106 protein-coding genes, 2 tRNA genes and 1 pseudogene (2 of these 109 running past the window's edge) are annotated in these 115,343 nt (G+C 64.2%); 67 read left to right on the top strand and 42 right to left on the bottom strand.

Going from position 1 to position 115,343, the window contains the following annotated elements; translation table 11 throughout:
* From BLT92_RS12620 to BLT92_RS12670, 11 genes are all read left to right on the top strand, one after another.
* Positions 1–496 carry the 3' portion of an ABC transporter permease gene (locus tag BLT92_RS12620; protein ID WP_092106044.1) on the top strand. 578 nt of this gene lie to the left of the window's left edge, so 496 of the gene's 1,074 nt are visible here — the last part of the coding sequence; its start codon lies beyond the left edge, outside the window; the stop codon is at positions 494–496.
* Complete coding sequence (locus tag BLT92_RS12625) at positions 493–1,467, top strand: ABC transporter permease (protein WP_231938807.1); 975 nt, start codon at positions 493–495, stop codon at positions 1,465–1,467. The genes BLT92_RS12620 and BLT92_RS12625 overlap by 4 nt, the downstream gene beginning before the upstream one ends.
* Entirely contained in the window at positions 1,467–3,122 is a 1,656-nt protein-coding gene (locus BLT92_RS12630) for an ATP-binding cassette domain-containing protein (protein ID WP_092106046.1), read from the top strand. The genes BLT92_RS12625 and BLT92_RS12630 overlap by 1 nt, the downstream gene beginning before the upstream one ends.
* Positions 3,115–4,341: a S66 peptidase family protein gene (locus BLT92_RS12635; RefSeq protein ID WP_092106048.1), complete on the top strand. Its 1,227-nt coding sequence runs from the start codon at positions 3,115–3,117 to the stop codon at positions 4,339–4,341. Before BLT92_RS12630 ends, BLT92_RS12635 begins: the two co-directional genes overlap by 8 nt.
* Before the next feature lie 79 nt (positions 4,342–4,420).
* The gene (locus BLT92_RS12640) at positions 4,421–5,263 is read left to right on the top strand and encodes a serine hydrolase (RefSeq protein WP_092109274.1); all 843 of its coding nucleotides are present in this window, start codon (positions 4,421–4,423) and stop codon (positions 5,261–5,263) included.
* Between the two features lie 70 nt (positions 5,264–5,333).
* Positions 5,334–5,648 carry a DUF3870 domain-containing protein gene (locus tag BLT92_RS12645; protein ID WP_092106050.1) on the top strand — a complete coding sequence of 105 codons (315 nt, stop codon included), beginning with the start codon at positions 5,334–5,336 and terminating at the stop codon, positions 5,646–5,648.
* A 153-nt stretch (positions 5,649–5,801) separates the two neighbouring features.
* Entirely contained in the window at positions 5,802–6,953 is a 1,152-nt protein-coding gene (locus BLT92_RS12650; RefSeq protein ID WP_092106052.1) for a DUF819 family protein, read from the top strand.
* Positions 6,954–7,030: 77 nt separating this feature from the next.
* Positions 7,031–8,119, top strand: coding sequence for a dipeptidase (locus BLT92_RS12655; protein ID WP_092106054.1), 1,089 nt, complete (start codon positions 7,031–7,033; stop codon positions 8,117–8,119).
* Entirely contained in the window at positions 8,116–8,826 is a 711-nt protein-coding gene (locus BLT92_RS12660; RefSeq protein WP_092106056.1) for a type 1 glutamine amidotransferase, read from the top strand. Before BLT92_RS12655 ends, BLT92_RS12660 begins: the two co-directional genes overlap by 4 nt.
* Before the next feature lie 39 nt (positions 8,827–8,865).
* Positions 8,866–10,296 (top strand): APC family permease, encoded by a 1,431-nt coding sequence (locus tag BLT92_RS12665; RefSeq protein WP_092106058.1) that lies wholly within the window; start codon positions 8,866–8,868, stop codon positions 10,294–10,296.
* Positions 10,297–10,345: 49 nt separating this feature from the next.
* Positions 10,346–10,741: a universal stress protein gene (locus BLT92_RS12670; RefSeq protein ID WP_092106060.1), complete on the top strand. Its 396-nt coding sequence runs from the start codon at positions 10,346–10,348 to the stop codon at positions 10,739–10,741.
* 61 nt (positions 10,742–10,802) lie between these two features.
* Here BLT92_RS12670 and BLT92_RS12675 read toward each other — a convergent pair whose 3' ends face one another.
* Positions 10,803–11,843 (bottom strand): NAD(P)/FAD-dependent oxidoreductase, encoded by a 1,041-nt coding sequence (locus BLT92_RS12675; protein ID WP_092106062.1) that lies wholly within the window; start codon positions 11,841–11,843, stop codon positions 10,803–10,805.
* A 429-nt stretch (positions 11,844–12,272) separates the two neighbouring features.
* On the opposite strand from BLT92_RS12675, the gene BLT92_RS12680 reads away from it, so the two are divergent.
* The 3 genes from BLT92_RS12680 (at position 12,273) to BLT92_RS12690 (ending at position 17,188) form a co-directional block, all read left to right on the top strand.
* Complete coding sequence (locus tag BLT92_RS12680) at positions 12,273–14,561, top strand: HNH endonuclease signature motif containing protein (RefSeq protein ID WP_092106063.1); 2,289 nt, start codon at positions 12,273–12,275, stop codon at positions 14,559–14,561.
* An 88-nt stretch (positions 14,562–14,649) separates the two neighbouring features.
* Positions 14,650–15,723 (top strand): LLM class flavin-dependent oxidoreductase, encoded by a 1,074-nt coding sequence (locus BLT92_RS12685; protein WP_269457395.1) that lies wholly within the window; start codon positions 14,650–14,652, stop codon positions 15,721–15,723.
* Positions 15,724–16,096: 373 nt separating this feature from the next.
* Positions 16,097–17,188, top strand: coding sequence for a C40 family peptidase (locus BLT92_RS12690; protein WP_231938809.1), 1,092 nt, complete (start codon positions 16,097–16,099; stop codon positions 17,186–17,188).
* A gap of 253 nt (positions 17,189–17,441) precedes the next feature.
* On the opposite strand, the gene pepN is transcribed toward BLT92_RS12690, so the two are convergent.
* On the bottom strand, positions 17,442–20,219 hold the full coding sequence (pepN, locus tag BLT92_RS12695) for an aminopeptidase N (RefSeq protein WP_092106067.1): 2,778 nt from the start codon (positions 20,217–20,219) through the stop codon (positions 17,442–17,444).
* 83 nt (positions 20,220–20,302) lie between these two features.
* Here pepN and BLT92_RS12700 point away from each other — a divergent pair, with 83 nt between their 5' ends.
* Complete coding sequence (locus BLT92_RS12700; protein ID WP_092106069.1) at positions 20,303–21,451, top strand: FUSC family protein; 1,149 nt, start codon at positions 20,303–20,305, stop codon at positions 21,449–21,451.
* A 52-nt stretch (positions 21,452–21,503) separates the two neighbouring features.
* On the opposite strand, the gene BLT92_RS12705 is transcribed toward BLT92_RS12700, so the two are convergent.
* Positions 21,504–22,181, bottom strand: a complete 678-nt coding sequence (locus BLT92_RS12705) for a helix-turn-helix domain-containing protein (protein ID WP_231938811.1) — start codon at positions 22,179–22,181, stop codon at positions 21,504–21,506.
* A 65-nt stretch (positions 22,182–22,246) separates the two neighbouring features.
* Between BLT92_RS12705 and BLT92_RS12710 the strand changes: the two genes are divergently transcribed.
* From BLT92_RS12710 to BLT92_RS12740, 7 genes are all read left to right on the top strand, one after another.
* Positions 22,247–22,996, top strand: coding sequence for an AzlC family ABC transporter permease (locus BLT92_RS12710; protein ID WP_092106071.1), 750 nt, complete (start codon positions 22,247–22,249; stop codon positions 22,994–22,996).
* Positions 22,993–23,430: an AzlD domain-containing protein gene (locus BLT92_RS12715; protein ID WP_092106073.1), complete on the top strand. Its 438-nt coding sequence runs from the start codon at positions 22,993–22,995 to the stop codon at positions 23,428–23,430. The genes BLT92_RS12710 and BLT92_RS12715 overlap by 4 nt, the downstream gene beginning before the upstream one ends.
* Positions 23,431–23,558: 128 nt before the next feature.
* Positions 23,559–23,888, top strand: a complete 330-nt coding sequence (locus tag BLT92_RS12720) for a DUF2516 family protein (RefSeq protein WP_092106075.1) — start codon at positions 23,559–23,561, stop codon at positions 23,886–23,888.
* Positions 23,889–23,907: 19 nt separating this feature from the next.
* Positions 23,908–24,723 carry an alpha/beta fold hydrolase gene (locus BLT92_RS12725; protein WP_092106077.1) on the top strand — a complete coding sequence of 272 codons (816 nt, stop codon included), beginning with the start codon at positions 23,908–23,910 and terminating at the stop codon, positions 24,721–24,723.
* A 9-nt stretch (positions 24,724–24,732) separates the two neighbouring features.
* Complete coding sequence (locus BLT92_RS12730) at positions 24,733–26,217, top strand: glycosyltransferase (RefSeq protein WP_092106079.1); 1,485 nt, start codon at positions 24,733–24,735, stop codon at positions 26,215–26,217.
* Between the two features lie 34 nt (positions 26,218–26,251).
* The gene (locus tag BLT92_RS12735; protein WP_092109283.1) at positions 26,252–26,791 is read left to right on the top strand and encodes a YbjN domain-containing protein; all 540 of its coding nucleotides are present in this window, start codon (positions 26,252–26,254) and stop codon (positions 26,789–26,791) included.
* A complete protein-coding gene (locus BLT92_RS12740) occupies positions 26,784–27,158 on the top strand; it encodes an iron chaperone (protein ID WP_092106081.1) in 375 nt (124 codons plus the stop codon). The genes BLT92_RS12735 and BLT92_RS12740 overlap by 8 nt, the downstream gene beginning before the upstream one ends.
* A gap of 68 nt (positions 27,159–27,226) precedes the next feature.
* Here the strand turns inward: BLT92_RS12740 and BLT92_RS12745 are convergent, their stop codons facing one another.
* Both BLT92_RS12745 and BLT92_RS12750 read right to left on the bottom strand, forming a co-directional pair.
* Positions 27,227–27,844, bottom strand: a complete 618-nt coding sequence (locus BLT92_RS12745; protein WP_197679613.1) for a GNAT family N-acetyltransferase — start codon at positions 27,842–27,844, stop codon at positions 27,227–27,229.
* Positions 27,841–28,845, bottom strand: a complete 1,005-nt coding sequence (locus BLT92_RS12750; protein WP_092106083.1) for a bile acid:sodium symporter family protein — start codon at positions 28,843–28,845, stop codon at positions 27,841–27,843. Before BLT92_RS12750 ends, BLT92_RS12745 begins: the two co-directional genes overlap by 4 nt.
* Positions 28,846–28,967: 122 nt before the next feature.
* Between BLT92_RS12750 and BLT92_RS12755 the strand changes: the two genes are divergently transcribed.
* On the top strand, positions 28,968–29,711 hold the full coding sequence (locus BLT92_RS12755) for a phosphoglyceromutase (RefSeq protein WP_092106085.1): 744 nt from the start codon (positions 28,968–28,970) through the stop codon (positions 29,709–29,711).
* Between the two features lie 11 nt (positions 29,712–29,722).
* Here BLT92_RS12755 and BLT92_RS12760 read toward each other — a convergent pair whose 3' ends face one another.
* Positions 29,723–30,658, bottom strand: coding sequence for a LysR family transcriptional regulator (locus BLT92_RS12760; protein ID WP_092106087.1), 936 nt, complete (start codon positions 30,656–30,658; stop codon positions 29,723–29,725).
* A gap of 71 nt (positions 30,659–30,729) precedes the next feature.
* On the opposite strand from BLT92_RS12760, the gene BLT92_RS12765 reads away from it, so the two are divergent.
* The gene (locus BLT92_RS12765) at positions 30,730–31,680 is read left to right on the top strand and encodes an EamA family transporter (protein ID WP_092106089.1); all 951 of its coding nucleotides are present in this window, start codon (positions 30,730–30,732) and stop codon (positions 31,678–31,680) included.
* Positions 31,681–31,769: 89 nt separating this feature from the next.
* Here the strand turns inward: BLT92_RS12765 and phoU are convergent, their stop codons facing one another.
* A complete protein-coding gene (gene phoU, locus BLT92_RS12770; RefSeq protein WP_092106092.1) occupies positions 31,770–32,432 on the bottom strand; it encodes a phosphate signaling complex protein PhoU in 663 nt (220 codons plus the stop codon).
* Positions 32,433–32,685: 253 nt separating this feature from the next.
* On the opposite strand from phoU, the gene BLT92_RS12775 reads away from it, so the two are divergent.
* Both BLT92_RS12775 and BLT92_RS12780 read left to right on the top strand, forming a co-directional pair.
* Positions 32,686–34,074 (top strand): sensor histidine kinase, encoded by a 1,389-nt coding sequence (locus BLT92_RS12775; protein WP_231938812.1) that lies wholly within the window; start codon positions 32,686–32,688, stop codon positions 34,072–34,074.
* Positions 34,071–34,754, top strand: a complete 684-nt coding sequence (locus BLT92_RS12780) for a response regulator transcription factor (protein ID WP_092106094.1) — start codon at positions 34,071–34,073, stop codon at positions 34,752–34,754. Before BLT92_RS12775 ends, BLT92_RS12780 begins: the two co-directional genes overlap by 4 nt.
* A gap of 86 nt (positions 34,755–34,840) precedes the next feature.
* Here BLT92_RS12780 and BLT92_RS12785 read toward each other — a convergent pair whose 3' ends face one another.
* On the bottom strand, positions 34,841–35,482 hold the full coding sequence (locus BLT92_RS12785) for a BTB/POZ domain-containing protein (protein ID WP_231938813.1): 642 nt from the start codon (positions 35,480–35,482) through the stop codon (positions 34,841–34,843).
* 306 nt (positions 35,483–35,788) lie between these two features.
* On the opposite strand from BLT92_RS12785, the gene BLT92_RS12790 reads away from it, so the two are divergent.
* From BLT92_RS12790 to BLT92_RS12805, 4 genes are read left to right on the top strand one after another with little or no spacing between them, the layout of a single operon-like run.
* Positions 35,789–36,271 carry a CarD family transcriptional regulator gene (locus BLT92_RS12790; RefSeq protein WP_092106096.1) on the top strand — a complete coding sequence of 161 codons (483 nt, stop codon included), beginning with the start codon at positions 35,789–35,791 and terminating at the stop codon, positions 36,269–36,271.
* Positions 36,272–36,282: 11 nt separating this feature from the next.
* A complete protein-coding gene (locus tag BLT92_RS12795) occupies positions 36,283–37,281 on the top strand; it encodes an IspD/TarI family cytidylyltransferase (protein WP_092106098.1) in 999 nt (332 codons plus the stop codon).
* A complete protein-coding gene (ispF, locus tag BLT92_RS12800) occupies positions 37,278–37,802 on the top strand; it encodes a 2-C-methyl-D-erythritol 2,4-cyclodiphosphate synthase (protein ID WP_092106100.1) in 525 nt (174 codons plus the stop codon). Before BLT92_RS12795 ends, ispF begins: the two co-directional genes overlap by 4 nt.
* A 7-nt stretch (positions 37,803–37,809) precedes the next feature.
* Positions 37,810–38,733, top strand: a complete 924-nt coding sequence (locus BLT92_RS12805; protein WP_092106102.1) for a hypothetical protein — start codon at positions 37,810–37,812, stop codon at positions 38,731–38,733.
* On the opposite strand, the gene BLT92_RS12810 is transcribed toward BLT92_RS12805, so the two are convergent.
* From BLT92_RS12810 to BLT92_RS12830, 5 genes are all read right to left on the bottom strand, one after another.
* Positions 38,703–40,085 carry an amino acid permease gene (locus BLT92_RS12810; protein ID WP_092106104.1) on the bottom strand — a complete coding sequence of 461 codons (1,383 nt, stop codon included), beginning with the start codon at positions 40,083–40,085 and terminating at the stop codon, positions 38,703–38,705. The two genes, BLT92_RS12805 and BLT92_RS12810, sit on opposite strands and share 31 nt — an antisense overlap.
* A gap of 136 nt (positions 40,086–40,221) precedes the next feature.
* Positions 40,222–40,893, bottom strand: a complete 672-nt coding sequence (locus tag BLT92_RS12815; protein ID WP_092106106.1) for an MBL fold metallo-hydrolase — start codon at positions 40,891–40,893, stop codon at positions 40,222–40,224.
* Complete coding sequence (locus BLT92_RS12820) at positions 40,893–41,984, bottom strand: S-(hydroxymethyl)mycothiol dehydrogenase (protein ID WP_092106108.1); 1,092 nt, start codon at positions 41,982–41,984, stop codon at positions 40,893–40,895. Before BLT92_RS12820 ends, BLT92_RS12815 begins: the two co-directional genes overlap by 1 nt.
* 201 nt (positions 41,985–42,185) lie before the next feature.
* Positions 42,186–42,290: a methionine/alanine import family NSS transporter small subunit gene (locus BLT92_RS12825; RefSeq protein WP_092106110.1), complete on the bottom strand. Its 105-nt coding sequence runs from the start codon at positions 42,288–42,290 to the stop codon at positions 42,186–42,188.
* 2 nt (positions 42,291–42,292) lie between these two features.
* Positions 42,293–43,897 carry a sodium-dependent transporter gene (locus BLT92_RS12830; protein ID WP_092106112.1) on the bottom strand — a complete coding sequence of 535 codons (1,605 nt, stop codon included), beginning with the start codon at positions 43,895–43,897 and terminating at the stop codon, positions 42,293–42,295.
* Between the two features lie 296 nt (positions 43,898–44,193).
* Here BLT92_RS12830 and cysS point away from each other — a divergent pair, with 296 nt between their 5' ends.
* Positions 44,194–45,645 (top strand): cysteine--tRNA ligase, encoded by a 1,452-nt coding sequence (gene cysS / locus BLT92_RS12835; protein WP_092109292.1) that lies wholly within the window; start codon positions 44,194–44,196, stop codon positions 45,643–45,645.
* Between the two features lie 109 nt (positions 45,646–45,754).
* Positions 45,755–46,693, top strand: coding sequence for a 23S rRNA (guanosine(2251)-2'-O)-methyltransferase RlmB (gene rlmB, locus BLT92_RS12840; protein WP_092106113.1), 939 nt, complete (start codon positions 45,755–45,757; stop codon positions 46,691–46,693).
* Between the two features lie 113 nt (positions 46,694–46,806).
* Here rlmB and BLT92_RS12845 read toward each other — a convergent pair whose 3' ends face one another.
* The 4 genes from BLT92_RS12845 to BLT92_RS12860 form a co-directional block, all read right to left on the bottom strand.
* On the bottom strand, positions 46,807–48,300 hold the full coding sequence (locus BLT92_RS12845; RefSeq protein WP_092106115.1) for an amino acid permease: 1,494 nt from the start codon (positions 48,298–48,300) through the stop codon (positions 46,807–46,809).
* Between the two features lie 127 nt (positions 48,301–48,427).
* A complete protein-coding gene (locus BLT92_RS12850; RefSeq protein ID WP_092109294.1) occupies positions 48,428–49,336 on the bottom strand; it encodes an SDR family NAD(P)-dependent oxidoreductase in 909 nt (302 codons plus the stop codon).
* A gap of 232 nt (positions 49,337–49,568) precedes the next feature.
* Positions 49,569–50,837, bottom strand: coding sequence for a DUF4032 domain-containing protein (locus tag BLT92_RS12855; protein WP_092106116.1), 1,269 nt, complete (start codon positions 50,835–50,837; stop codon positions 49,569–49,571).
* 3 nt (positions 50,838–50,840) lie between these two features.
* Positions 50,841–51,548 carry an ABC transporter ATP-binding protein gene (locus tag BLT92_RS12860; RefSeq protein WP_231938815.1) on the bottom strand — a complete coding sequence of 236 codons (708 nt, stop codon included), beginning with the start codon at positions 51,546–51,548 and terminating at the stop codon, positions 50,841–50,843.
* A 209-nt stretch (positions 51,549–51,757) separates the two neighbouring features.
* Here BLT92_RS12860 and BLT92_RS12865 point away from each other — a divergent pair, with 209 nt between their 5' ends.
* Entirely contained in the window at positions 51,758–52,738 is a 981-nt protein-coding gene (locus BLT92_RS12865; protein WP_092106118.1) for a LacI family DNA-binding transcriptional regulator, read from the top strand.
* Entirely contained in the window at positions 52,735–53,805 is a 1,071-nt protein-coding gene (locus BLT92_RS12870) for a substrate-binding domain-containing protein (protein WP_092106120.1), read from the top strand. Before BLT92_RS12865 ends, BLT92_RS12870 begins: the two co-directional genes overlap by 4 nt.
* A 68-nt stretch (positions 53,806–53,873) precedes the next feature.
* On the opposite strand, the gene BLT92_RS12875 is transcribed toward BLT92_RS12870, so the two are convergent.
* Positions 53,874–54,869, bottom strand: coding sequence for a trehalose-phosphatase (locus BLT92_RS12875; RefSeq protein WP_092106124.1), 996 nt, complete (start codon positions 54,867–54,869; stop codon positions 53,874–53,876).
* Positions 54,866–56,476, bottom strand: coding sequence for an alpha,alpha-trehalose-phosphate synthase (UDP-forming) (locus tag BLT92_RS12880; protein ID WP_092106126.1), 1,611 nt, complete (start codon positions 56,474–56,476; stop codon positions 54,866–54,868). Before BLT92_RS12880 ends, BLT92_RS12875 begins: the two co-directional genes overlap by 4 nt.
* A 65-nt stretch (positions 56,477–56,541) precedes the next feature.
* On the opposite strand from BLT92_RS12880, the gene BLT92_RS12885 reads away from it, so the two are divergent.
* The 4 genes from BLT92_RS12885 to BLT92_RS12900 all read left to right on the top strand — a co-directional run bounded on the left by BLT92_RS12885 (position 56,542) and on the right by BLT92_RS12900 (position 60,784).
* Entirely contained in the window at positions 56,542–58,611 is a 2,070-nt protein-coding gene (locus BLT92_RS12885; protein WP_092106128.1) for a serine/threonine protein kinase, read from the top strand.
* A gap of 134 nt (positions 58,612–58,745) precedes the next feature.
* Positions 58,746–59,606 (top strand): DsbA family protein, encoded by an 861-nt coding sequence (locus BLT92_RS12890; RefSeq protein WP_092106130.1) that lies wholly within the window; start codon positions 58,746–58,748, stop codon positions 59,604–59,606.
* 170 nt (positions 59,607–59,776) lie between these two features.
* Positions 59,777–59,852 (top strand) — tRNA-Thr (locus BLT92_RS12895).
* A gap of 305 nt (positions 59,853–60,157) precedes the next feature.
* The gene (locus BLT92_RS12900; protein WP_231938816.1) at positions 60,158–60,784 is read left to right on the top strand and encodes a hypothetical protein; all 627 of its coding nucleotides are present in this window, start codon (positions 60,158–60,160) and stop codon (positions 60,782–60,784) included.
* 50 nt (positions 60,785–60,834) lie between these two features.
* Here the strand turns inward: BLT92_RS12900 and BLT92_RS12905 are convergent, their stop codons facing one another.
* Complete coding sequence (locus BLT92_RS12905; protein WP_231938817.1) at positions 60,835–62,850, bottom strand: ABC1 kinase family protein; 2,016 nt, start codon at positions 62,848–62,850, stop codon at positions 60,835–60,837.
* Positions 62,851–62,978: 128 nt separating this feature from the next.
* Positions 62,979–64,301, bottom strand: a complete 1,323-nt coding sequence (locus BLT92_RS12910; RefSeq protein WP_092106134.1) for an MFS transporter — start codon at positions 64,299–64,301, stop codon at positions 62,979–62,981.
* A gap of 131 nt (positions 64,302–64,432) precedes the next feature.
* On the opposite strand from BLT92_RS12910, the gene BLT92_RS12915 reads away from it, so the two are divergent.
* Positions 64,433–65,623, top strand: a complete 1,191-nt coding sequence (locus BLT92_RS12915; protein ID WP_231938819.1) for a low temperature requirement protein A — start codon at positions 64,433–64,435, stop codon at positions 65,621–65,623.
* Here BLT92_RS12915 and BLT92_RS12920 read toward each other — a convergent pair.
* Positions 65,604–65,960 carry a hypothetical protein gene (locus BLT92_RS12920; protein WP_092106136.1) on the bottom strand — a complete coding sequence of 119 codons (357 nt, stop codon included), beginning with the start codon at positions 65,958–65,960 and terminating at the stop codon, positions 65,604–65,606. The genes BLT92_RS12915 and BLT92_RS12920 overlap by 20 nt on opposite strands.
* Positions 65,957–66,586, bottom strand: coding sequence for an ArsR/SmtB family transcription factor (locus tag BLT92_RS12925; protein WP_092106138.1), 630 nt, complete (start codon positions 66,584–66,586; stop codon positions 65,957–65,959). Before BLT92_RS12925 ends, BLT92_RS12920 begins: the two co-directional genes overlap by 4 nt.
* Positions 66,587–66,700: 114 nt before the next feature.
* On the opposite strand from BLT92_RS12925, the gene BLT92_RS12930 reads away from it, so the two are divergent.
* The 5 genes and pseudogenes from BLT92_RS12930 (at position 66,701) to BLT92_RS12945 (ending at position 70,125) form a co-directional block, all read left to right on the top strand.
* Positions 66,701–67,837 (top strand): M4 family metallopeptidase, encoded by a 1,137-nt coding sequence (locus BLT92_RS12930; RefSeq protein WP_092106140.1) that lies wholly within the window; start codon positions 66,701–66,703, stop codon positions 67,835–67,837.
* The gene (locus BLT92_RS12935) at positions 67,834–68,193 is read left to right on the top strand and encodes a hypothetical protein (protein ID WP_092106142.1); all 360 of its coding nucleotides are present in this window, start codon (positions 67,834–67,836) and stop codon (positions 68,191–68,193) included. The genes BLT92_RS12930 and BLT92_RS12935 overlap by 4 nt, the downstream gene beginning before the upstream one ends.
* A 115-nt stretch (positions 68,194–68,308) precedes the next feature.
* A complete protein-coding gene (locus tag BLT92_RS12940; protein ID WP_092106144.1) occupies positions 68,309–69,265 on the top strand; it encodes a tryptophan 2,3-dioxygenase in 957 nt (318 codons plus the stop codon).
* A gap of 47 nt (positions 69,266–69,312) precedes the next feature.
* Positions 69,313–69,480: pseudogene (locus BLT92_RS21050) on the top strand (regulator); the annotation flags it as partial.
* Between the two features lie 27 nt (positions 69,481–69,507).
* Positions 69,508–70,125 (top strand): PaaX family transcriptional regulator, encoded by a 618-nt coding sequence (locus BLT92_RS12945; protein WP_231938820.1) that lies wholly within the window; start codon positions 69,508–69,510, stop codon positions 70,123–70,125.
* Positions 70,126–70,193: 68 nt separating this feature from the next.
* Here the strand turns inward: BLT92_RS12945 and BLT92_RS12950 are convergent, their stop codons facing one another.
* Together BLT92_RS12950 and BLT92_RS12955 are read right to left on the bottom strand one after the other, a co-directional pair.
* Positions 70,194–70,964: an alpha/beta hydrolase gene (locus BLT92_RS12950; protein ID WP_092106148.1), complete on the bottom strand. Its 771-nt coding sequence runs from the start codon at positions 70,962–70,964 to the stop codon at positions 70,194–70,196.
* A 32-nt stretch (positions 70,965–70,996) separates the two neighbouring features.
* On the bottom strand, positions 70,997–71,791 hold the full coding sequence (locus BLT92_RS12955) for an SGNH/GDSL hydrolase family protein (protein WP_092106150.1): 795 nt from the start codon (positions 71,789–71,791) through the stop codon (positions 70,997–70,999).
* 178 nt (positions 71,792–71,969) lie between these two features.
* On the opposite strand from BLT92_RS12955, the gene BLT92_RS12960 reads away from it, so the two are divergent.
* Positions 71,970–73,250: an amidohydrolase gene (locus BLT92_RS12960; RefSeq protein ID WP_197679614.1), complete on the top strand. Its 1,281-nt coding sequence runs from the start codon at positions 71,970–71,972 to the stop codon at positions 73,248–73,250.
* On the top strand, positions 73,247–74,989 hold the full coding sequence (locus BLT92_RS12965) for a threonine/serine exporter family protein (RefSeq protein ID WP_092106152.1): 1,743 nt from the start codon (positions 73,247–73,249) through the stop codon (positions 74,987–74,989). The genes BLT92_RS12960 and BLT92_RS12965 overlap by 4 nt, the downstream gene beginning before the upstream one ends.
* A gap of 71 nt (positions 74,990–75,060) precedes the next feature.
* On the opposite strand, the gene BLT92_RS12970 is transcribed toward BLT92_RS12965, so the two are convergent.
* Positions 75,061–75,762, bottom strand: coding sequence for a uracil-DNA glycosylase (locus tag BLT92_RS12970; RefSeq protein WP_092106154.1), 702 nt, complete (start codon positions 75,760–75,762; stop codon positions 75,061–75,063).
* Between the two features lie 213 nt (positions 75,763–75,975).
* On the opposite strand from BLT92_RS12970, the gene BLT92_RS12975 reads away from it, so the two are divergent.
* The 6 genes from BLT92_RS12975 to BLT92_RS13000 all read left to right on the top strand — a co-directional run bounded on the left by BLT92_RS12975 (position 75,976) and on the right by BLT92_RS13000 (position 82,005).
* Positions 75,976–77,442: an aldehyde dehydrogenase family protein gene (locus BLT92_RS12975; protein ID WP_092106156.1), complete on the top strand. Its 1,467-nt coding sequence runs from the start codon at positions 75,976–75,978 to the stop codon at positions 77,440–77,442.
* Positions 77,443–77,719: 277 nt separating this feature from the next.
* On the top strand, positions 77,720–77,986 hold the full coding sequence (locus BLT92_RS12980; protein WP_092106158.1) for a DUF3263 domain-containing protein: 267 nt from the start codon (positions 77,720–77,722) through the stop codon (positions 77,984–77,986).
* A 2-nt stretch (positions 77,987–77,988) separates the two neighbouring features.
* Complete coding sequence (locus BLT92_RS12985; RefSeq protein WP_092106160.1) at positions 77,989–78,573, top strand: LytR C-terminal domain-containing protein; 585 nt, start codon at positions 77,989–77,991, stop codon at positions 78,571–78,573.
* A gap of 341 nt (positions 78,574–78,914) precedes the next feature.
* Positions 78,915–79,118 (top strand): cold-shock protein, encoded by a 204-nt coding sequence (locus tag BLT92_RS12990; RefSeq protein ID WP_009881874.1) that lies wholly within the window; start codon positions 78,915–78,917, stop codon positions 79,116–79,118.
* Between the two features lie 772 nt (positions 79,119–79,890).
* Complete coding sequence (groL, locus tag BLT92_RS12995) at positions 79,891–81,528, top strand: chaperonin GroEL (protein ID WP_092106162.1); 1,638 nt, start codon at positions 79,891–79,893, stop codon at positions 81,526–81,528.
* Between the two features lie 93 nt (positions 81,529–81,621).
* Positions 81,622–82,005 (top strand): nuclear transport factor 2-like protein, encoded by a 384-nt coding sequence (locus BLT92_RS13000; RefSeq protein WP_092106164.1) that lies wholly within the window; start codon positions 81,622–81,624, stop codon positions 82,003–82,005.
* A 77-nt stretch (positions 82,006–82,082) separates the two neighbouring features.
* Here BLT92_RS13000 and BLT92_RS13005 read toward each other — a convergent pair whose 3' ends face one another.
* Positions 82,083–82,856, bottom strand: coding sequence for a DUF1707 SHOCT-like domain-containing protein (locus BLT92_RS13005; RefSeq protein ID WP_092106166.1), 774 nt, complete (start codon positions 82,854–82,856; stop codon positions 82,083–82,085).
* A gap of 52 nt (positions 82,857–82,908) precedes the next feature.
* On the opposite strand from BLT92_RS13005, the gene BLT92_RS13010 reads away from it, so the two are divergent.
* The 3 genes from BLT92_RS13010 to BLT92_RS13020 all read left to right on the top strand — a co-directional run bounded on the left by BLT92_RS13010 (position 82,909) and on the right by BLT92_RS13020 (position 84,888).
* On the top strand, positions 82,909–83,658 hold the full coding sequence (locus BLT92_RS13010; protein ID WP_092106168.1) for a sulfite exporter TauE/SafE family protein: 750 nt from the start codon (positions 82,909–82,911) through the stop codon (positions 83,656–83,658).
* Positions 83,659–83,839: 181 nt separating this feature from the next.
* The gene (locus BLT92_RS13015) at positions 83,840–84,676 is read left to right on the top strand and encodes a hypothetical protein (RefSeq protein WP_092106170.1); all 837 of its coding nucleotides are present in this window, start codon (positions 83,840–83,842) and stop codon (positions 84,674–84,676) included.
* Positions 84,676–84,888 (top strand): RNA-binding S4 domain-containing protein, encoded by a 213-nt coding sequence (locus BLT92_RS13020; RefSeq protein WP_092106172.1) that lies wholly within the window; start codon positions 84,676–84,678, stop codon positions 84,886–84,888. Before BLT92_RS13015 ends, BLT92_RS13020 begins: the two co-directional genes overlap by 1 nt.
* Positions 84,889–85,118: 230 nt before the next feature.
* Here BLT92_RS13020 and pspAB read toward each other — a convergent pair whose 3' ends face one another.
* From pspAB to BLT92_RS13065, 9 genes are all read right to left on the bottom strand, one after another.
* Positions 85,119–85,718, bottom strand: a complete 600-nt coding sequence (pspAB, locus tag BLT92_RS13025; protein WP_092106174.1) for a PspA-associated protein PspAB — start codon at positions 85,716–85,718, stop codon at positions 85,119–85,121.
* A gap of 84 nt (positions 85,719–85,802) precedes the next feature.
* Entirely contained in the window at positions 85,803–86,711 is a 909-nt protein-coding gene (gene htpX / locus BLT92_RS13030; RefSeq protein WP_092106176.1) for a zinc metalloprotease HtpX, read from the bottom strand.
* 87 nt (positions 86,712–86,798) lie between these two features.
* Positions 86,799–87,083, bottom strand: a complete 285-nt coding sequence (gene pspAA / locus BLT92_RS13035; protein ID WP_092106178.1) for a PspA-associated protein PspAA — start codon at positions 87,081–87,083, stop codon at positions 86,799–86,801.
* Positions 87,080–87,826, bottom strand: coding sequence for a PspA/IM30 family protein (locus BLT92_RS13040; protein ID WP_092106180.1), 747 nt, complete (start codon positions 87,824–87,826; stop codon positions 87,080–87,082). Before BLT92_RS13040 ends, pspAA begins: the two co-directional genes overlap by 4 nt.
* A gap of 237 nt (positions 87,827–88,063) precedes the next feature.
* The gene (locus tag BLT92_RS13045) at positions 88,064–88,351 is read right to left on the bottom strand and encodes a WXG100 family type VII secretion target (protein WP_092106182.1); all 288 of its coding nucleotides are present in this window, start codon (positions 88,349–88,351) and stop codon (positions 88,064–88,066) included.
* Positions 88,352–88,532: 181 nt separating this feature from the next.
* A complete protein-coding gene (locus BLT92_RS13050; RefSeq protein WP_092106184.1) occupies positions 88,533–90,554 on the bottom strand; it encodes a trypsin-like peptidase domain-containing protein in 2,022 nt (673 codons plus the stop codon).
* Complete coding sequence (locus tag BLT92_RS13055; RefSeq protein WP_092106186.1) at positions 90,551–92,401, bottom strand: sensor histidine kinase; 1,851 nt, start codon at positions 92,399–92,401, stop codon at positions 90,551–90,553. Before BLT92_RS13055 ends, BLT92_RS13050 begins: the two co-directional genes overlap by 4 nt.
* 30 nt (positions 92,402–92,431) lie before the next feature.
* Entirely contained in the window at positions 92,432–93,187 is a 756-nt protein-coding gene (locus tag BLT92_RS13060) for a response regulator transcription factor (protein WP_092106188.1), read from the bottom strand.
* A gap of 256 nt (positions 93,188–93,443) precedes the next feature.
* Positions 93,444–94,031 carry a CGNR zinc finger domain-containing protein gene (locus tag BLT92_RS13065; RefSeq protein ID WP_092106190.1) on the bottom strand — a complete coding sequence of 196 codons (588 nt, stop codon included), beginning with the start codon at positions 94,029–94,031 and terminating at the stop codon, positions 93,444–93,446.
* 344 nt (positions 94,032–94,375) lie between these two features.
* On the opposite strand from BLT92_RS13065, the gene BLT92_RS13070 reads away from it, so the two are divergent.
* Positions 94,376–95,335 carry an EamA family transporter gene (locus tag BLT92_RS13070; protein WP_231938821.1) on the top strand — a complete coding sequence of 320 codons (960 nt, stop codon included), beginning with the start codon at positions 94,376–94,378 and terminating at the stop codon, positions 95,333–95,335.
* A 107-nt stretch (positions 95,336–95,442) separates the two neighbouring features.
* Here BLT92_RS13070 and BLT92_RS13075 read toward each other — a convergent pair whose 3' ends face one another.
* Both BLT92_RS13075 and BLT92_RS13080 read right to left on the bottom strand, forming a co-directional pair.
* Positions 95,443–97,077 carry a DNA repair helicase XPB gene (locus tag BLT92_RS13075; RefSeq protein ID WP_092106192.1) on the bottom strand — a complete coding sequence of 545 codons (1,635 nt, stop codon included), beginning with the start codon at positions 97,075–97,077 and terminating at the stop codon, positions 95,443–95,445.
* Positions 97,078–97,135: 58 nt separating this feature from the next.
* Positions 97,136–99,241: a helicase-associated domain-containing protein gene (locus BLT92_RS13080; RefSeq protein ID WP_092106194.1), complete on the bottom strand. Its 2,106-nt coding sequence runs from the start codon at positions 99,239–99,241 to the stop codon at positions 97,136–97,138.
* 78 nt (positions 99,242–99,319) lie between these two features.
* On the opposite strand from BLT92_RS13080, the gene BLT92_RS13085 reads away from it, so the two are divergent.
* The 5 genes from BLT92_RS13085 (at position 99,320) to BLT92_RS13105 (ending at position 103,263) form a co-directional block, all read left to right on the top strand.
* Positions 99,320–99,550, top strand: a complete 231-nt coding sequence (locus tag BLT92_RS13085) for a hypothetical protein (protein WP_092106196.1) — start codon at positions 99,320–99,322, stop codon at positions 99,548–99,550.
* Positions 99,551–100,036: 486 nt separating this feature from the next.
* Positions 100,037–100,417, top strand: coding sequence for a cold-shock protein (locus BLT92_RS13090; protein WP_092106198.1), 381 nt, complete (start codon positions 100,037–100,039; stop codon positions 100,415–100,417).
* On the top strand, positions 100,417–101,283 hold the full coding sequence (locus tag BLT92_RS13095) for a DUF3027 domain-containing protein (protein ID WP_092106200.1): 867 nt from the start codon (positions 100,417–100,419) through the stop codon (positions 101,281–101,283). Before BLT92_RS13090 ends, BLT92_RS13095 begins: the two co-directional genes overlap by 1 nt.
* Before the next feature lie 8 nt (positions 101,284–101,291).
* On the top strand, positions 101,292–102,551 hold the full coding sequence (locus BLT92_RS13100) for an MFS transporter (protein WP_092106202.1): 1,260 nt from the start codon (positions 101,292–101,294) through the stop codon (positions 102,549–102,551).
* A 214-nt stretch (positions 102,552–102,765) separates the two neighbouring features.
* Complete coding sequence (locus BLT92_RS13105; RefSeq protein WP_092106204.1) at positions 102,766–103,263, top strand: DUF456 domain-containing protein; 498 nt, start codon at positions 102,766–102,768, stop codon at positions 103,261–103,263.
* 341 nt (positions 103,264–103,604) lie between these two features.
* On the opposite strand, the gene serC is transcribed toward BLT92_RS13105, so the two are convergent.
* Entirely contained in the window at positions 103,605–104,762 is a 1,158-nt protein-coding gene (gene serC, locus BLT92_RS13110; protein WP_092109312.1) for a phosphoserine transaminase, read from the bottom strand.
* Between the two features lie 185 nt (positions 104,763–104,947).
* Between serC and pdxH the strand changes: the two genes are divergently transcribed.
* From pdxH to BLT92_RS13135, 5 genes are all read left to right on the top strand, one after another.
* Entirely contained in the window at positions 104,948–105,619 is a 672-nt protein-coding gene (pdxH, locus tag BLT92_RS13115) for a pyridoxamine 5'-phosphate oxidase (protein ID WP_092106206.1), read from the top strand.
* 275 nt (positions 105,620–105,894) lie between these two features.
* A complete protein-coding gene (locus BLT92_RS13120; protein ID WP_092106209.1) occupies positions 105,895–106,581 on the top strand; it encodes an iron-dependent transcriptional repressor DtxR in 687 nt (228 codons plus the stop codon).
* A 439-nt stretch (positions 106,582–107,020) separates the two neighbouring features.
* On the top strand, positions 107,021–107,833 hold the full coding sequence (locus BLT92_RS13125; RefSeq protein ID WP_092106211.1) for a C40 family peptidase: 813 nt from the start codon (positions 107,021–107,023) through the stop codon (positions 107,831–107,833).
* A gap of 431 nt (positions 107,834–108,264) precedes the next feature.
* The gene (locus tag BLT92_RS13130; RefSeq protein WP_092106213.1) at positions 108,265–108,765 is read left to right on the top strand and encodes an HNH endonuclease; all 501 of its coding nucleotides are present in this window, start codon (positions 108,265–108,267) and stop codon (positions 108,763–108,765) included.
* A 142-nt stretch (positions 108,766–108,907) separates the two neighbouring features.
* Positions 108,908–109,978, top strand: a complete 1,071-nt coding sequence (locus BLT92_RS13135; RefSeq protein ID WP_092106215.1) for a universal stress protein — start codon at positions 108,908–108,910, stop codon at positions 109,976–109,978.
* A gap of 124 nt (positions 109,979–110,102) precedes the next feature.
* Here the strand turns inward: BLT92_RS13135 and BLT92_RS13140 are convergent, their stop codons facing one another.
* The 3 genes from BLT92_RS13140 to BLT92_RS13150 form a co-directional block, all read right to left on the bottom strand.
* Positions 110,103–110,756 (bottom strand): class F sortase, encoded by a 654-nt coding sequence (locus BLT92_RS13140; protein ID WP_092106216.1) that lies wholly within the window; start codon positions 110,754–110,756, stop codon positions 110,103–110,105.
* Positions 110,757–110,822: 66 nt separating this feature from the next.
* Entirely contained in the window at positions 110,823–112,349 is a 1,527-nt protein-coding gene (locus BLT92_RS13145; protein ID WP_092106218.1) for a hypothetical protein, read from the bottom strand.
* A 265-nt stretch (positions 112,350–112,614) separates the two neighbouring features.
* Positions 112,615–112,690, bottom strand: a tRNA-Arg gene (locus BLT92_RS13150).
* Positions 112,691–112,797: 107 nt separating this feature from the next.
* Between BLT92_RS13150 and BLT92_RS13155 the strand changes: the two genes are divergently transcribed.
* On the top strand, positions 112,798–115,343 hold the 5' portion of the coding sequence (locus BLT92_RS13155) for a DUF4011 domain-containing protein (protein WP_092106220.1). Its footprint extends 2,281 nt past the window's final position; the window shows 2,546 of its 4,827 coding nt (coding positions 1–2,546); its start codon is at positions 112,798–112,800; the stop codon falls past the right edge of the window.

Consider the following 115,343-nt stretch of genomic DNA (forward strand, 5'->3'; position numbering starts at 1 on the left):
GGGCACCCTGCAGTGGCTGCCCACAGGCGGGATGATCACCCCGGGACTCGACCCGTGGTCCTTCGCCGGCATCATCGACGTGATCAAGCACCTCATCCTGCCGGTCATCACGATGGTCGCCGTCGTCTACGCCCAGTACCTGATGGTCATGCGCGCCTCCCTCATCGAAGAGATGAGTGAGGACTATCTGACAACCGCACGTGCCAAGGGCCTGACCGAGGACGAAGTGCGAAAGAAGCACGCGGTGCCCAACGCACTGCTGCCCACGATCACGGTCGTGTTCATGCACATCGGCGGTCTCATCACCGGAGCCGTCACAGTCGAGGCCGTGTTCTCCTGGCCGGGTCTGGGCAAGCTGACATTCGAAGCGATCAGCGGACCGGATCTGCCGCTGCTGCAGGGCACGTTCGTCGTGTTCTCAGCCATCATCATCGTCATGAACCTGGCGGCGGACATCGTCTACCGCTGGCTGGATCCACGAGTCAGGAGGGCATGATGGGCGAGAACGACACCACCGCCGAGGCGAACGCCTCGGAACCGAACCCAGGCACCACCTCGGCGACGCAGCCTCCCGTCATCGATGGCGCGAAGCTCGTCCGCGAACGCCGGCTGAACAATGCCAAGAAGAACTGGTCCCTGTTCCGCTCCGACATCGCAGCGATGGTCGGCGCGATCGTGCTCATATTCTTCGTCCTCATCGCGATCTTCGCTCCGCTGATCGCGCCCGCCTCGATGCTCGATGTGACGGAGCAGCTCGATGTGCCGCGCTACGCCCCGCCGAGCCTCGCCCACCCGCTGGGCACCGATGACCTGGGCCGCGAGCTCTGGATCCGCATCCTCTGGGGAGCACGCGTATCCATCCTCGTCGGCGTCGCCGCCACGGTCATGTCGATGGTCATCGGCACCGTCATGGGATTGGCCGCCGGACACTTCTCCGGATTCTTCGGTGCCGTCGTCATGCGCATCATCGACTTCTTCATCGTCCTGCCCTCCCTGCTGCTGGCGATCGTCCTGTCCTCGGTCCTCGAGCGCGGAGTCTTCACGATCGTCGTCGCCATCGGACTCACCTCGTGGGCCTCGACGGCACGGATCGTGCGGTCCCAGACCTTGAGCGTCGAGTCTCGGCTCTACATCGAAAGGGCGCGCATCCTCGGCGCCGGACATCGGCACATCCTGTTCAGGCACATGCTGCCTGCCGTGATGCCGTTGGTGCTCGCGAACACGACCCTGACCGTCGGCAGCGCGATCATCGCCGAATCCACCTTGTCATTCCTCGGGCTGGGGGACACGAGCAAGGAGTCGTGGGGAACGATCCTCAAGAACTCGATGGACATCTCCGCCGCAACCTCCGGCTACTGGTGGTACGTGCTCACTCCCGGCATCGCGATCGTGCTCGTGGTGCTCGCATTCACGATGGTCGGGCGCGCGCTCGAGGCCATCATCAATCCAGCCCTGAGGAGCCGCTGATGACCGACCTCAGCTTCGACAACGTCTCGATCACCTACCGCTCGAGCTCGAACCGCGGCGACGTCACCGCGGTCAGCGACATCAGCCTGAACCTGCCCACCGGCGCCACATTGGGCATCGCGGGGGAATCGGGGTCCGGCAAATCCACGCTGATCATGTCGGCACTGCGCCTGCTGCCCAAGTCCACGAGAATCGACGGGCAGGTCCGCCTCGGCGGGAAGGACATCAGGGACCTCAGCTTCGGTGAGATCCGGGCGGTGCGGTGGGCGCAGGCCTCGATCGTGTTCCAGGGCGCCCTGCACTCGCTCAACCCCGTCCGCGAGGTGGGCGGGCAGATCATCGAGGCCCTCGAACACCATGCGAAGGGCACGTGGACGACACCGGCCACACGACGGGATCGGATGTTCGCACTCCTCGACGAGGTCGACCTCGATAAGAGCAAGGCCGTGTCGTACCCGCATGAGCTCTCCGGCGGGCAGAAGCAGCGGATCATGATCGCCATGGCCCTGGCCTGCGAGCCCGACATCATCATCGCCGACGAACCGACCACCGCCCTCGACGTCATCGTGCAGAAGCAGATTCTCGTGGGTCTGGCGAAGCTCGTGGCCGAACGCGGAATCTCGCTGCTCATGATCAGCCACGACCTCGCCGTGCTCTCCGCCGTGTGCGAGAACCTGGCGATCATGCGCCACGGCAAGCTCGTCGAATACGGCCCCAGCGACCAGGTCTGCCTGGCGCCCGTCGCGGACTATACGAAGCAGCTCGCGGGTGCGTTCCCGCAGATCGGGGACGCTGAGTCGCGGATGAATCCGCGAACGCTCAAGCCCGCCGAGGTGCGCCGGGCCGAGCCGTACACCAAGACCTCCGAGGTGGTCCTCGAAGCCAGGAACCTCAGTGTCTCCTTCGATACGCGGCAGGGGAGGGAACGGGCCGTCCGCGATGTCGACCTGGCGCTGCACAAAGCGGAGATCCTCGCCGTCGTCGGCCAGTCCGGGTCGGGGAAGACGACACTGGCCAGGTCCCTGCTCGGTCTGCAGCAGGTCGACCCGGGGTCGCAGGTGGAATTCGCGGGCACGGCGCTGCCGAAGAAAGCGAAGGCACTGCGGACCTTCCGTCGACAGGTCCAGATGATCCTGCAGGACCCCTCGGGTTCGCTCAACCCGAAGCGCAGCGTCTACGAAGCAGTGGTCGAAGGCCTGCGGGTGCAGAAGATCACCGACAACGAATACGCCCGAGTCGTCGGGGCGCTCGAAGCCGCCGAGCTGACACCCGCGGCCGACTACCTCGAGTCGATCCCGCAGGAACTCTCGGGCGGACAGCGGCAGAGGGTCGTCATCGCCGGAGCCCTCGCACTCGATCCGCAGGTGCTCATCGCCGACGAACCCGTCGCCTCCCTCGACGCCTCGGTGCGCGGAGAGATCCTGTCCCTGTTCCTCGCGCTGAAGAAGAATCTGGGCATGAGTGCCCTCATCATCACCCACGACCTCGGCTTGGCATGGAACATCGCCGACACCGTGGCCGTAATGAAGACGGGCGAGATCGTCGAGTACGGTGACGTCGACACCGTGCTGGCCAACCCGCAGCACGCATACACGCAGGAACTCCTCGCCGCAGTTCCCCGACTGGGAAGTCAGAGTCTGGTCAACAATGGATAGCCCCACCCCATGCACTTCGGGTGCTGCGAGCGCGTTCGCAGGAGCGAGCCCGTACCTCGAGACCGCGCCGCTGCAGGCCGGTGACACCGTCCGCCTCATCGCGCCTTCGGGGCCCACCGACGAAGAGTCCCTGCAGCGGGCGATCGCGCAGCTCGAGTCCTGGGGACTTCACGTGATGGTCGGCGATCACGTTCGCGCTCGCCACCCGCGGGTGAAATACCTGGCGGGAACCGACGAGCAGCGCCGGGCCGACCTCGTCGACGCCTGGTGCGATCCGGACACCTCGGCGGTCATCGCACTGCGTGGCGGATTCGGGGCGATGCGCCTCCTCGACGGAATCGACTTCGGCCTCATGCGCGATCACGCCCTGCGCCGGGACGGGCGTCCCAAGCTGCTCACCGGCTCCTCGGACATCACGGCGCTGCACCAGGCATGGGACCATCACCTGTCAGTGGCGACGCTGTTCTGCCCGATGGTCGGCAACGACCCGTTCAAGAACTCAACCGTCGTCCCCGCCGAGGTCGCCAGCTGGCTGTTCGAACCCTGGGGCGGCCGCGAACTCGGGTTCCCCGCGGCCGAATCGCAGGCCGGTGCGACCGCGGCACCTCCTGGCGGCGCTGCCACGGCCGAGAATAGGAACTTTTGGTGCGAAAATGCGGCCCCAAATCACACCAAAAGTTCCTCAATGTCGCAGGACGGGAACGCAACTATCGCAGGCACTGGGGTGAGTGTCGGACCTGGGGTCTCAGTGGCGGCAGGCTCGAGGCCCCGACACCCAGTCAGCCGGGCGCGGACGCTGGTGCCGGGAATGGCGAAGGGCCGCCTCGGCGGGGGAAATCTCAGTCTGGTTGCGGCCGGAATGGGAAGTCCGGAGTTAGCCGGGGTGCGGGAGGCCCGCGCGCGATACGGCCCCTCGATCCTCATGCTCGAAGACGTCGACGAGGAGCTCTACCGCCTCGACAACCTGCTCGTGCAGCTGGTCCGCGGCGGTTGGTTCGACTCGGCGGACGCTGTGGTGCTGGGGTCCTGGCAGGACTGCGCCGAGATCGTTGAGGTGGAGGAGCTGTTCATGGACTACCTCGGCGAGGCAGGAATCCCGGTCGTGAGTGAGATGGGCTTCGGCCACGACCCGGATGCGCCGAGCACTCCGCTGGGGGTGGCCGTCACGCTCGAGGCCCCTGCCCAGGGCAGGCCCCGGATGTGGGTGGACGAGACATGAGCGTGTGGATGGAGCGTGAGCGTGCTGTGATGCTTGGACCGGTCGAAGAAGGAGAGGATTTCCTACGATGAATGAGGACATGAACAAGAGCGACGTGTCGAGCACGGGTGACGCCTCGAACACGGGCGAGGTGGACTTCGATCGACTGCCGGGAGTGCGCTTCAGCGCCCTGGCCTACGACATCGACAGCGGCGAACGCGTGTTCGCGCACAACGAGGACGACGAGCTCGACACCGCCAGCATGGGCAAGGTCTTCCTCCTGCATACAGCTCTGCAGATGCACGTTCGCGGCACCCTCAATCTGCAGGAGCGGCTCTCGCGGCGGCCCTCTGAGCGGGTGGATGAATCCGGCATCTGGTACCTCATGGAACAGGATGACTTGAGCATCTACGACGTGGCCGTGCTCGTCGGAGCCTTCAGCGACAACTTCGCGACCAATGTGCTCATCCGCCGCATCGGGCTCGAGAACGTCGCCCGCCAGGTCGAGGATCTGGGGTATCGGAACTCGGGACTGCACGACTTCCTGCGCTGGCCTCGTCCGGCCAAAGCCCCGCGTACTTTGTCCTCAGGCACTGCTTCGGAGATCAGTGACTTCATGGCCCGGCACGCGAAAGACGAATTCTGGGACGAGTCGACGAACGAGATCTTCCGCCGCTGGTTGGGTGCCGGCGCGGACACCTCCATGGTCGCCTCGGCGTTCGATCTCGATCCTCTCGCCCACTACAACTACCAGCGCGACGTGTGGGTCTGGAACAAGACGGGCACGAACGGGACGATCAGGGCCGACGCCGGGATCGCGATGACGCCGACGCGTCGGGTCGCCTACGCCGTGTTCGCGAACTGGGACCCCGGCACAGACCGGGTCGTCGACGTCATGCCCATCATGCGCGAAGCAGGGGAGGTGATCCACCGATTCCTCTGAGTACTCGGACATCGATCGACTCGAGAACGCGCACAGCCACACGCCGATCCTCGAGTATTGTTGATGTCCTATGACTTCCTCGATCTACCTCACCGGTGAAGCGAAGGCGCCATCGAACAACCCGATCATGGCACAGTACGGGCTGTTCTACATCGCCTTCGAGATCGAGGCGGACACACACCGAGTCCTCGATGTCGACTGCTCGGCGACGTTGGCCCTGACAAGGAAGTTCATCAGGGGCCTGTTCATCGACGCAGACATCACGGACACCGGTCGACTCACGGAGTCGATCACAGCCAGATACCACGGGTCCTCCCAGAAGGCGCTCATCGTCGCGGTGAACAACGCGGCGAAGAAGTACCAAGAGCTCCCAACCTCTAGCTGAGTCGACTCCTCGACCACCAAGATTGCCCGGGTCCCCACCGGATCGGATCCAATCGACAACCGCACATGGCTTCACCGCGCACTGCGCCTGCACCTCGAGGAATTGGCCGAGGGCAGCGCGACGCGGTCCAATCCACCTGAAGGAGTGTCGTTTGTGATCACGGACGGTTTTCTATTCATCAGCCTGCTGCTGGCGATATCGGCGGTTCTCGTCGTCGCCGACCGCAGCGGGAAATTCAAAGTATTCAAGTATGTCCCCGGGTTCGTCTTCCTCTACATCGTGGCGGCCCTGCTCAACACCGTCGGCCTGTTTGACCACGACGCCATCGACGGTGTCGGCGACGGGGTGCAGGACGCGCTGCTGCCGGCGATGATCCTGCTTCTGCTGTTCAAATGCGATGTCCGGCAGATCATCCGCCTCGGACCGAAGCTGCTGCTGACCTTCGTGGTGACGGCAGCGAGCATCATGATCGGCTTCATCGTCGCCTACCTGATCGTGCACTCGGCACTGGCCCCCGAATCCTGGAAGGCCCTCGGCGCGCTCAATGCCTCTTGGACCGGCGGCTCGGCGAACATGGTCGCAGTCCAGGACATCCTCGAAGCACCGGAGGACGTCTTCGGCTACGTGCTCATCGTCGACACTGTCCTCTACTCCTTCTGGCTGCTCCTCATCTTCTCTTCGGTCGCCGTCTCCGATAAGTTCAACAGATGGACGAAGGCAGACACCTCGAAGTTCGATTTTGTCGGTCGTGTCACCGACGAGGAAGAGAAGCCGATGACCCTGTCGTCGATCATCGGTCTTCTGGGTTTCGCCCTGCTCGTCTCCGCCTTGGCTGCCAAAGCAGGCGAGATGCTGCCGGAAGTGGGCACGGTGATCAACGCCTCGGCTTGGACGATCCTCATCGTGAGCATCCTCGGTCTGGTCATCGGGTCGACGCGGTGGGGGCGGACCGCAGGCTCCAGCCAGCTCGCGACCATCATGCTCTACCTCATCATCGGCATCATCGCTTCCGGATCCGACTTCACCTCGCTGGCCGAAGCCCCGATCTACCTGGTCGTCGGTGTGATCGTGCTCCTCGTCCACATCGTCATCATGCTCGTCTATGCGAAGCTGACGAAGACCGAACTGTTCAGCATCGCTGTGGCCAGCACCGCGAACATCGGGGGAATCGCCTCGGCGCCGGTGGTCGCGGGTGCCTTCAACCGTCAGCTGGTGCCGGTGGGCGTGCTCTTCGCACTCATCGGAGCCTTCTCCGGCACCTTCCTGGGATTGTTGGGCGCGCAGCTGATGTCGGGGATCGGCTGATGAGCGTGATCCGACACCTGAGACCACAGACTTCCACCCAACTCACCGACGATCATCCGAACTGAAGGAGCACACTCATGACATACGACGTCTTCGACGGACACAACGACCTGGCCTGGTACCTGCGGGAGGAGCGCGACTACAGCGTTGCCGGGCTCAACGACCCCAGCGTCTCACCCTTCACGACGATGGATCAGCTGCGCGAAGGCCACGTTGCCGCGCAGTACTGGTCGGTCTACGTCCACTCCTCGATCACCGGGGCGGAGGCGATCAAGGCCACCTGGGAACAGATCGACGCGGTGCAGCGCGTCGTCACCGCCTACCCCGAGCGGCTCCAGTTCGCCCGCACCGCCGCCGAGGTGGTCGCCGCCCGTGACGCCGGAAAGGTGGCCTCACTGATGGGCGTCGAAGGCGGACAGCAGATCGACGAATCACTGGCCGTGCTCCGCTCCTATGCGCGCGCCGGGTCCCGGTACATGACCCTGACCTGGTCGACGACGCACTCCTGGGCCGACTCGGCCACGGATGAACCGCAGCACGATGGACTCAGTGCCTTCGGCCGCGAGGTCGTGGCGGAGATGAACCGGATCGGCATGATCGTCGATCTCTCACACGTCGCGCCGAGCGTCATGCACCAGTCTCTGGACATCTCCACGCTGCCCGTGATCTTCACCCACTCCTGCGCCTTCGGGCTCAACCCGCATCCGCGCAACATCCCCGACGACGTTCTCGATCGGGTGCCTGGCAATGGGGGAGTGGCGATGATGACCTTCGTGCCCTCCTTCGTCTCGAACGCACGTCGCGAATGGGTCGACGCCGGAGAGAACGGCACCGCCCCCGAGGTGACCGTGGCCGATGTCGCCGACCACTGCGACTACGTCCGCGAGCGGATCGGAATCGACCACATCGGCCTCGGCGGGGACATCTGCGGTGTCGATGAACTGCCGCAGGGGCTCGGCGACGCCGGTCAGTATCCTGCGCTCTTCGAGGAGTTGGCCGGTCGCGGCTGGTCGGACACTGATCTGCGCAAGCTCGGCTTCGACAACGCGATGCGGGTCCTCGAAGCACACGAGGAAGCGTATAGGCAGTTCCTTGGGACGTCGGCGGGGACGGCCACCTCGGCGGGTGTGGGGCAGGCGGACGCCTCGGCGGGGGAGCACGCATGACTCGGCTGCTCGTCATCGTCAACCACATCGAATCCCAGCCGGGAATGCTCACGCAGTGGATGATCAGCGAGAACGTCGAGTTCGACCTGCGCATCGGCGGTGTGTCCCGACTTCCCGAGCCGAGCGCCCTGAATGGCTACGACGGGCTGATCATGCTCGGAGGCGGATACATGCCCGATGAGACCGATCGTGCTCCCTGGCTCGAGGCCGAGGCGCGGCTGTCACGGCAGGCGCTGGAGACGGGCCTGCCGCAGTTCGGCATCTGCCTCGGCGGCCAGCTCATCGCCCATGTCATCGGCGGTGATGTGCGGGCACGCACCGGGGCCCCGGAGAAGGGGTACACCTGGATCGACATGACTGCGGACGCTGCGCTGGACCCGGTGTTCTCCGCCATCGGAACACGCGCGGCCTTCGTCGAGAGTCATGTCGATCGGATCGTCGATCTGCCGCCCGAAGCAACCCTGCTTGCGACCAGCAGTGCCTGCCGATTCCAGGCGTTTCGCATCGGCAATGCCTGGGGGACACAGTTCCATCCCGAGGCTTCGGGGCAGAATATCCGCAACTGGGATGCGAAAAAACTGCAACAATTGGGTTTCGATAAAGATACCCTGTTGGATCAGGCAGAGGAACGCGGCGAGGACAGTCGGCGAGACGCGAAGGCGCTCCTGACGGCTTTCCTCGACGTGGTACGCAACAGACACGAGTGATCGCGGGGATGCGATCGCATAGAGCAATGAGGAGTCATCGTGAGTCAGAGCGGTAACACCACCAAGGATGGTCCGGGGGCAGGGCAGCAGCCGGAGACCCTCAAGCGGGTCATGGGCCCCAAACTTCTGCTCCTCTTCATTGTCGGCGACATCCTGGGCACCGGCGTCTATGCGCTGACGGGCAAGGTCGCCGGACAGGTGGGAGGTGCCGGATGGCTGCCGGTCATCCTCGCCTTCAGCATCGCCGCGATCACGGCGTTCTCCTACATGGAGCTCGTCACCAAGTACCCGCACGCCGCTGGTGCCGCGTTGTACACGCACAAGGCCTTCGGGGTCCACTTCGTCACCTTCCTCGTCGCCTTCGCCGTCCTCAGCTCCGGAATCACCTCGGCATCGACGGCGTCGACGGTGTTCGCGGAGAACATGGCTGCCGGGTTCGGCTGGGACCTCCCTGCCACAGCCACGATGTGGATAGCGGTCGGCTTCCTCGCGCTTGTCGCGGCGATCAACCTCCGCGGTGTGAGTGAGAGCGTGTGGTTCAACGTGGTCCTGACCATGATCGAGCTCACCGGCCTGCTGTTGGTCATCCTCGTCGGGTTCTTCGCCCTCGGTTCGGGCAGCGCCGACTTCTCACGGGTGATGATCTTCGAGACCGCCGACGACAAGAGCATTTTCCTGGCGGTCACCGCGGCTACCTCGCTGGCGTTCTTCTCGATGGTCGGATTCGAGGACTCTGTGAACATGGTCGAGGAGACCAAGGACCCACAGGTCTTCCCGAAGATCATGCTCAGTGGTCTGACGATCACCGGCATCATCTACGTGCTGGTGTCGATCGTGGCCGTCGCCGCCGTACCGATCGGTGTGCTCAAGGAGAGCAAGACGCCGTTGCTCGAAGTCTTCGAAGCCGGTGCTCCGGGCCTGCCGATCGACGAGATCTTCCCGTTCCTGACCATGTTTGCGGTCGCAAACACGGCATTGATCAACATGCTCATGGCCAGTCGCCTGCTGTACGGGATGTCGAAGCAGAACGTGCTGCCGCCGGTGTTCGCCAAGGTTTTCAAGGGGCGCCGTTCGCCCTGGGTGTCGATCGTCTTCACCACCCTCATCGCCTTTGCTCTCATCATCGCCGTCTCCACCTTCCTGCCGGAGAGTGTGATCGCGTCCCTGGGCGGCACCACGTCGTTGCTGCTTCTGGCAGTCTTCGCGGTCGTCAACTGCGCGGTTCTCGTGCTGCGTAAGAAGACAGTCGAGCACAAGCACTTCCGCGCACCCACCTACCTCCCATGGCTGGGCGTCGTCACCTGCCTGTTCCTCGTGGGGCCGTGGGCTCGCCTCGACGACCTCATCCAGTACCAGATCGCAGTGGCGTTGATCGGCATCGGCGTCGTCCTTTGGGCGATCACCTGGTTTTGGAACCGATCGGTCAAGGGCGCAAGCACCAAGTTCCGCAACCCTGAAGAGCTCTCGTGAACGCGGGTCGCACTACGCTTCAATCTGTCTCAACTAGTGAAGGTGAAAAATGACCGTCATCGTCGGTTACGTCAACAATCCAGCAGGTCATGCGGCTCTCGACAGGGGCATCGTCGAGGCGAAGAAGGACGACGTGAACCTCGTCGTCGTCAATGCCTCCCGATCGGCCGATCGCAGCGATGCCTACCGCCTCGGCGAGGGTGAGATCAAGTCGGTCCAGGACTATCTCTCGCGCTCGGGCGTGCAGGGGCAGGTGCTCACGCGCGGTAGTGAGTACGACCCCGCCGAGCAGATCCTCGATGCCGCCGCCGAGGTGGGTGCTCAGCTGATCGTGCTCGGCACCAGGAAGCGGACCCCGGTTGGGAAGTTCCTCCTGGGATCGACGATCCAACGAGTCATCCTCGAAGCCGTCTGCCCCGTCCTCTGCGTGAAAGCCAGCCACTGAGCTGAGGCGGCGGTCGGCGGGCGCCCGCCGAGCCACGGAATTCATCGTCGGTGGGCGCTCGTTACGACACTGCCAGCTGCGACACCGAGCTCATGATGAGTTCGGCGTTGACCTGGGCACCCACCATGACGCCGCTGGCCGCGCTCGCCACCACCATGGCCACGATATCCGTGCTGTTCCCCACCGCCCAGACACCGGGCACGTCGGTTGCCCCATTCGCCTCGGCGGGTATCGACGAACCCAAACCGGTCGGGTGGTCGACGACAACGCCGCCGAGCTGCTCGAAGATTTCGCCGTTCGCGCGGAAATAGGGTCCCACGGCCAGAGCATCAAAGGTCATGTCCGGTCCGTTGATGCGCAGCGTGAGGCTGGTTGCTGTGCCACCTTGTGTGAGGCCGGTTGCGGTCGCGGAGCGTTCTACTGCTTCGACTGTGGCGTCGACGTAGGAAATGCCAAGCGTCTCGAGCATTTTCCCCTGTGCCTCGTCCGGCGCTGGAGCCGTGTGGCGCAGGAAGGTGACGCGGTCGCTGAGCTGGGAAAACATCATCGCCTGGTGGTAGGACATTGCAGTAGTGCCGATGATGCCGATGTTCTGCCCGCGAACCTCGTAGCCGTGGCAGTAGGGGCAATGGAGGACGGTCTCGCCCCACCCGTCTGCCAGTCCCGGGATGTCCGGGAGTACGTCGGTGAGGCCGGTTGCGATGATGATTCGCTTCGCCTCGATGGTGGTTGCCACCGACGTCTCGAGGACGAAGTTCAGCGACTCTGTTGCCTGCGCACTGTTGTGAGCACTGATGACTGAGCCGTCGACGAACTGGACTCCGTACGCTTCGGCTTCCCGACGTCCCTTGGCCACGAGCTCAAGCGGGTTGATGCCCTCATGGCCGAGGACGTTGTGAGCGTGAGCGCTCGGCGCGTTGCGAGGGGAGCCGGCGTCGATGACGATGACGCTGCGCAGTGAGCGGGCCAAGGCGATCGACGCGGCCAGGCCACCGGCGCCTCCACCGATGATTGCCACCTCGGCGACGAGCTTCTGCCGGCTCTGCGGGTTCTGTGGCGTGGGTTGCGGCTGGGTCTGCGGCGTGGAGCATGATTCTGACATTGCGGTCCTTGGCTTGTGGGGTGAGGAAGCGGGCATGTTTACAGTTTCGCCCGACAGCTGTCCGATGTGCAAGCAAGATTGCGTAATGGAAAAATGTTCGGGAAGAGATCCGTGGTCGGGATGCGTGCTTACGACACATTCCGGCATTTGCTCGAGCGTGGGGGAGTCCGCCTCAGGGCACGAGGTCGCCGAGGTTGCGGTTGGGTTGCTCGGTCATTTGAGGAGATGGGTGGCTGGCGTCCTCACCTGGGCTGACTTTGCCCTCACCTGACCTAGCCTAGTTCCAGGGGAGATCAATATAGAATATCGTCGAATAGTCCTACCGAACGATACAGGAAATAGAACAAAACTATGGACTTCTCGCCTATGATGAGAGTAAACTTGGAATCAAGCGGACAACAGAGCAGTTGACGAACGGATTCCGAGACCATGACCCTCACCCCCGACCGCAAGCGCGTCAAGCAGAACAGGCGTAACGAACCTGCCTCTTCCGCTGTCCCTGCAGGTGAGGAAGAGGGCAACGAAGGCGAAGATTCTCCTACCTATCGAGAGCTCCTGCGCGAGGCCGGCTTCGACCTGGATGGTCATCCATTGGCAGATCGCTTCGATGAAGTAGCTTCGCCGCCTCCAGGCGAATTCGAATTCGCCGATGCAGGGCATCCTGCGGAACCTACAGAACATGCCGAACCCACGGAATCTGCAGGCGCCGGTGAACCTACTGAGCTCGATGAACACATTGAGCCGACAAGCCTCGACGAGCCCACAGAATCTGAGCGGAGAGCCCGGTGGGGTGGCCGAAGTCTGTGGGACGCGAGCGTTGACGATCAGGATGCGAAGGCCGAACTCAAGCGTCGTGCCGCAGAGCTGGACGCTGAAAAAGAAGAGTGGATGCGCAGGAAGGTCGAGGAGGCCGAGGCCGAACGTAGCGCCGACCAGGGCACCTCGGATAGCAGCGAAGAAGACTGGGCGGCTTCTCTGGACGCCCAGTCCGCCGCCGAATCGAATGGCGGAGTGCCCTCGTGCCGTCCCGGACGCTCGAGCGAGGTCGGCTCCGCTTCTGTACGGGGTGCCGTCACTGACTCCGACAGTGGCCCCACCTCGGAACATCCTCTTCTTGACGAGCACGCGTGGGCGAATCTTGCGCGCATCGCTCCCGAAGTCGTGAACAGCATCAATGGACTGCGGTCTCTCGCCGACGACTTCCAGGCGCTCAACCGTCCGATGAGTCCCGACGACGCGATAACAGTGGTGGACGGGCTGGAGACGGTCAATCGGTTGGTCGAATCGCTTTCGGTCGTGACGCTTTCCGTCTTCGAACGGGCAGGCACTCCCCGCGACTATGGGGCGAAGTCGACGAAGGCGCTGGTCCAGAATCGGCTCAACCTCTCCGAGCGAGAGGCGTACCGGCGATCCGACATGGCAGAACAACTTGGAGACCAGGTCAATTTCGGCGGGCAGCCGGTGGGCTCCAAATTTCCCGTGGTATCCGAAGCACTGCGCAATGGATCGCTGTCATCGACGCAAGCCAGCACAATCATCGGATGTTTGAAGGGTCTTCCATTACGAGTTGGTCAGGACGAACAGCTCAAAGCGGAACGAATCCTGGTCGAAAAGGCACCGGCGGTGCGTGTGAAGGACATCCAGCAGCTATTCAACGAGATCCTCGGATGGCTTGACCCTGATGGCGAATTCCCGGATGAGGCCACAAAACGTGATGACCTCTCGGTCAGCCTGCGCCAGCGTAAAGATGGCACCTGGGTCCTCAGGGGAATCCTCGATCCCGTGACGGGTGGCATCATGAGCGGGCACCTTACCTCGCGAATCAAGGCCGAGGACAAAGAGACTTCAACTAACGAGAAAGACGGCGAAAAGGTCACAGACACAGCTACAGGCGCAGGCGCGCTGGCCACAGATTCCACCTCAGCAGCCGACCAGGAAGTGGTCGACGTATTTAGACAAGTCCTGCAGGGCGAACGATCAGACGCGGTAGACCCGTCTTTGAACCTTGGCGTCGTTCTTCAGCCCAACGGTGGGTCGGATGATGCGAAGAAGGCGAGTGCCGAAGGTGACCAGGATGTGCCGCCCGGATACGGCGTGAGAGAAGATGGCTCCCTGGTAGCGATGGCAGGTCGCCAGCCGAGCGTGAAGAACAAAATCTACGAACGGTTCGCCACAATGATCGGCCGGATCGAAATGAAGCGAGTGATGGCGGGTTCACCCTTCGCGCTCGTGGTCACGGCAAAGGCTGAAGACCTTGCGGAGGGGGCCGGTCGCGCGGTCACCGACTCCGAGGCGGCGTTTCCGATGCAGACAGCTTCCTACGAAGGACTGAACGGCTCAGTGTTCTTCCACCTCATGGGCGAAAAAACGAAGACCATGGAGCTCGCCACCGAGAGACGATTCGCCACCTCAAAACAATTGGCGATCATTTCCAGCAGAGACCAAGGGTGTACATTCCCCGGTTGTGACACTCCGCCGGGATGGTGCGACGCTCACCATATCGTTCCGTGGGCGAATGAGGGCACGACTGATGTCAATAATCTGACTTTGGCATGCGGGTCTCACCACCACCTGATCGACGATACGGATTGGCACACTGTGATGCTCAAGGACGGCCGCCCCGCATGGGTACCTCCGGTATCGATCGATCCAGCCCGACGCCCGATCCTGCACGCACGATTCATTGCGAAAGAGATTACAGATACGCTTTTCGACTAGTGCCAGGCCAGCACGGCAATGGGGAAGTGTGCCTCAGATCCCGTAGTCGAGGCGGAATGAACCTGGTGGGGTGGCTGTTGCCATGAATATGGAGCTTTCTATTCTTGACCTTGTGCCGGTCCGTGTCGGACAGAGCACCTCAGATACATTCGCCGCTTCCCACGAACTCATCCAGTCCGCGGATAAGCTCGGATACACCCGCTACTGGGTAGCCGAACACCACAACATGCCCTCGATCGCTTCAACGATGCCAGGCGCCGAACTCATGTACCTCGGTCAGGGAACCGAACGTATTCGCCTCGGATCCGGCGGAGTTATGTTGCCCAACCACGCTCCTCTGGCCGTCGCGGAACTCTTCTCCCTCCTCTCGGCGGTCTACGGTGATCGCATTGACCTGGGAATCGGACGGGCGCCCGGGACGGACCCGATCACCTCGGCGGCAATGAGGGGCCACCTCGGCGAAGGGCGCATGGTTGATCGTGAGGGACAGACCGTCGACCCTGTCGAACAGTTCCCGCAGCACGTCATCGATACATTGAGCCTGATGACCCCCGAGGGCCTGCGCATTCCGCTCCACGGAGGACGCGAGCACGTTCTGCACGCGACGCCTGCGGCGGTCCCGGGAATACAGCCGCTGCCATGGCTGCTGGGTTCCTCCGGTTACTCCGCGCGCTTGGCTGCTCAACTCGGCATGCCATATGTCTTCGCCAACCACTTCGCGGCGGGTGCCACGACCGGAATGAAGATCTATCGCGACAACTTCACCCCGGGTGCCTACGGCGACGAACCGCAGACCTTTGTCACGGTCAACGCTGTGGTCTCGCCGACTGAAGAGGAAGCGCAGCTGCGCTCGGAACCGTTCCTGCTGCAGATGTCTCGTATGCGGACCGGTGGGCGGATGGAACCACTGCGCTTGGCCGGCGACGATGTCCGGTCGGTCAGGACCGATCAGGAACGAATGGTCGGCGAAGAGATGTCAGAGAACTGGATCATCGGAGATGCCGCATCGGCAAAGGCGCAGCTCGAAGAACTCGCCAGCCGGTTCGAGGTCGACGAGATCATGATCCAGCCCGTCTCAGGAGCGATGGAGGGGGAGGACTTCCGTCAGGACGCCGCCCGGATCCAGTCCCTCGAGCTGCTGGCAGCCGAGTTCCTCAGCTGACAGCAACGGTCTGGTCTGACAGCAACGGCCTGAGCTGAACAACACCACATATTGCACTGAAGGCGGCGCCCCGAGCTGAGGACGCCGCCTTCAGTGCAAATGCTCGCCCGAAGTCTCATCTCTATATCGATTCGGACAAGTGCACTTCTTTTCATCGCTGCGTCACGATATCCTGCCACAGTGTCGGCATTGCTGACTGCTATGGAGCGGGCAGTAATATTGGCACGGTGCAGCGCTTCGACGCGCATGGGTTCGATCGATGTCGACCACAGAGTTCGATACCGGTCGATGCCATGGACGGCGGAGCATGCACACCGAATGACCTTCGGAGACTTCCCCCACGCGGGAGTGACACCCGCAGACCGAAAGAGAAATGATGCGTACCAAAATTGCTGTTTCGGCGGCACTTGGGCTCGGACTTGTATTCGGCGCAGGAACTCCTGCGCTGTCGAGCAGCCTGACGTCGACCGATGAAGAATCTGCAACCGATTTGGAAGCTGCAGTCGTCCCGGGCCAAGAGCTTGAGCGGATCACTGACGGCAAGCTCGAAAAGGGCGAAACGGCCTACGTCGATGTCACTGTCGCCACCCTGTGGACCGATTCGAAAGCGCCTAGGAAGGTCGACAAGCCTGCCCTCGGCCATCCTGTCGACCTCGACAAATGGAACAAGAACCTGAAGAAGACCGATGTGCGGCGCGGTCTGACCGGCAAGGTCGAGACCCAAGCCGCATACGGCTCTGAGGTCACTGTCCTCAAAACGAAGGGCGACTGGGCCAAGGTTGCAGTCAAGGCTCAGTCGACTTCCAAGAACAAGAAAGGCTACCCCGGCTGGCTGCCGAAGAAGCAGCTTGTTGAGAACGACCGTTTCGGTCAGCTCAAGGATGACCAGCCCCGGGCGGTCGTGACGAAGAAGAAGAGCGAACTCGAGGGCATCGAATTCACGAAGGACACCGGTGCGGATGTCAGCTTCAATGTTGCTCTCCCGCTCATCGCTCAAGACGTCGACGATGTGCGCGTAGCACTCCCCGGCGGCGGCGCAGCGTGGATCGACTTCGACGACGTCGCCGTCTATGAATCCGATGGCAAGCCGGATAAGCCCAGTGGCGCCGACCTCGTCAAGACTGCGAAACAGTTCGACGGGCTGCGCTACCTGTGGGCCGGCGTCTCGTCGTACGGCTTCGACTGCTCGGGATTCACCTACAGCATCTACCGGGCCCACGGCATCGACATTCCCCGCGACTCGGGTGAGCAGGCCACAGCTGGCAAGAAGGTCTCCGAAGGCGATCTCAAGGCTGGCGACCTGCTGTTCTTCTCGACCAGCTCGGGAACCGTCCACCACGTCGGGATGTACGTCGGCGACGGCAAGATGATCCATTCTCCCAACGCGTCCAAAGACGTCTACGTCACCGACTGGAAGTCCTGGGACAAGGGCAATGAGTTCTCCGGCGCCCGCCGAATCATCTGAGCCGGAGATTGAGCGGTCGGTTGGTCTCTGACCGACATTGACGCCGCAGAACAGTGCGAGGGCCGATTCCCGGTTTCACGTGGGAATCGGCCTTCGGATTCAGCCGTGGGATTCGGCCTTCGCGCTTCTCGTCGCTCTCCTGCTCAATTGGTACAGCCTCAACTGGTGTAGCAGAGCCGGAGGAAGCGGTCAGCGGCGTAAACGAAGCAGCCAGCAGAGCCGAAGGAAGCAGCCAGCGGCGTGAGCGAAGCGGTCAGTGGCGTGAGCTCTGGGTCGATTTGAGGTAGATCGCTCGAGCCAGGTCATCGCGTCGCTCGATGAGCAGGCGACGCAATGCCGCAGGGGCGTCGTTGTGTGCAGCCAACCATGCATCGGTCTTCTCGACCACTGCCTCTTCGTCAACGGACCAACGAGGGTAGAGTCCGAGCACCAGGCGCCTGGCGATCTCGATCGAATTGTCGACCCAGAAGCTCGCCAGCCGCGAGAAGTACTCATCGACATAGTTCTCGATGAGCGGCATCGACGTCGGGGCCACGAAACCGGAGATGATGGCTGAGAGCACGTCGTTGCTCAGGGCATCCGCTTCGTTGATGACCTCCCAGGCACGGATCTTCACGATCGGCAGAGGCATAGCCGCACTCGCCGTCTCTGCGTGGAGGCGGCCCGAGGAACTGGGATCAGCCTGGTTCTCGCGAGCGATATCGGTCTGGTCGGCCCAGCCCAAGCACACGAGCGCGGTCAGCGCATTCCACCGCAGAGCATGATCGCTGATCAGCCCCCTGAACGGCAGTGACGCAGCGTGGTCCGGAGCGTCAGCCCCACCGGTGCTCCCACCTGATGGATCGGTTCGCTGCTCAGACGGTGCACTCGGGGTGAGCCGATCGATCTCCTCGCCGACGGGAACAGAGAGGACCTGCGAAGCGAAGCTGCGGCCCATGGTGATCGCGGCAGTTCCCTCGAAGCAGCGTGCGGTGCGAGATGTGAGAGCAAGAACCAGAGTCGCCAGATGCAGTTGAGCATCCGAACCGGACCTGGCCGTCGCCAGCGCGTCGAGGGCGGCACCCAGCAGCCCGGAGATTGCGGTCTCGAAGTTCCTCTGCGAGACCCACTGGTCCAGGCAGGTCAGTGCCGTCTGACTCAGCCCGGCCATGATGCCGGCATGGCTCTCTTTGCCGAGGCTGCGGGCATAGGCTCTCAGATACGCCTGTACGGGAAGCAGGCCATCGCGCACAGCATTGTCCAGGGCCGACCAGACCAGGGCTCGCGAGAGCGGATCGGCGATCCGGGACACCGATCTGATCGCGGCTTCCGTCGATGCCGGATCCAACCGCACGCGTGCATAGTCGTGATCGGAGTAGTTCAGCAGCGTGATGTCGCCGAGGGTGCGCCCGGTGAGCTGCTCCACCTCGGCGGATTCGGTGGAGAACTCGAAGGTCAGGGTATCGAGCGGTACCAGCTTGCGCCCCGACCGTCCCAGGGTCGCGATCTCGAGCGTATGCGGACGCAGCAGCTGCGCACCGCGCGCTGAATCGGACTGAGTGATCCTCGCGCTCGTGATGCTCCCCAGACCAGAGCGCCGTGCCGACGACGTGGCACCGGAATCACCGGTCGTCGTCAGTTCCAGTGACAGTTCGGAGACTCCGGAGGTGCCCAACCATGCACCCGCCCAGGTGGCGATGTCCCGGTCAGGAGCCGCCTCGGCGAGGCATTCGAGGAAGTCCGCGAGCTCGGTATTGCGGTAGTCGAAGCGTTTGAAGTACAGGCGCGAACCGGCGAAGAAGGCCTCCCGGCCGACGAAGGCCACCAGCTGCTTGAGCACGGACGCGCCCTTGGCGTAGGTGATGCCGTCGAAGTTGAGCTTCGCTGCCTCGACGTCCGGGATGTCGGCGACGATCGGGTGCGTGGTCGGATACAGATCCTGCGTATACGCCCATGCCTTGCGGCGCAGCGCGAAGGTCACCCAGCCGTCCGTGAACCGGGTCGCCTCGGCCAGCGCCAACCCGCCCATGTAGTCGGCGAAGGACTCCTTGAGCCACAGGTCATCCCACCACTTCATGGTCACCAGGTCGCCGAACCACATGTGGGCCATTTCGTGGAGGATGACATTGGCCCGCGACTCGTAATTCGCGTCCGTGACCTTGTCCCGGAAGATCAGGCTGTCGGTGAACGTGACGAGCCCGGGATTCTCCATGGCGCCGAGGTTGTACTCCGGAACGAAGATCTGATCGTATTTGCCCCACGGGTACGGGTAGTCGAATTCAGTGCTGAAGAAGTCCAGGCCCGCCTTCGTGATCGAGAAGATATCGGAGGCATCGAGATGATCGACGAGGCTGGCGCGCGTCCAGGCACCCAACGCGACGACTTTGCCCGTCGTGGGGTCCGTCCACTCGTCTCTGGCACCCTCGTAGGGGCCGGCAGTGATGCACGTGATGTAGCTCGACTGCCGCAGCGTCGGAGCGAAATGATGAGTGACGGCGGGGGAGTCCGTGCCCGCAGTCTCCTGGCTGGCTTCCTGGCTCGGTCCCTGACTCGTCTCGTGACGGTTCGACAGGACCTGGAAATGCTCCGGGGCCGTGACGTTGAAGACGAATTCGGCCTTGAGATCCGGCTGATCGAAGTTGGCGAACACGCGGCGGGCATCGGTCGGCTCGTACTGAGTGTAGAGATAGACCTTGCCGTCGGCAGGATCGGTGAAGCGGTGCAGGCCCTCTCCCGAGGTGGAGTAGTAGGCCTGTGCCTCGATCGTCAGGGAGTTCTTTCCCCTGCGGACGGGGAAGCTCACGCGCGTGCCATCGAAATCCTCGGCGGGGTCGAGGATCTCCCCATTGATCTCGGCGAATGAGACCGAGTCCGCGATCAGGTCGATGAATGACCGGCAGTCTGCTCGGGCACTGAACTCGACGGCGGTACGAGACAGATACGTCGGAGCGCCGGTCTCGGCATTGCTGACGTCGATGTCGACGGTATAAGTCGAAACATCGAGAACTTGGGTGCGGCTCTGCGCTTCATCTCTGGTCAGGTTAGTTGTCATTCATAGCCTCCTCGGCGCACAGACTTTAGCATGTCACAATTCCGGTACGCTGGGTACAGCGGAGGCGAGCACTAGGAGGACTGATGGCGAAATCCGAGGTCAGCCAGTTGCCTCAGCGCGCCGTCAACACTGTGGTGCATCGATCTCGGATGGGTATCAAGCGTGTGCAGGCCAACGCCGGGCAGCTGATCCAGATCCCGATCGCGGCGACTGCGGCCTATGCCTTCTGCGTCTACGTGCTGGGTCATCCCTACCCTTTCCTCGCCGCGGTGGCCTCGGCCGTGGGCATCGGCCCGGTCGCGGACCGACGTCTGCGGCGAGCCACGGAGATCGGCTTCGGCGCGACCTTCGGCGTGCTCGTGGGCGAGCTCCTCGTCAACGTCTACGGCACAGGCATCTGGCAACTCACGGTGACCCTTGCCATCGGCCTCTTCATCGGCACGATGCTGAACTCCGGTGGCATCTTCATCACTCAGATCGCCGTCCAATCCGTCTACGTCGTCGTGGTTCCGGCCACAGCCACGACCCTGGCGTTTCCCCGCACCCTCGATGCCCTCACCGGTTCCGTCTGCGCGATCCTCCTCGCGCTCATCCTCCCGCGCGACGCCCGCAAGGTTCCACGAGGTCTGGCTGCGAGCATGCTCGACGAGATCAGCGCAGTCCTCCAGATGATGTCTCGGGCGCTGCGGGATTCCGACGCCGCGCTCGCCCAGCGGGCGCTGACTCGGGCCCGCGAAGCCCAGGACATCATCGATTCCTGGGGTTCCTCGCTCAAGATCTCAAAGGAAGCGGCGAAGATCAATGCCCGAGGCAGGCGTCATGCCGCCGAGGTGACCAGGCTGTCCCGTGCTCACACCCATGCCGATCGCGCCATGCGGACCATGCGAGTCATCGCCCGCAGGGTCGTGGGCATCACCGAGTTCGGCGTGGAGAAGCCGATCATCGCCGGCTACGTCGGTTCACTGTCCGAAGGGTCGAAGAAGCTCGAGGTCGCTCTGCGCCGGGGAACCGATCGGGCCCTGGCAGAAGCGGCCCTGGCCGAGGCTGCCTCCAGTCTGGATCCGCGCGCAGAGGCAAGCTGGGACATCCACGATGAGTCTCTCGTGCTGCTGCTGCGCCCGGTCGCCGTGGACCTCCTCGAAGCCTGCGGACTGACGAACGAGGCTGCCCAGAACCGACTTCCCGCGTTGAGCGAAGACACGCGGGATACGGACGACCCGCCCGCGGAGTGACCCCTGGCATGACCGAGATGAGCGAGCCTCAACTGGCCCCGAGGAGCTCTCCTCAGCGGCTCTCGACGATGAACACCACGGTCGTGTCCGGCTTGAGCGCCGTGAACTTGTGCGGCTGATCGCCGGGGTAGGTGAGGTAGTCGCCGACGTGGAGTTCATAGGAGTCCCCGAGCACCTCGATGCGAGCCGCACCCTGCCCCAGGATCACATGCTCGACGGTGCCGACGGGGTGCGGCTGCGAGTCCCGCGGCTGACCCGGTTCGGCCTGGATGAAGTAGACATCACGCCGGGCATTCGCCGGAGACGCTGAGAGCAGAGTCGCCGCATAGTTCGACGTGTTCGAGGGCAGGCTGGGCAGATCCTTCGTATGCAGGAGTGCGACCTCGTGCTGCGGGGGATCGAGCAGCCTGGCCAACGGAATGTCGAGCGCTGCAGCCAGAGCCCACATCGTCTCGACGCTGGGATTGCCGGTGCCGGCCTCCAAGCCGGACATGGTCGACTTTCCGATCCCTGCCCGACGAGCGACTTCGGAGAGGGAGAGGTTCGCGCGCATCCGTTCCCGCCTGATGGCGGCAGCGATCTGCTCACGCGGCGTTGGGCCAGACGGCGGTTCACCAGGCTCGGTGCTGGCCTCGCCAGGCTCGACGTGAGCTTCACCGGGTTCGACGCGCGCCTCGCCGCTTGTGGCTGCGGCGCTCTCGGGGGCCTCGTTGCGTGTATGAGAACTCATGAGTTCACTATAGCGACTAAGTGTTCTGGTTGACGAACATGATGCCAGTGTGCATTATATAGAACATGAGTTCTGTGTTTCGCACGATTGAGCGGGTCCTTCCGGGCTCGACCTATCGCGACGTCGCCATCGTCACGATCACGATCATCGCGGTCGCGCTGTCCTACGGGGCCATCTCCGCGGTGTCCGGGTTCCCGTGGTGGCAGACGCTGCTGCTGGCGATGTTCGCCCTCGGCGGTGCCGCAGAATTCACCTTCGTCGGCGTGATCGCTGCGGGTGGGGCCCCGATCCTTGCGGTGCTGGCAGGACTGCTGGTCAACTCGCGGAACTTCGCGTTCGGTGTGGCCGTGGGGCCGTTCTTCCCGCAGGATTGGCGGGCCCTCATCGCCGCTCACTGGATCAATGACGAGTCCATCGCCATAGCGCGCACTGTCGGCACCGATCGAGCACGGTGGCACGCATTCCTCCTCATGGGGGCGGCCATTGCGCTGATGTGGCCGAGCGGTGCCATGGTCGGGCAGTGGCTCGGCAATGTCATCGACGCTGACCTCCTCGGCCTCGATGCGGCCTTCCCGATCATCCTCTTCTGCCTCATCCGCGGGGATCTGAAGAACAGGTCCACACTGATGCTCACGGTCGCAGGTGTTCTCGTCTCGGTCCTTCTGACCCCGATCCTGCCGCTGGGCCTCGGTGCTGTGACCTCCCTGTCGGTGTTCGTCTTCGTGGCGGCTGGCTGGTCGATCCGGACAGTCATCAGGAAGCGCCGAGGCGGCACCGCCGCCGACGCCGAGGACAGTCAGGAGGGGAGCCGATGAGCCCGATCAGCTTTCTCATCGCACTCGCCGCGCTGAGCATCGGAACCTATGCGATGCGCTTCGCCGGTGTGAAGCTCGGTGCGGCCATCGCCACCAAGGGCAGACGGCGGCAGCTCACGCCCACCTCGGCGGAGGCAGACGAAGCCACAGGGCCGAGCGGCGCTGCGGTGGAGGCGCCGGACAACCCGGCGGGGGAGCTTGAGGGTGACTCGACGGCGACGGTGACGAAGTGGATGGATCGGGCGACGGTCGTTCTCATCGGTGCGGTGTTCGCGACGACGGCGATCTTCGATGGTCAGGACCTCGCAGATCCGGCGCGTCTCATCGGCGTCGGAGTGGGAGTCCTTGCCTCGATCCTGCGGGTGCCGATGCTCATCTGCGTCCTGGTGGGCATGGGCGTCTGCGCAGGCATCCGGATGACCGGGATCCTGTGAACGCCTGAGTGCCGCGGTGTCCGCGCCTTGGCTCGGTTCATGTGCGGAGGGTGACCCGGCGGTGGGGATTTCCCCAAGATCTGAGCCGACCCCGTGCCCGGGAGAGCTGCGATTGCTAGGCTGAGAGTATGGAATACATTGCTGGCTTTCAGCGCATCGTCTTTCTCGCCCTGTCCGTCGCTGCCTTCGGTCTCCAGCTGTGGGCGTTCATCGACTGCCTGCGCTACAAGGACGAGAACTACCGCGCCGTTGACAAGCAGAGCAAGAAGTTCTGGGTCATCCTCCTCGGCGTCGGTCTCGCACTCGCGCTCATCGCGCTTCCGCCGATGGGCATGCGCATCATCTTCCTCAACCTGATCGCGCTTGTCGCCGGCATCGTCTATCTCACCGATGTCCGCCCGAAGATCAAGGCCATCGATCCGCGCAATCGAAAGCAAAATCGGAACCACTGGCGCTGAGCCGCTGACGCACGCGCAGATGACGAAAGACCGCAACCTCCCGGGCCCCGATTCCGACTTCATCGCCACCTTCGGCACCGGTGAGCCCCACACGCTCTTCGGCCACGGGTTCGCCGGCGCGATCCGCGACACGCGCCCCTTCGGCACAGGCATCACCGGAACCAAGCACTTCCTCCACCTCCCCGGCCACGGCGGCCGCGACTCACCCGGTCCGGGATGGAACTACGGCCAGATCGCCGAGGCGCTGGCGCGGGCCCTGGCGTCCACCTCGGCGACTCGTGCCCTCGGAGTCTCGATGTCCGCAGGCGGGCTCCTCCGACTGCTCAGCACCACTCACCCGGCAGCCCAGACCCTTGAGAAGGTCGCACTCGTGCTTCCAGCCTCATTCACCGGATTCTCCGCCGAGGTTGCCGAAGCCAACCGTGCCCACCTGGAAAAACTGCGTGGTCTGGTCGCCGCCGCAGATGTCGAGTCCATCACCGACCTCATGCTCTCGCGCGAGCCCGCCGAGGTGGCCGAGCTCCTGCCTGCCAGAGCATGGACGAAGACGAAGGCCGAGAACCTCGTCAACACGGACATGTCGGACGGGCTCGGCTTGGCTCTCGAGATCGCCGTCGACGCGAGCGTGAGCGCTGACCCGATGGGTGCCCTGGCTCGGTTCCCAGGTGAGGTGCTCGTGCTCACCCACGAGGATGACCCTGCGCACCCGGTCGAGGTCGCCGAGGCGATTGCGGCCGCGATTCCCGAATCCCGTTTGGAGGTTCTGCCTGCGGGATCGATCCTGTGGCGCGGCCGCCACGAAGTGCGCCGGATCATCGGCGAGTTCTTTGGCTAAACTGTCACAGTGCACATATCCGTTCTCTCCCTCCACACGTCGCCCGCGGCTCAGCCGGGCCAGGGCGATGCCGGTGGCATGAATGTCTACGTCGACCAGTCGGTTCGCGCTCTGGCAGCAGCCGGCCACGTGGTCGACGTCTTCACCGCCGACCCGGGGGGCATCGACGGATTCGGCGCGCGAGTCGGATCGGGCAGCGGCTTCGGCGGGCAAGCCGACACCATCGAGATTGCTGAGAACGTCCGCCTCCATCAGCTGCCGATCGACGCGGCGACCAAGGACGAGCTGGCTGATGCCATCGACGAACTCGCACTTCTCCTCCTCGCCCAGCCGAGCTTCGCCTCTGCCGATCTGATCTGGGCCCACTATTGGATCTCCGCCGAGGCGGCACTGCGTGCGCACGAGCTGCGCACTCAGGAGACAGCCCCGCAGGAGACAGTGCCGCCGGAGGCGGCCGGGGCGACCAGGTCGGATGAGCGCCCCCGGATCGTCGTGAGCATGCACACGATCGGCGCAGTCAAGAACCGCGACTCGGAGACCAGCCACGAACGACCCCAGCGTCTGCAGGCCGAGGAGAAGATCGCCTCGGCGGTGGACCTGATCGTCGCCGGCACACCGGCGGAACGTCGCGATCTCATCCACGAACTCGGCGCCGATGCGGACACCGTGGTGGTGGCCAGGCCCGGCGTCGACCACGAGCTCTTCACTCCCGGGGACCAGAGCCGGGCACGGGCAGAACTCGGACTCGATCCGGACGAATTCATCGTCCTCTACGTGGGGCGGATGCAGTTCATCAAGGGCACAGACATCGTCGTCGACGCGATCTCCGGCCTGCGGGAGAACAACCCGCACCTGGCGTCTCGAACACGCGGAATCCTCTTGGGCGCGGTCTCGGGCCAGATGACTTCCGCAATGACTGGGGGACAGGCTTCCTCGACGATTGCGGGAGGAGAATCCGCCTCAAGTGGGGAAGGATCCGGGCAGGACGGCGCCGGACTGACCGGACCCTCGTCATCGCAGTATCTGCGTGATCTCGCCACGGCGATCGCCGCCGAACCCAGCGTCGAGGTGCGACGCCCCGTGCCCGCACACGAACTCGTCACCTACTACCGCGCGGCCGACGTTCTCCTCGTCCCCTCACGCAGCGAATCATTCGGACTGGTCGCAGCAGAGGCTTCGGCATCGGGACTGCCCGCCATCGCCTCGGCGGTCGGGGGGCTGCCCGACATCGTCGAACACGGACATTCGGGTGTGCTCATCGCCGACCATAACCCCCGGCATTGGGCGATGGCTCTTGAACGGCTGCTCCTCGACGACGAACTGCGGCGGGAGCTCTCGTGCCACTCGGTCGATCGCTCGACTCGCTTCGACTGGTCCGCCACGGTGGCGAAGGTGCTGGGAGCCATCGGCGTTCCCGACCTGAAGCTGGCGGCGATCACGACGACAGCGGATGCGCCGGAGCCGACGACAAGCCTGGTGGGGCGTCGTTGCTGAACGTACGAACGAATCGCTGACGGAAGGACACATGATGACGACCGACACTGAGACGATCCTGGCCGGAGTGAGGCAGTGGGCCCACGAGAATGAGGTCGAGGTCGACGCCCTCGAGGAGTCTCAGATCGCCGTGGTTCTGCCGGGAGAGAAGAAGCTGAAGACAACCGTGTCGATCAGCGTCTCTGCACGGACGGTGCAGCTGCAGGCGTTTGTCATTCGCCACCCGGACGAGAACGCCGAAGAGTTCAATCGCTGGTTGCTGATCAAGAACCTGAAGCCGGGCCCGGTGTCGTTCGGAATCGATACCCTCGGTGATGTGTACCTGGGGGCGAACGTTCCCCGGGAGCGCCTTCTCAATGAACTCGATTCGCTGCTGGGTGCGATTCTGGCGACTGCCGATTCCTCGTTCAACGAACTTCTGCTCATCGGCTTCCTCACGGGCATGAAGAAGGAATGGGCCTGGAGGATCAGTCGTGGCGAGTCGACGCGGAACCTCGCGGCCTTCGAAGACGTCCTCAGCGGAGAGGACAACGAATTCTTGGTAGGCAGCGAAGCGGACGGCGGGGATGCCTGAGAGCCGGCCGAGCGATGTCGACGAATACATCGCCGGTTTCGACGATGCCCCCAAACAGGACTTTCTGCGCCGCCTCCGCGACCTCAGCCGAGCCAATGCGCCCACCGCAGCCGAGAGCCTCAAATGGGGGTCTCCAGCCTATTCCCTTGACACGATCCTCTTCGTGTTCGCCGGCTACTCCAAACACGCCAACTTCGTGTTCACCCCCAGCACCAAGGACGCCTTCGCCGATCGGCTGAGTGGTTTCGACACCGGAAAGGGATCGATCAAGCTCTACTACGATCGTGAGATCCCCGTCGATCTGCTGGCCGAGATGATCGCCTACCGGATTCGGGAGTTCGACGTCGACGGCGTGAAGTGGATGTGAGGCTGCGTCCCTGCCGACGAGCTGTCGGGCCGCCGTACAGGATGCAGACGTGCTGTCGTGATCGAGTCTCAGCTCAGGTCGAACTTGAGGCCTTCGTGACTGGCCTCGTAGCCCAGACGTGCATAGAAGCGCTGGGCATCCGTGCGCGTCTTATCGGTCGTCAGCTGGGCGATCGCTGCCCCGAATCGTCGTCCGCAGGCATGCGCCCAGTCGAAGACCGCCGTGCCCAGGCCGAGACCCTGCGCGTCGGAACCGATCCTGACCGCTTCGATCTGCAGTCGTGTCGACCCTCGTCGTGACAGGCTCGGGATGAGGGTCAGCTGCAGGGTGCCGACGGTGGCGGGCAGCTGGTCATCAGCATGATTCGACTGGGAAACGTTCGTGACGTCGTCGATGGCCGCCAGCAGCTGATTGGGATCGGCGTCGATGAGACCGAAGGCATGCTGGTAGGCGGCGGCATCCTCGGCGTCGGATCTTTCGCCTTCGCGGCCGGCGCGAAGTGCGCTCTCGTGAGCATCGCGAAGTGTGCCCTCGCGACCAGCGCCGAGCGCGTCATCGCGCAGCAGGTACACCAGCCGGGGGACATCTGTTGTGGTCGCACGACGAATCAGGAATCGCCTGTCGGCGAGGGTGATCGTCTCTTGGTCGAACTCGGAGAATCCAACAGATCCCGATGCCTCGGTCACAGCGCGGCCTCCTGGGAGCTGCTGTCGTCAGCGACCTGATCACGCGGTGGTGTGTTGTAAGGCCGGCGGGCGTACACCGAGGCCAGGAGCGCACCGGAGACGTTGTGCCACACACTGAACACGGCGCCCGGAAGCGCGGCCAAGGGCGAGAAGTACGTCGTGGCCAAGGTGGAGGCGAGGCCGGAGTTCTGCAGGCCCACCTCGAAAGAGAGCGCGCGTCTGGTCGGAGTGTCCAGACGGCAGGCGGCTGCAACGCCGTAGCCGATGCCCAGTCCCAAGACGTTGTGTGTGATGACGGCCAGAAGGACGAGGAGCCCCGCCGAGGCGATGGAGTCGGCCGAGCCGGCGACGACGATCGCGACGATGTAGGCGATGGCGACCGATGCCAGCCAGGGCAGAATCGGGGCGATCGCGTCGACGAGCTTCGAGGCCACAACTCTGACGAGGACACCGACGATGACCGGCACGAGCACCGTCTGGCAGATTGAGACGAACATCGACCAGAAGGGCACGTCCATGTAGGAACCCGCCAGCCACAGAGTCAGCAAGGGAGTCAGCACCGGTGCGAGGAGGGTCGACAGCGTGGTGATCGACACCGACAGCGCGGTGTCTCCCTTGGCCAGATAGGTCACGACGTTCGACGCTGTGCCGCCGGGCGCGCAGCCGACGAGGATGACGCCGACGGCGATCTCTGCGGGAAGGCCGAACAGCGTGACGACGAGGAGGCCGAGCAGCGGCATGGCGATGTACTGGGTGGCGGCGCCGAGCGCGGCGATCCACGGCCTCTTGGCGATTCTGGCGAAGTCCGGCAGGGTCAGCGTCAGGCCCATGAAGAACATGACCACGCCGAGACTCCACGTGATTGTGGGTGCCAGGGGCGTGAACGTGTCGGGGCTGAGGAATCCGAGCACGCCGGCGATGACGACGAGGACCGGCAGCGCGGTGACAGCGATGAGCGAACTGCGGTCGGAGCGCGGTGCTTGCGTGGATGAGTCGGACATGGACTCAGGCTAGTCGCGCATGTCGGGATTCAAGACGAGGTACCGAATAGTGAGAAACGTCTCGAAGGCTCAGTCCGTGGGCGAGTCTGTGCCCGCAGGCACGGTCGTGCAAAAATGGTGTCATGACGCATAACCTCATCCTGCTGCGCCACGGCGAGAGCGAATGGAACCAGAAGAATCTGTTCACCGGTTGGGTCGACGTGACTCTGACGGACAAGGGCCGGGCGGAGGGCCAGCGGGCCGGAGAACTCCTGCGCGAGGCCGAGCTCATCCCCGACGTCGTGTACACCTCCCGTCTCAAGCGGGCCATCCTCACCTCGAACCTGGCGCTCGAGGCCGCCGACCTCTCCTGGCTCGACGTCCACCGCAGCTGGCGACTCAACGAACGTCACTACGGTGCTCTGCAGGGCAAGAATAAGAAGGAGATCCGCGAGGAGTTCGGCGAAGAGCAGTTCATGACCTGGCGCCGCTCCTTCGACACCCCGCCGCCGGCCCTCGGCGATGCCTCCGAGTTCTCACAGGCCGGGGACCCGCGTTACGCGAACCTCGGCGATTCCCTGCCTCGTACGGAATGCCTGGCCGATGTCATCGACCGTCTCCTGCCGTACTGGTACGACCGGCTCGTCCCCGAGCTCACCGTCGGACGCACCGTGCTCGTCGTCGCTCACGGCAATTCGCTGCGTGCCCTCGTCAAGCACCTCGACGGAATCTCCGACGCCGACATCACCGGCCTCAACATTCCCACCGGCATTCCGCTGCACTACGAGCTGACCGAGGACTTCACCCCCGTCAAGCCCGGCGGAACGTACCTCGATGCCGCCGCGGCCGAAGCTGCGATCGGCCAGGTCGCCAACCAGGGCCGCTGAGGCTCTGGCTCTCACATACTCGGACTCGCGTCCGCGACCTCCCCGGCAGCCGCCTCGGCGACCGCCTTCATCTGTTCGAGGAGAAGGCCGATCGCCGGTGAGGCGCTCATCGAGGCCCGCCACACGAGGTAGATCCAGCGGGCGATGCTGGGATCGTCGAGCTCGACGACGGTGACGTCGTCGGGCACGTGCGGGCGTCCCAGCCGCGGCACCAGCGCCAAGGCGCCCACCGCGCGGACGAACTCGATCTGCGTGTCGTACTCCATCGCCCAGTACTCGATCCGCGGCTCGGCATTGAGGGTGTCGAAGAGCGCGGTGAGCCAGCGGTGACAGACACCGTTGCGTGGGGCCGAGACGAAGACCTCGCCGAGGAGATCCTGCCGTCTCACCTGATCGTGTGAGGCCAAATGGTGGTCGCGGTGCATGACGATATCGGCACGGTCGATCGCGATGAGTTCGGAATTCAGTGTTGAGGGCAGCAGGGGAGAGGCCTCACGCCAGTCGAAGATGAGCGAGGCGTCGATCCGACCGGCCGTGACCATGTCGATGAGCTCATCGGGCTCCTCCTCGATGTTGGTGATCGTCAGCTCCGGAGCGGTGTCCTTGAGCAGCGGCAGGGAGGGCACCAGCACCCCGCGGATGCCGGTCGAGAACCCGCCCACAGTGATCCGACCTCGGGGTTCGCCCGATCTGGCCCTGGCCTCGGTCTCGAGGCTCTCGAGATCCTGGAGCAGCTCGGCACCGCGACGGCTGAGCTCGCGTCCCATCGGGGTCAGAGCGATCCCGCGTCCGGTGCGCTCGGTCACGGGTGCCCCGAGGTAGCGCGAGAGCTTCTGCATCTGATGGCTGATGGCCGCCGAGGTGTAGCCGAGTGCGTCTGCGGTCGCCGTGACGGATCCGGCCGAGTCGAGAGCGACGAGCGTACGCAGGGCGAGAGTATCAATCATCAAATTATTTTAACGAAACTACGCATTTATATTCAATGGAAATTTGATTCCGTGGCTGGGATCCTGGAAGCATGCGTCCCGTCCATTACATGCTCGCCCTGCTCGTCGTCGTCCTCTGGGGTGTCAACTTCATCTTCATCGACTTCGGCCTGCGGGACTGGCCACCGCTGCTCCTCGTCGCCGCCCGCTTCACCTTCGTCGTCATCCCGGCGATCTTCTTCGTGACGTTCCCACGCGGGAACCTCCGCCGCGTCCTGCTCATCGGCGTGTTCATGTCCGCGGGCCAGTTCGGCCTGCTCTACACCTCGATGTCCCTCGGTCTTCCCGCGGGGCTGGCCTCGATCGTCATCCAGATCCAGGCGGCATTCACCGTCCTCGTCGCCGCGCTCGCGCTGCGCGAGATTCCGAATCGACGCCAGCTCGTCGGCATCCTGATCGGACTCTCCGGGCTGGGCGTCATCGGGCTGAGCCTGCAGGCCTCAGTGCCGATCGCCGCTTTCCTCGTCGCCCTCGGCGCCTCCCTGTCGTGGGCGGTCGGGAATGTCATCGCCCGCGGCGTGAAGGAGGGAACCAACGGTGTGCAGATGACCGTGTGGTCGGCCCTCGTCGTGCCCGTGCCGATGTTCGCGCTCTCACTCCTCATCGATGGCCCCGCCGAGGTGGCTCATGCCCTGGCGCACCCGACCTGGGGTGTCGTGGCCTCGGTCGTCTACACCGCCGGCTGCGCCTCACTCATCGGCTATGTCATCTGGAACTCGCTGCTCGCCCGGTTCCCGGCCTCCCAGGTGGCACCGTTCTCGCTGCTCGTCCCGCTGGTCGGTGTGCTCTCGGCGTGGCTCGTCCTCGGTGACCGGCCCACGGCGCCCGAACTCATCGGCGGGGCCCTCTTGCTCCTGGGCGTCGCGGTCACGACGGGCGTGCTGAAGACCATCGGGCGCGGCCTCACCGGTCGGAAGCGGAGAAACCGAAGGGTCGTGGCCGGCGACATGCAGGAAGTCGGGCGCAGCGCAGGGCCACGGTAGACAGCAGAACGCCGAGGTGGCGGCCGGCCAGCCATCACCTCGGCGATCGTGCTTGTCTCATTTGCGGTGCCACCTCGGTGGCGGACCTGTCACTTCTTCGACAGGTAGGGCTCCCAGTTGCCGGTGAGCAGGTATTCGACCTTCTGGGATACGGACACCGCGTGGTCGCCGAAGCGTTCGTAGTAGCGCGAAAGCAGCGTGACATCGGCGATATGGCGGGGCGCAAGCGCACCGGCCGGTTCCTCAGCGAGCTTGGCGAAGACGCTCAAGTGCAGCTCGTCGAGCTCCTCGTCAATCGCGTTGATCGTGGGCACAGCGGTCAGGCCCGGGTTCGACAGCAGGTTCTCGGTCGCCTCGGCGATCTTCTCCCCGGACTCGCCCATCCGGGTGAACGTGTCGGCGAAGTGGTCGGGAATCGCCGACTCCGGGTAGCGGATGCGCACCTGCTGGGCGATGTGGCGAGCCAGGTCGCCCATGCGCTCGAGGGACGCGGACATCCGCAGGGAGCCGATGACCGCGCGCAGATCTGCGGCGACGGGGGCCTGCAGGGCAAGCATCTCAGCGGCCTGCTGGTCGAGCGCGTACTGCATGTGGTCGATCGTGGCGTCGGCCTCGATGACCTTCTCTGCCAGCTCGAGGTCGTTGCTGCGCAGGGCCTGGTTCGCCAGGCGAACGGCCTCGTGGACCTTGATGGACATGTCGACCAGCTGCGTGGCCAGCTCGTCCAGCTCATTTCTGAAGACTTCGCGCATTGACAACGGTTCCTTAATCTCGTGAATCTCTTGCGAGGCTGGCGTGCCTCATGTCGTCTTGGGGGCTCATCTCGTCTTGGGGTGGACAGTAGTCCGGATACGAGTGGCGATCCAGTCACGACCGGCACACTGTCGTCAGCTTTCCACGATTGGGTGAACAGTGTCTGGCATGCAGGTGAATTCCTCGGCAAAAGCGACGTTCCGGGGCCGATTCGGTGCGCCTGTGAAGCAGACTGCGCATAAACTTGATGACGTGGACCTCTTGATCGTAGCGGTCCTGACCGGCATCGTCGGTCTGGGACTGGGCATAGCGGGAATTCTGGCGTTTCGCTTCAGCGAACGCTCCCGTGATGCTGCCGATCTGCATTCCGAGGACGACTTGCCGGAGGGCATCGCCGAGGTGCTGGCCGTGCTGCCCTCGGCCGCGATCGTTCTCGACGCCGGCGACGACGTCGTCAAAGCATCCCCGGCCGCCTACACCTTCGGCCTGGTCAGAGGCCACTCCCTCGCCTCTCCCGAAATGCTGCGCATGGTCGGACGGGTCCGCTCCAGAGGCCTCATCGAAGAGATCGAGCTCGAACAGAAACGTGAGCAGGCGGACTCGGTGCTGCGTTTCCTCCATGCTCGCGTGGCTCCCTTGGGCACGGCCTTCGTCCTCGTCCTCTGCGACGATCAGACCGAGTCGAAGCGCGTCGATGCCGTTCGACGTGACTTCGTCGCCAACGTCTCCCACGAACTCAAGACCCCCATCGGTGCGATGTCGCTTCTGGCCGAGGCAGTGACCGACTTCGCCGACGATCCGCAGGCCGTCGAACGCTTCGGCGGCCGGATGCAGCGAGAGTCGAAGCGCCTGACCCAGCTGGTGCAGGAGATCATCGATCTCTCTCGCGTCCAGGACCATACGGCTCCGTCTGCGACGGAGAAGATCTCCGCCGCCGAGGTGGTCGACGATGCCGCTGACCGTGCCCGCACGCATGCGGAGGGCAAGAACATCCACATCGAGGTCTCACCTCCGAGCAGGCTGCTCATCGAAGGCAACTACGAGCTCCTCGTCAACGCAGTGCGCAACCTCATCGACAATGCGATCAACTACTCACCCGATGGGACTCGCATCGGCGTCGGCGTCGAACTCGTCGATGAACGCGTTGAGATCTCCGTGACCGACCAGGGCATCGGACTCTCCACCCAGGACACGGAGAGGGTCTTCGAGCGGTTCTACCGCGTCGACCCGGCCCGGTCGCGGATCACCGGCGGAACCGGGCTGGGGCTGAGCATCGTCAAGCACATCATCGCCACTCACGGTGGACAGGTGAAGGTCTGGAGCCGCCTCGGCAAGGGGTCGACCTTCACCATCGTGCTGCCGCTGGCAGGCAACGCTGCCGATGACGAGGCGACTTCCTCGGCGCCCGACGGGGTCCTCCTCGAGCACTCGGCTCAGGCCGAGGACGCAGATGCGACTGACGCGGATACCGGTGATGGAGATGCCGATGGCACAGATACCGGCGATGCGGATACCAGTGATGCAGATGCCGATGATTCGAGCGAACATGACGATGACGATGACAAGGATGTCAGCGCCGTGGAGAATGAGACAACCCAGGTTTTGACAACCGAAAGCGAACAAAGGAAGCTCACGACGTGACTCGAATTCTGCTTGTTGAGGACGAGGATTCGTTCTCGGACCCGCTGTCGTACCTGCTCGGCAAGGAAGGGTACGAGGTGACTGTTGCCGAAGATGGTTTGAAGGCTCTTGCAGACTTCGACCGCAACGGTGCCGACCTGGTTCTCCTCGATCTCATGTTGCCGGGAGTCTCCGGTACCGAGGTGTGTCGGGAGCTGCGCGCAAAATCCAATGTGCCGATCATCATGCTCACCGCCAAGGACTCGGAGATCGACAAGGTGGTGGGGCTCGAACTCGGCGCAGACGACTACGTCACCAAGCCCTACTCCTCCCGTGAGCTGCTGGCCCGAGTGCGAGCGGTGCTGCGACGCAACGTCGAATCGGAAGCCTTCGATGACGAGTCGGTGCTCGAAGCCGGGGGAGTGCGCATCGACGTCGAACGACACGTCGTCAGCGTCCGCGGCGACGAGCTGTCGATGCCGCTGAAGGAGTTCGAGCTGCTCGAGATCCTCATCCGCAACTCCGGCCGAGTGATGACCCGCGGCCAGCTCATCGATCGGATCTGGGGCGAAGACTACGTGGGGGACACGAAGACCCTCGACGTCCACGTCAAGCGTCTGCGTGCCAAGGTCGAGGAGAACCCGTCGGAGCCGCGCCTCCTTACCACAGTGCGCGGGCTCGGCTACAAGTTCGAGGCCTGATCGCCGGCATTCCTCCACAGCACAGAAAGAGCCGCCCGCATGCAGTGGGCGGCTCCTTCTGTGGTACGGCTCTCGTGCGGCTGTGGTCAGCCGTTGACTGCAGCTGACGCGCCCTGCTCGCCCGTCTGGCCGGTGGCGTCTGCTTCGCCCGTCTGGCCGGTTTCGCCGGAGGCGTCTGCCTCACCGGTCTGCGATGCCTCGCTGGTCTGAGTCGCTTCTTCGCTGGGCGACTCCGACGGCTCCTCGGTGGGAACGTACTCTTCGTAGTACGGGAGTGCGTTCGACAGGACCTGGGTCCGGATCGTCTTCTCGTCATCGCCGACCTTGACGGTGACGTCGGCCAGGTCGCCGGGCTGCGCCTTGAGGCTGTCGACGATGATGGGCTCCGAAGAGTCCGAGGCCGGGCTCTCGGGATCCTGCACGAAGGTCTCGCCGGCCTTGACCGACTCCGTCGTCTTCTTCCCGCCGACGTCCAAGGAGACCTTGGCGGAGGAGTCGCCCTTGTTGATGAGGGTGAAGAACAGCTGGGCCGGGCCCTCGCCGGATTCGTCCATGATGAGCATCAGACCGCGAACCTCGACGTCTCCGATCGATCCCCATGCACCGTCACCGGCGTTGTAGCTGTACTCAGCGGTCTGGTGCGGTGACAGCAGGCTTGCACAGCCGCTGACGGGAATGACGAGAGCGAGTGCGGCAACTGCGAGTGCCGCGCGGTTGTGCCGTTTCATTATGCTCCTTGAAGTGGCAATACAAGATCAATCTGTATACTACCCGGTTTTTGACCGGCCGTAGAACCGGAAATCAGACCGGACGCGTTCCGGTCGAAGGGGTTGGGCGGGGCTGAGTGCGTTTCGCTCGGGGAGCCCGGGCGGGGCCGCAGTGGTTCTGACCGTGGGATTGCCGACATCGCCCGAGATGAGCCCCGGGGGCTGAGCCGCACAGCGGAGCCTAGCATGAGGAATCCGTCCCCTGAACGATTTCTGTGGCGCGCCTCATGGTAAACTGGAAGTCCGCGAAAGGGGTTTGAAGAGAATATGAGTTTCCAGGTCGGCGACACTGTTGTCTATCCACATCACGGTGCAGCGACAATCCAAGAAATCAAAAAACGAACCATTAAAGGTGAGGAGAAACTGTATCTCAAGCTCCAGGTCGCCCATGGTGATCTAGTGATCGAGGTGCCGGCAGACAACTGTGACCTCGTCGGTGTCCGGGATGTCGTTGGTGAAGAAGGTGTGGAGAAGGTCTTCAACGTCCTCCGCGCCGAATTCGTCGAAGAGCCGACCAACTGGTCTCGTCGCTACAAGGCGAACCTTGAGAAGCTGCAGTCCGGTGACGTGATCAAGGTCGCCGAAGTCGTTCGTGACCTCTGGCGTCGCGAGCAGGATCGTGGCTTGTCGACCGGTGAGAAGCGCATGTTGTCCAAGGCTCGTCAGATCCTCGTTTCCGAACTCGCATTGGCCGAGAAGAAAGAGGAATCCGAAGCCGAGGCCATTCTGGACGAAGTGCTCGCGTCCTGAGTACCTGCGTCATCGTTCCGGCCGCAGGGTCGGGATCACGCCTCGGAAGTTCGGATCCGAAGGCCTTCGTCCGGGTGAACGGGAGGAGCCTTCTGGTTCGCAGTCTCGAGACGATCATCTCCTCGGGAGTTGCCTCCACAATTGTGGTTGCCGCTCCCGAGGAGTTTTTGATGCATGCCCGCAGCGAGATCGATTCCATTTTGAATTCGGCACAGAGAGATTCAAGTTCTGGGGTTTCTGGAATTCAAATCACGGCTGTAGCAGGCGGAAATGATCGAATAGAATCTGTGCAATTGGCCTTGCAACATGCTGGGGGCGCCGACATCGTGCTCGTCCACGATGCCGCCCGCGCGTTGACACCACCCGTGGTCTTCCGCCGCGTGGTCGCAGCAGTCCGTGCAGGCGCCGAGGCTGTCATCCCCGTCCTGCCCATGACCGACACCGTCCGCCGCGCGGAGTGCCGACCGGCACAGAACCACACGCACACTGAACCCGCGGCCCCTCAACAACCGCGCAGAGACGCCAACGAACCGCGCACACATGCAAACGATCCGCGGAACGATCCGCGCACAGGCGCCAACGGTCCGCGCACAGGCGCCAACGGTCCGCGCACAGGCGCCAACGGTTGGCAAGTCCTGGTCGAATCCGACGCCGAAATCGACCAGGACTTACCGACCGTTGAGGTCCTCCACGGTGATCTCGACCGCTCGAGCCTCCGTCGGGTTCAAACTCCGCAGGGTTTCACAGCTTCCGCACTGCGCCGAGCACACGAGAGATACACCACCGATCTGGCAGCCATGGGTCCTGGCGTCGTCGCAGCCACGGACGATGCGGGGCTCATCGAGCGCCTCGGAGTCGACGTTGTCGCCGTCGACGGTGATGATGAAGCGCTGAAGATCACCTATCCTCTCGATCTCGTGCTCGGCGAGCACATCGCGAGGAAGCGGGATGCGACGACGAGGGACGACACGATGAGGGATGCCGCGAACGAACAAGGAGAGCGACCATGACCATGGTGATTCCGCGCACCGGGATCGGAGTGGACGTCCACTCTTACTCCGACGATCGCGAACGTCAACTCTGGGTGGCGGGACTGCTCTGGCCCGGCGAACGCGGGCTCGAAGGCCACTCCGATTCCGACGTCGCCGCCCATGCGTGCTGCGATGCGCTGTTCTCCGCCGCCGGCATCGGCGATCTTGGCCAGCATTTCGGCGTCGACCGTCCCGAATTCGCCGGAGCTTCCGGGGCCACTCTCCTCGCCGAGGCGGCACGGCAGGTTCGCGCTGCAGGTTTCGAGATCGGCAATGTCTCCGTCCAGGTCATCGGCAACCGTCCGAAGATCGGCACCAGACGGATCGAAGCCCAACGGGCTCTGTCCCAGGCCGCCGGTGCTGCCGTATCGGTGTCCGGGACGACGACCGATGCACTCGGCCTGACAGGTCGCGGCGAAGGCATTGCGGCGATCGCGAATGCTCTTGTCTATCCGGTTGCGCACGGCGACGATTCGGCTGCGCCGCCGACAGTGCAGTGAGTTCGGTATGAAGGTCGTGTTCCAAGGTGCCGGGGCGATCGGCATCGCAGCCGCTGCGCTGTTCGGCAAACGGCACGAAGCGGTCGTGGTCTCACGCTCTGCTGGTTCGGCTCCCGACGCTGCACATTCCCCAGACGCAGCACATTCTCCGGACACAGTGCATTCCCGGGAGGCTGCATACCCGCGGCAGGTGGGCTTCCTCGGGAAGGGGTCTGCTCGACGGGTGCCCGTGGTCGATTGGGCTGCGGTGAGTTCGGACTCGTGGGACCTCGTGGTGCTCACGACTCGACCGGGCGACCTCGACGACTCGGTGGCCGCCTCGATCGTCTCTCTTCGCCCCGGCATCATCGCGATCACCAGCCAGGTCGACGGGGACCAGGAGGTTGCGGGGTCGATGTTCCCTGATTCCGAAGTCCTCGTCTTCTCGCCTGCGCTCCTGTCCGAGCGGACGACTGGCCGCAACGTCCGTTACTGGCAACCGCCCGGGATGCCTGTGTTCATGGCCAGCGGCCGCCGGGAGACCGTGGGAGAACTGCGCCGCGAGCTCGGCGGCCTCCTCGTCGGAGTCCCGGCCGCAATGGTCTCCGGACCGCCCGCGGTGTTCATTCCCTACGTCGCTGAGCTGAGCATCCGTGAGGGGAGCTGGACTGAGTTGAGGACTCACCTGCGAAGACCCGCGCGGGCCTCCGCCGAGGCTGTTTATGCCGTCACCGGCATCCGGGTGCCGATGTCGGTCCGAGTCGCGGGGCTCGTACTGGACGCATTGGATCGATTCGTCCCCATCGACGTCAGCGAGTACGCGGGCCGACACTTCGGCCGTCACGAGGGCCAGACCCGCGACATGCTCGACGGCTGGATCGTGCGAGAAGCCGAACGCGCACCGGCACTGCGCGAACTGGCTCAGGCCCTGCGCTTGCGTGTGACCAGGTAGCCGATTCCGTAGAGCGCGGCAGAGAAGACCAGGGTGCCCAGAATCTGGGTGCGCACTGATTCCACGGTCAGGCCGAGGATGATGATCATCGCGATCCCCGCCAGCGTCGCATAGGACAGCCAGGGGAAGAGCCACATCTTCAAGGGCAGCTCCTCGCCGGCGGCTTCGGCACGGCGCCGGATGATGATCTGGGACACCAGGGTCACGACCCACGTGACGATGAGCGTGGACCCGACGATGTTGAGCAGCACCCCGAGCACCTCGGCGGCCCAGAAGTAGTTCAGCGCCACTGCCACGAAGCCGAACGCCGAGGTGGCCAGGACCGCGGCCACCGGAACGCCGCGTTTGGTCGTGCTGCCCAGTCCCGCCGGCAGCATTCTCCGCTCGGACATGGAGAACGCCATTCTCGAGGCGCCGTAGATGTTGGCATTCATCGACGACAGCAGCGCGATGACGATGACCGCGGCCAGAAGCGAGGCGATGACCGGAAGACCGGCAGTGTTGAGGACCGCGACGAAGGGCGACTCGGTCAGCCGTTCGTCGTTCCAGTCGAGGACGAGGACGATGACCGCCACGGAACCAATGTAGAGGAACAGGATGCGCCACACGATGGTCTTGATCGCCTGGGTCACGCTGCGGCTGGGGTCCGCGGTCTCGGCCGCAGCGACCGCCACGATCTCGATGCCACCGAAGGCGAAGGCCACGACGAGGAGACCGGCGGCGACTCCGGGTAGCCCGGTGGGCATGAATCCGTCGGTGAAGACGGCCGCAGGCGGTTCCGCGGGAGTCCAGCCGAACAGGTATGCGGCACCGAGGACGAGGAACAGAGTCACGAACGCGACCTTGATGAGGGAGAACCAGAACTCGAACTCACCGAAGCTGCCCGAGGTGGTGAGGTTGATCGCGGTGAAGATGACCATGATGGCCAGGGCGATGACCCATTGCGGGATCGCTGGGATGTAGTTGGCCGCGATCTGCGCGGCGGCGGTGGCTTCTGCGGCGACGACGAGGCAGAGCTGGACCCACCACAGGGCTCCGACGGCGAATGCGGCCGCCGGACCCATGGCTCGGCCGGCGTAGTGGGAGAAGGCCCCGGGGTTCGGATCGGCGGCCACGAGCTCTCCGAGGGCGCGCATGACGAAGATGACGATGAGTCCGGCCACCACGTAGGAGATGAGGACGGCTGGACCGGCAGCCTGGACGCCGGCGCCCGAGCCGACGAAGAGGCCGGCGCCGATCGCCGACCCGAGGCTCATCATGACCAGGTGGCGAGGCTTCATTCCGACTTTGAGGCCGGCCCCGAACTGCGCTGTCTCAGGTGTCACCGAGGCTGATGACGAGTCTGCGGGCACGGGGGACTGCGGCGATTGAGATTCAGGCACCAGATGAGTCTAACCTCCCACCACAATTGTGAGACAGCACGGTGGGGACGAAGAGATGCCGTGGTCGCAGATCTGCGACCACGGCATCGTCAGCGGTTGAAGAGTCTCACTCTCCGCGTTTGATCCAGCCCTCCAGGGACGGAGCTTCGGAACCGATCGATGTCGAAGGACCGTGTCCGGTGAGGACGACCGTGGCGGCAGGGAGTTTGAACAGGACATCCCTGATCGATTCGATGATCGTATCGAAGCTCGAATGCGAGCGCCCGGTCGCTCCCGGGCCGCCGTGGAAGAGCGTGTCTCCGGAGAAGAGCACCGGGCCGACTGCGCTGCCTGCGCCCGCCGAGGCGGGAACCGGCAGCCCGGTTTCGATGAAGAAGCAGGTCGAACCGGGAGAGTGGCCGGGAGTGTGCAGGGCCTTGACCCTCACCCCACCGACGTTCCAGGTGTCTCCGTCGGAGATCTCCGCATCGGGGCGGTAGCTGTCATAGGTCATGTCCCACAGGACGTGGTCGGCGGGGTTGAGATGGACGGGCGGGTTGCCCACACGATGGGCGAAGTCGCGCACGACTCCGACGTGGTCATCGTGACCGTGGGTCAGCAGGATCGCCTTGACCTCTCGCGCCCCGACCTTCTCCGCGATGGCGTTGACGTCGTGCGCGGGATCGATGACGATGACTTCGGAGTCGTCGCCGACGATCCAGACGTTGTTGTCGACGTCCCAGGTCCCGCCGTCGAGCGAGAACGTGCCGGACGTGACGAGATGCTCGATTGCCGTCATCAGAACTCCACCACCGATCGCAGTACTTTGCCTTGGCTCATCTTCTCGAATGCCTCCTCGACGTCGCCGATTCCGATGCGCTCGGACACGAACTTCTCCAACGGTACGCGCCCCTGCTGGTACAGGTCGACGAGCATCGGGAAATCCCGCTCGGGCAGGCAGTCGCCGTACCAGGAGGACTTCAGGCGGCCACCGCGGCCGAAGACGTCGAGCAGAGGCACGCTGAGCTCCATCTCCGGAGTCGGAACGCCCACGAGCACCACGGTGCCTGCGAGATCACGACCGTAGAAGGCCTGACGCCAGGTCTCCGGACGGCCCACAGCGTCGATGGCGACATCGGCGCCGAAGCCTCCGGTCAGCTCCTGGATCGCCGCGACGACCTCGTCCTCGCTCTTGCCGCGAGTGTTGACCGTATGGGTGGCGCCGAGTTCCTTTGCCCACTCGAGCTTCGTATCATCGATGTCGAGCGCGATGATCGTGCCCGCACCGGCTAGGGCCGAACCGGCGATGGATGCGCAGCCGACGCCGCCGCAGCCGATGACCGCCACCGACTTGCCGCGGGTGACTTCGCCCGTGTTGATGGCCGCGCCGATTCCGGCCATGACGCCGCACCCCAGCAGACCCACGACAGCGGGATCAGCCTCGGGGGCCTTCGTGCACTGTCCGGCCGCGACCAGGGTCTTCTCTGCGAAGGAACCGATGCCCAGCGCTGCCTCGAGCTCGGTGCCATCGGGCAGCGTCATCTTCTGGGAGGCGTTGTGGGTGTCGAAGCAGTACCAGGGTTCCCCGCGCTTGCAGGCCCGGCACTCGCCGCAGATCGCACGCCAGTTGAGGATGACGAAATCGCCCACCTCGACGTCGGTGACGCCTTCGCCGATCTCTGAGACCGTGCCGGCTGATTCGTGGCCGAGCAGGAACGGGTAGTCGTCGCTGATTCCGCCCTCGCGGTAGTGGAAGTCCGTGTGGCAGACGCCGCACGACTTCACATCGACGATGACCTCGCCCGGGCCCGGATCGGGGATGACGATGTCGGTGAGTTCGACCGGCGCTCCCTTGCTGCGGGAGATGACACCTTTGACGGTCTGTGGCATTGCGTCTCCTAGTGCTGTGGGCAGTGGTCAGGACCTTGTGCGCTGAGGCTGATCAAGGTCATATGCACGCCCGACGATGAGTTCGTACAGCCCCACCCTAACCAGGCACGGCTCTCACGACCAGTGCGCGTCGCCGAATGAGAAGACGGCCCGATCCCCATGTCGGGAATCGGGCCGTCTGCGCTCAGATCGGCGGCGCGCTCACTCCTCGTCGGGGTGCTTGCGCAGGTGCACGATCGCGGCTCCGAGGCCGCCCCACACGGTGACGATGGCGATGATCATCATGACGATGGCTGATGTGCCCATGGTCAGACTCCCTTGTTCTCGTTGGCGGACGTTCCATTGTCAGTCGTTCCATTGGCGGACTTGCCTGTGGCGGTGTTCTCGTTGGCGACCGAGTCGGCGATCGCGGCGTCCATCTCAGCCAAAGTCGTCTTCGGCCACCTGATGAGCGAGAGCACGACCGCGGCAACGATGAGGACGCCGATCATGCCCCAGCCGAAGGTGCCGGTGATCAGACCCGGATATCCCTCATAGCCTTCGGTGATGAAGGTGATGATCTGCGTGATGAGCATGTAGACGAGCACCACGCCGGTGATCGAGATGAGGATCATCCAGGTGATGCCGAGCTTGAAGCTCGACACCGCGTTGAGGTGGCGGCTGAACATCGGCAGCTTGCGCAGCAGCCAGCCCACGGAGACGATCGCGAGGACGGCCGAGCCGACGATGCCGATGTTGTTGGCCCAGGCGTCCATGGTGTCCAGGGCGTACAGGCCGGTGACCGTGGGCATGAGCAGAATCGAGATGACCGCCATGCCGCCGCCGACGAAGAGCGTCGAGGATTTGTTGCCCACGCCGAACTTCTCGCGCAGAGCCTGGACGGGTACCTGGACGATTGAGATCATCGATGTCAATCCGGCGAAGACGAGGCAGGCGAAGAACACGAAGCCGAAGATCGGCCCGCCCGGCATCTCGGAGATCAGGGCCGGGAAGCCGACGAAGGCCAGGCCGATGCCGTCGGTGGCCACGTCTGCGACCTCGACTCCCTGCGCCGCGGCCATGAAGCCGAGTGCGGCGAAGATGCCGATGCCGGCGAGGATCTCGAACGCGGAGTTCGAGAAGCCGACGACGAGGCCGGCGCCGGTGAGGTTCGTCTTCTTCTTCAGGTATGAGGCGTAGGTGATCATGATGCCGAAGGCGATCGACAGAGAGAAGAAGATCTGTCCGTAGGCCGCAATCCACACTCCTGGATCCGCCAGCGCTGCGAAGTCCGGAGTGAAGAGGGCGTTCAATCCCTCGGCGGCACCGGGGAGGAACAGCGAACGGACGACCAGCGCGAGGAACAGGACGATGAGCAGCGGGATGAAGATCTTCGAGAAGCGGGCGATGCCCTTCTGCACACCCAGCAGAAGGATGCCTAGGACGAGGATCCAGACGATGATCACGGGAATGAGCACGGCCGGGACGAACTCGAACGAGATGCCCGGATCGCCCATCTTGAGGTATTCGCCGAAGAAGAATCCCTCTGCGTCGTCGCCCCAGGCCTCATTGAGCGAGAAGATCATGTACGAACCCGCCCAGGCCATGATCGCGGCATAGTAGATGCCGATGACGATCGCGATGCCCGTGGCGAACCAGCCGATCGGTTCCGCCGACTTGTGCACCATGCGGTAGGCCAGCGGAGCCGATCCTCGGGACCGGTGGCCCATCGCATAATAGAAGAAGAGCAGCGGGATTCCTGCGGTCAGCAGTGCGACCAGGTACGGGATGATGAAGGCCCCGCCGCCGTTGTCGTAGGTCACGTATGGGAAGCGCCAGATGTTGCCGAGGCCGACCGCCGAGCCGATTGCCGCGAAGATGAACGCGGAACGGGAGACGAAGACCTCCCTCTGGGGTGCTTTGGTGGAAGACATGGTGTGTCCTTTCTGTCCAACCACATTGTTGTGAGGCTGATGCCGGTGAGACGGTCTGCTGTGACCCTGCCGCCGGCAAGGTCGCGCACCGCTTTCGAGGGTTCTCCCCGGGGCAGAGCAGACGCGGCCTCGTTGACTTGGCACCAGTTTACTGTGAGCTCTCTGTGAAATGTGCCTCGCGTCACGTGAGCTGTGCAACAGTCGTGTAACAAGTGTCAGACACTTCATACCCGCCCGGCGGTCATGATATCTGCTGAGGCGGCACCAGGCCCGCAGTCCCCGGTAGACTTGTGTGCGTGACTATCGCTCTGTACAACACCGCCAGCCGCACCACCGAAGAACTGCGCCCCGTCAATGCCGGGCACGTGGGCATCTACGTCTGTGGTGCCACGGTGCAGGGCGAGCCCCACATCGGCCACCTGCGCTCCGCCTCGGTCTTCGATCAGCTCCGACGCTGGCTGATGTACCGCGGCTACAGCGTCACCTTGGTCCGCAACGTCACCGACATCGACGACAAGATCCTGTCGAAGTCCGCCGAGGTGGGTCGAGACTGGTTCGCCCACGCCTTCAAGTACGAACGGGCCTTCACCCAGGCCTATGCCGCCCTCGATGTGCTGCCTCCCAGCTACGAACCCCGCGCTACGGGGCACATCACGGAGATGATCGAGCTCATCGATCGACTCATCGATGCCGGATACGCCTACCCGGCTCTCGACGACAGCGGCGATGTGTACTTCGCGGCCGCCTCGTGGGCCGACTACGGCGCACTGACCAACCAGCGTCTCGATGACATGGAGCCCGCGAACGATGCGGACATGCGGGGCAAGAAAGACGCCAGGGACTTCGCGCTGTGGAAGGCGCACAAGCCCGGTGAGCCCGGAACCGCCTCGTGGCCGGCACCATGGGGTCGGGGCCGACCGGGCTGGCACATCGAGTGCTCGGCCATGTCGACGAAGTACCTCGGCGAGAATTTCGACATCCACGGCGGCGGGCTGGATCTGCGCTTCCCCCATCACGAGAACGAGCTGGCTCAGTCGCGGGCGGCCGGTGACCGGTTCGCCAACATCTGGATGCATTCGGGCCTGCTCAATGTGGGCGGGGACAAGATGTCGAAGTCCTTGGGCAACTCCGTGTTCGCCTCCGAGCTCTTCGATCGCTACAGTCCGCTGGCCGTGCGCTACTTCCTCACCGGCGCCAGCTACCGGTCGATCCTCGAGTTCTCACCTGAGGCCATGGACCGGCAGACCGCCTCGCTCGACCGCTTGGCGAACTTCCTGCAGCGGGCCCGGCAGGCGCTCGGAGCCGACGCTCCCGCACTTCCCGACGTCAGCGACGCCTATGCGGGCCGCAGCGTCGACGTACCCGACGAATTCGCCGCGGCACTCGATGACGACCTCGGCGTGCCTCGTGCCCTGTCCGAGGTCTTCGCGACGGTCACCGAGGGCGCGAAGCTCCTCGACTCCGGCCAGGATCGGAACACGCTCAGTCGGATCGTCGCCCAGGTGGAGCTGATGCTCGATATCCTGGGAGTCAATCCCAGCGCCGAGGCGTGGGCCGGCTCGGGAGCGAATGCGACCGTGGAATCGGCGCTGGATTCCCTCGTCGACGCGCTCGCCGCGCAGCGGTCCGCAGCCAAGGCGGAGAAGGACTTTGCCACGGCCGATGCGATCCGGGACAATCTGGCATCTGCCGGAATCGTCATCGAGGACACGGCGGACGGCTACCGCTACCACCTCAAAGACAGCTGAGACGTTCGACATCTGACACGTCCACTGCAACCTGCACAGCACAGTTTTCAATACACTCTCCCGGTGACGAGCTCCGGTTCGTGACCACTGACGACTCTTAAGGATTCACATGGCTTCCACCCCACGCGCCGGCGGCTCGAAGAAGGGCCCGACCAAGGGCTCCGGCGGCAAGAACAAGCGCAGCCTGCGCGGCAAGGGCCCCACGCCCAAGGCCGAGGACCGCGTCTACCACAAGGCGCACAAGGCGACGGCGAACAAGAAGGCCGCCAACGCCTCGGCGCAGGCCAAACGCCGCAAGAAGGAGAACGGCCCGAACATGGTCGCCGGGCGCAACTCGGTGCTCGAGGCCCTGCGCGAGGACGTTCCCGCAACCGCGATGTACGTCGCCGGACGGATCGATTCCGATGACCGTGTCCGCGAGGCCATCACCCTGGCGACCAAGCGCGGCATCTCGATGCTCGAGGCGAGCAAGCCCGACCTCGACCGACTCACCGACGACGCGATCCATCAGGGCATCGCTCTGCAGATCCCGCCCTACGAATATGCCGAGCCCCGTGACCTGCTCGAAGACGCCGCCGATCGTGCCGAGGCGCCGCTGCTCGTCGCGCTCGACGGCATCACCGACCCGCGCAACCTCGGTGCGATCGTCCGCTCCACCGCGGCCTTCGGCGGCCACGGCGTCATCATCCCGCAGCGCCGCGCAGCCTCGATGACCGCCGCCGCGTGGAAGACCTCCGCCGGTGCCGCGGCCCGCATCAGGGTCGCACAGGTCGTCAATCTGGCTCGCGCCATCGACGAGCTCAAGAAGCAGAACGTCTTCGTCGTCGGACTCGACATGGACGGAGACGTCGAGCTGCCGGAGCTGACCTTCAGCCGCGACCCGGTGTGCATCGTCGTCGGCTCCGAGGGCAAGGGCATCTCGCGCCTCATCGCCGACAAGTGCGACCAGATCGTGTCGGTCCCGATCGCCGCGACCACGGAGTCCCTCAACGCGGGCATCGCCGCGGCCGTCTCCCTCTACGAAGTCGCCCGCACCCGCCGCGGCTGAACCGCCGACCTTTCTCACTAAACCTCCCCGGCGTCACTAAAAACGCGTGGCGCCGGGGTCGTTTAGTGACGTCACGGAGGTTTAGTGCGCGTCGATCCGCTCTCACCCGAGCCTCAGTCGTCGTGGCTGGCGCGGTAGTCTGTGGCGCTGAGTGCTCCGACACGGGAGTGGCGGCGGCTGTAGGTCAGGTAGACGACGAAGCCGACGAGCATCCACAGGCCGAAGACCACCCAGGTGGTTCCGCCGAGGTTGATCATGAGGAACGCGCACGCCAGTGAGCCGAGGATCGGGATGGTCGGCCCGAAGGGCACCTTGAACGAACGCGGCAGGTCCGGACGTTTGAACCGCAGGTAGATGACGGCGACGTTGACGAGGCAGAAGGCGAAGAGGGTGCCGATGCTCGTCGCATTCGCGAGCTCGCCGAGTGGAATCAGCGCCGCGGTGATCGCCACGAGGACGCCCGTGACCAGGGTTCCCACCAGGGGAGTGCCCGTGCGCGGGGAGACGATGCCGAAGACCTTCGGAACCATGCCGTCGCGGGACATGGTGAGCAGGATGCGGGACTGTCCGTAGAGGACCGTGATGACGACCGAGAGGATCGCGAGCACCGCGGAGACGGCGAAGATGAAGACCGCGAGGTTCGACTGCGTGAGTTCGTGGACGATCTGGACCAGGGGAGCCGTCGATGTCTCGAACCACTGCCATTGCCGTGCGCCGATCGCAGCGACCGCGACCAGGACGTACATCGTGGTGACGATGACCATGGAGAGGATGATCGCCCGCGGCAGATCCCGCTTCGGGTTCTTCGCCTCTTCACCGGCGGTCGAGGCCGCGTCGAAGCCGATGTAGGAGAAGAACACGCTCGAGGCCGCGGCAGTGACTCCGGCGGCGCCCATGGGCAGCATCGGTGCGAAGTTGCCGGCTTTGAATGCGGTGAAGGCGACGATGGCGAAGAACACGAGGATGCCGAGCTTGACGAACACGATGACCGTGTTGACGACGGCGGACTCCTTGGCCCCGCGCATCAGCAGGATGGTGGCGAGGAGGACGACGATGAGCGCCGAGAGGTTGATGACTCCGCCGGGGCTGTCTGCAACCCCGGGGCCGGCCGTCAGCGACGGCGGCAGGGACAGACCGAAGATCCGCAGCGTTTCGTTGACGTAGTCGGCGGCACCGACGGCCACTGCGGCCACGGAGACCGCATATTCGAGGACGAGACACCACCCGCAGACCCAGGCCATGCCTTCGCCGAGGGTCGCATAGGAGTACGAATAGCTTGATCCCGACACCGGGACCATGCCCGCCATCTCCGCATAGCTGACGGCGGAGAGCAGGGCGGTGATGCCGGCCAGGATGAATGCCAGCCAGATGGCAGGACCGGCGATCGGCACGGCCTCGCCGAGGATGACGAGGATGCCCGTGCCCAAGGTGGCGCCGACGCTGATCATCGTCAGCTGGAAGACGCCGAAGGTTCTGCGCAGTCCGCCCGTGGACGCGTCCTGGGTATCCTCGACCATGCTGGTGATCGACTTGCGACGCAGCAGCTGGCTGGTCAGCCGAGGGCGATCGGTCGCTGTGGCGGAGGCGGAAGAGTCTCGAGCGGTCATGCGAATATTCTTGCACGTGCGAAGCCGAGGACCACACGCCGCATACTCGAGGCCACGCAGTCCCGGCATGGGTCGCCGCATACCCGAGACCACGCAGTCCCGGCATGGCCCGCCGGGCGGAGGAGAGCTACAGGCGTGGGGAGAAGCGTCCGTCCTGGGCCATCCAACCGCCGTCGACAATCTGCGAGTGTCCCGTGACGTAGGTCGAGGCATCGGAGGCGAGGAACAGCACCGGCCCGGCGATCTCGTGCAGGTGCCCCCAGCGGCCCAGGGCGGTCTTCTCCGCATAGGCGGTCCACCACTCCTCGTCGGCCTTGATCTGCTGCGTCAGCGGAGTGTCGAAGGGGCCGGGCAGGATCGCGTTGACGCGCACGCCTTGGGGCCCCAGCTCACTGGCCAGCGTCTTCGTCAGCTGGACGACGCCGGCTTTGGCCGCGGCGTAGAGACCCTGGCCCGGTTCGATCGCCAGAGCTCGGAACGAGGAGTAGGTCACGATGGAGCCCCGTCCGCGTTCGGCCATCTCGGCGCCGAACCCGCGCATCAGGCGATAGGTGCCCTTGAGGTTGATGTCGATGACGCGGTCGAATTCCTCATCTGTCGTCGACAGCAGTCGTTTGCGCACGTTCGCACCCGGGGTGATGACGAGCACCTGCGCCTCCGGGTGGGCCGCGACGAGGGCTTTGACCGATTCGGTGTCGGTGATGTCGACGCGTGCCGCCTCGGCGCCTGGGGACGAGGCGGTGCTGTGCCCGCCCTTACTTCCGGCGTCTGGGCCCTTACCGCCGGAGCCCGTGCCGCTGGTGCTTGCGTCGTCGACAGTTGAGGTGCCGGCAGACCCGCGGCGTTCGGTGATGATCCGCACGGTCTCCTCGGCGCCGTCGACGTTGAGGTCGGCGACGACGACGTGGGCGCCGGCATCGGCGAGGCCGATCGCGCTCGCCTGCCCCAGCCCGGATCCCGCTCCGACGACGACGGCGGTGCGGCCGCTGAGGTCGAAGAGCGAAGGGATCGAGGGGGTGTTCTCATTCGTCGGCATGGAGTTCTGTGTCGTCGGCACGGAGTTCTGCGGGACTTGCGACATCGGAGGTCCTTTTCCTAGCACTGGCGTTTCCGGCGGTGATCGCCTCATTGATTTCAAAGATATGCCCGCCGAGGTGGCCGCCGGGTCCACGTTTCACTTGGTGGAATCCCAGCCCAGACCGACCCCAGCCCAGACCGACCCCAACCCAAACAGAACCCGGCCCGGACAGAGTCCGGGCGTGCAGCCCTCAGAATTTCTGACTGTCGACGTAGAGCGCCTCGTCGGGGAGGTTCGAGAGATAGTCGACGATGAAGTAGGCGATGGCCTCCATCGTCGGGATGTCGCGCTGCCTGGCCCTCGACATCACCCGCCGGTGCTCGACGAATTCGTAGAAGATCTGCCCGGGCTCGAGCTTGTGCGTGAGGTTCTCCGGGATGGCGCTGATGAGTGGCTTGTAGACCTCGTCGAGCCAGATCCGTGCGGCCTCGTCCTCATCGAGTTCGACGGGCAGCTCGCCGGAACCGTGGGCTCCGCCGGTGAAGCCGGGCGCGCTGCGGTGGGAGTCGAGGTCGTTGAGCATGGTCCGCGCCTGGTTCTCGTTCGCCCCGATGCCGGTCAGGCGCAGGAGTCTGCGGGAATGGTGGTTGGGCTCGACGACCTTCGGCTCGACCAGCAGGCTGACGCCGTCGAGGTCGGTGGTCACGGTCAGCTCGCCCAGGTCGAAGCCCAGGTCGTTGAGGCGGCGGATGCGCTCGTCGATGCGCCATCGCTCGTTGACGGAGAACTCCTCGACCCGTGTCAGCTCTCTCCACAGACCGTTGTAGGCCTCGAACAGGCGCTCACCGGCTGCCAGCGGGTCAACGCTGGGTTCGATGAGGCCCGCGGCCTGCAGATCGAGGAAGTCACCGGCGATGTTCGTCTTGGCGATGCGCAGATCCATCTGCCGCTGACCGTCCGAGAGCTGGTCGTGGAGTTCCCCGGTCTCCGCATCGACGACATAGGCGGCATAGGCATCGGCATCGCGCCGAAACAGTGTGTTCGACAGCGACACATCACCCCAGTAGAAGCCGACGAGGTGGAGCCGGGCCAGCAGGACTGCCAGGGCATCGACGAGCCTGTCGGCAGCGTCCTCGGCCAGCGACCGTGAGAACAGCGCACGGTAGGGCAGCGAGAAATCCAGATAGGCCGTCAGCAGTGCACCAGGCAGCTCCGTCGCCGAGGCGGTTGTCCGGTTGGTCACATAGGCGCGCGGTTCGACCGTGGGCACGGCCAGGTTTCCGAGCACGCCGAGGATGTCGAATTCGCGCAGGGCCCGACGATCGTCGGTCTCCTTGATCGCCAGCACCTCATCGCCGATCTCGACGAAGCGCACGACGTGGCGGGAGATGCCGCGAGGCAGCCCGCCGAGGAAGTCCTGGGACCAGTCACCGAGCGGAAGATGCCACGGCAGCCGAGCTATCGCAGCATGGTCGGCACTGCGGACCGTATGGATCTGCGGTGCTGTGGTCTCGGGCACCGATCAGGAGTCCACGTCCGCGATCGAGGCGACGAGCGCCTCGGCGACCTCAGGTTTCTCCACCCCGATCAGACGCCCATGGTCGAGGAAGGCGATGCGGTCGCCGAGGACCTTCGCATCCTCGAGATTCTCCGTGGCGTAGAGGGTGGTCAGCCCGAATTCCTGCTGCAGGTCTTTGACCAGGCGCAGGGTTTCGGCCTGGTGCTCGGGCACGAGGTTGACGACCGGTTCGTCCATGATCAGGACCTTCGGCTGACGAACCACGGCCCGGGCCAGGGCGATCGTCTGGCGCTGCAGGGCGGAGAGATCGCCCGGCACGGAATCGAGGAAGTCGCGCAGCCCGATCTTCGAGGTCACGGACTCGACGCGCTCACGGATCTCCTCGGCGGGAAGCCCATCGACACGAAGGGCGAAGCCGAGGTTGTCGCGCACACTCATGTGCGGATAGAGGGCATAGCTCTCAAGGGCGAGCGTGACATCGCGATCATTGACCGCGGCATGGGTGATGTCGACGCCGTCGATGAGGATCGTGCCCGTCTTGGGAGCCTCCAGGCCATGCAGCATGCGCAGGATGGTCGACTTGCCGGATCCGGACGGGCCGTAGAGGACGAGGAACTCGCCGTCGTCGATGAAGAGATTGAACGGATGCACCGAGGCGGACACGGTGTTCTCGTAGGCATGACTGAGGCCATTCAACGACACTGTTGACATGTTTCCTCCTTAGTTCTTCGTGAGCAGCTGGTCGTCGGTGACCTGGCGGGGATGCTCAGTCCTACTCATCCTAAGCCGTCTCACGTGGTCGGAGACAGTCGATTCGACAAAGCGTAGAGTGATTCTCAGCACTGTGCCAGCGCGCGGGCGCACACCTGGGCAGATGCTGGGTGCGAAACCGCGGCGGGTGCGCCGATAGACTTCCCGGTATGAAGGTCAAGCTCGACGACGTCGCAGCCCGGGCGGGCGTGTCCCTGGCGACCGTCTCCCGCGTCCTCGGCAGGCGCGGTGCGGTGGCCGACGGCACTCGGACCAAAGTGCTGGATGCGATGGATGCGCTGGGCTACTCACGGTCCACCCTGCTGCATGAGGCGCCGAGGCGGCTGGTGGCCGTCAGCGCACCCGGAAACCCCGAATACTGGCAGGTCCAGGTCTGCACACGTGTGGCCACGGCACTGCAGGAGCACGGTCTGCTCATCACCCGCCCGCCCGTCGAGACCGAGTCCACCCCGCTTGAAGTCGCAGTCGAGGCCGGCGCCGTCGCCCTTGTGACTCCGACCCTGACGAGCCTGCACACCGACATTCCCTGCATCCGCGTCGACGAGCAGTCGGCGGTGGACTCCGACGACGCCAGCGGCGACATCATCGCCGCCCGCCTCGACCTCGGTGGGGGAATGACGACGGCCTTCGAGCACCTCCGGGCCATCGGTCACCGACGTATCGGTCTGATCTGCAATGACAGCGGTGAGCTCGCGGTGCAACTGATCAAACGATTCCGCGCCGAGCATCCTGCACGCAACTTCGGGGTCAAGCTCGACGACTGGATCGCGCAGGTCCCGAAGTCCTTCTCCGGCGGCTCACGGGCCGTCCTCGACCTCAAGGACGCGACGTGCACCGCGGTGATCGTGCAGTCGGCTCTGCAGCTGCACGGAACGCTGCACGGTCTGCGCAACAGGCACCTGCAGGTGCCGCGTGACATGTCGGTCGTGGGATTCGGGGACTCACCAACGATGAAGTTCACCGGTCCGCCGGCCACCGTGCTCGGCCTCGACCTCGAGGGACTCTCACAGGCACTCGTCACGGCGACCCTGTCGACGCTGAAGATCTCAGGTGAGGACCTCCGATCGGTTCCTCCGGTGTTCCGGCCCCGACTCATGGCCCGAGCCTCGACGACGGCGGCCAGGCAATGACCCCGACAGCGAATTCCGGAACCAATGCCCCCGATGCGCCGGAACCGGGCGAGCACAAGCACATCGGGCTCGACGCGATCGCCGGCGCGGCAGGGGTGTCGAAGGCGACGGCCTCGCGGGCGCTGCGCCACCCCGACACCGTGTCCCCGGGCTCACTGGCCAAGGTCAGGCGGGCACTGGCGATCCTCGGCGTGGACTCGGGCAGCGCACCCGCCAGGCAGATGCTCGCCCTGGTCCGACCCGCCGCGGCAGCCGGGAACGTCGACCCCTATGCGCGCCTGTTCGAGATCCTGACCAGCAGGATCTTCGCCCAGGGCATCGCCGCAGTCCATGTGGAGGCCGCAGCCGACCGGGCCGATGCCCTGGCGGAATCGCTGCTCGGTCCGGATGGAGGTGAGCCTCATATCCAGGGGGCGATCGTCCTCGGTGGGGGAGCGGCCGGTGAACTCGCCGCGAAGCTGGCCGAACGCAATCTGCCGCAGATCAGGGTCTCCAACGCCCGACACTCAGACGGGATCTCACGTATCGTCCTCGACGCCACCGACGGCATCGCGACGGCGGTGCAGCACCTCGTCCACCTGGGGCATCGTCGGATCGGACTCGCCGTGCTCCGCGACTCCGCCGCGGCCGGGCGCATCGCCGGATTCCGCAAGTCCATGGCCCAGGTCCTCCACATCCCCGCCACCCGTGACCAGGCGCCCGTGGTCGAAGCCGCGAGAGGCACCATGGCCGGAGTCGCCGCGGCCGAGGAGCTGCTCCATCTGCAGTGCACGGCCGTCATCGCCTGCGCACCCTCACTGTCGTTCGGCATCCTCGAGGCCGCAGCCCGCGCTCGCCTCGACCTTCCTCGTGAACTCTCCCTGCTCACGGTCGGGGACATGCCCGACGCCGATGTCATCGCCCCCTCGCTGTCTCAGGTCAGCTACGACTGGGAGGCGATCGCGGTCTCCGCGCTGGGCGAGGTGAGAGCGATGATGGCCGATCCCGCCGAGGCGGTGGCCGTCGACTATTCGGTGACCCCGGATCTCGTCCTGCGGGCCAGCGCGGTGCCGCCGCAGCGACGCTGACGCGGCCGCCGTCGACCGAGTGGCCCGCCGCGGCCGTCACTGGCGGCGTCGCTGCGGCGGCTTCGGGTCTATGTCAGGTGTGCGCGGCGTTCGGTCGCGATGCGTGTGAGGAGTTCGGCGACGGCGACAGGGTCCGTGATGCGCCACGGGGCACGAGTCGGAGCCGGCCCGACCTTGATGCCCAGGCTGGTTGTCGAGGCTTCGAGTTCGGCGAAGGCGTCCTCGTCGGTGACATCGTCGCCGAGGTAGAGGACCGATGAGGGGGATCCGGCGGCGATGAGAGCCCGCAGGCCGTCGCCCTTCGTTGCTGTCTTCACCGCGAGTTCGGTGATGTCGTGGCCCTCGATGACGCGGATCCCGGGATGTTCGGCCTGCACGGCGATGACATGAGCGTGCAGCGCGGACGCGAACTCCGGGTCGAGGCCGCGCGTGTGCACCGTGCGGGAGAACGGCTTCCGTTCGACTCTGACCTCGGTGACCGCGGCCGATCCCGCGCCGGTCGCCGAGCCTGACTTCGTGCCAGGCACCGAGTCCGATCCCGCGGTCAGGTCGTGTTCGAAGGATTCGATGTGAGCGTCGATCGCGGTGAGCATCCGCTGCTCTTCATCGCTGACCTCGGGTGGAGCTGTCGTCACCCCGGGCGACGATGATGGGCCGTGTGACGAGTGGGAGGCTTCGCCCAGGTCCACCTCGGCGCCGTGCGAACCGACCAGCCACACGCCTCGGGGTGGCTCGGCCAGCCGCCGCAGGGTCGTGACGTCGCGGCCCGAGACCAGGGCCACACGGGTCCGGGGCAGGCCGCTGAGGTCGGCGATCGCCTGTGCCGACCCCGGGAGCATCCGGGACTGGTCGGGGTTGTCCTGCAGCGGCGCGAGCACACCGTCGAAGTCGAGGGCGATGAGGACCGAATCGCCGCCCGTGATCAGCGTGAGGTCGAGGGCGGCCGGTGTCGCGAAATCGGGAGCCGATCGTGGTGTCGACGCCTGCTCGGGGCTGGTCCGCCCTGGCCGAGGCGGGCCGGAGTGGGTCTGGGAAGACGACATGGCGGTCGGATCCGATGTCACCGACGCTCCTCGCCGGGTCCAGAGGCGCCGGATCCAGCGGCACCGGGCCCAGAGGCGGCTGCCGGCGCAGGTGTGTCAACGGTGGAGGTGATGCGGTCGGATGCGGTCATCGACCGTTCGGGAAGCGAAGCGGGACGGTCGGGGATGATCGCCTCCGGGTTCGTGTGGATGGCCTCGAGTTCTGCGAGGAACTTCTTCGACCAGATGCTCACGGTGTCCGTGGAGACCTTCTTGCGCATCTGCTTCATCCGCCGCGCTCGCGTCTTCTCATCCATCTGCACAGCGTCGAGGATGCCGGCCTTGAGGTTGCCGATGTCGTGTGGGTTGACCATCACGGCACCGGTGAGCTGGTCGGCGGCCCCCGTGAACTCAGACAGCACCAGGGCGCCGTCGTCGCTTCCGCGGCAGGCCACGTACTCCTTGGCCACCAGGTTCATCCCATCACGCAGGGCGGTCACGAGCATGACGTCGGAGGCGAGGAAGAACGCCGTCATCTCATCGCGCGGATAGGAATGGTGGAGGTAGTGGACGGCGATCGACCCGACCTCGGCCTGTTCACCGTTGATCCGGCCGACGGCCAGTTCCACATCGTGGCGGATGATCTTGTACTGCTCGAGTCGTTCTCGTGACGGGGTCGCGATCTGGATCAGGACAATGTCCTCGATGTCGAGCTTCCCCTCGGACAGCAGCTCCCCGAATGCTTTGAGCCGGTGCCGGATGCCCTTCGTGTAGTCCATCCGGTCCACGCCCAGCATGACGACCTTCGGATTGCCGACCTCTTCGCGGATCTGACGCGCGCGCTCGATGATCTTCGGATCACGCGCAAGCTCCTCGAGGTAGGGGGTGTCGATGGAGATGGGGAATGCCTCGGCCCGCACGGTGTGTGCCGAGAGAACATCGCCGGCGGGGACGGCGACCGTTGACCCTTTCGTCGTGAAGTTCAGACGTCCGCGCACAGCGCGACGGAAGTTCGCGGCATCGGCCGGACGCTGGAATCCGACGAGGTCCGCGCCGAGGAGACCGCGGAGGATCTCGTCGCGCCAGGGCAGCTGCGCGAAGAGCTCGAACGGTGGGAAGGGGATGTGGTTGAAGAACCCGATCGCCAGGTCCGGTCGCATCCGACGCACCAGCTGCGGAACCAACTGGAGCTGATAGTCATGGACCCAGACGGTCGCTCCCTCGGCAGCCACCTCGGCGACCTTGGCCGCGAAGCGCTCATTGACCTGCACATACGAGTCCCACCAGGTGCGGTGGAACTCGGGCGGGACGATCACATCGTGGTAGAGGGGCCACAGTGTCGCATTGGAGAATCCTTCATAATATCTGAGGACATCCTCACTCGTGAGGGTGACGGGAACCAGATGCATGCCGTCGATGGTGAACGGGTCGAAGTCGACATCGGGCACCCCGGTCCAACCGATCCACGCACCCTCCTGAGACTTCATCACCGGAGCCACCGCGGTGACCAAACCCCCAGGTGAGGTGCGCCATCCTTGGCTTTCCTCGGCGGGGTCCCGGTCGACGGGCAGACGGTTCGCGACGACGACGAAATCGCTGTCACCGTACGCGGATTCGGTCGTGGTCTCGGCAGAGTTGACGGTGTTCATCTGCGCCTCCTCCTGAGTCGGTCCTTGGAACGAACTGTACCCGCTCGACTAGGCTTGGACAGGTGATGGTTCAGGATCTGGGAGGCTACCGCCTCATCGAGGAGCTCGGCTCGGGCGGCATGGGTGTCGTCTATCTCGGTGTCGACGGCGGAAACAACCCTGTCGCGGTCAAGGTTCTGCACCCGCACATCGCCAATGATGAGATCGCTCGCAAACGACTGGGGCGCGAGGTCAGGACGCTGCGGCGGATCAAACATCCGCGCATCGCCGAGGTGCTCGACGCCGAGCTCGACTCTGCGCAGCCCTTCATCATCACCGAGTTCGTCGACGGGCAGACGCTGTCCGACGATGTCAGGGACAACGGCCCCTTCGCCGAGGACGAGCTCGTCCACTTCGGCCATGCCCTCCTCGACGCACTCAACGCGGTGCACGAATCCGGTGTCATCCACCGCGATCTCAAGCCCGCGAACGTCATGATCATGGACGGGGAGCCGATGGTCATCGACTTCGGCATCGCCCAGGTCGCCGATGAGGTGCGCGTGACCGCGACCGGCCTCGTGATGGGAACCCCCGGGTACCTGTCACCGGAGATCGCCGATGGCAAGACCTCGAGCGAGAAGACCGACTGGTGGGGGTGGGCCGCGACCATGGCCTACGCCGCCACTGGCCGCAACCCCTACGGTTCGGGCCCCCTCGAGGCGGTGCTCGGGCGCGTGGCCATGGGCAAGTTCGACCTCGACAAGGCTCCCCGCAACTTCGTTCCCCTGATCGCGGCCTGCCTCGACCCGAAGCCCGAACGCCGGCCCAGCGGCCAGATGATCCTCGACGCCCTCGTCGACATCGAGTCCGGGCGTCCGCCGCAATTCGGTTCCGGGCCGGCTGCCGGGAACTCGAACCAGGCTTCCCCGACGGGGACGGCGCGGATGCCGGCCGTCGACGGGGGTGGGCCAGGCTATGGCGCTCCAGCGGCTCTCGGCGGCGCCGCCGCTGGAGCTGCGGCTGCCTATGGTGCTTCGGGCTACGGCGCAGCCGGTCACGGATCGCCACGCGGGAACTACCCCGGTTCGGCCCCGAACCCGAACGTACCCAACCCGGGCGGTGGCCACCCGGGAACCGCCTACCCAGGTGGACTGAATCCGGGCGGCCCGAGCCCGGGCGGGCCGAACTTCAATCGAACGAACTCAGGTGCCCCGAATCACGGTGCATCAAACCCCGGCGCGGCAAACTTAGGTGCCCCGAATCCAGGTGCCTCGAATCCCGGTGGCCCGAATCAGGGTGCAACGATGAGGTATGGGTCCGGCCAGCAGGGCCCGCAGGGATTTGCACAGCCGGGCACCGCACCTCCGGTGCGCAATCCCAACGGCGGCATCCAGGCAGCTCCGGGATCAGCGATGGCCGGGACCAACCTCGGCGGGTATGGACAGGGCGGACAGCCGGTGGGACAACCGCTCGGTCCGGGCACTGTCCGACCAGGGCCCAACGGCACCGGAAACCAGACGGCTCAGCCGCGCCAGCAGGGATACGGCTGGGGACCGATGACCTACCGGACGATCCGGACCGGCGGCTGGGCTGTGTTCGGTCTCATCCTGCTGGCAGTCGCGATCATGCCGCTGGGCCCGCTGCTCGTCACCCTCATCGGGTTCCTATGGTCGATCCTGGCGCGAACGGGCACACGATTGGACCGTAAGGCACAGAAGCACCGATTCGAGCACGGACCGAAGACCAGGGGATTCCTGCGCTCGCTCGCCTCGGCGCCGGGCGCGATCCTGGCATCGGTGCTGACCTCGGCCGCGACCTTCATCCTGCCGGCCATCGCCGGCGTCGCGATGCTTGTGCTGACCCGACTCGACATCGCGGGAATCGTGCCCAGCGGATACTCGGAGCAGTGGTCGGTCTGGGCCGCCGGTGCCGCCGGTGCCCTCGTGCTGTGGCTGGGGCCGGGCGCGGGCAGCCTGCGATACGGATCACGCCTCATGGTCTCCGGGGCGACGCCCAACCAGTTGGGCAGGCTCATCACCCTGTCCGTGATCGCGCTCCTGATCATCGTCGGGATCATGGTCATTCAGTCCGGTGCCGGGATGTCGTGGTGGCCCCTGTCGACCAACCCGTTCTCCTATCTGCCGGGCCCGGTGTAGTTGATCCTTGAATTTCACTGAGAGTCGGGGCAGGGCCTGTTTGGGTAAGGTGGGACAGTCGGGTCTCGTATGTCGTCCCGATTCCCCACGGTCCGAGGCTGGGCCGACGTCAGACGATCGCAACGTGAGGAACAATGGCGAAGAACAACTCCGGTGAGAATCGGCGGAACAAAGCACGTGAGAACGCGCGCCAGATCGCAGCGGCTCAGGAGAAGAAGGAGAAGACCGCCAAGACCATCCTCTACGTGGGGATCGGTGTCGTCGTGGTGGTCGTGGCCGCGATCGTCGGTGTTCTCATCTTCCAGCAGAGCAAGCCGGGAATCACCCCGGCCAACTACGTCGCCAACGGTGTCAGCATGGCCAAGGACGGACAAGTGGTGCAGCCGAAGCAGATGCCCGACGGCGAGGAGTCGGACCTGCCCACTCCTGCCGAAGCCGGTGCCAAGGACAACGCTGCGACGGTGACCGTCTACCTCGACTTCCAGTGCCCAGGATGCAAGTCGTTCGAGGAAACCAACGCCGAAACTCTGGAGAAGCTCGCCGACGAAGGATCGATCGTGCTCGAGTACAAGCCGGTGTCGATCCTTGACCGTGCTTCCAGCGGCAACGAATATTCGACTCGCGCGGCCAATCTGGCCGCCTGCGTCATCGACTCCCAGCCCGAAACCGCCAGGGACTTCTTCCCCGCGATGTACGCTCAGCAGCCTGAAGAGGGCGCGAACGGTCGTACTGACGAGGAACTGCTCAAGGTGGCCGAAGAAGTCGGCGTGGACACCTCGAAGCCGCTCCAGTCCGATCCCGAGCAGACCGTCAAGAGCTGTGTCACGGACCAGTCGTTCAAGGATTTCGTCGAGAAATCCACGACGGAGGCTACGGACAGCGGAGTGACAGGCACTCCCTGGGTGCTCATCAACGGCAAACAGACCGAGAAGACCAGCGACCCGCAGGCACTGGCCCTTGAGATCCTCAAGGCCACTGGCGAGGTCGAGGGCTGAGCGACTCCATCAGCATCGGTCGACCATCGCCGAGGTGGTGGTCGACCGAAGCCGGAGAGCGATGTCATCACGGTCGAGTTCGCGTCTCGTCCGTTCCGTGGCCGTTTTGTGGCCGCGAAGGTGAATGGACTACTATCGTGTAGGCGCCAACGGCATCGTTTCGCCGCCACGCCTCCCTAGCTCAGTTGGTAGAGCACCGCTCTTGTAAAGCGAAGGTCATCGGTTCGAGTCCGATGGGGGGCTCCACCCGACCGGGCCAGACAGTGAATTGTCTGGCCCGGTTTTCTTATGCGCTGACGCGGTGGTCCTGGCCTCGCCAAGGTGGGCTCGCCAGGGTTTCGGTCGCAGGTCCACTGTGGAGTTGTTGCAGATCTGATACGCGGTGTGCTGTGCTCATCACCTGTATCGGGGTCGCGGACAATAAGGTTTTTCCATGTCAGGGCCAATGAGTCAACAATCATTTGCCTCATGCAGTGCCCATTATTTCGAAAGGGAAACCGATGAACCGCACCGGACGACACTCAGCCCGAATTCTCACGCAATCTTCAGCCTTGGCCTTTGCCGCCGTACTGGCGTTGTCAGCCTGCGGCACCGAAGACCCGGCGGCGGGTGAGGCACCCGACGATGCGGCCCCCAGCCAAGAGCAGAATGAAGCACTCGAAGCAGAAGAGACTCCAGAAGAGACCGCAGAGCCGGAAAGCACCGGTGCGGCTGTCGAAGGCGCTGAGGCCGAGGGCACCGAGGTGAAGGTCGGTGCAGAGTTCACCGACAAGGAGACCGGAGACGTGGTCACCATCGTGTCCGCGGTGCGCAACAACCCCACCGAATTCTACGAAGCGGCTGACAACCCTGACGGAGAGATGGTCTATATCGAAGTGAAGGTTGTGCCTGGGAAGAGCTATGGCGGCACCATCAGCGCGTCGGATTTCTACCTCGACAGTGCAGGCGAAGAGACCAACTACGCAGCGAGCGCGAAAGACGAACTCGAAGCCGCTGGTTATGAGTATTTCGAACGCGCGCCACGTCGCGATGGAGAGCACACGGGCTACATTCCGATCTACGTGAGTGAAACGGCAGCCGAGCTCAAAGGGTCCTACATTCGTCCCGAGGCGAAGGTGATCGGCGAAGACAAGAAGGTGCCGGAGTTCAAGTCCGAGTTCGAGGTCCCCGCCGCTTAGGCTGTCAGCGGCGAGGAGAGCGTTCAGTGAGAGGTCCCAACACGACAGTCCTACCCGTCCACGCCGCGTTTGAACACGAGCATGAGAGAGCGCATGCTCAGCACGAAGCCGCCGAAGAGCAGGACGAATCCGAAGAACGCGTAGAGGTGGATGCCCTCGGTCAGCAGCGGTCCCTGTTCGCTGGTGATGAGCATGATCGATCCCAGGACGGCGGCACCGGCCAGGACGGCGACGATGAGCTGCTGGAACAGGCTCGTGAGGAACCGTCGATCGGACGTGTTCTCCAGCACGCGCATGTTCATTGAGAACCGGCCCTGCTCGAGGTCCTCGGTGATCTTGTTGAGCCGCCGAGGCAGGCGGTCGATCATCGGCAGGATCTGCATCGCACGTCTCTGGAACTCGTCGGTGATCTTCGTGGACTTCAGTTTGCTGCGCATGAGGCGGTTGCCCTCATGGCGGGCGACGGCGACCACGTCGAAGCTCGGATCGATGACGAGGAGTGCTCCCTCGACCGAGGCAAGGGCGCGGAAGGCCGCACTGATCGGGGCCGGAACGGAGAACCGGTGAGCCAGGACCAGGTTGAACAGGTCATCGAAGAGCTTCTGCCCGTTGGCCGACCGGGATCCGCCGCCGTAGCGGGTGAGCAGTTCGCCGACCGCACGTTCGACGGCTCGGTCATCGAGGTTCTCGGGGCGCCCGAGGAGTTCGATGAGTGAATCAGTGGCTCCGGCACTGTCGTTCTGGTCGATCGAGTAGAGCATGAGGCCCAGGGCGGTCTGCGTTCCCGGGTCGAGTCTGCCGACCGCACCGAAGTCCAACAGTCCCAGGCCACCGTCGGGCATGATGAAGATGTTGCCCGAGTGCAGGTCGGCGTGGAAGACGCCGTCGGTGATGATCTGTTCGAGTGTTGCCCCGAGCAGGGTGGTAGCTAATGCCTTCCGCTCTTTCGCGGAGAGTTCGGCCAGGGTCTTTCCTGCCGAGGACACCGGATGCCCGGGCAGTTTGTCCATGATGAGGAGCCGCTCGCTGGAGAACTCCGGGTAGCCGTGGGGCACGGTGACGGAGAACTTCCCCGACCGCGACAGAGTCTGTTCGATGGTGCGCATATTGTCGAGCTCGATCCGATAGTCGAGCTCCTCCTCGAGGGAATTGGCGAATCCCTTGGCGAGGTTCTCGATTCCCAGATTCTGTCCCCACACCGTCGTCTTGTTCAGCCAGCTGGCCAGACGCAGAATGATGTCGAGGTCCTGATTGACCTGGTTGAGGGCCTTCGGTCGCTGGACCTTGACGATGACATCGGTGCCGTCGAGCAGAGTTGCCTCATGGACCTGGGCCACGGATGCAGCGGCCAGAGGAGTTGCGTCGATGCGGGAGAAGACGTTGTCCAGGGGCTGGCTCAGACGCTCTTCGATCGCCGGTTCGATGACAGACCAGGGTTCGGGGGAGACCTGTGTCTGCAGCGTCTCCAATTCGTGGATGTAGCTAGGAGGCAGCACATCGCGGCGGGTGGAGAGCATCTGCCCGAGCTTGACGAAGGTGACCCCGGCTTCGGCCAGTGAGTCCTTGAGCGCGCGAGCCGTCTTCGCCTCACGCCTCGGGGCCGCACCCCGACCGAAGCCGCGGATCTGGGAGCCCAAGCCGTGGCGAACGGCGATCGACACGACCTCGGCGTAGCGTCGGCCGCGTCGCCGGCGTGCCTTCCAGCCGAAGAACAGCGACTGCGGGCCGGGCAACGATCCGGTCGGGAACGCCGCTTCGATGACGACGAGAGCTCCGACGCCCAGAGCGAAGATCCACCCGGTCGCCAACAGCAGCAGCATGAGAGCAACCCCCGGTGCCACCTCGAGACCACCGGGGTTCTGCCCTGACCCGGCACGATAGAGGTATTGGACCGTGACCGCCATGACGGCGCTCATCACCAGACCCACTCCGATGGTCCGCGGCCAGCCCGTCGGGACTCCGACGACGCGTCGCACCACCGTGGCAGCCAGCCACGACTGCAGGAGGAGGAACAGCAGGGCGGCGATGCTCAGCAGCACCAAGGCTCCGAAATCGAGGGCCGCCATGAGCACCTTTCCTTCCACAGCGGGGGAGTCCGAACGTCAAGGACCGGTCATGATCAGCCTAATCGCTTCGCTGCGGTTCGAGCGGCTGCTCAGCCGGTGTGTGCCTGCTGCGGTCGACGCGGCAGGGCTCAGCGCCGTCGTCTGCTGGGCAGTCCGATCTGCTTGGACCAGATGATGATCCACACGGCGCCGAGGGTGGCAAAGAGTCCTGGGAACATGACTCCGAGGCGCAGCGAGGCGATGGTGATGACCAGCGAGACGACGGTCGGGCCCGCCAGCTTGCCGCCGTTGGAGAAGATTGCCCAGATCCCGAGGAAGCGGGCGCGTCCGACGGTCGGAGACAGGTCGGCGCCGATCGTCATGTTGATTCCGGCACCCAGTCCGTTGCCCACGGCCATGATCGCCGCGGCTGCGATCATGCCGACCAGGTCCGGGCGCAGCACCATGACCACGAAGCCGGCCCCGAAGATCGTCAGGCACGCGACCATGGTCGTGGTCCGGCCAAGGTGGTCCTTGATGTAGGCGCCGAGGAACATGAAGATGAGCTCGAGGCCCGACCCGAAGGCGATGAGCAGTGAAATCGAGGACTCTTCCAGGCCGATCTCAACGCCCCACAGCTGGACCACCACAGGTTGGGCCGACCTGGCCACGGTCAGGGCGATCATCGAGATCCCGACGAGGATCACGGCCTTCCACCTCACCTTGAGACGAGGGCGGGGCGGCTTTCGGGATTTCTGTGCAAGCGCCTCGGCGAGGGTGGGGTCCGTCGCTGCGTCGGCGGTGGGAGGGCCGTCGGCGGACGAATTCGCGTCGGACGAATTCGCGTCGGACGAATTCGCGTCCGATGAACGCCGAGGAGGGGGATTCCCGCGGTCGGAGTACCCGGGGATCTGGGCGATGGGCAGGGCCATGATGACGATGGCCGCGACAGAGACGACGGCGGAGAAGACGAAGACCGACCAGAGCGGGAAGACGAGCATGAGGCCGGCGCCGACGATCGGTCCGATGAGATTGCCCACGCGCTGAGTCCCGCCCAGCGCGGTCATCGCCTTCGAGAGGTCCTGGGGTGGCATCACCTCGGCGACGACGGCCTGCCGGGCCAGATTCCACACATCGGAGACCGGCGCGAAGAGCATGAGCGCCACCGTGTAGAGGACGAGGGAAGCAGGCGTCTCCCACACGAAGGCGGCGACGATCCCGCCGAGGACGATGACCGCGGCGATCGTGGCCACAAGCATGGCCCGGAAATCGCCGAGGCGGTCGACGAGAATCCCCGCCGGCACCGTCGCGACAAGGGACACTGCTCCCATGATGCCGACGACGGCGGCGGCGAAGGAGGAGCTCGACCCTAGGTTGAGGGCACCGAGGACCATGACTGGGAGGACCGCGCCCAGGCCGACGGCGAAGAGGAGTGACGGTGCGAGGACCGGCCACACGATGGGTTTGAGCACCTGGTCAGTCTAGTCGCCTGCATCGCTGCACAGATCGGCCCGCCGGTGGCAGGGGATCTTGCTGGCCGGCGGTCTACACTGTCCCCAGCGAGAACTCGTCCCACCCGTGCCCCTATGCGAAAGTGATCGACATGATCAGTCCAGCGGTGCAGCCGAGCAGATTCCGACTCGTTCCGATGCGCCCTCGTGACCCCGGTGAGGACTCTCGGGCGGCGAGTTCGCTCGAGCTCTTCTTCGACCTCGTCTTCGTTATTGCGGTGTCCATCGCGGCGACGAACCTGCATGAGGCGGTCACGACGGGCCACCTCGGCGACGGTCTGGCCAAGTACCTCATGGTCTTCTTCGCGATCTGGTGGGCGTGGATGAATTTCACGTGGTTTGCGACCTCGTTCGACACCGACGACTGGCTCTACCGGGTGTTGACGATCGTGCAGATGGGCGGTGTGCTCATCCTCGCTGCAGGCATCGGACCGGCCTTCGCCGACGACAACTTCCTCATCGTCATCCTCGGCTACATCCTCATGCGCGTGGTCATGATCGCGCAGTGGCTGCGAGCCTCGCGGCATGCGGGTGAGGCACGACGGGCGACGCTGATCTATGCTTGCGGAATCGGCATCGTGCAGGTGTTGTGGGTGGCGTGGATGAGCATCGACGCTCCCATGGCATCGGTGGTCGTCTTCCTCGCCCTCGTCCTCGCCGAGGTGGCCATCCCCGTCATTGCGGAAGCGCGGGGGACGACGCCCTGGCATCCCGAGCACATCACCGAACGCTACGGCTGCTTCACGATCATCGTCCTCGGCGAGTCCATGTTGGCCTCGGCGAATGCGGTGTTCGGGGCGTTCGAGGACAGCGAGGACATCGTCTCTTTGGTGTCTCTGGGCGTCCTCAGCCTGCTCGTGACTGCGGCGATGTGGTCGATCTACTTCTGGCCGCCTCACCACCGCGCGATCGGCGGCCTCGGCGGCTCACTCACCTACGGCTATGGTCACTACGTCATCTTCGCCGCCGCTGGGGCGTTCTCCGCAGGGGTCGGCATCGAGGTCGACTCGCAGCTGGGCGACAGCGCGCTCGACCCGGTGCTTGCGACCTTCACGGTGTCCGTGCCGATCGCCGTCTTCGTTCTCGGCGTGTGGGTGCTGGCGATCAGACCCAACGCCGGCGGGGCCGTCAACACGATCGTGCCCGTCTGCGCGGTCCTCGTCCTCCTCGATCCGATCATCCCAGTCCCGACGTTCCTCACGACCTTCTTCATGATCATCATCGTCATCACCCTCATCGTGGCCTCACCGAAGGAGGCCGCGCTCAGTACGGGAGGCCGATGAAGTGCTTCATGTCGTGAGCCTTCGCCGCATCGACTCTGCGGGCGATCTCGTCCGCGTCGGCTGAGGGGCGAAGCGCATGTCGCCGGCCGGCTTCGATCAGCCACACGCCGATGCGGACCATGACCCGGTTGAGTCCGTGGAGTCGCATCTCGGATGGCGGCGACAGCGGCTCGGCTGCTGCTTCGGATCTGTGCGGGGACGACGACCCTGCGCCGAGCAACGTTGGTGCTGGGTCGTCGAGGAAGATCTCACGGGTGATGGTCGTCGTGCGTTCGACGATCCTGCCAGGACCTCGCTGGAAGGTCGGTGGTCGGGCGGGGGTGATCGCCGTGCTCATGATGGGGTTTCCTCTCCATCGATCAGGGGGAAGGCGTTGAACTGAATCTGCACCGGGCGGGATCCCGGGTCATTGCGACCGCGGAACTCGTCGATGAGGTTCTGGGTCGTGTCGTGGAAGCGCTTTGCCACCTCGGCAAGCTGGTCCGAGGTCAGGTGAAGATAACTGGTCGTGTTGTCTGCGGCCTCCAGCCATTCGGCGGACAGGCGATCCTCGTCGGTGGATCCGATGACGAAGTCCTCGAGCGCCCGGGCGCTGCTGCGGTTCCACTCTCGGATGACGAAGTCGGCAGCAGCATGCGACGCGGAATCTCGGCTCTCGTTCCGTGACGGAACGGTGACCGCCCCGGGGATCCGTTCCCACCACTTCTTCCTGCCTCCGGTGCCGCCCTCGACCTGCCGGATGAAGTCGTGTCGAGCGAGCTGACGCAGGTGGTAGCTGGTCGATCCGGAGGATTCGCCGAGTCTGTCGGCCAGTGTCGTCGCCGTCTGCGGACCGTATTTCGCCAGCGCATCATAGATCGCCATGCGCAGGGGGTGGGCGAGTCCCTTGAGCGCAGAGGATTCGATCCTGCGTGCGTGCTCGGGGTGCGAACTGGGCTGAGGGTCGGGCTGCGAATCGGTCATATTGCAAAGATACAGTTGCAAAGGAATGTTTGCAATAGAATATTTGCATGAAATCTGCCGTTCATTTCGCAGTCCTCCTGGTCGTTTCACAGTCGGGGATGAGACGCTGGTCACATGACTTGCCTTCACGTTGTCCCTCCCTACCTTCTCGATAGCCTCGCCGAACGCGGAGGTGAGAGGTTCCCGCGTGCGGCCCGTGCCGCACGCAGTGCTCGGATGTCCGATGAGTCCAGTCGCAGCCTGCGTGCCGAGGGACTGCGCTACACGCCGCTGGGGAGGGCCGCAGATGGTTCGGGCGAATCGCCCGCGGGGTCGCCGAGCGCGAAGCGATCCGTGGCTGCACACGCGAGCGCCGGGGTGGATCGCCTCATCCACGATGCTCAGGGCACTGAGACCCTGCCCGGTGTCCTCGTCCGCAGCGAGGGCGAGGAGCCGGTGTCCGACGAGGCGGTCAATGAGGCCTATGACGGGCTCGGGGCCTCTTATTCGCTCTTCGCCGAGGCCTTCGAGCGCAAGTCGCTCGACGGCAATGGGATGCCGCTCATCGCCAGCGTCCACTACGGCCAGGACTACGACAACGCCTTCTTCGACGGACGCCTCATGGTCTTCGGTGACGGAGACGGCGAGGTCTTCACCGGCTTCACCGGATCGCTGTCGATCATCGGCCACGAACTCAGCCACGGGGTCATCAGCCACACTGCCGACCTCGAGTACTTCGGGCAGCCCGGTGCGCTCAATGAGCACTGCGCCGACGTGTTCGGCGCCCTGACCGAACAGCACGATTCCGGACAGGACGCCGGTGACGCCACCTGGCTCATCGGTGCCGGAATCTTCACCCCCGAGGTCACCGGTCAGGCATTGCGCTCCATGCTCGCACCCGGCACCGCCTACGATGACGATGTGCTCGGACAGGACCCGCAGCCCGACCATATGGACGACTTCGTCACCACGGATTCGGACAACGGCGGGGTCCATCTCAATTCCGGCATCCCCAATCGCGCCTTCGCGCTTGCGGCGACCCGCCTCGGCGGTCAAGCATGGGAGACCGTCGGCCAGGTCTGGTACGCCGTGCTGACCGGATCCGATATCACCACGCGCACCGATTTCGCGGGCTTCGCGGCCCTGACCATCGCCGAGGCGGTTGCGGCCTTCGGTGAGGGGTCCGACGTCCACGACGCCCTCGTTCAGAGCTGGGACGCCGTCGGCGTCACCCGGGGTGCAGGTCGGGGAAACGTGGGGAGCAGCTGGTGAATGAGGGCGGCGAATTCGGTCATCTCATCGTCGAGCGCAGCGGTGGAATCGGCGGACTCCTGCTCGTGTGGGACCTCGACATCGACTCGAGCGAACACCGGGAGAGTATCGGGCCGAAGGTGGCCGAGCTCCCGTGGGAGGGCGACTCGCAGCCCGAGGCGGCCGGCGGTGCCGGGGGTGAAGCCGGTGAGGAAGCGCGATCCCGCACGCAAGTGGACCGCTATGTCTATGCCATCGAGAGTCGCTTCGGCCTGGTCCGCTTCGGTGAGGCTGAGATGCCGGGGGAGTGGAAGAGCCTCGTCGAGCAGGTCCGTGCGATCGCCGAACCGCAGCGACGCAGGCCCGGCGCGACCTGAACGACGCAGGACCGGAGAAAACCGAGTGTGATGCTGGGGGAGCGACTGCCCCACCGCTCCGATCGATGTTGCATGACTGGTCCGATCGGCCTGAAAGTGCAATAAGCTTGGTCGCATGACTCATGACGACTCCACGGCAGCCAAGAACGAACGAGATCTCGAAGCGGGTATCCACACGGACCTGCGGTCGACGATGACCTATGGGTCCTACCTCAGCCTCGACCGTCTGCTGACATCCCAGCATCCGGTCAGTGAACCGGTCCACCACGACGAGCTGCTGTTCATCATCCAGCATCAGACCACGGAGCTGTGGTTCAAACTCGTCATCCACGAACTCCTCGACGCCCGCAGGCTCATCGCGGGCGACCAGCTCCAGCTCGCGCTCAAGCGCATCGCCCGCGTCAAGCACATTCAGAAGACCCTGACCGAGCAGTGGTCGGTGCTCGCGACGCTGACCCCGAGCGAATACGTCGGGTTCCGCGACGAACTCGGCCGGTCATCGGGCTTCCAATCCTGGCAGTACCGGGCCGTGGAGTTCCTGCTCGGCAACAAGAACGCCGATATGCTGCAGGTCTTCGACGGCGAACCCGAAGCCCGCGCGCAGCTTGAGACCTACCTCAACGAGCCGAGTGTCTACGACGAGTTCCTGCGCTTCCTCGCTCGCCGCGGACTCCCGGTTCCACAGCGACTGCTGGATCGGGACGTGAGCGTGGCACACACCTTCGACGAGGAGCTCCTCGACACCTTCCGAATCATCTACGAGAACCCGGAAACCTACTGGCTGGAGTACGAGAGCTGTGAAGAGCTCGTCGATCTCGAGGAGAACTTCCAGCTCTGGCGCTACCGCCACATGCGCACGGTGCTGCGGATCATCGGCATGAAGCGCGGCACCGGCGGGTCGAGTGGCGTCGGGTTCCTGCAGAAGGCGCTCGATCTCACGTTCTTCCCCGAACTCTTCGACATCCGCACCGGCATCGAGAACGGCCCCGGCACCGCGACCGGAACGACCACGGCGGGCGGCCAGAACTCAGCGACCGGCCAGAACCCAGCGACCGGCTGCCCGGGGAGCTGAGACCGATCGTCGATCTCGAACCGGGCCCCGGCAACCCCACCTCCCTGCTGCGGACCTTCGTCGGACTCCACCTGCGAGACCTGGGCGGGTGGATCCGGGTCGCCGCTCTGCTCGAGCTCCTCGCCACCGCCGGTGTCTCGAATTCCTCGACCCGCAGCGCGCTGTCGCGGCTCAAGGGCAAGGGGCTGCTCCTCGGCGAGAAGCGGGAGAGCATCGCGGGATATCGTGTGGATCCCGCGGCCGTGACGGAGCTTGAGCGCGGGGATCGGAGGATCTTCTCCTACCGTGGTCAGAAGGATGACGAACCGTGGTGCCTCGTGTCCTATTCCCTGCCCGAGGTGGACCGGTCGAAACGGGTTCAGCTGCGCCGAGCGCTGACGGGGCTGGGCTTCGGTGCGGTCACCGATGGGCTGTGGATCGCCCCCGGGCATCTGCACGCCGAGGTCGAGGATGCCTTGGCGGCCCTCGAGGTCCGAGAGCGGGCGACGATCTTCATCACCCAGACGCCGCTGACCGCCGAGCCCTTCGCCCAGGCGGCCGCACAATGGTGGGAACTGGACAGGCTTGCGGCCCGGCACACCGAGTTCCTCGACCGGTACGAACAGTATGTCCCGGACGCGCTGCGAACACAGAATGCAGCGTCGCCCCAGCCGCCTGCCGATCCTCGCGAGGCATTCGTCCTGTGGTTGCGCTGCGTCGACGATTGGAAGACGATTCCCTACGTCGATCCGGGCCTTCCCGCCAGCGCCCTGCCGCCCGATTGGCCCGGAATGAGGAGCGTCGAACTCTTCGCCCAGCTGCGCCGTAGCTGGGCAGAGCCCGCACGCTCCCACGTCCGGGAGGTCGCCGCCGGGAAGTGACATGCCTGCGGCGCGGCCAGGGCCGGATCAGCTCACCCGGTCCGAATCAGCTCAGCAGCGTCTCGAATTCAGCCCAGCAGCGTCTCGACCACAAGCGGGAAGGAGGACGAGGCGGGATCGACGAGGTCGGCGTGGTCGGCGCCCTCGGCGATGGTCAGTCGCGCCGGGAACGTCCGTGAGAAACCGATGTCGACCGTCTGATCGCGATCGCCGTGGAGGATGAGCAGATCCGCCCGAGCCGGAATGAGCAGCACTCGAGAGCGCGGATCCTCCCGCAGATACGGTGTCAGATCCTGCTCCGGTCGCGTACCCATGTAGTCGAGCACGGCGCCCTCGCCCAAACCGTCCTCGACCTCCCGGAACAGGTCCGTGATCGGAGCCAGGGGCCGCAGTCGGAACTCGGGTCCGTTCTCGCCGAGGTGACTCGCCCAGGCCAGCACCAGGCACCCTCCGGCGGAATGACCGGTCACGATGAGATCCTGCCGTGCTCGATCATTGACGCCCCAGCCGGGCAACGACTCGCACGCGAATGCGATGGCGGCGGTGACGTCATCTGAGCAGTTGGGCTGCCCACCTAAGCGTCGGTACTCGATGAGTACGCACAGCAGGCCCGCCTCGGCGAGGGCAGCGGCCATGGGCCTGGCATGGGCGAGGCCCGTGCGCGGCCGGAAGTAGCCGCCGTGGACGAGAATCACCGTCGCCGAGGCGGTGCCCGGGTCACCGTAGACCTCGAGGAACTGATCGGGATCGGTTCCGTAATCACGTCGGAAGGCAGTCCGCGTCGAGTCCGGCGCACTGCCGGCGGCGCCCAGGGCGGCGAAGCGCTCGTCCTGCCTCATCGAGCGAGTGGAGGTGGTGTCATCGCCTGCACTCATTCGGGTTTGCGCACGCGTGTCAGCTCGGGAATCTTCGCATCGAGCTTGTCGCCCGAGGACTGCCCGCGCAGACGCCGGCCGACCCACGGGGCGAAGTGCTCGCGAGCCCATTTCGACTCCTCGCTCATCACGTTCCGGATCGGACGGGTCGGACGCGCGGGCATCGCGAAGCCCGTCACCGGCAGGGAATGCCCGCTTTCGACCGTGGCCAGCGCCTGCCGGGCGACGAGGTCATGGCCGGCGGGAGACAGATGGATCCGGTCATCGGCCCAATTGTCGTCGGCATAGAGTGGCCGCAGGCCCCAGACGTCGATCATGTGGCAGCCGTGACGCTGCGCGATCGACCACAGATGGGTGTTGTAGATGCCCACACGCGGACGTACGGCGCGGATCAGGGGTGAGCTGATCTCCGTGTCGAATCCGTTGCACATGAGCACCTCGATGCCTGCTTCGCGGAAGGCGACGACGGCCCGTTCGAACTGGTCAGCGAGGTCGTCGATGTCAGCCATCGGGCGCAGGCAGTCGTTGCCGCCGCCGCAGAAGCTGACCAGATCCGGTTTGAGGGCGAGTGCCTTGGGCACCTGCTCGTCGATGATTCGGTCGAGGAGGCGTCCGCGGATGGCGAGGTTGGCGTAGGTGAGCTCGGGACTGCCGACGGGGGAGTCGACGAGTTTGCCTGCGAGGCGATCGGCCCATCCCCGGTACCGGTCCTCCCGGTCCGGATCGTGGTCCATCAGCCCCTCACTGAACGAATCGCCGATCGCGACGTATGACGTGATGGTCTGGAGCATCGGGGGTCCTTCTCTCTTTGATTCTCTGACTTCGCACTATACTGAATCGGCCGTGCCGGATTCAGGTGGGAGAGCCTCGGATTCGTCGCGGCCCTGCGTTGTGACCAGTGCTGATCGCCTGGCGTAGACTCGTTTCGAGACGGATCTCATCATTGAAGGCCACTGCAAGAGGAGCACAATGTATCGTTCGGTTCCGGTTCCGGAGATCACTGATTTCGCCATCACGAATGCGCGGATTCTGCCCATCGCAGATGCCGGCGGCAGACGCGCCGAACCGATCAAATCGGGGACCATCGTGGTCTCGAACCAGACGATCACCTCGGTGGAATCCGGCACTGTCACCGTACAGGATCTGCCCGCCGGGACTGAGATCATCGATGCCGGCGGACGCTGGGTGCTGCCCGGATTCATCGAAGCCCACGGCCACCTCGGCGTCCATGAGGACGGTGAAGGCTGGTCCGGTGACGATACGAACGAGATGACCGATCCCAACGGGGCCGGAGTGCGCGCCCTCGACGGCATCGACCCGTCCGAGCTCGGATTCAAGGATGCGCTGCGAGGAGGCGTCACCTCGGCGTTGATCAAACCCGGCTCCGGCAATCCGATCGGCGGACGCACCGCCTTCGTCAAGACCTGGGGGCGGATCGTCGACGAGATGCTCGTGACGCAGGATCTGTCCGTGAAGTCCGCTCTCGGGGAGAACCCGAAGCGCGTCTACGGTGAGAAGAACGTCACCCCGTCCACGCGTATGGGAACCGTGAAGGTCCTCCGCGATGCCTTCGTCGACGCCCAGAACTATCAAGCGAAACGTGCCCACGCCGAAGCCGAGGGCACTCCCTTCGAACGCGATCTCGTCAAGGAGACCCTGGCAGATGTCCTCGAGGGCAAGCTCGCCTTCGACCAGCACTGCCACCGTGCCGATGACATCGCCACGGCCATCCGCCTGTCAGAGGAATTCGGGTACCGACTCGTCATCAACCACGGCACGGAGGGCCACAAGATCGCCGACTACATCGCGGACAAGGGCATCGACGTCATTCTCGGACCGCTGATGACCAGCCGGTCGAAGGTCGAGCTGCGTGACCGCACCCTGGCAACCGCGGGCGCGCTGGCCAAGGCCGGGGTGCGCATCGCCCTGACCACCGACCATCCCGTCATCCCGATCAACTTCCTCATCCACGAGGCCTCCCTGGCGGTCAAGGAGGGCCTCGATCCTGTCGTCGCACTCGAAGCGCTGACCATCAACCCCGCCGCGATCTTCGGTCTCGACGACCGCCTGGGCTGCCTTGCCCCGGGCCGGGACGCCGACCTCGTCCTCTGGTCCGGTGACCCGCTCGACCTGAACTCCCGCGCCGATCAGGTGTTCGTCTCCGGCCGCAAGGTCTTCGAGTTCGACGCCGATGCCGGTTCTGCCGACGTGGCGGACCCGTTCGGCCCGACTCTCATCAGTGAGCCGTGACGGACGACAGCACAGAAGAGGCCCCCACCGCCGAGGTACCGGTCGACGCTCAGTCGTCGTCCGGACCTGAGCACGAGGCGAACCAGGGGGCAGCCGGATCCTCGGCGCTGCAGGAGCTGCTCGAACTCTCCCGTCAGCAGCGTCTGCAGGATCTGCGCGAAGCGCCGACGGGAGAGCTGAAGACCGACGAGGCCGGTCCCGCCGGCGGGCAGTCACCGAAGACGACGACGGCGAAGTCGAGGCCGAAATCCGACTCCAGGGGCGCCTCCCAGCGGATCGCTCAGCGCGTGGCTAGGCGCACGGTCGGCAGGCTCGTCACAGGCACCTCGGTCAACACTCAGCCCGTCCCCATCGTCACCGCGCTCAAAGGCTCCCCCTACAAGGCTCCGGTCCAGGCCAACGAGCCCAATGAGGACGAGGCCAGGATGGTCCTCGACCTCGCGGCCGACATCGCTGCGATCATGATGCGCGCCGGTGCGGGCACCTCCGACATCGAGGTCTCCGTCATCGCCGCGTGTGCCTCCTTCGGGCTGACCACCGCACAGGTGGATCTGACCTCGAACACCCTGACCGTGCACTATTCGACCTCCGACGGCCGTCTGATGACCGTCATGCGGGTCAATCGCGGCGAATCCATCCACTTCGCGAAGCTGGGCTCCGTGCACAAACTCGTCACCGATCTGGTCGCGGGAAACCTGGGATTCAACGATGCCCGCAGCCGCCTCGACGCTATCCGCTACCAGCGCCGTCCCTACCAGGAATGGTTCGTCACCGGGGCGTGGGGTCTGATGGTCGGCAGCCTCGTCGTGCTGCTCGGCGGCGGGGTCGTTGCGTCGGGCCTGGGCATCGTCATGTCGATCCTGATCAGCCAGTTCGGCAAGCTCATCAGACGCACCACGCTGCCCGGCTTCTTCATCACCACGCTGCAGGCGGCGTTCGCGACCCTGGTGGCGATGGCGGCCGGCAACTTCGGCATCATCGAATCGCCCCAGTATCTCGTGGCGGCGGGAATCGTCCTGCTCCTGCCCACGCAATCCCTGTATTCATCGGTCCAAGACGCCCTGACGAATTTCCCGCTCACCGCTGCCGGACGGATGGTGGGAGTGGTCCTGACCCTGGCCGGCATCGTGTCGGGGCTGGCCCTGGGGGTCGTGACAGGAGAGGCGATCGGTCTCGATCCGATCGAGGTCCTCGTGCCCAAGACCGGTGTGCACGTGCTCACCGCGATCGTGTCGCTGGTCGCAGCGACCGTCGTCTCCATGGCAGGCGTCGTCGGTATGCAGTCGACGAGGCGGTTCATCCTGCCGGCCGCGTTCGTCGGCCTCGCCTCCTACATCACGATGACCTCGCTGACGATCCTCGCCATCGACAACGTCTTGGCCAGTCTGCTGGCGGCGACCGTGACCGGTTTCCTCGCGCGGCCGCTGTCCCTGCGGCTGGGCGCACCGGCCATCGTGCTCATGATTCCCGCGATCTACACCCTGCTGCAGGGACTGTCGATCTTCACCGCCGTCTATCAGATCGTCGCCGAATCGGAGACCACGTCCTTCGCAGTGGGACTGTCCTCGCTGTTCACCGCGATCCTGGCCAATGCCGCCCTGGCCGTGGGAGCTGTGCTCGGCAGCTATCTGGCCAGGCCGTTGAAGAACCTCAAGGCCGACGCCGTGGAGAAGACCGCCGAGTCCGCGCGCTCGGCCGAGTCGACGATGACCATGGACACGGTCGAATCCCGCGAGTGAATGTCGGCCACACGACCGAAGTGGGCGGCTGGCGTTCGTGCCTCGCACTGACTCCTGAGCCGAGCCCGGGTTCAGTCCTGGGGTGGGAGGCTCCAGTCGATGGGTGCCAGGCCCTTCTGCGCGAGCAGGTCGTTCGTGCGGGAGAACGGCTGGGATCCGAAGAAGCCCCTGCTGGCCGACAGCGGTGACGGGTGCGCGGACTCGATGATCGCGACCTCGGAGCGACCCGACTGCAGCATCGGTGCCAGATTCCTCGCGTCACGGCCCCAGAGAATCGCCACGAGCGGCTGGTCCCGGTCGACGAGGGCGGCGATCGCCTGCTCAGTGATGGCCTCCCAGCCGCGCTTGCGGTGGGAGGCAGGTTCGCCCGGTGCAACGGTGAGCACCCTGTTGAGCAGCATCACTCCCTGCCGCGACCAGGCCTGCAGATCACCGTGGGCGGCAGGGGTGATGCTCAGGTCGGCGGCGAGTTCCTTGTAGATGTTCGTCAGCGACCGGGGGAGCGGCCGTACATCGGGGTCGACGGCGAAGGACAAACCGATCGCATGCCCGGGCGTCGGATAGGGATCCTGACCGACGATGAGCACCTTCACTTCGGCGAGCGGCTCTGCAAAGGCGCGGAACACCGCGTCTCCGGCGGGCAGATAACTGCGCCCAGCCGCGATCTCCTCCCGGAGGAAATCGCCCATGGCATGGATGCGATCGGCCTGGCCGGACAGCGCTGTGGCCCAGTCGGGGGACATGATCTCGGTCAGTTCAGCTGTGGACGTCATGCCCGAGATTCTACCGATGGGCTGCCATCTCCCCGATCCGCGTTCGACCGGGTGCGGGACCGGGACCGGGTCCGGGGCCGGGTGCTGATGTGCACACAACGCAGATGAGGTGTGCATCATCGCTTACCGCCCCGCCATTCTTTTCGCCCCGGGGCAGGCGATATGCTCGACGATGAGAGTTCATCGCAGAACTGAGTAGGTGAAAGGATCACAATGTCGCAATTTCCCGAGACCACGAACTGGAAGATGTTCATCGGCGGAGAATGGGTCGAAGCTGCCGACGGTGACAGGAAAGACGTCATCACCCCCATTGATCGCAATGTTGTGATCGCCACTGTGGCCAATGGCAAGGAAGACGATGCCGATCGCGCCGTCAAGGCCGCTCGGAAGGCCTTCCCCGAATGGGCCGCGCTGCCATTCAAAGAACGTCAGAAGATGCTCCTGCGCTGCGCCGACGCACTCGAAGCCGGTGCCGAAGAACTGGCCCAGCTGACCGCAATCGACACCGGCAACGCCATCCGCACCCAGGCCCGCCCCGAGACCAGCACCCTCGTCGACCTGTTCCGCTACATGGGCGGAGTCGCCGGAGAGGTCAAGGGCAATACCCTGCCGGCCGGTGACGGACAGCTGCAGTACACGAAGCGCATGCCCCTCGGTGTGGTTGCGGGAATCCTGCCGTGGAACTCGCCGCTGATGATCGCCGCTTTCAAGACCCCGGCCGCGCTGGCCGCTGGCAATACCATCGTGCTCAAGTGCGCCGAGGATGCACCTCTGACCGTCCTCAAGATGGCCGAGCTGATCGCCGACATCCTGCCTGCCGGCGTCCTCAACGTCGTCACCGGCAAGGGCTCGGTCATCGGTGAAGCGCTCAACGTCCACCCCGATGTCGACAAGGTCTCGTTCACCGGTTCGACCAGCGTCGGCCGTCACGTCGCCGAGCTGGCAGGCGGTCGCCTCGCGCATTCGTCGATGGAACTGGGCGGCAAGAGCCCTAACATCATCTTCCCCGACTCCAACGATGACGACACCCTCCAGCAGGTGCTGCTCTCGACGCGCTTTGCCCGTCAGGGGCAGTCCTGCACGATGGGCTCGCGCCTGTTCCTGCACGAAGACATCTACGATGACTTCCTGGCCAAGCTCGTCGACGCCGTCTCGAAGATGAAGGTCGGAGACCCGCGTGAGGAGGACTCCGACATCGGCTGCATCATCAGCAAGAAGCAGTACGACCAGGTGTCGGACTACATCGAGATGGGCAAGGCGATGGACGGCGTCGAGGTCGCCTACGACGGTTCCGACTCGCTCGAGGTCGGCGAACCCGGCTTCTATCACGCACCCGTCATCTTCTCGAAGGCGAGGAACGAATGGAAGACGAGCCAGGAGGAGATCTTCGGGCCCGTCCTGTCGGTCATTCCGTGGAAGGACGTCGACGAGGTCATCGACATGGCCAATGACAGCGAGTTCGGCCTCGCCGCCTTCGTCTTCACGAAGAACGTCGACGCGGCCCTGACGATGGCCAACCGGATCGAATCCGGTTGGGTCCAGGTCAACCAGGGCGGTGGCCAGATGGCCGGTCAGTCCTACGGCGGCATGAAGACCTCCGGTTTCGGCCGTGAGGCCTCGCTGGAGGGCATGCTCGAGGGCTTCACCCAGATCAAGCAGGTCAATATCCGCATTCGCTGATCAGCATTCGGCACAGTTCGTCCGCGGATGACTGGTCAGTTCGTCCGCTGACGACTGGTCGGAGACTCAATCCACTCGACCCACTCGGCTGTGGCGGCTCACGCATTACGATGAGTCACCTGAAGCAGGGTGGGTTGTCTGGTTCTCTGCCGAGGGGCGATGCCGCCGGAATAGCGGATGCGCGTCTCGGGCCCGAGGCGGCGCGCCGGGAATTTCAGTCTTGTCCTCCGGGCGATAATATAGAGGCAACGATACTTCTCGAAGGAGCACAACATCTATGCCGCAGAACCAAGACGCCCCCGAACTGAGTGAGCTCGAGGTGTCCGTTTTGGAGTTTGAGCGGCGGTGGTGGAAGTACGGTGGAGCCAAGGATCACGCGATCCGTGAACGCTTCGACATGTCGGCCACCAGCTACTTCCAGATCCTCAACTCCCTGCTCGACAACCCTGCCGCTCTGGCCAGTGACCCTATGCTGGTTAAACGCCTCCGTCGCATCCGCACCACGCGGCAGAGCGAACGAGCACAAGCCCGCGTCTCGAGGTAGACATGACTGACGAATTCGACGAGATCGAAACCGGACGACGCAGCGGAGCCCATCGGCAAGACTCCGCAGCGCAGTCGAACGTCGGTGCCATCGCGCTGGTCATCATCCTCGCACTCGTTGCCGTCCTGCTGGTGGTCGCGGCCATCAACATCATCACCTCATCGATGAAGAACCCCGAGGCCGATGTCGCCGACTCTGGATCCGACAAATCCGCCTCGGCGAGTCCATCGCCAAGTGAGAGCGAAGTCAGCGTCGCTGACTCCTCACTCAACGTCGACGTCCTCAACGGTTCCGGAGTCTCCGGAGTCGCGCAGGACTTCTCCGAAGCAGTGGAGGAGAAGGGCTGGAGCATCGGCCAGGTCGGCAACTACTCGACCGCACTGACCGATTCGACTGTCTACTACTCAGGCGAAGAGAACGCCTCCCAGGCGAAGATGGTCGCCGATGCGCTCGGCATCGAAGCCACTGAGGCGTCGACGGACTTCGACGCCGACATCACCGTCGTCATCTGTTCCGACATCGCCGACCGCGGCCCCGAGCCGAGTGACGGCGGCTCGGAAGAAGGCGGTTCCGGAGAGGGTGGCTGAGGCCAGTTCGCCGAGGCCAGGACGCTGTTTGAAGTCGGCCGATGCCGGCCGAAGCGGCGCAGATTCGCCGGGCTGTGAACGCCTCGAGAGCGTCTATATAACGAATCAGTAACAGTGTTGAGGGGCCGAGGGACCGGTCCGGTGCTGGGGTAGAGTTGCATCAGCTAGGCAAGCACTGCCCTTGTGTTCTATTCGTGCTTCACCGAGATCATTCTCTAGAGGTCAATGAGAGATATCGCGGGGTCGGTTGAGTTTTACTAGCTTCCGTTGTCCGCTGCGCAGCCACGCTGGTTGCAATCGGGTGACGGAATGTCAATGACACTGCACTGTATGGAGAAGTAATGGCACAAGGTACCGTCAAATGGTTCAACGCCGAAAAGGGCTATGGATTCATCACCCTGGAAGGCAACAACCAGGACGTGTTCGTTCACTGGAGCGCAATCCAGATGGACGGCTACCGCGCTCTCGAAGAGGGCCAGCAGGTTGAGTTCGAAGTTGGAGAAGGACAAAAGGGTCCTCAGGCGGAATCCGTCACCCTCCTCTGAGACTCACGTACGTAAAGTCTTTTGATCCGCTTCGGCAGGATGACGGCCGAGGCCAGAATCCTCCCGAGCGGGGAAAGCGCCAAGCAGGCAACTGCTTGGCGCTTTTCAGTTGTGCGGGGGCGCCCACTTCCTGCGGGGCAGCCCTCCTGCGGGGCGGCCTCCCGTGGGATACCACTTCTCCTGCATGATGACTCTCATTCGTGATGACTCTCATGCGCGAGTGAACGATCAGAATGCGTGTCTGGGGCCTCATGCTGCTGGAGACGGTTGAGGGGTGTCGGTTGAAAAATGGGGTGGGGCCCGATCGAAGTCTCAGAGCTCTACTTGCAAGTGGGGCTCTGAAACGTGGATGGGGCTGTCAGTCTCGGCTCGTTCGAATGCATCTCGCGCAGCAGCCTTCCCCGCGCAGTTGCCGCAGAGCTCGCGCCTCTGGCCACGCACCTGAGACCTCGCGCATCGAGCTGGCGAGCCACGGTCATCCAGCGCACCTCTTTCTTCTATCTGGCGACGCGAATGGAGTTTCGCGCTGGGCCGAACCGCACAAGCAAGCGGGAGCCACCCAAAACGATGGCTGCGGGCACGTCCAATATTTGCACTCGCAGGGGGAGAGTGCTAAATCTAGTACTGGTGAAAACCATGGGTTTCTCATCAGTCGTCTCGAGAGCGTGGTCCATGTGTGGAATGGAACATGCGGACACACTCTCTGCCGTCGCGGGCGTTGGCGACTGCTCTGGAATCCCACTCCACTCCATCAGGGAGGATCTAAGCCACTATGGCAAAGATGATTGCATTCGACGAAGAAGCTCGTCGGGGACTCGAAGCTGGTCTGAACCAGCTTGCGGACGCGGTCAAGGTAACCCTTGGGCCCCGTGGCCGCAATGTCGTGCTCGAAAAGCAGTGGGGCGCACCCACCATCACCAACGATGGTGTCTCCATTGCCAAGGAGATAGAACTCGAGGATGCCTACGAGAAGATCGGCGCTGAGCTCGTCAAGGAAGTCGCCAAGAAGACTGACGACGTTGCAGGCGACGGCACCACCACCGCCACCGTTCTTGCCCAGGCCCTCGTTCGCGAAGGCCTGCGCAATGTGGCAGCCGGTGCTGATCCGCTCAGCCTCAAGCGCGGCATCGAGAAGGCTGTCGAAGCCGTCACCGGTGTCCTGCTCGAGAACGCCATCGACATCGAGACCAAGGAACAGATCGCCGCTACCGCCGGTATCTCCGCTGGAGATCCTGCTATCGGTGAACTGATCGCCGAGGCCATCGACAAGGTCGGCAAGGAAGGCGTCGTCACCGTCGAGGAGTCCAACACCTTCGGACTCGAACTCGAACTGACCGAGGGTATGCGCTTCGACAAGGGCTACATCTCCGGTTACTTCGTGACCGACACGGATCGCCAGGAGGCTGTCCTTGAGGATCCTTACATCCTCATCGTCAACTCCAAGATCTCGAACGTGAAGGATCTGCTGCCCGTCCTCGAGCAGGTGCAGCAGTCGAACAAGCCGCTGTTCATCATCGCCGAAGACGTCGAGGGCGAAGCTCTCGCGGTTCTCGTGTTGAACAAGATCCGTGGCACCTTCAAGTCGGTTGCCGTCAAGGCTCCCGGCTTCGGAGACCGCCGCAAGGCTCAGCTGGCCGACATCGCCATCCTCACTGGTGGTCAGGTCGTGTCCGAGGAAGTCGGGCTCAAGCTCGACAACGTGACGACCGAACTGCTGGGCACCGCCCGCAAGGTCGTCATCACCAAGGATGAGACCACCATCGTCGAGGGTGCCGGAGACGCCGAGGAGATCGCAGGACGGGTCGCACAGATCCGTGCCGAGATCGAGAACTCGGATTCGGACTACGACCGTGAGAAGCTGCAGGAACGTCTGGCCAAGCTGGCCGGCGGCGTTGCAGTCATCAGGGCCGGTGCTGCGACCGAGGTCGAGCTCAAGGAAACCAAGCACCGCATCGAAGATGCAGTGCGCAACGCCAAGGCTGCTGTGGAAGAGGGAATCGTCGCCGGTGGCGGCGTCTCGCTCATCCAGGCGGGCAAGGCTGCCTTCGCCAACCTCTCTCTCGAGGGTGACGAAGCGACCGGCGCCAACATCGTCAAGGTTGCCGTCGAAGCTCCGCTCAAGCAGATCGCCACCAACGCCGGGTTCGAAGCCGGCGTGGTTGCCGACAAGGTTGCGAACCTCGAAGCCGGATACGGTCTCAACGCCGCAACCGGTGCCTACGAGGACCTGTTGGCCGCTGGCATCAACGACCCGGTCAAGGTGACCCGCTCTGCTCTGCAGAACGCCGCCTCGATCGCCGGTCTGTTCCTGACCACCGAGTCGGTTGTCGCCGACAAGCCTGAGAAGGCTGCACCAGGTGCTGACGCAGCTGCTGCCGGTATGGACGGAATGGGCGGCATGGGCTTCTGATCAGCCCCTGACGCTCCACGAGCCGTGCCGGTGCCCGAAAGGGCGCCGGCACGGCTCTTTTCGGTGTTTGGTAAGTCCCGTAGCCTGGATGACATGACGTTCACCGGCACAGATTCCTGCGGAAACAGCCCGAAGAACATGTTCGTGGCCCGGTTCGAAGAGAATCTGTTCAATGGCGATGAGCAAGCCCTCGCCGAGGTTGTCGCCGAGGACTGCATCCTCCAGATCGTCGGCAGCGGGGGAGTTGAGACCAGCACCGGGCGCGACGCGGTCGTCGATGCGCTGCTGGGCGTCTCGGACGCAGATCCCGTAGCCGGCCACCTGGAGGCTGCGATCACCCACGGCAAGGCCGCTGCGGCATGGGGTCAGTGGGAGAATTCGAGCGACGGAGACGACGTTCGGCAGTTCTCACATACATTCTGGTTCCGCACCAACAAGGCAGAGGAATTCGCTCAGATCCGGGTATTCCACCCCTGAGGCCTCAAAGCTGAAAGTTCCCATGCGCGGCGCTGCCCGTCAACGCCAGCGGTGACTGGCACCCCCAAGCGCTGCTTTCAGTCCCAGGGGTTTCCGCGTCGCCGACGACGTTCTTCCCGCCGCCTGCGCATCTCATCACGCGGAGACTCATAGCCAGGCCTGAAAGGAGGGGCCAAAGGGTGAGGAGGCTGCAGACCGTGGCCGAACGCGTCGTCGAAGTCCTCGTCCTCATCATCGTTCTTATGCTCCTCAAGCTCACGCTTGGCCTCAGCATCGCCCAACTGCGCTCGAGCTCGTTTCGTCAGCTCTCGCTTGCGTTTGCGGATGAGGCTCTGCTTGTTGGAGATCTGAGAGATCGCCCCGAAGAGCATCGGAAGGATGACGAAGATCGGCCAGAAGAAGATGAACCGTCCCGAGGCGAGTGAGGTGGCGGCCCAGATGGCGAGCGTCACGCCGGCGGGGCCGGCGAACATGCCCAGCAGTGCGTTCCGGACACGGTCCCGGTAGTACTTGTGCGCGGCCGCGTCGATCTGCTCAGGAGTGATCGGGACACGATCGGCATCCAGCCGGGCCAGAGCTTGAGCGCGGGCGGAATCGTCGAGTTCGCCGGGTTCGACCTCGCCCGCCTCGGCGATGATGAGGTCCTGGACAAGGTCGGGAACCTCTCCCAGGGTCTTCAGACGATTGGCGGCCTCGCTGCGCTCGTCGAATTCCTCCGCATCGATCTGCCCCAGCGCATACGCCTCGGAGAGCACATCGGTCACGACGGCGCGATCGGCATCCGAGGCGCGCACCTGCCCATGAGCGCGTGGATCCGCGGTGAATCGCGACCAGAGCGGAGGACTGTTCATGTCTCTTACTGTAACCCCGCCCAGAAGAGGGCCTTGAACTAGAATTGAGCAAATGGAACCCGTCGTCGTGCTCATCCTGTTCGCGGTGTTCCTCGGGGCAGTCTCACAACGAGTCAGTGGGATGGGATTCGGCCTGGTCAGCGGCCCATTCCTGGTGCTGTTGCTCGACCCGTTCTCGGGTGTGGTGCTCATCAACATCTGCGGAATCGTCGCCAGCGGCACCGTATTCGTCCGCACTTGGCGAGAGGCCGAGTGGGGTTCGTTCTGGAAATTGTCGTTGGGAACCGTGATCGGCACTGTTCCCGGCGCACTCCTCGCTGCCGCGCTCCCAGCGCCACCGCTGCAGATACTGATCGGCGTGCTCATCATCGTCTCCCTCATCAGCTCCATGATCATCGGCCGAATCGGCAAGACGATGCCCGCGAACTTCGGAACGAAGTTCACGACCGGTTTCCTCTCGGGAACGATGTCGGCGGCTGCCGGCACGGGCGGTCCTGCCGTCAGCGCCTATGCAGTGCTGACGAAATGGGAGCAGCGCAGCTTCGCCGCAACCCTGCAGCCGTTCCTCGTCGTAGGAACCACCTCGGCGATCATCTTCAAAGCCGTATTCGATCACAGCGCCTGGCCGCAGCTGACCGCGCCCACATGGATCGGGATCGCGGCGGTCCTCGTTGCCGGGCTCGTCAGCGGTGACTGGCTGTCGCAGAAGATCGAGTCCTCGACTGCTCGGATCGCCGTGATCGTCCTTGCCCTCGGAGGCGGAACCGCGACCCTCGTCAAAGGTCTGGCGCACCTGAACTGACCGCGACTGTCGAGCTTCCCTCGTTGTCAATTCGGTGACCTACGGTGAGCGGACAGGGTGCTCGCGGAGAGCACCTGCGTGGGGCCCGTCGACTGAGCCGATACAAGGGTTCGGTTCAGTCGCCTGTCAGATTCGTCCGGCATACTTACTGGTGACTCGTTTTGCTGGGGAGGCATGAATCGTGGCAGAAGTATTCCTGATAATAATCGTGGTGCTCGGCACCATCTTCTTCGTGAGCCACCGCAAGGAGAAGAAGCGTCAGAAGGAGCTCTTCGCCGCCGAGCTGCAGCAGGTGACGAAGACCGCTGAAGAGGATGTCACGTCCTTCGGCGAAGAAGTCGCCGAACTCGATATTCTCACGGCTGGCGTCGAACTCGACACCGGCGGCGAGCAGGACTACAAGCAGGCGCTCGACTCCTATGACATCGCCAAGGAAACGCTCGACAAGGTCGACGAGCCCTCCGATATCCGCAATGTCACCGAGGCACTCGAAGACGGTCGCTACGCGGCCAAATGTGTGCGCGCCCGCGTGGACGGAAAGCCACTTCCTGTGCGTCGTCCCCCCTGCTTCTTCAACCCGCAGCACGGTCCCTCAGTCGAAGACATCGACTGGGCACCGGCCGGAGGCCAATTGCGTCCGGTTCCCGTCTGCGCCGCCGACGCAGAGCGAGTCGCAGTGGGTGCCGAGCCCGCGGTCCGCAAGGTCGTGACCGGTGACGGACACACACGCCGCGCCTACTGGGAGGCCGGTCCCGCATACGCCGAATACAACCGGGGATACTTCAACTCCTACGCAGGCTCGGGACTTCTGCCCGGCGTGCTCATGGGATCGATGATGTTCGGTGGAATGGGCGGCGGCTGGGACGGTGCCGAAGGTGCTGGAGCCGATGCTGGCGGCGGTGACGGAGGCGGCGGCGATGCCGGAGGTGACGGCGGCGGACTCTTTGGTGGCGGAGATGGTGGCGACGGCGGCGGACTCTTCGGCGGCGACGGATTCGACTTCGGAGACCTGTTCTGATGGAGACCATCGAAATCCGCGGTGATTCGATCAAACTCGGTCAGCTGCTCAAACTCCATGGCGTCGCCGAACACGGTGCGATGGCCAAAGACATGATCGCCGACGGCGAAGTCGTGGTCAACGGTGAGGTCGAGACTCGCCGAGGCGCCACGATTCGTCCCGGAGACACGGTCGAGGCCCTGGGCGAGGCCATCGAGATCTCTGCCGAGTAGGACTCGCCGTCCTGGTTTCGAGCCGACTGCCGAACCAGGACTGACAAAGCGGAAGGGACGTCCCCGCGGGGACGTCCCTTCCGCTTATTCCGGTGCAGGCATTTACTCCGGTTCAGCTGCGTATTCCGGTTCAGGCGCGGTCGCTTGGCCGACGGCTGCAGTTGAGTTCGCGTCGCTCCGGCCGACGGGTATACGCCCTCCGTCGACGACGGAGGGCATGTGATCCGTGCTCAGGGGTGTTGATCCGCCCGAGGGGTGTCGTTGAGACCGGGTGCGTCCCAGAGAGGCGACCACCTGGAGGTGTCCTCTTCGAAGGGGAGCTCATTGGACAGTATGCCACGCACCTGAATCTCGAGTGGGTTGTCGCGCTGTTTGGGGCCCGACTGTGCGAACGGATAGAAGGTGCCCCGCTTGTACTGGTAGACAAGCGCCAGACGGCGACCATCCGGGTTGGCGAAGTAGACGGTCGAGCACAGCAGCATCGTATCGAAGCCCTGGCTGACCAGGGCCGAATTCACGGCGTGCAGATTGGTCACGAGGCTGACCACCTGGGCGTCGGAGTCGGAGACCACCTGCCAGGTGTAGCCGAAGCCGTCGTTGCGCTGTGACACGCTCGCGGCGGAGTCCGAACTGATGAGGGCGATGCTCTCGGACTCGGCGGTCTGGAACGCCGCACCCTCGACCTGTCGGAATGCCACGGCGCCGACTCCGGTGGGCTTGAAGCCTGTCGCGGCCTCGAGCGTCAGTGCGGCGGGAGGCAGTGCGAAGAGGTCGTCGAGGTTGGCCCGCTTCGGTTTGGAACGGCCCAACAGCGCGTCGAAGAAACCCATGAAACTCCTAGTGGATGTCGGTCGGTGCGGTTGATGTCACCAGAGTTGTGGTCAGCAGAACGGCTGATGTCACCAGAGTAGTGGTCACTGCGGCTGCGAGAGCTGCCCGGAGATCCTCGCCAACTGCTCCAGGCGTTTGTCGAGCGAGGGATGGGTGGAGAAGAGCTGTGTGAAGGCGGCCTTGCCGCTGGCTGCGGGAATGAGGGCCAGGTGATTCGCCGAGGAGGAGGCACGCAGGTCCTTCTCGGGGATCTTGCTCATGTCGCCGCTGAGCTTCGTCAGTGCGGAGGCCAGTGTCGAGGGTGCGCCGGTGAGGATTGCGGCTGCCCTGTCCGCGGCAAGTTCGCGGTAGCGCGAGAGGCTGCGGATGAGGAGGAACGAGAGCCCGTAGACGACGGCACCGACGAGGATGAACAGCAACTGGATCGGAACGCCGTTGTTGTTGTTCGATCGTCCGAAGCTCATGTAATACCCGGCGCGCATCATCAGCGCGGCTACGACGCCGGTGACTCCGGCGACGGTCATGACGGTGACATCGCGGTGGGCGACGTGAGAGAGTTCGTGGGCGAGCACGACCTCGACCTCATCGCGGTCGAGCTTCTCGAGCAGACCACGCGTGACACAGACGACCGAGCGTTCCGGTGACCGGCCAGTGGCGAAGGCATTGGGGATGGCTGAATTCGAGACTGCGACGCGCGGTTTGGTCGAATCGGCGAGCTGGCAGAGGCGGTCGATCATCGTGTGCAGGTCCGAGGCCTCCTCAGGGGAGACCTCCCGTGCACCCATCGCCTTCATGGCGATCTTGTCCGAGAAGTACCACTGGAAGAAGAATGCGCCGGCACTGACGAGCACAGCGATGATGACGCCGGAGATGCTTCCGCCGAGCATCCACCAGATGGCGAGGATGAGGATCACGTAGATGAGCCCATTGAGGAAGATCGTCCACCCCATGCGCATGGTGAGTCCGTTGTCTTTGACGAAGCGATTCTTCATCGTCGTTCCTCTCTGGGTGTGTCAGTTCCGGCCCACAGCCTTGGGTCAAGGCAATGGGCCGGAGTCATCGATATCAAGCTATGAGGATCAGGCTGGATCGGGAATGAAGCCTTCGCCGGTGAGAAGTTCGGTAATCTCTTCCAGAGTCGCGTCGACGAACGGGACGACGGCTTCGCTCGTCCCCAGAAAGTCGTCCGAGACTGGCTTGCCGTGTCCGACGACGTAGTCGTGGAGCGAATTCAGAGCGTTTCTGGCGGCTTGTTCATTGCCCACATTGACGGCGTCCTCGACCTGATTGTCGTACTTCTGCAGCAGCTTGTGGTCGACGTCTGCGACGTCGAACTGGCCTTCGCCCATGATGCGGATGATCATTGCTTGTCCTCACCTTCAAGCGACTGCTGCTGTTTGTCCGACGAGGCCGGCAGCGCCTCACGCATCCGGTTGAGTTCCATCTCGACGTCGTTATCGCTGGAGAGCGCGTCGAGCTGTGCGCTGAGGTCGTCCTTCGACGAGCCGGTCACATCCTCCAGTGCGCCCGAAGCGATCAGTTCGTCGACGGCACCGGCACGTGCCTGGAGCGAAGCGGTCTTGTCCTCGGCGCGCTGGACCGCGAGTCCGACGTCACCGAGTTCTTCGGAGATGCCCGAGAAGGCTTCGCCGATCTTCGACTGTGCCTCGGCGGCGTTGTATGTGGCTTTGATCGTTTCCTTCCGGGTGCGGAAGGCGTCGACCTTGGCCTGCAACCGTTGTGAAGCCATGGTGAGTTTCTGCTCTTCGGCCTGCAGCCCCTCGTGCTGACCCTGCAGGTCGGTGATCTGCTGGTCCAGTCCCGACTTCCGAGTCAGTGCCTCACGTGCGAGGTCCTCGCGGTTCATTTCCATGGCCTTCTGAGCCTGGCCGCTGAGTTTGGTCTGCTGCTGTTCGAGCTGCGTCATCTGCAGCTCGAGGCGCTTGCGGCTGGTGGCGACATCGGCAACACCGCGGCGTACCTTCTGCAGCAGCTCAAGCTGCTTCTGATATGAATAGTCGAGAGTTTCATTGGGGTCCTCGGCTTTGTCCAGTGCCTTGTTGGCCTTGGCGCCGAAGATCGCCGCGATCCTTTGGAAGATACTCATCCCTAGTTGACTCCTGCATTGGTCTTGACCCGACGCTGCCGGCCGATCATCTCCGAACCTGGAGGAACCCAGCCAGCACCGCCGCGAACTATCGCTATCAGCCTACTAATAAAGGCTGATAATTTGCCAGACGCGGACAAAGAACTCGAACAGAGACTTCAGATGGGATTAGGTACCGACAGTGTCGATTGCCCGGCGCTCACGGAGTGAACCAGCGCTCTCGGAACGAACCGGCGCTCACGGTGCGAAGAGGCGAGAGTTCGCAGCTTCGACCTCCGAGTACTGCGCGGCCGCCGTGTTGAGCGCTGCATGAATCGAGTTCAGTGATTCGAACAGCTGTTTCTGTGCCCCTTCCCATTCATTGATGACCGTCTGGAAATTCTGTGCCGCACTTCCTTTCCAACACTCCTGCAGGGCCAAAAGATTCCTCAGCATCGTATTGGACTCTGCAATGAGGGTGCGGGAGGTGCCGGCCGTGGCGGCCGCTGCGGATGAGACGCGTTCGGCATCGACTTCGAAACTCATGACTTCTCCTGACGGTGGTCACCGGGACACAGGACGAGGCGCCCGGACTCACTCCAGCATCGCGGCTCGCTCGCCGCCGACAGAAGTTCAAAGAAAGAGGGTGTGGACAGCACTTGGCTGTCCACACCCTCGATGCACATGAGTGAGATCGTCGTCTACAGCGATCTGCACTCAAGTCCGACTACTTCAGGACCAGTGATGTCTTCAGCGTCTGCTCCTGACCGCCGCGGATGACAGTGAAGTCGACGGGAGTGTTCGTCGGCTGCGCCCGGACGAGTGCGCGCAGACCGATCGCATTGTTGACCTTGGTGCCGGCCACGGACACGATGTCATCGCCGTCCTTGAAGCCGGCCTTGTCTGCCGGCGATCCGGACTGCACGGACTGCACCTTGGCGCTGCCGCGAGTGATGCCCCCACTGTTGATCTGTCCGTCAGTGAGCGTGATCCCGAGGAACGGATGCAGCGCCTTGCCGCTGGCGATGAGCTGGTCGGCGATCATCACAGCTTGTGAGGAGGGAATGGCGAATCCGATGCCGATCGAACCCGACTGGCCACCTTCACCAGCCTGACTCAACGAGGCTGCAGCGGAGTTCACACCGATGAATTCGCCATTGCCGTCCACGAGCGGTCCACCGGAGTTGCCGGGGTTGATCGCCGCATCCGTCTGGATGGCGTTCGTGATCGTCATCTCCTTCTGCTGCGCGTCCTTGCCGATGTTCTCCGTGGACACCGGCCTGTCGAGGGCCGAGACAATGCCGGTGGTGACCGAATCCGCGAGGCCGAGGGGGTTGCCCAATGCCATCACCGGATCGCCGACCTCCATCTCCTTCGAGTCGCCGACGGGCAGGGGATCGACGTCATCGGGAACCTGCTCGAGCTTGATGACCGCGATATCGGTCGACGGGTCGCGGCCGACGATTTCGGCCTTCGTCGTCTCTCCGCTCTTCATCGTCACCGCGATCTCACCGGAGGGCGTGTCCGCCGGAGCCACCACGTGATTGTTCGTGATGACGTGTCCCTGGTCGTCATAGATGGAGCCCGATCCCAGCCCCTGCACCTGTCCACTGGTGCCGACCTTGATCGAGACGACGCTCTGGGAAGTCTCCTTTGCGACCTGGGTCCAGTCCGGGGTCTCGATGGTCTGATCGGCGACCTTGCGTGGCTCATCTCCGCCGAAGGCGCTGACCGCGTAGCTTCCGCCGAAGGCCAGAGCCCCGCCCAGAAGAGCAGCGATCAGGGCGATGGCGATGGTCGCGCCCCAGCCCGGTCCTCGCTTCTCTCGCCGAGGTGGTGCTTGGCCTCCGTACGGCCCTGGACCGCCGGGACCGTTGGGTCCCCCCGGGCCCCCGGGCCCGGACTGGAAGCCTGCGGAACCGGACCCGGGATATCCACCCGAGTTCGGCTGATTGCCCCAGTGACCGTAGGCGGCGGCGCCTGCGCCAGCATCGGCAGGTGCACCGGCACCAGCGCCGGCTGCGCCTGTGCCGACTGGACCGGCGGTGCCGGCCGGGACGCCTGGGCCCGCGCCGGTTGTGGTCTGTCCGGCGCCTTGCGAATAGGGAGTGCCGTACGGGTTCGGGTCAGTGGGGGAGGTGGGGCCGGTCTGCGGGCCACCATAGGGTGAGTTGGCGCTGGCATAGTTCTGGCCGGAGCCATACCCCGGTTGCCCCGATTGTCCTGGATGCCCTGTCGGTGTCGGTGCATCCACAGGGGGTTGAGCGCGAGTCGGCTGCATCTGGGGAGGATTCTGGTCCTGGCGACCGGGGCCGGCGCCCTGCCCCTGCCGCGGGTCCTGCCCCGGCCCGCGACCCTGCCGCGGGTCCTGACCTTGCCACGGGCTCTGTCTCGGGTCCTGACCCTGACCAGCACTCTGCCCTTGACCAGGACTGTGGCTTTGGGCTTGGCCTTGTCCCGACTCGGGGCCGTTCGGGCCGGCCGGCGGCGCGACGGGCGGACTGACCCGAGCCGGACCGTTCGGACCGTTCGAGCCGCTGGGGCCATTCGAGCCGCTCGGGAACGTGCGCGGCACTTCTGCCGAACGGCGGGATCCGTCCGCGGAGTTCTGGGACCCTGCCGCCGAGTTGCGGGGATCATCTGAGGATTCGCGTGAGTCATCGGTGGAAAACGTCCGGTGGTCCTGATCCCCGTGCCGTCCCCGATTGTTGGAATTGTTGCCCTGATTGTTGGGGTCGTTGCTGCTCATCGCTCGTCCTTTCGTGCGTCCGGAGCGCTGTCGTCAGTTTCTGAGATGGGCAGGTCGATGCGGAACGTCGCACCGCCACCCGGTGTCTGGTGCACTGTGATCGCACCGTGGTGGTTCTCCACGATCGCCTTGACGATGGAGAGCCCGAGGCCCGATCCGCCGGTGTCGCGAGTCCTGGAGACGTCGAGGCGGTAGAACCGTTCGAAGATCCGGGGCACGACCTCGGGATCGATTCCCTCGCCGTGGTCGCGGACTTCGAACCTGACTCGCCCGTTGGGGAACCCGCGCAGAGAATCGTCGACGGTGATGGACCCGGCCGCCGTCATATCCGGCACGATGCCGGTCGGTTCCTGAGCGTCGGTCTGATCATTGCCATTCGAGTCGCCTCGGCGGAAGATGCGGACACCGCCGGTGACGAATCCGCGCTCGCGGGACTTGTCCTTCGCCGCAGCCTTGTTCGCTCCGGTTTTGGAGCCGTCGTCCTGGCCACCTGTCGGGTCGGCTGGTTCAGCGCTTGATTCGGAGCGGCCTCCGACGACCCCGACGGCGAATTCGACGGCGGTGTGCTCGGGCGTGTGCCGGACCGCGTTGCCGGCGAGATTGACGATGACCTGGCGGATCTTCGATTCCGACCCTCGGATCATTGGCACGGGCTGGGCGTCTTCTCCGTCGAGTCCGATGAAGCTGATGTCCCGGTCGGGGGCTTGGGCAGCGGCATCGGCTGCAGCGTCGCGGGCGATCCTGTGGAGGTCGATGGGACCGATCTCGGCAGGTCGCTGCTCGTCGAGGCGGGCGAGGACGACGAGGTCGTCGACGAGGACGCCCATGCGTTTGGCCTCGGACTCCATGCGCTCCATCGCAGCCCCGATGTCGTCTGATTTCGTGATCGCACCCTGCCGGTAGAGCTCGGCGTAGCCGCGAATCGTGACCAAGGGCGTGCGCAGTTCGTGAGATGCGTCGGACACGAACTGGCGGATGCGCTTCTCCGATCGCGTCTGCCCGTCGAAGGAGTCTTCGATCCGGCCCAACATCGTGTTCAGCGCGCCGGAGAGACGACCGAGCTCGGTATTGCGAGGGAACGTGGGGACCCTTTGACTCAGATCACCGGCGGCGATGCGTGATGCGGTCTTCTCGATGTCACGCAGCGGACGGAACGTGTTGTTGATCGCCCAGTACCCGACGCCTGCCACCATGGCCAGCGCCAGCAGGCCGATGCCGATCATCGTATTGCGGGCACGTTCGTTGATGCCGTCGATCTCACGGTCGAAGGGCACCGCGATGGAGACGAGCACGTCGGTGTTCTGGACCTTCATCGCTCGTGCTCGCCACTTCGAACTGGTTCCGGCGACGGTGAATGGCTCACCGGAGCGTTCGTAGACCTGGTTTTCGTTGACCGTCGGCAGAATCGGGCGGTTCTGCGGCTCGGGAGCCACCGGGTCGCTGATCGGTTTGCCGTTCGTGTCATAGAACTGGACGTAGAAGCCCCCGGGCATAAGGCTCTTGAGCTCATCCCAGGAGCTCGAATCGATGGTGGTGGGAGTCTCGGCCGAGGAATCCGACCCGTCGCTGTCACTCGAATCCGCGGTCTGGTTCTCACTCGACTGCGTTGACTGCAGCTGAGCAGGTTGGAACACATCTTGGTAGGCCTGCTTCGCCAAAGTCTCCGAGGCATTGATGAGTCTCTCATCGGTGCGTTCGACAAGGCTGTCGCGAAGGTTCTCGAGCACCCAGGCGCTCGTTCCGGAGAGTACGAGCAGCATGAGCAGCATCATGATGGCCAGCAGCTTCGTGGTCAGTGACCACTCTTCCCAGAAGCCGGGACGTGTAGGACGGGATTCTTTTGCCACGTGAGTAATCTAGTGCCTGAGTTTGGCTGATTACTTGGATTCTGGTGTGCGCAGCATGTAGCCCACGCCGCGCTTGGTCTGGATCATCGGTGTCCATTCCATCTCGACAGGGTGTCCGGCGGCGTCGGTCTCCGGTGTGACGTCGATCTTGCGGCGCAGGTAGGAGATGTAGGATTCGACGATTCCGGTGTCGCCGCCGAAGTCGTATTCCCAGACATGGTCGAGGATCTGTGACTTCGAGAGCACCCGGTTCGTGTTGAGCATCAAGTAGCGCAGCAGCTTGAACTCAGTGGGGGAGAGGTCGATGAGGATTCCCGAACGACGCACCTCGTGGGTGTCGTCATCGAGTTCGAGGTCGCCGGCCATGATGACGGCGTTCTCCTCTTCTTCGAGGCTGCGGGTCCGGCGCAGCACGGCGCGGATTCGGGCAACGACTTCTTCGAGGCTGAAGGGCTTCGTCACGTAGTCATCGCCGCCGACGGTCAGGCCGGTGATCTTGTCCGAGGTGTCATCACGGGCGGTGAGGAACACGACCGGAGCGTTCATGCCGATCTGGCGAAGGCGACGCGTGACGGTGAAGCCGTCCATGTCCGGCAGCATCACGTCGAGGACGAGAAGGTCGGGAGCGGTCTGCTCGGCCAGGCGAAGCGCTTCTGCGCCATTGGCGGCCGAGACGACGTCGAATCCTGCGAAGCGCAGGCTGGTCGAGAGGAGTTCGCGGATATTGGGCTCATCGTCGACAACGAGGAGTGTGGCCTCGATGTCGGTATCGTTTGCTGTAGTCATGCATCCAGTCTGAAGCTCTACTCTGATAGTCCAGTGATAGTTACCTGAATGCAATTGTGATCTACATCACGGAAAAACTCTCAGAAAAGTCCTATCGAGGCCTGAGTGCCGCATGCGCTCTCAGGAACGACCCCACAATTTGAGCGATATTTGCGCTCGTACACAGTTGGAACACAGGAAAGTCGGCAGCCGTGGGAGTCTCGGTCGCCGAGGCGGTTCCCGGACCGGTCTTCACCTCAGGGTTCGGTGTTGCGAGTCAGGGTTCAGTCTGGCGGGCGCGGAATGCGGCCACATGCGTGCGGTTGGCGCAGTTGCCGGAATCGCAGAAGCGCTTCGAGCGATTGCGGGTGAAGTCGGCGAGGTAGGCATTGCAGTCCTCGGCGGCGCAGAGACCGAGCCTGTCGAGGTCGCCGCTGCGGATCAGGTCGATGAGGACCAGTGCCACGTCGGCGGCGACCCGATCGGCGAGACTCGCCGACTGACCCACTGCGTGCAGGTGCCAATCCCAGTCCCCGTGTCTGACCAATCGCGGGAGTGCACCGGCCCACTGAAGTGTGACATTGACCTCACTGACGATGCGCTCCGTGGCCTTCGAGGCATCAGAGTCCGTCTCGGCGTCGATGCTGGCATCGAGGGCGATGGCGAAGCGTTCACGGAGTTCCCGGGTCTCTTTGACGTCGGACTTCGTGGCCTTCAGCGGCCCGGAGAAGTCGTGTCGGGCCGCGAATCCGTGGAGTCCGGCGGTCGTCGTCAGCTCATCTCCCGCCTCGGCGATGGCCCCGGAGGTGTTCAGCAGGTCGACGAGCATGGTGAGGTTCGAGCGAATGTCATTGGCGAAAGTCATTGTGGGTCACATTCTTGCACATGATGTAAGGACCAAAGTGCATTTGACTCATTTCGCGGCCGTGGTGAATACTTCATGAGGACGGGCTCATGCTCGCACAGCGCGCGTCGCGTCAGCGGCCGATCAGCACAACTCGGTCGCTCTCGGGCCACTCACATCTCCGCAGTTCTCACTCACACATCACAACTGTTCCAAACCACAACTGGCCCACACCACATCTGAACCGCACCACAGCTCACCCACACGCACCACCGCCTCGGCGAGGGCATGCGTCCACGTCGGACCACCGCACATCACCGCGCCCGCAGGCATCTCATCATCAGCACACTCACTGGAGGTCAGGAATGAATCGCACCGTCGTCATGGGGTTCCTGCTGACGCTTGCCTCCGCGTTCTTCTTCGCGGTCTCCGGCCCCATCGCGAAGACGATGTACGAGATCGGGTGGACGCCCGGTTCCGTCGTGCTCATTCGCCTGGCGGGCTCGGCCGTGCTGCTGCTCATCCCCAGTCTCATCGCTCTGCACGGGCGCTGGGACGAGGTGCGCGCCAACTGGAAGACCGTGCTCACGTACGGGCTGGTGTCGATGGCCGGCGTGCAGGGCTTCTACTTCGTCGCCGTCGAACACCTCACCGTGGCCGTTGCGCTGCTGCTCGAGATGACGGCACCGATGCTGCTGGTGTTCTGGATCTGGGCGCGGTCGCGCACCCGGCCGGCGACGGTGACCTTCATCGGGGTGATGGTCTCGATGGTCGGGCTCCTGCTCGTCCTCGACCTCCGCAACTCTGACATCAGCGTCTTCGGGGTCGTCATGGCCCTCGCTGCCGCTGTCTGTCTGGCCAGCTACTTCCTCGTCTCGGCGAAGGATTCCATCAACGTTCCACCGGTCGCCCTGACCGGCCTGGGTATGGGAATCGGTGCGCTGGTGATGACCGTCATCGTCCTCGCAGGTGTCATGCCCGCCGGTGCCGTCACCAGCGATGTCGACATGGGCGGATACAAGGTCTCCTGGATCCTGCCCATGTCGATGATCGTCGTCTTCACCGTGGGCGCCTACATCACGGGCATCCTGGGTCTGCGCTACATCGGGGCGACCATCGGCTCGTTCCTCAACCTCGTCGAGGTTCCCTTCTCCGTGATCGTTGCCTGGTTCGTCCTGTCCGAGCTGCCGACGCCCATCCAGCTCTTCGGCGGCGTGTTCATCGTCGGCGGCGTCGGCTTCATCAAATGGGGCGAGGCGCGCCTGGCCCGCCGGGTCGCCTCCCGCGAGGTTGTCGTGCGCACAGAGGATCTCGTCGAGGTCTGAGGTGCGGTGCTCCCTAAACCTCCCCGACGTCACTAAAAACGCGTGGCGCTGGGGAGGTTTTGTGACGTCGGGGGCGTTTAGCAGCGGGGTTCGGCCCGGCCCACCCCTCAGCGAACCTCGATGTCGTAGCTGTAGCCCTGTTCGGTGAGGAAGCGGCGGCGCTGGGCGGCGAAGTGTTCGTCGACGGTGTCGGCGGCGACGACGGTGTAGAATGTCGCTGAACCCATATCCTCCTTCGGCCGCAGGATCCGGCCCAGGCGCTGGGCCTCCTCCTGCCGGGACCCGAAGGCGCCGGAGACCTGGATCGCCACCGAGGCAGCCGGCAGGTCGACGGAGAAGTTCGCGACCTTCGAGACCACGAGGACCGGGATGGCGCCCGAACGGAAGTCGCGGAAGAGCTCCTGGCGCTGCGACTCCGGCGTCTGCCCGGTCAGCACAGGGGCGTCGAGTTCGTTCCCGACCTCCTCGAGCTGATCGAGGTATTGGCCGATGACCAGGATCTGCGCATCGGGATGGTCGGCGACGAGTTCGCGCACGATCGGCAGCTTCGCATCCGAGGTGGCCGCGAGCCGGTACCGGTCCTCGCCGTCGGCGCGCGCATACGCCGTCCGAGTTCCCCCGTCGAGACGGACCCGGACCTCGTGGCAGGCCGCGGTGGCGATGTAGCCCATGCGTTCGAGCTCCTTCCACGGCACTTCGTACTGCTTGGGCCCGATGAGGGAGAAGACCTCGTCCTCACGTCCGTCCTCACGCACCAAGGTGGCCGTGAGCCCGAGCCGTCGCCTGGCCTGCAGGCTCGCGGTCAGGCGGAAGATGGGTGCCGGCAGAAGGTGGACCTCATCGTAGATGACGAGCCCCCAATCCTTGGCGTCGAGGAGTTCGAGGTGCAGGTAGGAGCCCTTACGGCGGGTGGTGAGCACCTGATAGGTGGCGATGGTGATCGGCCGGATCTCCTTCGTCGACCCCGAATACTCGCCGATTTCGTCCTCGGTCAGCGAGGTCCTGTTGAGGATCTCGTCCTTCCACTGCCGGGCGGAGACCGAGTTCGTCACGAGGATGAGCGTCGTCGTCTGCACGCGTGACATCGTGGCCACTCCGACGATGGTCTTGCCCGCGCCACAGGGGAGGACGACGACACCGGACTCACCGCTGAGAGAATGGTCGATCGCCTCCTTCTGGTAGTCGCGCAGATGCCACTGCCCGCCGTGGGCGTCATCGGACAGAGCGATCTCGTGGGCTTCGCCGTCGACATAGCCGGCATGGTCGGAGACGGGGTGGCCCAGCCGCAGCAGCGCGTGCTTGAGTTCGCCGCGCTCCGAGGGGTGGACGAGGACGGATTCGGCGTCGAGGGACGTGCCGAACTTGCCCGCCAGGTCCGGCTGGCCGATGAGCGAGGCGAGCAGTTCGGTGTCGCTCGAGGTCAGGGTCAGGCCGTGGATCGGGTGGTCGACGAGGGTGAGGACTCCGAAGCGGTCCATGATGTCGACGATGTCGACGAGCAGCTCGTGGGGCACCGGGTACTTCGCGAACTCGAGGAGGACGTCGACGACGGATTCCGCGTCATGTCCGCTGGCCCGGGCGTTCCACAGCCCCAAGGGCGTGATCGTGTACGTGTGAATGTACTCCGGTGTCCGCGAGAGCTGTGCGAACGGGGCGATCGCCACGGCCGCCTCGACGGCCAGGGGATGCCCCGACTCCAACAGCACAGTCCGATCGGACTGCACGATCAACGGACCGTTCATATGTGTTCCTGCTTCTTCCCACGCCGAGGTGACTTCCGAGGGCACAACGCCAGTGCCCTCAGGATTGTTCCTCCGCCGCAGCGGATGGATCCTCGGTCACATCGACACTGACGATCCGCGCGATCGACAGGGACGCCTCGGCGCCGGTGGTCTTCACCGTGCCCCGCACGCGCCCACCGTTGACGGTGGTCGGGAGCATATCGATGACGCGTTCCTGCCCGTGCGAGTCGGCGAGTGTGATCGTGACCGTCCGGCCCGCCTCGGCGGCCTCCCGGAGACGGTCCATGTGCCCCAGCGGCTCGTCCGTGCTCGTGGTCGTCACCGCGCGGGCTCCGGGGGAGCGGAGGATGCGGATGTATTCGCCGAGGTGGTCGTCGGTGACCCGCGCGCGCTTGCGCAGATGCACCTCGGGCTCGGCCTGCGTGATGACCCTGCGTTTGCGCACCGGCCCCGAGGGCGAATGCAGCAGGGCGTGGTGCTCGGCGGATTCGAGCAGGTGCATGGTGCGCTCGGGGCCCAACTGGCCGACCGCCACAGTCGGGGCCAGACGCTCGAGGCCGGCCGGCAGCATGGCCTGGTCGGAGAGGATGACATCGAGGTCGACCGGGTCGTCGACGACGAGGACGGCACGGGCACCGGCGACTTGGACCCGGCGCAGCTTCGAGGCCGTGTTCTCGATGAGGAATTCCAGAGTCGACGGCAGAGCCTCGGCGCTGATCTCCGCGAGTTGGGCCAGGGCGTCGGCGGCATTGATGCCGGTCTGCATGCTCGCCTCGATCGTGTCGGCATCGATGCGATAGACAGTGCCCTGCCCGCGCGCCTCGACGACGGCAAACCGGCGCAGGATGTGGTGGACGCGTGGTTCGATGGGCCCGGTGGCCACGGCGGTGAGATCGGACTGGATGAGCACGGTTTCGACCTCATCGACGAGTCCGAGCCGAACCGCGTCGACGACATCTGTGGGCACTGCGAGGCTCTCGAGGCTGAAGTTCACGGGCGCGATCGAGGGATCCTGGGCGGCCTGGGCGCTCATCGCGGTCTGCAGGCCTTCTGCGAGGAGGGCGCCGAACCTGCTGGGCCCGAAATGCTGCGCGTTCTGCAGCGGGGTCGTGGCCAGGCCGAAGGCACCTGCGGTGTGGAGGATCGCCTCGGTCATCGCGAAATCGTGGGCGGGGATGAGTGGGCGGGCGGCAAGGACCTGTGCGTGGATCCACTCGGCCGAACGGGAGGACCCGAGACCGATTCCGCCCAGGATCTCCAGGATGGTGAAGCGCAGCAGGGGCATCGTCGGCTGGGACTGGCTGAACCCCTTGAATAGGGACTTCTTCGGGGACGCGAGGACGGTGAGGCGTTCGTTGGCGCTCGCCCCGGCCGCCAGTTGGGTGACGTCGAGGGGTTCGCGCAGCCAGGAGGTCATCAGAGCTGCCCAGAGTTCTGCCCTGTCGCCTTCGAGGACGTTGGCCGCGTCGTCGCTGGCCGTCCACTGGGGGTCCAGCGGGTCGTCGAGCACGCCGATGAGGCTCAGCGACTTCGCCGCGAGCAGCAGGGTGATCGTCTGCTCGAGTCCCAGGTCGATGGTTCTCCCGATCCGGGTGACGTCTCGCTTGGAGATTCCGCCGCTGGTCAAGCGGGAGATCGGGGAGGTCGCCAGCTCATCGACGAGTCCGCGCAGGGAGGAGATGACCTCCGCCACCGCGGCTCGTTCGCTGTTGTGGATGAGTGTCGTCGGAATCGACTCGGTGCTCGAATCCGGCTCGGTCCTCGCCGCCTGCCACGGATGTGCCCGGGCGGATTCGGCCGCCGAGGTGGGCAGCAGTGTGATGGCCTCCGACTGGATCCGCCAGGTGGTCTCCGACGACGGCCAGGCCAGGCCCAGGTCGCGCAGTCGGGGGAGGGCAGCCTCGGCGAGGGTGTCGTCGATATGACGATTCTCACGCACGTTGATGTCCGTCGACGTGCGTGCGGCCTTGGCCAGGTCGATGAAGACGTCGAGCTGTGCCGACGTCAGGGCTTCGATGCCCCGGGAGACGCCGATGCGTGAGGATGCGGCCGCGGCCAGCGAGGGAATCGTCGGGGACTCGGGTTGGAGGAGATCGCGACGGGTCCGGACGAAGGACTCGAAGTCGGTATCGGAACTGTGGGTCAGCCACTGGCTGAAGGTCATTGACATCGCTGCTCAGCTTACCGCGAGGGGTACAATAGATGGGCAGAAGAGCTTCTCGGATCTCGGAAAGGACGAGCATTGTCAGCCAAGCGTGTCGACACGACCATCGTCGTCGTGGCCGTTGCCGCCGCCGTCATCGGGGCGGTGTCGCTGATCGGTGTCCTGGGGCAGGCCTGGATGGGCTACGCCCCTTCGCACATACTGACGTACCTGCCGATGCTCCTCCTCCCGATCGCCTTCGCTCTTGTCGCGGTGGTCCTGTTCAGGGCGGTGCGCAGACGCAGACAGACCGAGGTGGGCCAGAGCTGAAACTCGGCCGCGGGCGCTGCGACCGGCACACGCACATCCGCTGAGGCTGCGGCCTCGTCGCGGATCGGGTGCCGGATCAGCGTCGGGCACACTCCCACCATGACGGCGTCTGCGCCGACGCCTGCCACAGACAGCGTCTGCATCGAAGAGTCACCTCCGGCGGCATCGCAGTCATCCGATCGCAGCCGGAGGACTGAGACAGTCGAAGCGCTGAAACGGTCGCAGGGTGAGACGCTCGCAGGGTTGAGACGCTCGCAGGGTTGAGACGGCACGCACGAGCACACAGGGCGGATCGGAGTCAGATTCGCGCAGCCGCACCCGGGCGAATCCGCCGGTGACTGCGGCGATCGTGGCCGAGACTGCGGCCCTGCACCACCTCGGCCACAGGCCAGCAACAACGACGAGCAACACCGACGAGCAACACTGACGACGAGTTACACCAATGACGAGCAACACTCACTACGAACAACACCAGGAAAGGACACCATGCCAACCGGACGCGTGAAATGGTTCGACGCCGACAAGGGCTTCGGCTTTGTCATCGCCGAGGACGGCTCCCAGGCCTTCCTCCACTCCTCCGTCCTACCCGAGGACGCTGAAGTCACGAAGGGCACCCGCCTGGAATACGACGTGGTCGATTCCCGTCGCGGGGCGCAGGTGCTCAAAGCCCGGCTGCTGAGCGCCCCGGCCAAAGTTGCGAAGGTGCGCAGGCGCGCGCCCGAGGACATGGCAGTTATGGTTGAAGATGTCATCAAGGTATTGGATGACCTCAACAACGGACTGCAGCACGGCCGCTACCCCGATTCGTCCCACGGAAACAAGGTAGCCTCATTGTTGCGGGCAATTGCCGACGATTTGGAGTCCTGATGTCATCACTCTTCAGTGATTGGATGGCCGGCCAGAGCGCCGAGCCGTCGAACGACCCTGCGCCATCTGCAGCGCCGGTGAAGCGGGCCAAGGCACCGCGGGCGAGCTCCGAGAAAGTCGTCCTCGACACGCAGCTTGCCGCTGCGATCGACATCGCACGTTCGGCCATCGCCGAGGTGGCCGGCAGTTCCGTGGTCGGCGACCACCTCGGCACCTTGGCCGAGGGCACCCGCCTGGTCACCCATTACTTCGCGTGCACGGACCCGACCTACCGCGGATGGCGCTGGGTCGCCGTCCTCGCCCGGGCACCCCGAGCGAAGAAGGTCACGGTCTGTGAGACCGCGCTGCTGCCGGGACCCGATTCGCTCGTCGCCCCGGAATGGGTCCCCTGGGACCAGCGTCTGGAACCCGACGATCTGACTCCACGGGACACCCTGCCGAAGGTCGAGGACGATCCGAACCTGCAGCAGGGCTTCGAGCAGGTCGAAGAGACCTCGGACGGCAATCTGGACGAGATACCGAATTTTGAGTTCGGACTCGGCCGCCGCCGGGTCCTCTCGCCCGAAGGCATCTCCGCGGCCGCCACCAGGTGGGCCGAATCGGAGACCGGCGCGGAATCGGACTTCGCAGCGAAGGCCTCGGCACACTGTTCCAGCTGCGGATACCTCATGCCGCTCGCCGGGTCACTGAGGCAGAAGTTCGGGGTCTGCGCGAACGGGTGGTCCCCGGCCGACGGCAAGGTCGTCGCACTCGACTTCGGCTGCGGAGCCCATTCCGAGACCGACGTCAGGCGACAGAGCACAGACCCGGCCGAGGCCGTCGTCGACGACTATTCCGCCGGCGAACTCGAGTTCCAGGAGGGCTGACACAGTCGATGGCGCACACGTTCCGGTCACTGGCTGAACCGAACTACCGACATTGGTTCGCCGGTGCCTTGGTCTCCAACACCGGAACGTGGATGCAGAGGACGGCCCAAGACTGGATCGTCCTGACTCAGCTGACGAACAACAACGCCTCGGCCCTGGGCATCACCATGGCTCTGCAGATGGGCCCGCAGCTCATCATGTTCCCCTTCGCGGGAGCGATCGCCGACAAGTTCTCCAAACGCAGACTGCTCATGGTCACCCAGTCACTTCTGGGGGCCGTGGGCCTGCTGCTGTTCGTGCTCGTCATCACCGACACCATCGTCCTCTGGCACGTCTACATGACGGCGCTGGCCCTGGGCATTCTGGCCACCCTCGACAATCCCTCGCGGCAGGCCTTCGTCTCCGAGCTGGTCGGTGAGAAGCTCCTGCCCAACGCCGTCAGCCTCAACTCCGCATCGTTCAACGGAGCACGCATGATCGGCCCCGGAGTCGCCGGAGTCCTCACCGCGCTCATCGGTGCCGGACCGGTGTTCCTCATCAGCGGGCTCGGATTCGCCGCGACCCTGACGGTGCTCATCCGCTTGGACCAGACCCGGCTGCACCCCTCGGGACGCCGCGGCAAGGGTGGGATTCTGGGCGGATTCAGTTACCTGCGACGGCGCCCTGACGTCACGATCGTGCTGGTCGTCCTGTTCATCGTCGCGACCTTCGGATTCAACTTCAACATCTACACCGCCACGATGGCCAAGGTCGAGTTCGGCAAGGACGCCAGCGGATTCGGTCTGCTCAACTCCGTGATGGCGATCGGTTCTGTGACCGGGGCGCTGGTCTCGGCGAAGCGGGAGAAACCGAGGCTGCGATTCATCTTCGGTGCGGCAGGCGGATTCGGCCTCGCCGTGGGAACAGCGTCCCTGATACCCAACTACTTCGTCTTCGCGGCCTCGCTGATGCTGGTCGGCTTCGCGTCGCTGACGATGATGACCTCCGCCAATGCCTATGTGCAGACGACGACGCCCGCGCATTACCGCGGTCGGGTCATGGCGATCTATGCTGCCGTCGTCATGGGCGGCACACCGATCGGCGCTCCGTTGGCCGGCTGGGTCGCCGACACCTTCGGACCGCGGATGGCCATGGGCGTCGGAGCCGCCTCGGGCATCATCGCCTTCACCGTCGGACTGGTGTGGATGATCGTGTCGAAGAACCTGCGCTTGAGCTATGACCCCAAATCACGCATCCGCCTCCACATCAGCTATCACGGTCGCCCCTGAGAGCTGAACTGGCCGTTAGCCCTGAATCGTTCGTGGGTTCTGTACCGCCTGTGAGTTCTGAATCCTCCCTGAGTTCTGTACCAACCCTGAGTCACTCTCAGATGCGCATCGCCTAAAATCGGGGTACCCATGTGCATCAAGGGACCCATGCGCAACAGGGGACCCATATTCATCAGGGAACCCATCGGCAACTGAGCGACAGATCGGACACACAGTGAACGCGGACATTCTCACCTCGGTGCTGGCCGGACTGGCGATCCTCGTCGGCTGCCTCGGCATCATCGTGCCCATACTGCCGGGATCCATCCTCATCGGAATCGCCGTCTTAGTGTGGGCGATCGTCATCGGCGGACCGATGGCCTGGATCGTCTTCGCCATCGTCGCAGTCTTCGTCGCGGCGGGCATGAGCGCGTCCCTGGTGCTCACGGGCAGAAAACTCAAAGACATGGAAGTCCCCAACAAGTCGGTGCTGCTGGGCGGCTTCCTCGGCATCGTCGGCTTCTTCGTGATTCCGGTCCTCGGACTGCCGATCGGTTTCATCGCCGGGCTCTACCTGGCCGAATACCTGCGGATCAAGGAAGCGAAGGAGGCCTGGGACTCCAGCTGGGAATCACTCAAGGCGATCGGCATCGGTGCCGCCATCGAGTTCCTGCTCGCACTGGTGGCCGCGATCACCTTCGGCATCGGCATCCTCATCCACTTCCTCGGCTGAGGGCCGGAGGCCACCTGCGCAAAAGGCACCATCAGCGCGGAAAGCAACTGTTGCAACACGGTGTTTTCGCACTGACGGTGCCTAGTGCCTGTTCTGTCCACCGCACCACGCACCGGCAGCGGCGCATCCTCCAGCTAGACGCTTCGCCCACAGACAGTTGAGCACCCCGCACTGTCAGTGCTGAAAGCACCCCCTGCAAAGGGGCGTTTCGGCACCGACAGTGCGGGGTGCTCGAAGTTCTGACCCTGAAAGTTCTGAGCCAGAAAGTACTGACCTAGAAAGTTCTGGGCCAGCACGTCGCCGGCTGAGAATACTCTTCGACCGACGTCACTGATGCGACTTCAGGCCAAGGCGTCGATGACGAAGTCGATGCTTGCCAGGAGCGCTTTGACGTCTTCGGGGTCAACGGAGACGAACGTTGCGATGCGCAGCTGGTTGCGGCCCAGCTTGCGATAGGGCTCGACGTCGACGATGCCGTTGTTGCGCAGCACCGAGGCGACGAGGGCCGCATCGACCGAGTCATCGAAGTCGATGGTGGTGACGACCGATGAGCGATCCTCAGGGTTTTCGACGAAGGGATGAGCCACCTCGGCGGCTTGGGCCCAGTCGTAGACGAAACCGGAGGTCTCACGGGTCCGTGCGGTGGCCCACTCGAGGCCGCCGTTGCCGTTGATCCACTCGATCTGCTCAGCCAGGAGCACCAGGGTCGCTACGGCAGGAGTGTTGTAGGTCTGGTCCTTGCGGGAGTTCTCGATCGCGGTCACGAGGTCCAGCGAGGTGGGAATCCAGCGTCCGGAGTCCTTGATCTCCTGGGCGCGGGCGATGGCCTTCGGCGACATGATCGCCACCCACAGGCCGCCGTCGGAGCCCATGTTCTTCTGCGGTGCGAAGTAGTAGACGTCGGTGGCAGTGATGTCGACGGGCAGACCGCCTGCACCGGATGTGGCGTCGATGAGGACGAGCGAATCGTCGTCGATGCCCTCGGGGCGCGTGATCGTGGTGGCGACACCGGTCGAGGTTTCGTTGTGCGGCCAAGCATAGACGTCGGCCGTGACATCGGAATTGCCGGTCGCCTCGGTGAGGGCAGCGGGGGAGGGGACGGCGGAGGTGCCGGGTTCGGCCTTGAGGATGAGGGAATCCTGCAGATGCGGGGCCTCGTCGGTGGCCTTGGCGAACTTCTGACCGAATTCGCCGAAGGTCGTGTGTGCGGCCCGCTCGCGCACAAGCCCGAAGGCGGCGACGTCCCAGAAGGCGGTGGAGCCGCCGTTGCCCAGGACAACCTCGTAGCCGGAGGGCAGGTTGAAGAGTTCGGCTAGGCCGGTGCGGATGCGCCCGACAAGGTTCTTCACGGGTGCTTGGCGGTGGCTGGTGCCCAGCACATCGGCGGCGGCAGAGTTCAGCGCCTCGATTTGGGCTTTGCGGATGCGGGCCGGACCGGCGCCGAAGCGTCCGTCGGCGGGCAGGAGTTCGTCTGGGATCTCTATATTCGTGGCAGTCACGCACGACAGTCTACGACGCACCCGCGTGTGCCAGATGACCGGCATCGTCATGTTGAGTCATGTCACGGTCGGCGTCACCGCCGGATCGAGTCGCGGCTTGCCGCCAGCCACGTCTTGCAGGCAGTCGCGTCGTGGCCACCAGTCACACGATGACGCGTGTCACCGGCTAGTCGTAGAGTGAAGATATGAGTGATCCAGTCGACCGATTGCCGCAGACGCGCAAGTCCTACGAGTCACCGACCTTCGACCATCCCGAGGTCTCGCCGCTCGCGCTGTTTCGACAGTGGTACGACGAGGCGGCCGGCCACGTTCGGGAGCCGAACGCGATGACGGTCTCGACCCTCGATGAATGGGGCCCGTCCTCGCGGATCGTTCTGCTCAAGGGCATCGACGAAACCGGGTTCATGTTCTTCACCGACTATGACTCGGCCAAGGGCCGTCAGCTGCGCGCCGACCCGCGCGTGGCCGTGAACTTCCCCTGGCAGGACATGGAACGCCAGGTCAGGATCAGGGGCCTCGCAGAGGAGGTCGCCCCCGAGGAATCAGACGCGTACTTCGCCGTCCGCCCCCGTGGATCGCAGATCGCGGCCAGCGTCTCGAAGCAGTCCCAGCCCGTCAGCGGACGGGAGCAGATGCAGACCGAATATGACGCCGCCGTCGCAGAGTTCGCGGACACGGACGTGCCCCGGCCCGGTCACTGGGGTGGATTCCGGGTCCGAGTCTTCGAGATCGAGTTCTGGCAGGGACAGAAGAACCGTTTCCATGACCGGTGGGTCTTCCGCCGTGCCGACGGCAGTCACGAACCGGCAGATCTGTCGCAGGCTTCCGCATGGAGCTGCGTTCGTCTCTACCCCTGAGCGCGGGTGGCCACCGGTGGCCTCGGCGAAATATTCGTCTGACATCATGCGTTGGCCTGGAGTAGGGATGAACATGGTCTAGGCATCGACCACGGGGCAATTCCCGTGGGAAATCCCCATCGAGGACAGAGCGTTGGGCGTCTAGGGAAAAGGGCGGTGGACGTCAACGCCGGTTGAACTCACGAGATTGCCCGAACGCGGGATAGGATTGATGCTGAGAACGCCTGAAATGGTCGAATGGGCCTGAAGACGAAGAGTGGAGTGGCTGGTCTGAAGTGAACGACCTCATTGATACAACCGAGATGTACCTCAAGTCGATCATCGAGCTTGAGGAGCAGTCGATCGTGCCTCTGCGTGCGCGGATCGCTGAACGATTGGATCACTCCGGTCCCACCGTTTCACAGACCGTGGCGCGAATGGAGCGTGACGGTCTGCTGCATGTGAGCAACGACCGTCATTTGGAACTGACGCCGGAAGGTCGCCGCATCGCCACCGAGGTGATGCGCAAGCACCGTCTGGCCGAGCGGCTCCTCGCCGACGTCGTCGGGCTCGAGTGGGAACTCGTCCACGACGAAGCATGCCGCTGGGAGCATGTGATGAGCGAACAGGTCGAACGCAAACTCGTCAAGCTGCTACCGGAGACCGCGTCGGGCCCGTACGGCAATCCCATCCCGGGCCTGGACATGATCGGCGGAGGTGCGACTGCAGGCACCGACGTCGTCGATCTCGCGACTGCGGTCGCTCGCGACGGAGCGAAGGAGCTGCGGATCGCCTGGTTGGCAGAACCACTGCAGGTCGATATCCACCTGCTGCAGCAGTTCCAGGTCGCTGGGGTGCTGCCCGACAGTGATGTCGAGATCTCACGCAACGGCGAGTACATCACGGTTCAGGTTCCCGGCGCACAGGACGTGCTCGATCTGCCCGTGGACACGGCCTCCCACGTCTTCGCCTACAGGAAGTGATCCCTCGCCCGCGGTGAAGCAGGTGAAGCACGGGGGGTACTCACCGCCGCAGCGGGGCAGAGAATCCTCGTCGCCGGGCGGACATGCAGCCCGGTCACGGCTGATGACCACGGTCGGCCCCGATTCGTTACACAATGATGTTGAGCACGGCCCAGGGAGTGGCAGAACACCCCCTGGGCCGTGTCGTATAACGAGCAAATGTTACGAAGATTAATGCCAATTTCAAGCCTCTGACCTGCAGGTTTATGGGAAACCTCCGGGCTGTCCCCCGTGGTTCGTGACAGAAACGTGACAATCGGTCACTGATTGGTTACAGTTGTGGAGGTCGTTCACGAAAGTGTCGACTTCACGCCGAGAGCCGCACGCCACGCTCGATGTGAAATCTCTGAGGACCGAAAGTGGCGGTTGGGACTCTTCCAATAGGTGACGAGAGGAAAACGTGGCAATCAAGCAGCATGGCCGCCGCGCCGCAGAAGCCAAGGTCAAGACCCCATTGACCGAACTGACTGAAGTCCTGAATGCCAACTCCGCCGTATTCGGGCGTCGCGCAGCCGTTGTTGCTGCCAGCGGTGGTCTGCTCACCGCAGCCGTTCTTCCGGCGGCAGGACAGGGAGCCGACGACAACGTCGCAGTCTCCGCCGAGTCAGAAGCTCAGACGCAGGTTGAATACAAGAACCAGACGGCGACCGTTACTGCTGGCGACGAAGCCAAGGACAAGGACAAGAAGCAGGACTCCTCCTTCAGCGCCGACGTCCAGACCGTCACCGCCAAGGCTGCTCCGAAGCCTGAACCAGAACCCGTTGAGACCGCCGAAGACACCTCGGACGACACCGCAAACACCGGCTCCTCTGACTCCGGTGACAAGGGCGAGTCGGATAAGGGCGAAGGCAGCGATGCTGGCTCGATCGACGGCTCCAAGGCAGAGCAGGTCATCGGCTGGGCAGAGAAGGGCGTCGGCACCCCCTACGTCTACGGTGGAACCTCCCAGAGCGGCTGGGACTGCTCCGGCTACACCTCGTGGGTCTACGGCAAGGTCGGCGTCGACCTGCCCCGCACCTCCGGCGCACAGAAGGCAGCCGGACAGGTCGTCTCTCAGTCGGAGGCCAAGCCCGGTGACCTCATCTGGAGCCCAGGCCACATCGGCATCTACGCCGGTGACGGACAGATGTACGACGCCGGTTCACCCGGTTCAGGCACCTCGAAGCGCAGCTATAGCTGGATGGGCAACGTCACCTTCATCCGCGTTCTCTGATCCACTTCACGTAGAAACTCCCCGCCCGACTCGACGGTCCTCGAGTCGGACGGGGAGTTTTTGCGTATCCGATTGCATGCGGTGCCCCTCAGTGCGGATGAGGACGGCGGTGCCTGCAGGTGGGTATGAAACGGCACGTGCGGTGCTGAAAGGTGAACGGCGGTGAAAGAATCCGTGACGCGAGGGGTATGAATTCGGTCACAGGAGAGTGTCGGCGTTATTCTTAATAAGATTGAGTTGGCGTAAGTGATGGGAAGTCAGATGGGCCACAGTCGGATAGTGCGAATAGCCGCTCCAGTTTCTGGCGCGGAACACATACTTGTGTCTGTCCCCTCTTTCAAGGCGTTGTGCTGCGGCACAGCGCCTTTTGCGTTCCCCGGGCCCGTGTCGATCGACCAGGACCACACTCACACGAAGATGAGGGGCGGGATATGAAGACTCTCGTGCTGAATGCCGGGTACGAACCACTGTCGATCGTTCCCTTCACCAGGGCAGTGGTCCTGGTATTGACGGGAAAGGCGACAGTCCTGGCAGCCGAGGACATACCGGTGAGATCCGAGCACCTCAACCTGGACCAGCCGTCGGTCATTCTGCTCACGCGCTATGTGAGGCCGCCACATGATCGCCGAGTCTCGCTCTCCAGGCGGGGTGTGCTGCGCCGCGACAACCACCGCTGTGCCTATTGCGCAAAGGCGGCGGCCACGGTCGACCATGTCGTTCCACGCTCACGCGGCGGAGTGAACAGTTGGGAGAACCTCGTCGCCTGCTGCCGCGAATGCAACAACCGCAAGGGCAACAGGACATTGGCCGAGATCGGATGGACGCTCAGCTTCCATCCTCAGGAGCCGCGGATCGGCCAATTCTGGATGCGGGGGATCGACAAGCCGGTTGAGCAGTGGCGTCCGTTTCTTGAGCTCTCCAGAGCTGCCTGAAGACGGCATCGCTGCTGATCGCAGCGGCGGTGTCCGTGCGGCGGCTCATTTCGGATAACGATGTGACATAGGCGCAGGCTCCCGAGCGATTCTGATTTAAGGTGGAGACGAGAGAAGTTCGCTTCAAGACGAGGAGCTTGCGATGAATGAGCAAGACCGAACCCAGGACGCCGATACATCACCTGCAGGGGAGCCCTCGGCTGTCGTCGTCGGCATCGACGGTTCGCCTCCCAGCCGCAATGCTCTGGCGTGGGCGATCCAGGAAGCGAGATCTTTGGGCAAGCCGATCCGACTGGTCGGTGCCTACACCATTCCCAGCGTTGCCGCGGCCGCGATCGACGTCTCCTACGTCCCGATCGATGACACTTCGATCCGTGCGGCAGTGACGAACACCCTCAAAGAAGCCGCCGCCGAGGTGAAATCCGCCGGCGTGCCCGTGGAGGCCGTCATCGAAATCGGTGACGCAGCCGGGGTCCTCATCGACGAATCGAAGTCGGGAAGCCTGGCCGTCGTCGGCTCCCGCGGTCGAGGCGGATTCGCCGGACGTCTGCTCGGCACCGTCTCCAGTGCCCTGCCGGCCCACTCCGCTTGCCCGACCGTCGTCGTTCCCGCCTCATGGCAGGCCGATGCGGAGAAGACCGCAGACCCCACATCATCCCGGCCGATTCGTCAGGACGGCATCGTCGTCGAAGAGCCCGACCCCAATGTCGAGGCCATCGAGGGACTGCGTTTCGACGGTAAAGTCGTCGTCGGCGTCGATTCCCTCGGGGCCGAGTCTCCGGCGCTGTGGAAGGCCGCTCGATTGGCTGTGCGCCGTGGGTCGCCGCTGCACATCGTCGCCGTCATCACCACCACCGTGATCGGACCTGAGTGGCTGCCGAGCACCGCGGACCTCGAACGGCTGGTCAATGAGGGGGCCGATAAGCTCGTCGTGGCCAAGCAGCGCCTGCAGGACGAGTTCCCGAACCTCGATGTCACATGGACACTGTTCGATGGCCAGCCCGCCGAGGTGCTCGTTCGAGCCTCTGACACCGCCGAGGTGATGGTCATCGGTTCCCGTGGTCGTGGAGGCTTCGCTGGGCTGCTCCTCGGTTCGACCTCGCAGTCGGTGCTGCCGTACTCACAGTGCCCGACCATGGTCGTGCGCGTCACTCGGGACCACAACAAGCATCGTCACGGTCACGATGCAGAGGCCCCCGAGCCGGGACTGTGAGACCGGAAGCTCAGTTCCTTCCAGACTGACTGCGGAAGCCCTCTGCCGTCTCCGGGAATCCGGATGGCCAGCCGCGCCCTCAGAAGCGGGGGCGAGGTGCTGGCCTGAGGCCAATGTGTGACTGCTAGTCCGCGGTGGCTTCGATGATGACGTTGTCCACCGAGCGACCTGAAGCGCGCTGCAAGCACGTGAGGATGACGAGCCGGCCGGGTTCATCGGCCCACACGCGATCATCACCGGAGATGTCCGACTTCGGCACAGTGTAGGCATCGGTCACGGTGTAGTCGTGGTCCTGGAGGGTGATCGATTCGCCTGTTTCGACCGTCGGCTCGCCGGCCTCGACGTCGATGAGTTTGTTCCCTGGCAGGTCGGCTCCCTGCACGGAGTGGATGGCGACATATGTGGTGCCGCGCTCAGGGTGGTCCGGACTGCCGTGGTTGCGTACTATATAGCCGTTGCGCAGCCCCGGGGGATTGATCGCACCGTTGACCTCGGACATGGTTTCCAATCCGGTGTCGAGACCCACCGAGGGGACTCGGAAGTCTCCGTCGAGGGCTTCGATGTTCATGTCCTCGACTTCTGCCTCGCTTGGGGGCTCTTCCAGGCGGACATCGGCTTCGCCCGCAGCGGGGCTCTGTTCTGCGGACGGCCCCTCCTCAGCGGTGTTCTGTTCCTCAGAGAGGCCCTGAGTGAGCATCCATGCACCTGTGCAGATGAGGGCGATGATGACAACGGCGACGGGGATGGTCCACCAGTCACGAAGTTTGGGTGCCGTCATGGTGTCCTTTCATATGCCGGTGGCGGCCACCGGGTCAGTGGCCGCCACCGGGTCATGACGTGGAGGTCAGTTCCCCTTCATGCGAAGGCGAAGTGTCCCAATGATGAGTCCGCCGGCAACGACCAGCAGTCCGACACCGCCGATGAGCTTCCAATTGGTTCCACCGTCGGCAGCGTCAACATACGCACCGGTCTCGACAACAGGGTTGTCGTCGGGCTTCTCGGCTTCGGGCATGGTGATGGCCACGGTCTCCGAAGGGACGCCGTAGTTATGGGACCAGGCCTCGTTGGCTCCCGCGGCAGGGGCCGAAGCCACGAACGTCACCGACTTCTCCTCGCCGGGCTTGACGAAGTCGGCATCGAGTTCGAGCGCGTCGGTCTCGAATTCGGCGGTGCCGTCGTCATCGCAGGTGACATCTGGGGTGAAGGTTTCAATGAGTTCCGCGTCTCCGGGGGCGTCCTCGGACTGGGTGATCCTGCCTTCCTCGGCATACGCCTCGACCTTGGTGTCTTCGACAGGTTCGCCGGGTGCGCAGTTCTCGAGTCGCACCTTGTCGGTCACCTTCGCGGGAAGTTCGGCGATCTCGTCGACCGACACCTGCGAAGATACCTGCGGGGTGTAGGGGCCTTGGTAGGAATCCGACGCCTCGGCGGTGGTCTCCTGACCCTCGATGACGGACTGCAGATTCGCACGATCATAGTCATCGGCGTCGAAGTCCTTGGGGTCCCACTTGGTCACTGAACCGGTCGGCAGACCTGAGAACGTCACCGACACAGAAGCATCGGGAACTTCGTCGGCGAAGTCGAGGGGAACCTCGACCGGTTCCTCACCGGACGTGATCGTCGTTGTCTCGGCCTCAGCGCCGTCGACAGTGAGCTCACCGTCGAACCCGGGAACACTGGCCCCCTCGGAATTGACCAGGGAGACAACCGCAGCCGACGAGTCCTCGTCGATGGTGACCTTGGCCTTGTACGTGCCGTCACCGGCATACTTTTCCGCCTCGTCACCCATGCGGGCCGAGAGGTCATAGGCTTCGGGCAGCACCTCATCGTAGAACGCCTCGGCACCGAGGTCTTTGAGGTTCTTTGAGTCCTCGTTCCACCCGATCCCATCGGTGACTTCTTTCAAACTGCGATCATCGAGAATGTCGCGGTGGTCGATCTCATCAGAGCTGTGGACGTGCTCGCCGATAGCCATGTCATGAGCCATCTGATCGGCCATGTCGCTGCGAGGTTCGTCCCATTTCGCGAGGATATAAGCCAGTTCGGGAGCCTCGACAGTGGATTTGCCGCCTTCGTCGTAGCCACTGCCCATCGGTTGGGTCAGGCCACGGTCGATGCACCAGACCCGTTTGCCGGAGAGAGGGCCGGAAGATGGAATATAAGCGCCGTACATGGTGGCGTTTTCGACACCACCCTGGTTGTCTGTTTCAGGGTTTGTGGTGACTCCGGTGAAGTCTGGTTCGCCCTCGTACGTGCTCAGCTGGGGTCCGAGTTCGGGTGCAGCCGTTGCTGGTGACGCGAGGAGAGTGCTCCCTGCGATCAGTGCGATTGTCGTTCCGATTACGGGCAGTCTTCTGCGGAGTTGCCGCATGGTGTGGTTCCTTCCTGGGGTGCGACACGTGGTATCGACCGTCGATTCCACGAACGTAGGTTCACAGGCAGCTGCCCTGACTCGCTCCCACTACGAGAGTATAGGGAAAGCAAGGGTGATTGTCTCATTACAGTAGTGTCTAGCTGTGTTTGAGGCAGGTGCGTTTATCGTCCGACCAGCAAAGATGCCCTCAGAGCTCGACCATTGCCAAGGGGAATTCGGCAGACCAGCAGGGCGTCGGAAACGCTCCGACCAGTTCTCTCAGTGGCGCCCCCGGGCAGATTCGAACTGCCGACACCCGCTTTAGGAGAGCGGTGCTCTATCCCCTGAGCTACGGGGGCGATGTGGCCTTCTTCAACCACGATCACCCAGTGTAGCGCAGAAGAAACCTGGATGTTTCACGGTGTGCCAGCACCTATTATGGGCAGTTTCTCGTTAGGGTCGAATTGTGCCAGATTCCGTTGTTGACGATCAGTTCCCGGAACTCGACGATGTCTACGCCGAGTGGAAACAGCAGGCTGCCCACCTGGGCGGTCGCGACACCATGCTTCATTTCCGGGACTCGCGTGATGGCAGCATCGATCTCTCCGGGGCGCACCCGTCTGGTTTAGCCCAGCTTCTGGCCGGTCGGGCCACCCGACTTTCCAGCCTGGTCCGTGATCATGAGGTCCTCGCTGACGCCCGCCGTCGAGCGAAGTCGATCCGGTCGAAGGCCGAACAGCTCGGCAACGAACGGGGAATCCAGACGGCGCACCTGGCGATCGGCTTCGCCTCGTGGACGGAGAAGGACTCCAAGTACAAGTTCAACGCACCCGTCGTGATGCGCCACGTCACGCTCGTTCCCCGCGGCTCCCGCGTCGAGGACTTCGAGGTCGTGTTGGGCGACGGGATCATGATCAACCCGGCCTTGGTCCAGCACCTGGCTGAGGCCTACGACCTCGAGGTGCCTGTCGACGAATGGGTCGACGCCACGGGGGGACCGCACGGCTTCGACCCGGGGCCAGCACTCGACCGCCTCCGCGACCTCGCGCAGTCGGTGCCCGGGCTGCGGATCAACCACCGTTTCGTGGTCTCGACGTTCGCGAACATCGCGAGCCCGTTCACCACGGACTACCTGCCGACACAGCATCCGATTCTCCGTGCTCTCGCCGGGGACGAAGATGTGCGAGGTGCACTCGGCGGCCCGTCCTACGTTCCGACTCCGCGGCCGGCAGCGCCCGAGGCCCCCGCATCCGATGCCGATGACCAGAGCGCTCGGACTCAGGATACGACCGCTGACGACGATGACGGCTTCTCGCAGCCGACGGTGCCGATCACCGATGGCTCCCTGCCCGGAGGACCGACGCAGACTGCCGGAGACTCATCTGACTCCATCTCAGCCACCTCCGCATCAACTGACTCCACGAAGACCGACTCCACGACGACCACCTCCACAGCAGCCGATGACGCCGAGGCGACTCGTCACGATGCAGGCGCGGCACCTTCATCGGCCAGCAGCGGACGTGAGAGTACCGCAGCCAAGGGCGCTTCAGGCGGCAGTGCTGCAGCGGACAGCGCTGCGAGCGATCAGAGCGCACAGCCCGAGATCACGGAGCCAGAGACCACCGATTCCGATGCCGTGGATTCCGACGATGTGGAATCCGAAACCGCAGATTCCGACGACGATGTCGTTCCGGCAGCGCTCAAAGAACCCGTCACACCGCTTCCTGACCGCAAGCCTCAGGAAGAGTTCCTCGTCATCGATGTCGACGGCGACCAGCAGGCCGTCGTCGACGCCGCCGTCTCCGGGCAGTCCGTCGTCGTCGACACCCCACCCGGGACCGGTGCCACCCAGGTCGCGGTCGCTGTCGCCACAACACTGGCTCACACAGGCAAGAGCGTTCTGTTCCTGGCCCAGACTGCCGATGCACTCGATGATTTCTCATCCCGCCTCGGCGAGGTCGGGCTCTCAGAATTCGCAGTGGACACCCGCCAGGGCACCGGTGCGATCAGGAACCAGCTCGTGGGCCTCATCGGATCTGCTGAGAAGGCTGAACGTCCCGACCTGTCCGGCCTGCTCAGCGAACTTAACGAACAGCGCGCGACACTGAATGATCACGTCTCCTCGCTGCACCGTCGGCGTGAGCCCTGGGACGTATCCGTCTACGAGACGATGCAGCACCTGGCGGAACTGACCTCCGGTGACGATTCTCCTCAGACCCCGGTCCGATTCGGCGAAGATCTCCTGAGCGCCAGCGATGACCGCCGGAACGCTCTGCGCGGAAAGCTCAGTGAGCTGGCATCACTGGGTGCCTTCACTCTCGACGTCGAGGACACCGTCTGGTTCGGCGCGGATCTCAAATCAGTCGAAGAGGCCGAACAGGCACGAACCATCGCCGAGCGCCTCGGCCGGACTATCCCCGACTTCGTCAAGACCGTCGAGCCGGTCTTGTCCAAAGCGAAACTGAACCCACGCCGCAACCTCAAAGACTGGTCGCGCGCGATCAAGGTGCTGCTGCGGGTGCGCACGACACTCGACAGCTTCGCCCCTGACATCTACGATCACCGACTCGACGATCTCATCGCTGCGACCGGAACCGCAGAGTACCGTTCCGACGTCGGCATCGAGATGGGCATGCTTCAGCGCAAGCGCCAGAAGAAGGCCGCGAATGAGTTCCTGCGCCCCGGTGCCAATGTCACGGACCTGCATTCGGCGCTTGTCGATGTCCGTTCCCAGCGTATTATTCTCCAGGACCTCGCCGGTCATGACGGTCGTCCGCAGATTCCTCGCGGCGTCCTCGACGCCGATGAGATCCTGCAGGACGTTGAGGCCGACGTTGCCAAGATCGCACCGATTCTCGAGACCACACCCGATGGCGGCGATCTCAGTTCAATGCTCATCGAAGAGCTGCAGGCACGAACCGAAGCCATGGGTCGGGACTCGGAGAACCTCGCCGAACTGCCGAAGCGCTCCAGAATACAGCGCGAACTGGCTGACGAGGGCCTGTCCGATCT

The sequence above is a fragment of the Brevibacterium picturae genome (assembly GCF_900105045.1).
Taxonomy (GTDB): Bacteria; Actinomycetota; Actinomycetes; order Actinomycetales; family Brevibacteriaceae; genus Brevibacterium; species Brevibacterium picturae.

Bases quoted from the DNA above. Each gene is read 5' to 3' on its own strand.
- BLT92_RS12625 (WP_231938807.1), top strand. From the start codon at position 493: ATGATGGGCGAGAACGACACCACCGCCGAGGCGAACGCCTCGGAACCG.
- BLT92_RS12630 (WP_092106046.1), top strand. From the start codon at position 1,467: ATGACCGACCTCAGCTTCGACAACGTCTCGATCACCTACCGCTCGAGC.
- BLT92_RS12635 (WP_092106048.1), top strand. From the start codon at position 3,115: ATGGATAGCCCCACCCCATGCACTTCGGGTGCTGCGAGCGCGTTCGCA.
- BLT92_RS12640 (WP_092109274.1), top strand. From the start codon at position 4,421: ATGAACAAGAGCGACGTGTCGAGCACGGGTGACGCCTCGAACACGGGC.
- BLT92_RS12645 (WP_092106050.1), top strand. From the start codon at position 5,334: ATGACTTCCTCGATCTACCTCACCGGTGAAGCGAAGGCGCCATCGAAC.
- BLT92_RS12655 (WP_092106054.1), top strand. From the start codon at position 7,031: ATGACATACGACGTCTTCGACGGACACAACGACCTGGCCTGGTACCTG.
- BLT92_RS12660 (WP_092106056.1), top strand. From the start codon at position 8,116: ATGACTCGGCTGCTCGTCATCGTCAACCACATCGAATCCCAGCCGGGA.
- BLT92_RS12670 (WP_092106060.1), top strand. From the start codon at position 10,346: ATGACCGTCATCGTCGGTTACGTCAACAATCCAGCAGGTCATGCGGCT.
- BLT92_RS12675 (WP_092106062.1), bottom strand. From the start codon at position 11,843: ATGTCAGAATCATGCTCCACGCCGCAGACCCAGCCGCAACCCACGCCA.
- BLT92_RS12680 (WP_092106063.1), top strand. From the start codon at position 12,273: ATGACCCTCACCCCCGACCGCAAGCGCGTCAAGCAGAACAGGCGTAAC.
- BLT92_RS12685 (WP_269457395.1), top strand. From the start codon at position 14,650: ATGGAGCTTTCTATTCTTGACCTTGTGCCGGTCCGTGTCGGACAGAGC.
- BLT92_RS12690 (WP_231938809.1), top strand. From the start codon at position 16,097: ATGATGCGTACCAAAATTGCTGTTTCGGCGGCACTTGGGCTCGGACTT.
- pepN (WP_092106067.1), bottom strand. From the start codon at position 20,219: ATGACAACTAACCTGACCAGAGATGAAGCGCAGAGCCGCACCCAAGTT.
- BLT92_RS12700 (WP_092106069.1), top strand. From the start codon at position 20,303: ATGGCGAAATCCGAGGTCAGCCAGTTGCCTCAGCGCGCCGTCAACACT.
- BLT92_RS12705 (WP_231938811.1), bottom strand. From the start codon at position 22,181: ATGAGTTCTCATACACGCAACGAGGCCCCCGAGAGCGCCGCAGCCACA.
- BLT92_RS12710 (WP_092106071.1), top strand. From the start codon at position 22,247: ATGAGTTCTGTGTTTCGCACGATTGAGCGGGTCCTTCCGGGCTCGACC.
- BLT92_RS12715 (WP_092106073.1), top strand. From the start codon at position 22,993: ATGAGCCCGATCAGCTTTCTCATCGCACTCGCCGCGCTGAGCATCGGA.
- BLT92_RS12720 (WP_092106075.1), top strand. From the start codon at position 23,559: ATGGAATACATTGCTGGCTTTCAGCGCATCGTCTTTCTCGCCCTGTCC.
- BLT92_RS12725 (WP_092106077.1), top strand. From the start codon at position 23,908: ATGACGAAAGACCGCAACCTCCCGGGCCCCGATTCCGACTTCATCGCC.
- BLT92_RS12735 (WP_092109283.1), top strand. From the start codon at position 26,252: ATGACGACCGACACTGAGACGATCCTGGCCGGAGTGAGGCAGTGGGCC.
- BLT92_RS12740 (WP_092106081.1), top strand. From the start codon at position 26,784: ATGCCTGAGAGCCGGCCGAGCGATGTCGACGAATACATCGCCGGTTTC.
- BLT92_RS12750 (WP_092106083.1), bottom strand. From the start codon at position 28,845: ATGTCCGACTCATCCACGCAAGCACCGCGCTCCGACCGCAGTTCGCTC.
- BLT92_RS12755 (WP_092106085.1), top strand. From the start codon at position 28,968: ATGACGCATAACCTCATCCTGCTGCGCCACGGCGAGAGCGAATGGAAC.
- BLT92_RS12760 (WP_092106087.1), bottom strand. From the start codon at position 30,658: ATGATTGATACTCTCGCCCTGCGTACGCTCGTCGCTCTCGACTCGGCC.
- BLT92_RS12765 (WP_092106089.1), top strand. From the start codon at position 30,730: ATGCGTCCCGTCCATTACATGCTCGCCCTGCTCGTCGTCGTCCTCTGG.
- phoU (WP_092106092.1), bottom strand. From the start codon at position 32,432: ATGCGCGAAGTCTTCAGAAATGAGCTGGACGAGCTGGCCACGCAGCTG.
- BLT92_RS12785 (WP_231938813.1), bottom strand. From the start codon at position 35,482: ATGAAACGGCACAACCGCGCGGCACTCGCAGTTGCCGCACTCGCTCTC.
- BLT92_RS12790 (WP_092106096.1), top strand. From the start codon at position 35,789: ATGAGTTTCCAGGTCGGCGACACTGTTGTCTATCCACATCACGGTGCA.
- ispF (WP_092106100.1), top strand. From the start codon at position 37,278: ATGACCATGGTGATTCCGCGCACCGGGATCGGAGTGGACGTCCACTCT.
- BLT92_RS12805 (WP_092106102.1), top strand. From the start codon at position 37,810: ATGAAGGTCGTGTTCCAAGGTGCCGGGGCGATCGGCATCGCAGCCGCT.
- BLT92_RS12815 (WP_092106106.1), bottom strand. From the start codon at position 40,893: ATGACGGCAATCGAGCATCTCGTCACGTCCGGCACGTTCTCGCTCGAC.
- BLT92_RS12820 (WP_092106108.1), bottom strand. From the start codon at position 41,984: ATGCCACAGACCGTCAAAGGTGTCATCTCCCGCAGCAAGGGAGCGCCG.
- BLT92_RS12825 (WP_092106110.1), bottom strand. From the start codon at position 42,290: ATGGGCACATCAGCCATCGTCATGATGATCATCGCCATCGTCACCGTG.
- BLT92_RS12830 (WP_092106112.1), bottom strand. From the start codon at position 43,897: ATGTCTTCCACCAAAGCACCCCAGAGGGAGGTCTTCGTCTCCCGTTCC.
- rlmB (WP_092106113.1), top strand. From the start codon at position 45,755: ATGGCTTCCACCCCACGCGCCGGCGGCTCGAAGAAGGGCCCGACCAAG.
- BLT92_RS12845 (WP_092106115.1), bottom strand. From the start codon at position 48,300: ATGACCGCTCGAGACTCTTCCGCCTCCGCCACAGCGACCGATCGCCCT.
- BLT92_RS12850 (WP_092109294.1), bottom strand. From the start codon at position 49,336: ATGCCGACGAATGAGAACACCCCCTCGATCCCTTCGCTCTTCGACCTC.
- BLT92_RS12860 (WP_231938815.1), bottom strand. From the start codon at position 51,548: ATGTCAACAGTGTCGTTGAATGGCCTCAGTCATGCCTACGAGAACACC.
- BLT92_RS12865 (WP_092106118.1), top strand. From the start codon at position 51,758: ATGAAGGTCAAGCTCGACGACGTCGCAGCCCGGGCGGGCGTGTCCCTG.
- BLT92_RS12870 (WP_092106120.1), top strand. From the start codon at position 52,735: ATGACCCCGACAGCGAATTCCGGAACCAATGCCCCCGATGCGCCGGAA.
- BLT92_RS12880 (WP_092106126.1), bottom strand. From the start codon at position 56,476: ATGAACACCGTCAACTCTGCCGAGACCACGACCGAATCCGCGTACGGT.
- BLT92_RS12885 (WP_092106128.1), top strand. From the start codon at position 56,542: ATGGTTCAGGATCTGGGAGGCTACCGCCTCATCGAGGAGCTCGGCTCG.
- BLT92_RS12890 (WP_092106130.1), top strand. From the start codon at position 58,746: ATGGCGAAGAACAACTCCGGTGAGAATCGGCGGAACAAAGCACGTGAG.
- BLT92_RS12905 (WP_231938817.1), bottom strand. From the start codon at position 62,850: ATGGCGGCCCTCGATTTCGGAGCCTTGGTGCTGCTGAGCATCGCCGCC.
- BLT92_RS12915 (WP_231938819.1), top strand. From the start codon at position 64,433: ATGATCAGTCCAGCGGTGCAGCCGAGCAGATTCCGACTCGTTCCGATG.
- BLT92_RS12920 (WP_092106136.1), bottom strand. From the start codon at position 65,960: ATGAGCACGGCGATCACCCCCGCCCGACCACCGACCTTCCAGCGAGGT.
- BLT92_RS12925 (WP_092106138.1), bottom strand. From the start codon at position 66,586: ATGACCGATTCGCAGCCCGACCCTCAGCCCAGTTCGCACCCCGAGCAC.
- BLT92_RS12930 (WP_092106140.1), top strand. From the start codon at position 66,701: ATGACTTGCCTTCACGTTGTCCCTCCCTACCTTCTCGATAGCCTCGCC.
- BLT92_RS12940 (WP_092106144.1), top strand. From the start codon at position 68,309: ATGACTCATGACGACTCCACGGCAGCCAAGAACGAACGAGATCTCGAA.
- BLT92_RS12950 (WP_092106148.1), bottom strand. From the start codon at position 70,964: ATGAGGCAGGACGAGCGCTTCGCCGCCCTGGGCGCCGCCGGCAGTGCG.
- BLT92_RS12955 (WP_092106150.1), bottom strand. From the start codon at position 71,791: ATGCTCCAGACCATCACGTCATACGTCGCGATCGGCGATTCGTTCAGT.
- BLT92_RS12960 (WP_197679614.1), top strand. From the start codon at position 71,970: ATGTATCGTTCGGTTCCGGTTCCGGAGATCACTGATTTCGCCATCACG.
- BLT92_RS12970 (WP_092106154.1), bottom strand. From the start codon at position 75,762: ATGACGTCCACAGCTGAACTGACCGAGATCATGTCCCCCGACTGGGCC.
- BLT92_RS12975 (WP_092106156.1), top strand. From the start codon at position 75,976: ATGTCGCAATTTCCCGAGACCACGAACTGGAAGATGTTCATCGGCGGA.
- BLT92_RS12980 (WP_092106158.1), top strand. From the start codon at position 77,720: ATGCCGCAGAACCAAGACGCCCCCGAACTGAGTGAGCTCGAGGTGTCC.
- BLT92_RS12985 (WP_092106160.1), top strand. From the start codon at position 77,989: ATGACTGACGAATTCGACGAGATCGAAACCGGACGACGCAGCGGAGCC.
- BLT92_RS12990 (WP_009881874.1), top strand. From the start codon at position 78,915: ATGGCACAAGGTACCGTCAAATGGTTCAACGCCGAAAAGGGCTATGGA.
- groL (WP_092106162.1), top strand. From the start codon at position 79,891: ATGGCAAAGATGATTGCATTCGACGAAGAAGCTCGTCGGGGACTCGAA.
- BLT92_RS13000 (WP_092106164.1), top strand. From the start codon at position 81,622: ATGACGTTCACCGGCACAGATTCCTGCGGAAACAGCCCGAAGAACATG.
- BLT92_RS13005 (WP_092106166.1), bottom strand. From the start codon at position 82,856: ATGAACAGTCCTCCGCTCTGGTCGCGATTCACCGCGGATCCACGCGCT.
- BLT92_RS13010 (WP_092106168.1), top strand. From the start codon at position 82,909: ATGGAACCCGTCGTCGTGCTCATCCTGTTCGCGGTGTTCCTCGGGGCA.
- BLT92_RS13020 (WP_092106172.1), top strand. From the start codon at position 84,676: ATGGAGACCATCGAAATCCGCGGTGATTCGATCAAACTCGGTCAGCTG.
- pspAB (WP_092106174.1), bottom strand. From the start codon at position 85,718: ATGGGTTTCTTCGACGCGCTGTTGGGCCGTTCCAAACCGAAGCGGGCC.
- htpX (WP_092106176.1), bottom strand. From the start codon at position 86,711: ATGAAGAATCGCTTCGTCAAAGACAACGGACTCACCATGCGCATGGGG.
- pspAA (WP_092106178.1), bottom strand. From the start codon at position 87,083: ATGATCATCCGCATCATGGGCGAAGGCCAGTTCGACGTCGCAGACGTC.
- BLT92_RS13040 (WP_092106180.1), bottom strand. From the start codon at position 87,826: ATGAGTATCTTCCAAAGGATCGCGGCGATCTTCGGCGCCAAGGCCAAC.
- BLT92_RS13045 (WP_092106182.1), bottom strand. From the start codon at position 88,351: ATGAGTTTCGAAGTCGATGCCGAACGCGTCTCATCCGCAGCGGCCGCC.
- BLT92_RS13050 (WP_092106184.1), bottom strand. From the start codon at position 90,554: ATGAGCAGCAACGACCCCAACAATCAGGGCAACAATTCCAACAATCGG.
- BLT92_RS13060 (WP_092106188.1), bottom strand. From the start codon at position 93,187: ATGACTACAGCAAACGATACCGACATCGAGGCCACACTCCTCGTTGTC.
- BLT92_RS13065 (WP_092106190.1), bottom strand. From the start codon at position 94,031: ATGACTTTCGCCAATGACATTCGCTCGAACCTCACCATGCTCGTCGAC.
- BLT92_RS13070 (WP_231938821.1), top strand. From the start codon at position 94,376: ATGAATCGCACCGTCGTCATGGGGTTCCTGCTGACGCTTGCCTCCGCG.
- BLT92_RS13075 (WP_092106192.1), bottom strand. From the start codon at position 97,077: ATGAACGGTCCGTTGATCGTGCAGTCCGATCGGACTGTGCTGTTGGAG.
- BLT92_RS13080 (WP_092106194.1), bottom strand. From the start codon at position 99,241: ATGACCTTCAGCCAGTGGCTGACCCACAGTTCCGATACCGACTTCGAG.
- BLT92_RS13090 (WP_092106198.1), top strand. From the start codon at position 100,037: ATGCCAACCGGACGCGTGAAATGGTTCGACGCCGACAAGGGCTTCGGC.
- BLT92_RS13095 (WP_092106200.1), top strand. From the start codon at position 100,417: ATGTCATCACTCTTCAGTGATTGGATGGCCGGCCAGAGCGCCGAGCCG.
- BLT92_RS13100 (WP_092106202.1), top strand. From the start codon at position 101,292: ATGGCGCACACGTTCCGGTCACTGGCTGAACCGAACTACCGACATTGG.
- pdxH (WP_092106206.1), top strand. From the start codon at position 104,948: ATGAGTGATCCAGTCGACCGATTGCCGCAGACGCGCAAGTCCTACGAG.
- BLT92_RS13130 (WP_092106213.1), top strand. From the start codon at position 108,265: ATGAAGACTCTCGTGCTGAATGCCGGGTACGAACCACTGTCGATCGTT.
- BLT92_RS13135 (WP_092106215.1), top strand. From the start codon at position 108,908: ATGAATGAGCAAGACCGAACCCAGGACGCCGATACATCACCTGCAGGG.
- BLT92_RS13140 (WP_092106216.1), bottom strand. From the start codon at position 110,756: ATGACGGCACCCAAACTTCGTGACTGGTGGACCATCCCCGTCGCCGTT.
- BLT92_RS13145 (WP_092106218.1), bottom strand. From the start codon at position 112,349: ATGCGGCAACTCCGCAGAAGACTGCCCGTAATCGGAACGACAATCGCA.